This is a genomic window from Actinomyces bowdenii (genome assembly GCF_017592395.1).
Classification (GTDB): Bacteria; Actinomycetota; Actinomycetes; order Actinomycetales; family Actinomycetaceae; genus Actinomyces; species Actinomyces bowdenii.
Window position 1 is genome coordinate 56989 of record NZ_JAGFOU010000005.1, and the last position, 85556, is coordinate 142544.

The following is an 85556-nucleotide window of genomic DNA, read 5'->3' on the forward strand; positions in this document are numbered from 1 at the left end:
GACAGCAGGAAGCGGCTCATGCCCAGGGCGACCAGGACCAGGGGGTAGAGGGCCGGCCCGGCCCCGGCGGCGCGCAGGACCACCACGATGAGCAGCACGAGGCCGCCGCGCAGCAGGTTGGCGCGCAGGAGGGTCTGGCGCCGCCGCCACCGGTCGATGAGGGGACCGGTGAAGGGGCCCACCAGGCTGAAGGGGAGCAGCATGACCACCAGCGCCATGGCGACCCCGCCCACGCCGGTCATGTGCTGGGGCTGGAAGAAGAACAGCGAGGCCAGGCCCGCCTGCAGCATGCCGTCACCGCTCTGGGAGGCCAGCCGCACGGCCAGCAGGGTGCGGAAGGCCGGGACGGCTGCCAGGCCGCGCAGGTCCTCGATCAGGCGCATGCCCCCATGGTCGCCGGCCCCGCCCACGCCGGTCCAGCCCGCTGCGCCGGGAGGGGCGGCGGGCTCAGATCCCCCGGGCGGAGAGCACCCCGTCGATGGCCCGCAGCTCATCGAGCACCTCGGGCAGGATCTCGCCCTCGACGTCGACCAGGGTCACCGCCAGCTCGCCACGGGACTTGTTGAGCAGGTTGGCGATGTTCTGGCCGTGCTGGGCCACGATGGTGGAGACCTGGCCCACCATGTTGGGCACGTTGCGGTTGACGATGACCAATCGGCGGGTGCCCTCCTGCCGGGCCATGACCGCCTCGGGGAAGTTCACGGAGTTGTGCACCTGCCCGTCCTCCAGGAACCCGCGCAGGGAGTCCACCGCCATGATCGCGCAGTTGCGCTCGGCCTCCTTGGTGGAGGCGCCCAGGTGGGGCAGGGAGATGCACTTGGGGTGCTTGTGGACGGCGGTGGAGGGGAAGTCGCAGACGTATCCGCGCAGGGAGCCCTCGTCCAGGGCGGCCACGACGGCGTCGGTGTCCACGATCTCGGCCCGGGCGAAGTTGAGCAGCACGGCGGTGTCCTTCATCAGGGCGATCCGCTGGGTGCTCACCAGCCCGCGGGTGGCGGGGATGAGGGGCACGTGGACGGTGAGGATGTCGGCGCGGGAGAAGACCTCCTCGATGGAGGAGGCCCGCTCCACCTCGGCACTCATGTGCCAGGCGTGCTCCACGGAGATCCCCGGGTCGAAGCCGACGACGTTGAGCCCCAGGCCCAGGGCGGCGTTGGCCACCTGCACCCCGATGGCGCCCAGGCCGATGACGCCCAGGGTGCGCCCCGGCAGCTCGAAGCCGACGAACTGCTTCTTGCCGGCCTCGACCGCTTTGGCGATCTCGGCGTCGTCGCCCGGAAGCTCGTGGGCGAAGCGGGCGGCGGGGATGAGGTTGCGCGAGGCGATGAACAGGCCCGCCAGCACCAGCTCCTTGACGGCGTTGGCGTTGGCTCCCGGGGTGTTGAACACGGGGATGCCGCGGTGGGTGAGCTCCTCGACCGGGATGTTGTTGGTCCCGGCGCCGGCGCGGGCGACGGCCAGCACCGAGTCGCCGATCGGGGTGCCGTGGAGCTTGGCCGAGCGCACCAGGAGGGCATCGGGCCCCTCAACCGATCCCCCCACCTCGTAGAGCTCGTCGGGCAGGCGGGACAGGCCCTTGCCGGAGATGGCGTTGAGGGTGCGGATGCGGAACTTCTGCGGGGTCTCGCTCATGATCAGGCCCTGGTCCTCTCGAAGTCGGTCATGTAGTCGATGAGGGCTCGCACGCCCTCGATGGGCATGGCGTTGTAGATGGAGGCCCGCATGCCGCCCACGGAGCGGTGCCCCTTGAGATTGGTCAGGCCGGCGTCCTGGGCCCCGGCGAGGAACTCGGCGTCCAGGGCTGGGTCGGCCAGGGTGAAGGGGATGTTCATCCAGGACCGCGAGCGCTCCTCGACGGGGTTGGTGTAGAGGTCGGAGTCGTCGATGGCGCTGTACAGGAGGCCGGCCTTGGCGAGATTGCGCTCGCCCATGGCGGCCAGGCCGCCGCCGTCCTCGATCCAGTGGGCGATGAGGCCCAGCAGGTAGATGGCGAAGGTGGGCGGGGTGTTGAGCATGGAGTCCGCGGCGGCCATCCGGGTGTAGTCCAGCACACCGGGGGTGGTGGGGCGGGCGCGGCCCAGGAGGTCCTCGCGCACGATGACGACGGCCAGGCCGGAGGGCCCCATGTTCTTCTGGGCGCCGGCGTAGATGAGGCCGAAGCGGCTCACGTCCAGGGGCCGGGACAGGATCGTGGAGGAGAAGTCGGCGACGAGGGGGGCCTCGACGTCGGGGATCCCGGGGAACTCCACCCCGCCGATGGTCTCGTTGGGGGTGTAGTGCAGGTAGCGCGCGGAGGCGGGGACCTCGTAGGAGCCGGGGGCGGGGGTGGTGGTGTAGGAGGAGGCGGACTCGTCTGCGGCCACGACGACGTCGAGCCCCTGGTTGCGCGCCTCCTTGATGGCCTTGGCGGACCACTGGCCGGTGTTGAGGTAGGCGGCCGTGTCCCCCTCGGCGGTGAGGTTCATGGGGATGGCGGCGAACTGGGCGGAGGCCCCTCCCTGGAGGAAGAGCACCCGGTAGCCCTCGGGGATGCCCATGATGCGGCGCAGGGCCGCCTCGGCGTCGGCGGCGCAGGCCACGAAGTCCTTCCCGCGGTGGGAGACCTCCAGGACGGACATGCCCGAGCCCGCCCAGTCGGTGAGCTCGGCGGAGGCACGCTCCAGGACGGGCAGGGGCAGCTGGGCGGGACCGGCGGAGAAGTTGTAGACGCGCACCCCGCCATCTTCGCCGCCCCGGCGCGGTGCGGCAATTCGGTCCCACCTGGTGAGGCGCCCAGGGCTGCGGTGCCGCACCGCGACCGCACTGGGGCCGAGCCGTGGAGGCCGGGGCCGTGATGAGAATGTGACCCGGGCAGCCCCGAATCGCTAGGCTGCCATGTGTCAGTAGACCCGACCGAAGCGGGCCCCATGAAATCACGGAACGACGGCACCCCCGCCGCGGGATCCCAGGATTCCGGGGACTCCACCAGTTCCAGCGCCTCCAGCCCCCGTCAGGGCGACCCGCAGGCCCCGGGCGCCCGTGCGCATCAGGGCCGGCGCGGCCCGTGGACCGGGCCGCGTATCGTCGTGGCCATCATGACCATCACCGCCGTCATCTGCTTCGCCGCGGGCCTGCGCGCCTGCCTGCCCCGGGAGTCGTGGATCGAGGTGGGCGCGGGGCCCTCACCCGCCTCCAACCCGCTCAAGGGGATGATGCCCTTCGCCCCGGCCGATCCCGCTGAGGCGCCGCAGCTGGCGGAGTCCGCACCGCCCCACACGATGGAGTGGGTCTACATCCCGCTCAACGAGGTGGTCACCGGCCCCGGCGCCTATGACTGGCGGGCCGTGGAGGACCGGCTGGAGGCCATCTCCTCACGGGGCCACCAGACGGTGCTGCGCTTCTACGTCGACTACCCCGGGCGCCCCAGCGCCCTGCCCGACTACCTCGCCGACAACGGCACGGTGCGCACGCGCTCCTACACGGTCAACGGCAATGACGGCGCCTCGGTCTCACCGGACTACAACGACCCGGACATGATGGAGATGCTCACCTCCTTCATCAGCGCCTTCGGCCAGGAGTACGACGGCGACCCCCGCCTGGGCTTCATCACCCAGGGCCTGGTGGGCTTCTGGGGCGAGGGGCACACCTGGCCGATGAACGGGACGCGCTCGCCCGCCAACCCCTCGGGCGAGGACTGGATGGCCACCGAGGCGAATCAGGAGGCCCTCGTGGCGGCCTGGGACGAGGCCTTCGACACCACCCCCACCCTGACGCGCTACCCGACCCCGGCCTCGGCCGAGCACGCGGTGGGCTACCACGACGACTCCTTCGGCTACGCGACCCTGGACAATGCGGACTGGCACTTCATGTCGCTGATGAAGCGGGCCGGTGCCACCGCGGTGTGGCAGACCCAGCCCATCGGCGGGGAGGTCTACCCCGAGATCCAGGACTGCGTTCTGCTCACCCCCTCCGACTGCCCGCAGGCCGCGCGGGACATGAGCAGTGGGCGCAACTACGACGTCCCCGGATCGATCCGGGCCACGCACGCCAGCTGGCTGATCAACAACTGGGCCTTCACCGCCCCGCTGGACTCCGCCCAGCGCGACAGGGTGCTGGAGGCCAGCAGTGCCACAGGCTACGAGCTGGCCGTCACGCGCTGGCGGATGGATGGGGAGCGGGTCGAGGTCGAGCTGACCAATCACGGGGTGGCGCCCTTCTACTACGACTGGGACCTGGAGGTCATCGCCCTCGATGACGCCGGCCAGGAGGTGGGTCGCAGCACCCTGGACGGCGATCTGCGCGCGGTGCTGCCCGGCACGGAGGTGGCCTTCTCCGGGGAGGTGTCGGGCCCGGGCGCCACCACCGTGCTGCTGCGGGCGGTCAATCCCATGGAGGGCGGGGCCCCGCTGCGCTTCGCCAGCGCCGGGCAGGACACCACCTGGGAGGGCTATCTGACCCTGGGGACTGCCGGGCCCCAGGAGGATTAGGCCCCCTCCTCGGGGAGGCCGTCAGCGCCGTCGGTGCGGGCGGGGCCGGCGGAGGCGCGCCTCCCCGAGACGGCCGGCGCCCCACCCGCCCCTCGACACCGGAGCCTCAGGGCCCCACCGGCCGCACCCTCACAGCGGATAAGGGGAGGCGCCGCCCTCGATGGCCCGGGTCAGGTCGACGATGCGCCCGCCCAGCCGGAAGCGGTAGCGCCCCAGGATCTCCAGCTCCTCCGGCTCTCGGGCCAGCCACTGGCGGACCGCGTCCCGCTCCTGCTCATCGAGCCAGGCGCTGCGGTCGGACAGGCAGCGGTACCGGCTGGCCTCGGCCACGTCGCGCAGCCACTGCATCTGGGTGTCGTCCAGCAGGTTGCGGCGGTGCCGGAAGAAGACGACGTCGGGGTCCACGCCGATGACCTCGCCGAGCCACAGGCGGTTGATGCCCGCGTGCAGGGCGTTGCGGGCCTTGGCGTCGGACAGGTCGTCGGTGGCGTAGTTCTCCCACATGGGGGCCACGTCGGGTCCCACGCGCACGGCGTCGAGGATGCCCAGGGAGGGCATGAGCGGGGCGCCTGAGCCCAGGAGGAAGGCCTCGTCGCCGGCGGCCTCGCGCACGAGGCGCAGGCCCGCGCGGTAGGCCTCCTCCCGGTCGGCCTGCTCGTGGCGCACCCCGGGGATGGCAGCGGCGTTGATGAAGTCGAGCTTGAGGTAGGTGAAGCCCCAGTCCTCAACGATGCGCTCGATGGTCCGGCGCACATGGTCCTGAGCCGCGGGGTGGGTCAGATCCAGGGCGTGGTAGTCGCTGCCCCAGTTGGAGCCGGCCACGGCCGGGCGCCCATCGGCCTCGTGGACGAAGGCCTCGGGATGCTCGGCCAGCAGCCGCGAGCCGGGCAGGGCGATGAAGGGCGCCACCCACAGGCCCGGGCGCATGCCGGCCCGGCGGATGCGCTGGGCGGCATGCGCCATGCCGCGGCTGAAGCGGTCGTTGGCCCGCCAGTCCCCGACGGCGGCCTGCCAGCCGTCATCGATCTGCAGGGTCTCGAAGCCCAGGGCGGCGACCTGCGGGATCTCCTCATCGAGGGCCTCCTGGGAGATGCCCTCGTAGTAGGAGTACCAGGAGCACCACACGCTCTGCGCTTGGATCGGCCTGCGTCCCAGGCTCCGGGCGAGCTCGCGGGCGTAGGCGCGCAGGACGGTGGCGGCCGGGCCCGCCAGGATGACCCACTGGGCGGGCCGGCCGGTCTCGGTGAGGGCCTCCAGGGCCGCCCGGTCCACGCGCAGCCGCGGCGTGCCCCCCGTCAGGCAGCCCACGAGGAGGGCGCCGGCCTCGTCCTCCACCACCGCCAGCCAGGAGGAGTGGTGCCGCACCGGGTCGTCCCAGGCGTCGTCGTCGGCAGTGCGACGGCGCCGGTCGTTCTCGATCCGCATCGGCGCCTCGTCCAGGCACCGCCAGCCCGAGGGCGACCAGGAGTTCTGGCCGGTGCGGTAGACCTCGCCGTCACGCATGTCGTGAAGGACGCTGAGGTGCGCGGCCTCGACCCGCACCTGCGGCACCGCTGCGGAGCCGGCCTCAGGACAGGTCACGACGCCGTCGGTGGCCAGGGCGATGCTCCGGCCACCGAGCTCGATCCGGTGAATCACGGGTGCTCTCCATTCCCTCCGCCTCAGGCGGGCCTGCCCGCCCCTGCCCCCACCCTCCCACAAGGCTCCCACCCGGGCCGCGCCGGCGGGCCGGGTCGACTGGTCGGGCGTGGGGACGGGCCGCCGCACGGGCCGCTCAGGCCTCCACCTGCCCCCGGGCGAAGTAGGCGGCCAGGCCCGGATCGAGCTCGGGCACGTCCCGGGGCAGGGAGCCGGAGCGCAGCGAGGCGGTGGCCAGGGCCCCGGCCGCAACCGCCTCGCGGGCCGCCACGGGCGAGGTCTCAGTGGCCCCGCCCTCGCGCGCGAAGCGCAGGAACTCATCCATGGTCCGCCGGTCAGCGCCCTCATGCCCGGCCCCCTCCTCGATGATGGGGTACTCGGCGCTGCCGCGCTCGGCGTACCCGGTGCGCCGCGTCCACACGCGCACCACCCCGCCATCGCCGTCGCCGAGGTTCTCGGCCCGCCCGCGCGTGCCGATGACCGTGTAGCTGCGCCAGTAGTCCGGGGTGAAGTGGCACTGCTGGTAGGAGGCCATCACCCCGTTGCGCATCCGCATCATGACCATGGACAGGTCCTCGACGTCGATGACGGGGTTGAGGCCGGTGACCTCATCGGCGGGCCAGTGGTTGTGGCTGAGCCAGTCCCTCATCATCATGCCCGCACTCGTCCCGGGCTCGCGGCGGGGCCGGGAGGCGTAGACCATGAGATCGCCCATCCCCACCACGCGGGCGGTGGCCGAGCCGGCGATCCAGTGCATGACGTCGATGTCGTGGGCGGCCTTCTGGAGCAGCAGGCCCGTGACCCGGGAGCGCTCGGCGTGCCAGTCCCGGAAGTAGTAGTCCCCGCCGTTACCCACGAAGTGCCGGCACCAGATGGCCTTGACCTCGCCGATCTCGCCGCGGTCGACCACCTCCTTGAGCAGGCGCACCACCGCCATGTGGCGCATGTTGTGCCCCACGTACAGGCGGGTGCCCGTGCGCCGCGCGGCGGCCAGCACCCGGTCGGCGCCCTCCAGGGTGATGGCCAGGGGCTTCTCCAGGTAGACGGGGACCCCGGCCCGGAGGAAGTCGATGGCCAGCTCCTCGTGCGTGTCGTCCGGCGTGGTCAGCACCACGCCGTCCAGGCCACGGTCCAGCAGCCGGCGGTGATCGGGGACCACCTCCACGCCCGGGGGCAGGAGGCGCTCGGCCCGCGCGACGGCGTCGGGGGCCGTGTCGGCGGCCGCCACCAGCCGGGCGGGCACCGAGGAGGAGTCGGCCAGCGCCGCCAGGGGGCTGCGCGCCCCGATGCCGACAACGCCGATGCGCAACGGATCCATGCCCCTCAACCTACTAGCCCGCCGGCCCGTCCCCCACTCCCCGGGGCCCGGCCGGCGGACGCGGCGCGGATCGCCCCCTCCGGACGCGGATCTGCCCCTCTGGACGCAGGTTGGCCCGCTCTTGCCCTGCCATAGTGCGTCTGAAGGGGGAGAAGTGCGCCGGAGCCGGGTCAGTCCTGGTGGTCCTGGCGCGCCGCCCACCAGGAGTGGAGCGCCTCGCGGGCCGCCTCCTGCCCCAGGGGCCCGCGCTCCATGCGCAGGTCCAGCAGGAAGCGGTAGGCCTGGCCCACCGCCGGCCCGGGCTTCAGGCCCAGCTCGGCCATGATCTGGCCCCCGTCCAGGTCGGGGCGGATCGCGGCCAGCTCCTCGGCCTCGCGCAGGGCGGCGATGCGCTCCTCCAGGTCGTCATAGGCCGCATCGAGCATCCGGGCCTTGCGCCGGTTGCGGGTGGTGACATCGGCCCGGGTCAGGCGGTGGAGGCGCTCCAGCAGCGGTCCGGCATCGGTGACGTAGCGGCGCACCGCGGAGTCCGACCAGCCGGAGTCGGCGTAGCCGTGGAAGCGCAGGTGCAGCTCGACCAGGCGCGAGACGTCCTTGATGGTCTGCTTGTCGAAGCGCAGGGCGCGCAGGCGCTTGGCGCTCATGCGGGCCCCCACGTGGTCGTGGCCGTGGAAGGTCACGGTGCCATCGGGCAGGAAGCGCCGGGTGGCGGGCTTGCCGATGTCGTGGAGGATCGCGGCCAGGCGCAGCACCAGGTCGGGGCCGGGAACGGGGCCATCCGCACCGGTCTCCAGGTCCATGGCCTGATCCAGGACGGTCAGGGTGTGCTCGTAGACGTCCTTGTGGCGGCGGTGCTCATCCACGGTCTCGCGCAGGGCCGACAGCTCGGGCAGGACGACGTCGGCCACGCCCGTGTGCACCATGAGCTCCAGGCCCCGGCGCGGCCAGGGCGAGATGAGCAGCCGCTCCAGCTCGGCACGCACCCGCTCGGCCGAGACGATCTCCAGGCGGGAGGCCATCTCCTCCATCGCATCCATGACCTCCATCTCGACATCGAAGCCGAGCTGGGCGGCGAAGCGCGCGGCCCGCATGATCCGCAGGGGGTCGTCGTCGAAGGACTGGGTGGCGGCCACGGGGGTGCGCAGGACACCGGCGCGCAGGTCGGCCAGCCCCCCGTGGGGGTCGACGAGCTCCAGGTCGGGCAGGCGCAGCGCCATGGCATTGACGGTGAAGTCGCGCCGGGTGAGGTCGCCCTCCAGGGTCCTGCCGTACTCCACGGCCGGCTTGCGGGAGCCCGCCTGGTAGGACTCGGTGCGGTAGGTGGTCACCTCGACCACCACCTCGCCCTTGCGCGCCCCGATGGTTCCGAAGTCCCTGCCCACATCCCAGCAGGCCTCCCCCCACTGCCGCAGGATCGCCTCGCTGTCCTGGGGGTGGGCCGAGGTGGTCAGGTCCAGGTCGTGGGGGGCCAGGCCGAGGAAGGCGTCGCGGACCGGGCCGCCCACCAGGGCGATCTCGTGACCCGCGCGCGTGAAGGCGTGGGCCAGGGCCGCCAGGGACACGGGCAGGTCCGCGAGCGCGGCGCGGGCCGTGGGCGTCAGGCCCCCGGCGTCGACGGGCTCCTGGGGCAGGGATGTCGGGTTCGGGCGTGGAGTCATCGGGCCAAGCCTGCCATGACGGGTCGCCCCGCCGCTGGCGCTCCACTCCCCAGGCACTCCCCGGGGACTCCCCACCACCCGCTCATGCGGCCCCGAGCCCACGGGCCCTCCATGCCGAGACGCACACGGGGCACACCAGCATCCCGGGCCCCGGAGCACCTACAGTGTCCCCATGCCGACTCATCGCACTCGCACGACCCACACGGCCGACCCGGCCGGTCGCACGAGTGCACGCAGCCTGCCCGTGGTCGATGAGACCAGCGCGGGCGGCCTGGTCGTCGATGTTCAGAACGGGCAGGCCTTCGCCGCCGTCATCGCCCGCAGGAACCGGGGCGGCCGCCTGGAGTGGTGCCTGCCCAAGGGGCACCTGGAGGGACGCGAGACGCCGCAGGAGGCAGCGGTCCGCGAGATCGCCGAGGAGACGGGGATCACCAGTCGCGTGCTGCGCCACCTGGCCACCATCGACTACTGGTTCGCCGGTGATGAGCACCGCGTCCACAAGGTCGTCCACCACTTCCTGCTGGAGGCCATGGGAGGCGACCTGACCACCGACAACGACCCCGACCACGAGGCCGAGGATGTGGCCTGGGTGGCCCTGGACGATGTTGCGCGCCGCCTGGCCTACCCCAATGAGCGCCGCATCGTGGCAGCGGCCCGCAAGATCCTGGTGGGGGATGAATGAGGCTGCTCAGCCACCGCCCCCGCAGAGCGGTGCCCATGCGGGCCATGGCCAGGCTGGCCGCCCTTCTGGGGGTGCTCAGCCTCGTCCTGGCCTTCGCGGCGCTGCCCCGCGATGCCGCCCCGGGCGTCAGGGGCGCCGAGCCCACCGGCACGCAGATGCGCCCGGCCGGTGAGCCCGCCGCCACCAGTACCCGGGACCGCCCGGAGCCGGCAGGGGCCCAGGCCGAGCCCGTGGCCGGCCAGGTGACCCTGAGCCTGGAGGCGCTGTCCCCCGAGGTGCTGCGAAGCGGCAGCGAGCTGTCCGTGAGCGGCACCATCATCAACGGGACCGATGACCCGATCTCGGGCCTGTCCCTGGCCACCCAGGTCCAGGAGCGCACGGAGATCACCACCAGCGCCCTGTCCCTATGGCTCGCCGAGGAGCGGGACACCTCCCTGTCCCAGGCGGTTGAGACGCCTCTGGACCAGGAGATCGCCCCCGGCCAGAGGGCGGCCTTCTCGGTGACGCTGAGCACCGAGGAGCTGCCCCTGTCCGAGCCCGATCAGTGGGGGCCGCGGGGCATCCAGGTGGCGCTGAACGGCGGCGGCGCCACGATCGCGCAGGACCGCAGCATCCTCGTCTGGGACAGCGGCGCCTCGGTGGAGCCCGCCGCCATCACCACGGTGGTGCCGGTGACGGCCTCCCCCGAGGAGCTCGCGGTGCTGACCCTGCCCGAGGCCCAGGGATCCGAGACCGGTGTCAGCATCCACACCATCCGGCAGCGCGTCACCAGTCTGCTCGAACTGGCCGACAGCGGCGTCGTCCTGGCTGTCGATCCGGCACTGACACAGGCCCTGGGGATCGATGCGAGCTCTTTCCAGGGCACCCTCAGCGGCACTGCGCCGGTATCGCCCACGGCCAGCCCCCCGGCCCCCTCCCCGCCGCCCGAGGGCGGCGGCGCTGAGGCGGGCGCCGGGCCCACGGGAGGCGCGCCGGATCCGGCCTCCACCGCCTCCCCGGCGCCCGGGCCGTCACCCACCGCCTCGGGGCAGGAGGACCCGGGGCAGGGTGGGCAGTCGGCCGATGAGATCGCCGAGCTGACCGCGGCCCTGACCCGGGCCATCGCCAACGGCGAGGTCATCGCCCTGCCCTGGGACGATGTCGATGTGGCGGCGATGGCGCACACCGGTGGCACCGCCCTGGTGTCCTCGGCCCATGAGCGCGCCCAGTCCTCCACGCTGGCCGGGGCGGGCGCCCGGACCACGGTGTCCTGGGCGGCCTCCTCGCAGCTGGACGCCGCCACCCTGGAGGCGCTTCCGGAGTCGACCACCACGGTGATCGCCCCGCCGGGCTCCATGCCCGCCGCCGAGGATCTGACCTACACGCCCTCGGGCGTTGCCAGTATCGGGGACCGCACCATCATCCTGCCCGATGAGGGACTGTCCCTGGCGGCCTCAGGGCGCCTGCCCGAGGATCTGGCCTCGCCTGAGGCCCAGGAGCTCAGCGATCTGGATGCCCGCCAGCTGCTGCGCGGGCAGACCGCGATCATCACCCGCCAGGCCCCGGTGCTGGCCCGCAGCCTCGTCGTCACCCTGGACCGCCAGGCCGGCGCCGCCCTGGACGCCGAGACGGTCGAGGCACGGCTGAACGCGCTGCGCGACACCCCCTGGACCTCCACCCGCAGCCTGGGCGACGTCGCCGGCCTCATGGACCGCGCACGGCGGGATGGCGGCGAGGAGGCCGTGGTCGAGCGCCTGGCGCCCCCTGAGGAGGAGGTCATCGACCAGGGCGAGGCGTCGCGCAGCACCGTCATGCAGGCCCGCCAGGCGGGCAGGCGCCTGGACTCGATCGCCTCGGTGCTCTCCCATCCCGCCGCGGCCCTGGGCCGATCCGACGACGTGGAGTCCGTCATCTCCTCGGCCTCGTGGCGCGCGGCGCCCCAGGCGCGCAGCACCCACATCGACCGGGCGCTGGCCGCGGGCGAGACGGTCACCTCCTCGCTGAGCGCGGCGCCCTCCTCGACGATCAACATCATCAACTCCGAGGCCGTCCTGCCCGTGAGGATCACCTCCTCCCTGGACCAGGATGCGACTGTCCAGGTGCGCCTCATCTCCGACAGCCAGCGCCTCCAGATACCCAGCACCACCGTCGTCGAGGTTCCCGCCGGCAGCGAGGCCACGGCCAAGATGCCGGTGACCGCCGTGGGCTCGGGGGAGGTCAACCTGACTGTCCAAGTCCTGGCGGCCGACGGCACGCCCGTCGGCGCGCCCTCCACCGTGCACCTGCAGGTGCGCGCGGACTGGGAATCCGTGGGCACCGCGATCATCGGGATCGCCCTGGTGCTCATCCTCGTGGTCGGCGTCGTGCGCACTGTGCGCCGCGGCCGGCGCACTGCCCTGCCCCCTGCCGCACAGGAGCCCGCATGACCACACCCCGCCACGCCCGCCCCCGGCGCTCGCTGCTCTCACCGAGCGCCAACCGCAGCCAGGCCTCCCTGGCGCGGTCCTCGGCGATCATGGCCTCGGGGACACTGGTCTCGCGCATTCTGGGCCTGGTGCGCAACGCCCTCATGGTGGTGGCCCTGGGGGCCACGGGCTCGGGCGCCGCGGACGCCTTCAACACGGCCAACAACCTGCCCACCAATCTCTACAACATGATGATCGGCGGCGTCCTCAACGCCATCCTGGTGCCGCAGATCGTGCGCGCCCTGCGCAAGCGCAACGGCGAGGAGCTGGTCAACCGGCTGCTGACCGCGGCCGCCACGGTCATGCTGCTGCTGACCTGCATCATGACCGCGGCGGCCCCGCTCATCTTCTTCATCAACGCCTCCTCACTGGCCTCGGGGCGCTGGCAGGGCCTGGCCTTCGCCTTCGCCTTCTGGTTCATGCCGCAGATCTTCTTCTACGGCCTGTACGCCCTGTGGGGCCAGGTGCTCAACGCCCGCTCCAGCTTCGGCCCCTACATGTGGTCGCCGGTGCTCAACAACATCATCTCCATCGCCTCGATCCTGGCCTATCTCCGCATCTACGGCTCCTACACCGAGGGGCAGGGGCCCGAGGTCTGGGACGCGGGCCGCATCACCCTCATCGGGGCCATGACGACCCTGGGGATCGTCGCCCAGGCCCTCATCCTCTACATCCCCCTGGTCCGCTCCGGCTTCCGCCCCAGGATCGTGTTCGGCATCCGGGGCCTGGGACTGGGGCAGAGCTCGAAGGTGGCCATGTGGGCCCTCCTGGGCGTGGTCATCGTCTCGCTGAGCACATGGGCGACCTCCAACCTGGGCTCGGCCGCGGTGACCGCCTCCGAGCTCCCCGAGTACGCCGATGTCATCGTGCCCTCGACGACGATGTGGTCCAACGCCTACCTGGTCTACATCCTGCCCCAGTCACTGGTGGTCACCTCGATCATCACCGCCCTGTTCACCCGCATGAGCGAGAAGGCCTCGGCGGGCGACCGCCAGGGGGTGCGCGACGACCTGTCCCTGGGCCTGCGCTCGGCAGGGGTCTTCACCATCCTGGCCACGGCCGGGATCTGCGTCCTGGCGGTGCCCGCCCTGCAGGTCTTCACCCCCTCCATCTCCCTGGCCGAGGCCCAGGCCAGCGCCCCGGTGCTGGTCTTCCTGGCCCTGGGGATCGTGCCCCAGGGCTTCTGGTTCACCGCCCAGCGCGTCATGCTGGCCTATGAGGACACCAAGCGGCTGCTCATCGCCGATACCGTCGCCGGCGTCCTGCCCATGCTCATCTGCGGCCTGGCCTACCTGGCGGCGCCCGCCAACCACTGGATGGCCTGGGCGGCCCTGGCCAACACCCTGAGCCAGGTGGCCGCCTGCGTCGTCGTCGTGCCGCTGATCCGCCGCCACCTGCCGAGCCTGGATGGGCGCCGGGTGACGGCCACCCATGTGCGCCTGGTGATCGCGGTCGCCCCGGCGGTCATCGTCGGCCTCATCCTGCTGGCCCTCATGGGGCCGGTCGACGCCGAGGCCAGCCTCGCGCGGCTCCTGGGGGCCCTGGTGCAGGTGCTGGTCGTGGCCACGCTCATGTCCCTCATCTACCTGGTCATGGGGCGCGTGGTCCATGTTGAGGAGATCGTGGTGGCCTTCCGCCCGGTCTCGCGGATCGTGGGCAAGCTCGGCCGCCTCCTGCCGGGACCGCTGGGGCGCTCCCTGCTGTCCCTGGCGGCCTGGATGTCCCCACCGCCCCCGCCGGCGCGACTGCCCCCGCCACCGCCCCAGGCCGATGCCGCGCCCGCCAGCGCGCCCGGCCCGGCCGGCCCACACCCCTCCGGCCCGGTGAGCCCCCACCCCTCCGCCCAGGCACCCGCCCAGCCGTCACTGCCCCCCGCCCTGCCGCCCCGGATGCGGCCGGCGGCCCGGCACGCAGCAGTCCCACCGACCGCGGTGCACCCGGCCCCGCAGCCACCGCCGGCCCCCACGACCCCGCCGACCCCGGCCCATGGGGCGCAGCGGGCGGCCATGGTGCCGCCTCCCCCTGCGCCCCCCGCGAACACCCGCAGGGCGGCTCCACCGGCGCAGCCTCACGGTTCGGCCGCAATCCCACCGCCCCCACCACCGCCCGGCATGCCGGAGTCCGGGGAATCATTCATGGTTTCCTCCCAATCCGGTCACATCAAGCCTGTGCAAAGCCCACAGGCGGTTACGATGGGTCCACCGATCATTCATGGACAGACCCCCCAGGGAAGGAGACGCATGTCTGAGGCGACCCCTATCGGCAGTGGCCGTTACGGGCTCCTGGGAACACTGTCCACCACGCTGCCCCGGATCGTGCGCCACCGCGGCGTCGATACGATCCTTGACCGCGAGGTGACCATCCTCGTGCTCACCGATGCCTCCGTGCACCGGGACAATGTGCTGGACTCCGCCTCGCGCGCCGTCCTGGTCGAGGATGAGCGGCTCCAGCGGGTCTACGACGTCGAGCGCGATGAGCCCTCGATCATCGTCACCGAGCCGCTGACGGGGCGCACCTTCAGCGCCCTGGTCTCCCGGGGCATCTCACCGGCGCAGGTGCGCGCCATCATCGGCGAGACCGCTCAGGCACTCGATGCGGGAGCGCGCCGGGGCCTGCACCACCTCAACCTCTCGCCCGAGTCCATCCGCGTCCTGCCCGGCGGTGAGGTCAAGGTCAGCGGACTGGGCATCGAGTCGGCGGCCCTGGACCTGGAGAACAGGATCGCCGGGAACGACCCGCTGGCCGCTGACCGCGCCGATGCGCGCGCCCTGGTCGAGATCCTCTACTACGGCCTGACCGGGCGCTGGCCCGGCAAGCGCCCCGGCATCCCCTCGGCACCCCGCCTGGGCGGGGTGCCGGTGACCCCCTCGACCCTCGTGTCGGGCATCGACCCGATCCTGGACGATCTGTGCGTGCGCACCTGGAGCGGCCAGCCGCCGATCTCGGCCTCCGAGGTGGCCCGGGCCCTGGGCACCTGGGACCCGGTCAAGGGGTATGCCGCCGAGCCGAGGCCCGCCGCGGCGCCCGCCACCCCCCCGAGCCCCGCTGCGGCGCCCGCCACGACGACAGGGGCTGCGGCTGTGGCCAGCGCCGCCCGCGGGGTCCTGGGCCGCCTGCGCCGCTCGGGGGCCGGAGCCGGGGTCTCCACCGCGCCGCCGGCCAGGCAGGACCTCCCGGCGCGCAAGCCCATTCTGGGCGCCGCCTCCTCCTCCGAGGCGCCCACCACCGCCCCAGGGCCCTCCGCGGCCGCAGGGCCGCTGGAGGAGCACGGGGGCGGCGCTGCGCTGCAGTCCGCGGGGCTCCCGGGCACGGAGCACCAGGGTGCGGCCGCACCGGAGCCCATCGAGGGCTCCGCCGACCGCGAGCAGGAGTACGTCCAGGTCACCGGTCCGATCAACCCGATCCCCAGCGTCCTGACCAATGTCTCCGAGACCGCTCCGGCCACGGCGCCAGTGCCGGCCGAGCCCTTCACCGGCAGCTTCGAGGTCGACTTCGACGACTACGAGGAGGACGACCCCGAGGTCACCCGGTCGGTCAGCCGCACCACCACTGGGGTCATCATCGTCATGGTGGCGGCCCTGGTCATCGGTGTGGGGATGGCAGTGGCCAGTCTCCTGCGCCTGGCGGGTGTGAGCTTCACCGATCCCGACCAGGCCGCGGCCGAGACCGTGCCCTCGGCATCCCAGTCGGTCAACGGAACCGGTGACAGCGCTCAGCCCGGGCCCCAGGAGGAGCCCGCGGCCCCCATCACCGTGGCCAGCACCCAGGCGGTCGACCCCAGTGGCAACCGCGCCCACCCCGAGCTGGTCCACCTCCTGACCGATGGCGCCACCGACCGCCCGTGGTTCACCCAGTACCACAACGATCCCGACCTGGGGGGCAATGGTCTGGGCGTCGCGATCATCCTGGAGCAGCCCGCCACGGTCTCGCGCATCGAGATGCAGGGCACCGGCCAGGGCGGGCATGTGCAGATCCGGGCCACCACCCCGGAGGACCCCCAGGGCGGCACCGTGCTGGCCGAGGGCGAGTTCACCCAGGGCACGACCTCCTTCGATCTCACCCCCGCCGAGACCTCGTCCATCGTCATCTGGGTGACCTACATGCCCCGATCCTCAGATGGCGACAACAAGGCCACTATCTCGGAGATCACTCTCCAATAGGCCCTTCCGGTGGGAACAGTGCTGTTTAATCGGTGGTTGCACTGTGTGATACGTGCCGAGCCCCTCACCCCAGGAGAGTCATGATTCACGACGTCGTCATCGTCGGTTCCGGTCCCGCCGGCTACACGGCCGCCATCTACGCGGCCAGGGCCCAGCTCTCGCCTCTTGTCCTGGCAGGCTCGGTGACCGCCGGCGGGGCGCTGATGAACACCACGGAGGTGGAGAACTACCCCGGTTTCATCGAGGGCATCATGGGCCCCGCGCTGATGAACCAGATGCAGGAGCAGGCTGAGCGCTTCGGCGCTGAGATCCGCTACGAGGACGTCACCGCCATGGAGCTGCAGGGCGAGATCAAGCGCCTGACCACCGAGGAGGGCACCTACGAGGCCCGCACGGTCATCATCTCCACCGGCTCGGAGTACCGCCACCTGGGCCTGGAGGGCGAGGAGCGGCTGGCGGGGCACGGGGTGTCCTACTGCGCCACCTGCGACGGCTTCTTCTTCAAGGACCAGAACATCGTCGTCGTCGGGGGCGGGGACTCGGCCATGGAGGAGGCGACCTTCCTCACCCGCTTCGGCAAGTCGGTGACGGTGGTCCACCGCCGCGATGAGCTGCGGGCCTCGGCGGTCATGGCCCAGCGCGCGAAGGACGACCCCAAGATCTCCTTCGCGTGGAACTCCCGCGTCGTGGAGCTCCACGGCGAGGACTCCCTGACCGGCGTGACCCTGGAGGACACCGTCACCGGGGAGCGCCGCCTGCTGGAGGCCACCGGGCTGTTCGTGGCCATCGGCCAGATCCCCCGCAGCGAGCTCGTCGCCGATGCGCTGGACCTGGATGAGGCCGGATACATCCGTGTCGAGGCGCCCTCGCAGCGCACGAGGATCCCCGGGGTCTTCGCCTGCGGCGACGTCGCCGACCCCACCTACCAGCAGGCGATCACCGCTGCGGGCTCCGGCTGCCGCGCAGCCCTGGACGCCGAGCACTACCTGGCCGATCTGCAGGCCTGACATCCCGCACCTCAAGGAGAGAAGCACCATGTCTGATGTACTCGCTGTCACCGACGCCACTCTGGACACCGAGGTCATGAAGTCCGAGACGCCCGTCGTCATCGACTTCTGGGCCGAGTGGTGCGGGCCGTGCCGCCAGATGGCCCCCGTGGTCGATGAGCTGGCCGCCGAGATGGGCGACCGCGTCAAGTTCGTCAAGATCGACGTCGACTCCAACCCCTCGGCCGCCGCCTCCTTCGGCGTGCGATCGATCCCGACCTTCGCGGTGGTCCGCGAGGGGGAGGTCTTCCACCAGTTCGCCGGTGCGCGCTCCAAGGCCTCCTTCAAGTCCGAGGTGGAGAAGGTTCTCAACTAGGGCCGCAGGCTCGGCCAGGCGCCCGGTCCGCCCCGGTCGTCGCAGGCCGAGGCCGGGCGATGAGGGGCCCCGCTCATGCAGCGGGGCCCCTCATGCCTCCCGCCGCGGGCCCGCGCCATGCGGCTGGCACATGGCGCGCGGATGATCGCAACCAGGAGCCTGGGTCCTAGAATGGCTCCGATCGATCCGCTGAGAGGGCAGGGCATGCACTACATCTCCACCAGGGGCGCCATGGACCCCGCCGGCTTCACCGACGTCCTGCTGTCGGGACTGGCGCCCGACGGCGGGCTGGCCGTTCCGGCGCAGCTGCCCGCCCTCAGCGCCGACAGGCTCCAGGAGTGGCGGGCACTGGACTACCCGGCGCTGGCCACGGAGGTCATCGGGCTCTTCGCCACCGATATCCCGCGCGAGGATCTGGCAGCCATGACGGCGGCGGCCTACGGGCCGCAGCGATTCCCCGCGCCGGTGGTGCCGGTCACGGCGATCGATGTCGGGCCGGAGGCCGAGGGGCTGGCGCTCGTGGGGCTCTCCGAGGGGCCGACCATGGCCTTCAAGGATCTGGCCATGCAGTTCCTGGGCCAGGCCATCCCGTATGTGCTGTCCCGCCAGGGGCGGGTGCTCAACATCCTGGGGGCGACCTCCGGTGACACGGGCTCCGCGGCGGAGCACGCCTTCCGCGGCCAGGAGGGGGTGAGCGTCTTCATGCTCTCACCGGCCGGCCGGATGAGCGCCGTGCAGCGGGCGCAGATGTACTCCCTGCAGGACGCCAATATCCACAACATCGCCGTGCGCGGGGTCTTCGACGACTGCCAGGCCCTGGTCAAGGCCCTCAGCAATGACGCCGCCTTCAAGGCCGAGCACAGCCTGGGCGCCGTCAACTCCATCAACATCGGGCGCATCGCCGCCCAGGCCGTCTACTACGTGTGGGCCTGGCTGCGCCTCACCGACGGCCTGGAGGAGGGGCGCCGAGAGAGCCAGAAGGTCGATATCTGCGTCCCCTCGGGGAACTTCGGCAATATCTATGCCGGGCACCTGGCCCGCAGCATGGGGGTGCCGATCCGCCGGCTCATCCTGGCGACGAACGAGAACAATGTCCTGGAGGAGTTCTTCACCACCGGCATCTACGCCCCGCGCTCCGCCGAGGCGACACTGGCCACCTCCAGCCCCTCCATGGACATCTCCCGCGCCTCCAACCTGGAGCGGTTCCTGTGGGCCCTTCTGGGCCCCGAGGCCTTCGTCGAGCGCTGGGCGGAGCTGGAGTCCACCGGCCGCCTGGACCTATCCGATGAGGTGGAGCGCATGCGCGAGGACTTCGGCTTCGAGGCGGGCGCCTCCACCCACGCCGACCGGCTCGCCGCGATCCGCCTCGTCCATGAGCGCACTGGCGCCGTCATCGATCCGCATACGGCCGACGGCGTGACGGTGGCCCTGCGGCTCATGGAGCCCGGTTTCCCCACCCTCGTCATGGAGACGGCCAAGGCCGCGAAGTTCCCCGACACCGTTGATGAGGCACTGGGGCGCCAGGTCCTCGACAGCCGTATCGTCGAGCTCCTGGCCCTGCCGCAGCGCTTCGAGACCATCGACAACGAGCAGGAGCCCCTGCGCTCGCTCATCGCCCAGCGGGCCATCCGGGCCTGAGCCCTTCCATCCCAGTGATGGCGTGCCGGGCCCGGACATCGATGAGGCGCCGGCTGAGCCAGGATCCGGGCAGCTCGGGCCGGGCATGGCGTTCCACAGCACTATCATTGATTCTTAAATCACTCTCTCTGGCCTCCCGCTCCACTCCAGGGAGAGCCCCGGCAGTGCCTGCGCGGCGGCCCTTGATGGATGGCTCTTGAGCAGCACTGCTCGCCCCGTGGCGGGGCAGTGGTCCGCAGTCCGGGTGCGCCTGGTGCACCCCCCGCTGTCAGGGCCGACGTGGCAGACTTGGCCTGCGGGCCCGCAGTGGGCCTGAGGAAAGGACATGCGCATGAGCGAAGCACCGCAGGGGAAGGGCAACCGACTCGACCCGTGGCTCGACAACTACGCCGCCCGAGCTCATGGCCTGCGTGCCTCTGAAACCCGGTCGCTCTTCGCCGTCGCCTCGCGCCCGGAGGTGGTCTCCCTGGCGGGAGGCATGCCCAATCTCAAGGATCTTCCGCTCGACCGGCTGGCGGAGGCCACGGCCAGCATGATCCGCAAGGACGGCGGCAAGGCCCTCCAGTACGGCAATGGCCAGGGGCTGCCCCGGCTGCGCGAGCAGATCACCGAGGTCATGGCACTGGAGGGGATCGACGCCGACCCCGAGGACGTCATCATCACCACAGGCTCCCAGCAGGCGGTCGACATCATCACCGAGCTGTTCACCGACCCGGGGGATGTCATCCTGGCCGAGGCTCCCACCTATGTCGGCTCCCTGTCCATCTTCTCCACCTACCAGGCCGATGTGCAGCAGGTGCCCATCGATGCCGACGGAGTCATTCCCGAGGCGCTGGAGGAGAGGATCCTCAACCTGGAGAGGGAGGGGCGGCGGATCAAGTTCTTCTACTGCCTCCCCAACTTCCACAATCCGGCAGGAGTGACCCTCAGTGAGGCGCGCCGCCCGCAGATCATCGAGATCTGCCGGAAGCACCATGTGCTTATCGTTGAGGATAATCCGTATGGTTTGCTTGGCTTTGAGGGTCAGACGTACACCGCGTTGAAAACGCTGGCTCCGGAGGACGTGGTCTACCTCGGCTCCTTCTCCAAGATCTTCGCGCCGGGATACCGGGTGGGCTGGGCAGTGGCTCCACCAGCGGTGAGGGAGAAGATGAAGCTGGCCTCGGAGGCGGCGATCCTGTGCCCGTCCTCAGTGGGCCAGTACTCGATCTCGATGTACCTCGACCAGTTCGACTGGCGTCAGCAGATCGAGGAGTTCCGCGGCATGTACCGCACGCGCAGGGATGCGATGATCTCCGCACTGGAGGAGCACATGCCCATGTGCCGCTGGAATGTCCCGGCCGGCGGGTTCTACGTGTGGCTCAACCTGCCTGAGGGAGTGGATGCCAAGGAGATGCTTCCCCGCGCTGTCACCAACCTCGTCGCCTACGTCTCGGGCACCGCCTTCTATGCCGGTGGTAGGGCTGGCCGAGACCATGTGCGCCTCTCCTTCTGCTATCCGGAGCCGGCCGAGATCCGCGAGGGCGTCAGGCGCCTGTCCGAAGTTGTTTCACGTGATCTTGAGATCCTGGAGCTCTTCGGCCCCGTCCCCGAACGCTCCCAAGGCAGTAACGGCATCAGCGCACCGGCCCCCGATCAGATTTGAGGATCACCATGACTCAGCAAGCATCTCCCGAACCCTTGCGCATCGCTGTTCTTGCCGGCGGTCTCAGCCACGAACGGGATATCTCCCTGCGCTCGGGGCACCGCGTGGCCCAGGTCCTCAAGCATCTGGGGCACTCCGTGCTGGTGATGGATATTGATGCCCGCACGATCGGTGCGCTGCGCGCCTACAGTCCGGACGTGGTCTGGCCGCTCGCGCACGGTGGCCACGGCGAGGACGGCGGACTCCAGAATGTCCTCATCGCCTTGGAGCTCCCTTACGTCGGCACGCATTCCGACGGCTGCCAGCGATCCTCCTTCAAGCCCACGGCGAAGGCCACCGTTCGCACTGGCGGGGTCCTCTCGCCGGATTCCGTCACCCTTCCCCGCGCCTACTTCAGCCAGTTGGGAGCGCAGGAGGTGCTCGGTCTTGTGGCGGGGCACCTGGGCCTTCCCGTGGTGGTCAAGCCGAACCAGGGTGGATCAGGCCTCGGGGTCTCCTACGCCTCCGACGCCGATGAGCTGCGCTCAGCCATGGTCGCCTGCTTCTCCTACGACGATCGGGCCCTCATCGAGCGGTACGTCGCCGGCACGGAGATCGCTGTGTCCGTTGTGGACACGGGAGAGGGGCCACGTGCGCTTCCCCCCGTGGAGGTTGTCTCCGAGGGTCAGTACGATTTCGACGCCCGCTACAACCCGGGACGATCGGAGTACTTCGTTCCGGCACGCCTTCCTGCGGAGCACCTGGAGCTGGTCCAGGAGACAGCGCTCATCGTGCATCGCACCCTGGGCCTGGGCAACATCTCCCGCACGGACCTCATCCTGGACGGCGACGGCACCCCATGGTTCATCGACGTCAACGTCGTTCCCGGTATGACGGAGAATTCGCTTCTGCCCTTGGCAGCCGAGGCCGACGGCGATCTTCCCGGACTCTACGACGCCCTCGTGAGGAATCCCTTCGTCCACCCCTAGTGTTTCACGTGGAACAGGGGCTCACGCCTTGGATGCGTGAGCCCCTGTTCTCTTACCCCTCCTCCACACGGAGTGCTCACCGCCGATACCGACGAGCCGTCATGGCCCTTCCGCTGTTTCACGTGAAACAGCGGAAGGGACGCCGGAGGCTATGCTCGGGCTGATCCCGGAAGCGATCGCTCATCGCACTACGGGCACTCACTGCGCTTCTGAAGCACCGCTGCCAAGAGCTGAAGCCGCATGCTGAACGAGCTGTGGCACCTACGGACGGAGGGCTCAGACACCTATGAGGAGTGGTTTCACGTGAATCCACGATTAATCTGATGACACGCCTCGGATCGACGCCGGGTCTCACCTCGAATGATCCTGAGACTACGACCAGCACGGGAGGGGTGGGTGAGTTCATCAGAGCAGAGCCCGTGCACACAGCAGTAGGAAGGTCACGCGGGTGATGGCACGCGCTCCTTGTCAGAACGCCGACGAGGAGAAGGGGGGGAAGCCTGAGGCCGCTGCGCTCCCACTCACGATGATGGGGCAATAGCAATCACCCGTGGTTTCACGTGAAACAGGGATTCGAGTTCAGTCCATCTTTCCACGGCCGGACGGAGATCAGTTCCAGATGGAGCACCCTCGACGACGAGAGCAAGGATTCTGGGCCCTCTCACCCCCCTCGCTCACCGTCGCACCTTGGTTCATCGAGGGCAACAGTCACTGCCCAGGCACAGCCCGGCGCGCCTCATCGCGGCACGACGATGTTCCACGTGAAACGATCGTGCATCCTCCGTTGTCTCCACTGTCGCGACACACCATAGATCCCCCGGACCAGGACATGAGGGAACGGGGAGAGGAGTCGAGGATGGAGCGCTGTTATCATCGAAGGCCGCTGGCATCCTCGCACCACCCGCCGCAGTGCTTCCGCTGCACGAAAGCCCGGCAATGGCCGTCTACCTCCGGAAGCACAGGCTCTCCCGATCGCCAGCCAAACCTCGTCGCGGTGAAGGATCGAAACGAGTTTCACGTGAAACAATGCCGAAGTGCGCGTCCCTGTGAGGTTGTGGACGCGGTCGGTGGGGGTTTGGCTGGCCATGGCGGCCTGGGTTCGGTGGTGCTGGTGGAGCTGGGTCTGGTGGGCGTTCTCGCGCTGGGTCTGGCTGGCGCGGGTGCGGGCGTGGTCCCACTCGGGGGCCGGGGTGGGGGTTTAAGCGCTCGAGGCTGCTGTTGGTCTGGGGCAGGCAGGGGCTAGGAGCGCTTGATACGTGAGATGGAAAGGACCTGGTTGAGGGTCCCGGAGCGGTCGCAGGCCCCGTTATCGGCAGGCCGCCTCGAGGGTGATGCCCAGGAACGCGACGTGGGCCAGGGCCCGGGCCATGAGGGCAGCGGCGGCCTCCTGGCGCTCATCGTCCAGAATCTGGCTGTAGACCAGGAGGGAGTGCTCATCGGCGGAGTGGTGCAGACAGCATCACCCCTGCCCCGCTGGCCAGGACCGCCTTGGTCACCGGAATGCCGCATCCATGGGCCCGCCACCCGCCCCGGGCGGGATACGGCCCAGTATCTTGATGTCCACGTGCACCAGCCGGCCGGGACGGTCCTTCTCGTAGCGCACCGGCGATGGATGGCGCGAGCCGGCCTCAGGGGCCCTATCAAGGTGGGCCAGGGGCGGCATGCGGTAGCGCGTGAGGATCGACCCGGCCGTGGAGCGGGCCGGGCCCACGTGGCAGGCGATCCTAGGATGCCCCCAGCGCCTGCTGAAGCGCAGGACCATCATGCGCGCCTGACGCGCGGGAAAGCGGTAGGGGCCGTGCTCAGGACGACTGGAACCGTCATCCATGGGCACCCCTACCCGGTAGCGGTCGGCCCACTGCCCGAACGCCGCCGGGCAGACCTGGAAACACTCAGCCATCCGACGGAGCGCTTCCGCCGTGTAGGAGCACCAGACGATGGCCGTCTGTCTCCGGAAGCACAGGTACTCCCGATCGTCCAGCAAGCCTCGTCGTGGCAGAGAATCGCAAGGAGTTTCACGTGAAACAGTGCCCAACGGTCCCGTGCTTCATCGAACCGCAGGTCAGTTCCTCCTCCTTTCCTGATCGCCTCTCAACATTTGGTTCATCGACATACGAGCGTGATCCGATGTCACCGTCGTCGAGCATCATCGTTGTTTCACGTGAAACAGGGATGGAGGTAGGAGGCTTTCTGCGCCTGTCTGTGCCCGAGTCAGGGAGCGGTGATCCCACCAAGAGCGAGAGGGAGCACATCGCTCCGAGGACATCGACCGCTGTACTGTCCCGCCCCCGGGGCTTCCATACAGGCTTCCGACCGGAGTCGCCCTCCATGGCACGCCAGGCGTGCATACCGACCGCTGCCATCACGTCATCACCGACGCTCTCGCGCGAAGACCTCCCTCCTGGGAGGGGGGAGGGCGGGATGGGAGGAGCCCTACGCCCGGGCTCCCGACTATCCGGGACACTGATAAGACACGAACGGTCAGGCCCGCATCACCCCTACCCGCAGTCCCGCCTCCCCAGCCAGAGCCGGAACGTGATGCGCTCTGGCGTGCCCCGCTCGAGCCACATGGCTCAGGTCAGGAGCACTGTTCCCATGGGAGCAGTACCCCAGGAATCATCGTCCTTACATTCATCGCCTGTCATGGGATACGCCACCATTCACGCTCTCCGTCCCACTCCTCGTGCCAGCCGGCTTCTGCCCCGTCCGCGCCACCCACGGGATCAAGCAGCGTCACTCACCTATCATCGGAGGCATGAAGCGATATCGTGGTGTCACGTGACACACGGATGACGTCCTCCTCTATTTCCTGCCTCCTTGGTCTCGAAGTGGTGTTTCACGTGAAACACAGTGAGTGAGACCCGCGCCGGTATCGCATCACCCGTCCCCGCATCGATCCCGGTCTTTGCACCTGACAACGAAGGAGGCGGAGAGGCCACCGTGCTCGCAACTCGCTGACCACAGCGCTTCGTGGCAAGGAGAGCAGGCGGTCACTCCCGAGGTCGGGAAGCCACACCGATGAACAGCAGCAGCGCGACAGAGGCGCCATGGTTTCACGTGAAACACCGCTCCGCTTCTGGAGTCTGAAGACCCAGGACATCGAAAGGTGGCGCCCGCTCGGCCATGGGCATCCATAGAATCTCCAGCGCGGCCCGGTTCACCGGGGACCAGAGTCCACTTCGGCACGATGAGGCAGCATCGACGGCGCCTACCGGCATGAGTGCGATCCCCGTGGCCAGGGACCACGCCAGAGATGTCACGTCAACCGCAGACTCCTGCCGGAGCGTCAGATTCCGCTCTCGAGTTCCTGCGAGACAAGGGATGGAACGTCCTCTCATCATCGCACCCCCAATCGCGCAGCACGCCTCCGCTCTCACTCCGCATCGGCCCTGATGAGCACAGCAGAACAGGTTTCACGTGAAACCGTCATCGAGGCCCGCGGTCAGGGGCAGAGCTTGATCAACCATCGCTCCCATGCTCTGTATCGGCGGGCACATCACCATGGCAGGAGTGGAGAGCCTCACCCCAGCAGTGTCGGCCTGAGGGTCAACCTGGCCGGCACCTCGCGACCTGAGATGATCTGGGGAGCGTGCTATGCCGAGGAAGCCGCACGGTCAGGGGATGCCATCCGTACATCCCTGGAGTGTGCAGACCTCAGTCCTGAGCCGGGTTCCACGCGAAGAACCGGGGCCCAGCACCAACGGTGCCGGGCCCCGGTTTCACGTGAAACACGACGGGCTACTCCTCCTCAAGAGAGGTCCCTGGAGCCAGGGCATCGACAATGCGGGCAAGGTCCTCTTCGCCGGCGAACTCGATGGTGATCCTGCCCTTCTTCGCACCCCTGGTGACCTTGACGCGGGTGTCGAAGGCGTCGGAGAGCCTCGTCGAGAGTGCCGGGAGAGGGGTACTGCGAGCCCGCAGGGTCTTCGGCTGCACTCCGCCCTCCGGCTCCTCCTGAAGAGCGACCAGCTCTTCAGTAGCACGCACCGACAGTCCCTCAGCGACGATGCGCTGCGCCAGACGCTCCATGACTGCCGCGTTCGGCAGCCCGAGAAGCGCACGAGCGTGACCTGCGGAGATGACTCCCGCTGCCAATCGGCGCTGAACCAGAGGCGGGAGCTTCATGAGACGCAGTGTGTTGGAGATCTGAGACCGCGAACGAGCGATCCTCTCGGAGAGCTCCGCATGCGTGCAGTGGAAGTCCTCCAGCAACTGCTGGTAGGCAGCCGCCTCCTCCAGGGGGTTCAGCTGGACCCGGTGCAGATTCTCCAGAAGCGCGTCACGCAGCAGATCAACATCGTCGGTGTCCCGCACCACGGCGGGAATGGTGTCCATTCCCGCCTCCTTGGAGGCCCGCAGACGCCGTTCTCCCATGATGAGCTCATAGCGCGGCTCGTCCCCTGCACCGGTCGCACGACGAACCACAATGGGCTGGAGCAGACCGACTTCCCTGATGGAAGCGGCGAGCTCGGCGATATCGTCCTCGTCGAAGACCTGGCGCGGCTGACGCGGATTGGGGTGGATGAGCTCCACCGGAAGCTCAGCAAAACTTGCTCCGGGAACAGGAACCAGAGCTTCGGCATCCTCGACCTCGCCCTCAGAGGCCCCAAGCGCCGTTTCACGTGAAACACTCGCGTCAGGCTCATCCATGCCCTCGTCCACCGCAGAGGCCTCCCCGGCAGTGATCTCATCAGCAGGCTCCGTCACTGGCGGGGCATCGACGATCTCCGGCTCGGCAGGCACATCCTCCCTCGCGGCCACGTCGTCGGGCACCACGGTCTCCTGCGGCATTGCGACGCTGGGTGTGGGGGGCTCCGTCTCCACGGAAGCAGTCTCAGCAGGCTCCTCGACCTTCTCGACCGCCTCATCCTTCACCGCGGTTTCACGTGAAACCGCGGTCTTCTTCGTCGTGCGACGTGTCGTGCTGCGGCTCTTCGCTGCGCTCTCGCCCGTCGTCCGACGCGAGCGGGAGCCTCGCGCGCGCTTGGGCGGAGTCAACAGTGTGGAGAGATCACTGCCGCTACTGCGCTCCTCCTTGGCAGCAGGCGCGGCCGTGCCCCTCTCCCGGGGGGAGGACTGGGCTGAGTCGGGGTCCTGCGAGCGGGAGTCGGGGAAGAAGACATCCGAGGGGCGGCGGGCGCTTGCACTCTCCTTCTGGGAGTCAGGGATGAGCGCCTCCAAGCCGCGTCCCAGACCACGCCGTTTCTGTGCCATCAGGCCTCCTCGCCTTCCTTCGTGGAGGCCCCCCGAAGAGCGACCTCATGAGCCATCTTCTTGTAAGCCACGGCACCCGAGGATCGCGGGTCCCAGAACACCACCGGGGCCCCGAACGAGGGGGCTTCAGCAACTCTGATGGAGCGCGGCACCTTGGTCTCCAAGGTGGCGTGCGGGAAGTAACTGCGCACTTCGGACTCCACCTCCCGCGCCAACGTGGTGCGTCCGTCGAACATGGTCAGCACGATCATGGAGACGCCCAGCTCTGGGTTGTGGATCCGCGCGATCCGGTCGATAGAGCGAGTGAGCAGGGCAAGTCCCTCCAGGGCGTAGTACTCCGCCTGCATGGGGATGAGCACCTCGGCAGCCGCGACGAAGGCGTTGATCGTCATGATGCCCAGGCTCGGAGGGCAGTCGATGATGATGTAGTCCAGGCGTGGCAACTGCTGTGCTTCACGTGCCGCGAGATAGTCATTGAGTGCGTAGTGCAGTCGTGATTCTCGCTGAGGGGTCTCGATGAGCTCGATCTCCACGGCGGCGACATCGATTGTCGCCGGGACGCAGAGGAGTGTGTCATTGAAGCGCGTCTGGGTGACCACGTCCCCGATCGCGACGCCGTCGACGAGCACGTCATAGATGGAGGCCTGCTCCTCCCCATGGTGCACTCCGAGTGCTGTGGAAGCGTTCCCCTGGGAATCCGCATCGATGAGCAGGACGTGCAGACCGCCTTCGGCCAGCGCTGCCGCGAGGTTGACGGCGGTCGATGTCTTCCCCACACCCCCCTTCTGATTCGCCACCGCTATGATGCGCGTGCGCCCCGGGCGCGGGTAACCCTCCTCGGCCACCTCATCAAGGGCGATGTGATCGGCCTGGAGCTGATCGAAAATAGACGATCCAGACAAACCTGCTCCTCCTGGGACGACTGCCCGACGGCTGGAGCCAGCCAGGCATCAGCAGTCTACGCGAGGAGGCTGCCGGGCACGCGATGGTATTCCACCGTGCCTCAGGGCTTCTTCGGGCGGCGAACCTCCACGATCATCGTCATCTCATCGCCCGGTGTCACAACCTCATGAATGACCGCTTCTGATAGCTTATGCTTTTTTATGACGTAGACCGCATCCTTCACCTCGGCCTCCGCCCTGGCTCCCTTGAGGGCCAGCAGGGCGCCGCCAGGGCGCAGCAGCCCGGAGGTCAGGCGCACCAGCTTGGACAGGTTCGCCACTGCCCGCGCCGTCACCGCGTCATAGCGCTCCTTGACCTCCTCGGCACGGGCGCGCCGAAGCGTGACATTGTCCAGATCCAACTCATTGATCACCTCGCCCAGCCACTCGGCCCGCCGCTCCATGGTCTCGATGAGGGTGATCTCCAGATCCGGCCGCAGCAGGGCGATGACGATGCCCGGGAAGCCGGCCCCTGAACCGACGTCGGCCACTGCTCCCCGCGAGGGCAGGAAGGGCACGACCGCCGCGGAGTTGACGATATGCCGGGTCCATAGGCGGGGCAGCTCCCGCGGGCCCAGCAGGCCGCGCAGCTCCCCCTCCTCCTCAAGCATCCGGGCGTAGTGCTCCGCACCGGCGAAGGCCAGCCCGAAGAGCCGGCGCATCTCCTCCGTGGGCTGCTCGACCTGGGTGCGCGCCACTCAGTCCTGCTCCTGGTCCTCGTCCTGCGCGCTCGATGCCCGCACCGCATCCTGTCCCGACTCGGCACTCGGCGCCGCCTCGCCAGCGTCCTCCTCATCCTCGGGGGCCTCCTCAGCCGGCAGGACGACGACGTAGCGGTGCGGCTCGGCGCCCTCGGACTCGGAGTACAGGCCGGCCGAGGCCACGACATCGTGGCAGACCTTGCGCTCGAAGGGATTCATGGGATCCAGGGACACCGCGTCCCCGGTGGCCAGGACCTTGGTCACAGCCTCCTGGGCGACCTTGGTCAGCTCCACGCGCCTCGAGGCGCGGTAGCCGTTAATGTCGAGCATGAGCCGCGAGCGATTCCCGGTGCGGGCCTGGACCGCGAGCCGGGTCAGCTCCTGAACGGCTTCCAGCACCTCGCCGTCGGGACCCACGAGGTCCTCGAGCTCCCGCTCGTCCCCCTCCTCGGAGGCCAGTACGGCGATGGAGGCGCGGCCGTGATCGACGTCGATATCGATATCCCCGCCCAGGTCGGCGATATCGAGGAGCTCCTCGAGGTAGTCGGCGCCGATCTCGCCCTCCTCCTCAAGGCGCGAGACAGTGCTGGAGCCTGCTGACGTGGTGTTCTCACTCATGTGCTCATCCGTATCTGTGTGGAGAAATGTATGGAGACTCTGGAACCGGGTCATGCGCTCAGCGCGGGCGCCTCTTCTTGGCCTGGCGCTTGCGCTTGGCGGCGGCCTGCTGACGGGCCCGGGCGCGCCTCTCATAACGGCGTCGGGCGATCTCCTCCTCGGTCAGCCCGCCGACGGCCGAGGATGAGGCCTGCTCCTCACCGGCGTCGCCGCCATCCTCGTGCCCGTCATCCTCTGTGAGGCCATCGCGCTGCTGGGCGTCCCCGGCGACGGCGGAGCCGCGCTTCTGCCGCTTCTTGCTGATCGGCTGGACGCGCTGGCCGCCGGTACGGCCCTCGGCCTCGGCCTTCGCGGCCGCCTGGGCCCTCTCCTCCTCCTCCAGGGAGGGCAGGCCCTTGCGGGCCCGCTTGGCATTGACGCGGGCGCGGTAGACCTTCTCGGCCTCACTGCCCGGTGCGGGCATGTTGCGGATGGTGAAGAACTGCTGGCCCATGGTCCACAGGTTGGAGGTCACCCAGTAGACGAGCACGCCGATCTGGAAGTTGACGCCGGTGACGGCGAAGACGATCGGCATGACCGTGATCATGATCCGCTGGGAGCGGATCATGGGGTTGTCGGAGTTCTTCGTCGACTCCGGCATGTTCTTCATGCTCAGCTGCGCCATGGTGTACCACTGGGTCACCGACATGATGATGATCATGATGACCGTGACAATCTTGACCTGGAGACTGTCGCTGTTCATGAAGGAGGAGGACAGGTTCGCGCCGAAGACGGTGGAGGCCTGGACATCCCTGGCCAGGTCAGCCGTCAGCGGGCCGATGGAGTCGCTGCCGGCGTAGGTCCCGTCCGCCACATTCTGCAGGCTGGCCAGCACGCGGAACAATGCGAAGAAGATCGGCATCTGCACCAGGATCGGCAGGCAGGAGGACAGGGGGTTGGTCCCGTGCTTGCGGTACAGGGCCATCATCTCCTCCTGCTGCCGCTTCTGCGACTCAGGATCCTTCTTGCCCTTGTACTTGGCCTGGAGCGCCTGGAGCTCGGGCTGCATCAGCTGCATGCCGCGCGAGGCCCTGATCTGCCTGACGAACAGCGGCATGATGAGGATGCGCACCACCACCGTCAGGCCGATGATCGACAGCACCCAGGCCACTCCCGGCCCGTCGGGCAGGCCGAGGAGGGTGAGCCCCTTGTGGATATAGACCATGACCCAGGCGACGATCACCTTGAGAGGCCACAGCAAGCTGTCCATCTGTACTCCTTGAATCTGGTGCGGGTCCGCGACCCGCTGACCGGCAAGCGCCGGCCCTCCGCTCACCGGATGGTGAAGCGGGCGACGTCGTGGGGATAGTGGTAGCGCCACCGTCCCCGATCGGGAACATGGTCGACACCACCGGGGCTCAGAGGATTGCAGCGCAGGATCCGCCAGGCCGAGAGGATGGCCCCCTTGAGGGGCCCGTGCCGGCCCACGGCCTCGATCGCGTAGGTCGAGCAGCTCGGGTAGTAGCGGCAGCAGGGCGGCAGCGCCGGGGAGATCCAGCGCTGGTAGAGGCGCACAGGGACGAGGATCATCCGGCCCACGGCAGCACCGATCCCTCCGCTCATCGCCTGCGACCCCGTCGGGCGAGCTCGCGGCAGCGCTCCAGCAGGAGGTCGACGTCCCGCCCGAGCTCGGCGCTCGAGGCGCCGTCGGCTCCCGCCAGCCCCCGGATGACCACCCGCGATCCGGGCTCGAGCCGGGTCAGGCGCGCAGCCATGACGCCACGGATCCTGCGCTTGACCCGGTTGCGGTGCGTGGCCAGGGGGATCTGCTTCTTGGGCACAACGACGCCGACGAGAGCCGGGGAGGAGTCCCCGGACCCGCCGGCGCAGTAGTGGACGACGAGCCTGCGGCTGCCACGGCGGGCACCCGTGCGCACTGCGGTGGAGAAGTCCTCACCCCGCAGTAGCCGGTGCTCCGCGTCAAGCACCTCAGGCGGCGAGACGGGCGCGGCCCTTGCGGCGGCGCGAGGCGAGAACGGCCCGGCCGGCACGGGTGGACATGCGCTTGCGGAAGCCGTGCACCTTGGCACGACGACGGTTGTTCGGCTGATAGGTCCGCTTGCTCACGGGTGTACTCCTGCTTGGGTGATCGGAACAGCGCGTCACGGGGAACGCGGGCTGTCGCTCGCACGGCTGCCCCATGGACCGGAGCCTGACTCCGCGCGAACGTCCGCACCACAATACGTTTCGCCTTCCCGCAGGGTCAAACGAATGTGACCGATGCCCGATGAGGCCCCAGCCACGCCCCGCAGCGCGTCTCCCCACTTCTCCACGGGTTGTCCCCATCCGGTGGAGGAGCATGGGGGTTTCTCTCCACAGCCTGGCGACGCTGTGGCCAAGTCCCGCCCACAGGCTTGTGGACCTGTGGAGGCAGAAGCCCTCCCGACCTGCTGAATTCTTGTCATTCACAGCACGTGATCCGCTCGGCGCGCTCATCGCGTCCAGCGCATCCACAACCCTGTGGACAAGGGTTCACAGGTGTCCCCAGATGTGGACAAGTCTGTGGAGAGCCCTCATCATGGATGGTCCGGCCAGTGCCCGTCCGACGGTACTGTCCACATCTGCCCACATCCACCGCCCATGAGGAGCCGATCGTGCCCGACGCCGCCAACACCCAGTGGCTCTCCGCCCTGGAGGTCCTCTCAGCCTCCGGGGAGCTGGGGCAGGGCAAGATGTCCATGATCCGCATGACCCACCTCATCGATGTCGACGGCACTCTCGTCCTCGTGGTGGGATCCGCCTTCGCCAAGGACATCGTCGAGCAGGCCCGCGGGCCAATCAGCACCGCCGTCGCCCAGGTGTGGGGCCATCCCATGCCCATCGAGGTGACCATCGACACCTCCTCGGAGGCCTCCTCGCGGCCCACCGGCCTCCAGCCGGTCCCGCCCCCCGGAGCAGCGGCCCCCGAGCCCGGCCCGCCGGTCAACCTGCCCGCCCCTCCCGCCCTGGGCCATGCCCCCGACCGGATCGCCCCCTCACCCCCGGCAGTCGGCGGCTACAGCTCCTTCCCCTCCGCCGCATCGGCTCCGCCCGCTCAGCCCCTGGCCGGCGCCCTCGCCGGCGCTCACCCCGGCACCGGGCCCATGGGCGCGCACAGTCCCGGGACGGTGGGCGACTACCCCGCGGCGGCCGCATCCGCTGCCGTGCCCTCGGCGGCCTCCTCATCCTCGGCCGGAGCGCCCCCGATGCCCTCGTCGGGGCTGGCCTCGGGACTGCTGAGCCCCACCGCCGTCGACGGCGCCTCCCAGCTCAACCCGCGCTACACCTTCGACACCTACGTCACCGGCTCATCCAACCGCTTCGCCCATGCCACCGCCCTGGCGGTGGCCGAGGCCCCGGCCCGCGCCTACAACCCCTTGTTCATCTACGGCGGCTCGGGACTGGGCAAGACCCACCTGCTGCACGCCATCGGCCACTACGCCCGGACCCTCAACCCCGGGATCCGGGTCAAGTACGTCAACTCCGAGGTCTTCGTCTCCGACTTCATCGCCTGCGTGCGCGACGGCAACCAGGACGACGGGCGCATGGAGGGCTTCAAGCGCCGCTACCGCGAGGTCGACATCCTCCTGGTCGACGACATCCAGTTCCTCCAGGGCAAGGAGTCCACACTGGAGGAGTTCTTCCACACCTTCAACTCCCTGCACTCCTCGGGCAAGCAGGTGGTCCTGACCTCCGACCAGCCGCCCAAGGCCCTGGGAGGCCTGGACGAGCGCCTGCGCTCGCGCTTCGAGTGGGGGCTGCTGGCCGATGTCCAGCCCCCGGACCTGGAGACCCGCATCGCGATCCTCTCGCGCAAGGGCACCGCCGAGGGCCTGGACCTGCCCCTGGACGTCCTGGAGTACATCGCCTCGCGGGTGACCACGAACATCCGCGAGCTGGAGGGGGCCCTCATCCGGGTGACGGCCTTCGCCTCGCTCAACAAGCAGCCGGTGGACCAGACCCTGGCCGAGATGGTCCTCAAGGACATCATCTCCGACCCCGAGGGCCAGGAGATCACCACCTCCCTCATCATGGCCCAGACGGCGGACTACTTCGGCATCACCATCGACGACCTGTGCTCGGCCAACCGCTCGCGCACGATCGTCTCGGCCCGGCACGTGGCCATGTACCTGTGCCGGGAGCTGACCGACCTGTCCCTGCCCAAGATCGGCCGGGAGTTCGGGGGCCGCGATCACACCACGGTCATGAGCGCGGACAAGAAGATCCGCACCCTCATGGCCGAGCGCCGCTCCACCTTCAACCAGGTCACCGAGCTGACCAGCCGCATCAAGCAGGCCGCGCAGGCGCCTCAGCCCTGAGCAGCCGTCAGCGGCTGTGAGCAGCTGTGAGCACAGCCCCGCCTGGAGCCGATGGGCTCCCGGTCCGCGCCCCACCGGGATGACGGCCCGTGGCAGCACCTGCGGTGGGACTGCGGCGCCACTGCGGCAGCACTGTGGAGGGCGCTGGGGAGCGGCGGTGGACATCCCCGGGCCGGCCTGTGGGGCACCGGCGCGCCGCTGTGGAATGACATGGGTGCCATTCAGCGCCGTCCACCGACGGCGCCAGCGACCAACCGAAGCACTCATATGTCGTTCCACAGCCGCCTCGGCGCCATACCGCCGCGAACCGGGCTTCTCCCCAGGATCCACACGTGCTACTACTCCTACAGACCAAAGTGCCTAATGCGAACGAGCACCGCCGACGTGGCCGGGCGGGGTCCGGGCGGGGCCGACCGTCTCCCCCCGCGGCCCGCCTCCCCGTGCCGTGCGGTTTGCGACTACACTCCTGATGTCGTGTGCGCGCTCCCACGGGCAGCACGCATGCGAGATCCGTGAAGGCCATGCCCGACCATGGCCCACACCCACCACCAACGGAGGCACTCATCGTGAAGCTCAGGGTCGATCGCGACATCCTTGCCGAGGCCGTCACCTGGACCGCCCGCTCGGTGCCCGCCCGCCCACCGGTGCCCGTCCTGGCGGGTGTCCGCCTGGAGGCCGCCGGATCCACCCTCGTCCTGTCATCCTTCGACTACGAGGTCTCGGCCCACTGCGAGATCGCCGCCGAGGTCGAGGAGGAGGGTGTGGTCCTGGTCTCCGGACGCCTGCTGGCCGACATCGCCAAGGCCCTGCCCAGCAAGCCGGTGGACCTCCGGCTCGAGGGCACCAAGATGGCCGTGACCTGCGGTTCGTCCCACTTCTCCCTGGCGGCCATGGCCGCCGATGACTATCCCGCCCTGCCCACGATGCCGCCCATCGCCGGGACCATCGACGCCCACGATCTGGCCCAGGCCGTCGCGCAGGTCTCCATCGCCGCCTCCCGCGATGACACCCTGCCGCTGCTGACCAGTGTCCAGATGGAGGTCGAGGGCTCCTCCCTGGTGCTCATGGCCACTGACCGCTACCGCCTGGCCCTGCGGGAGATGACCTGGTCCCCCGCCCAGGAGCTGAGCACCAGCGCCCTGCTCAAGGCGCGCACCCTGTCCGACGTGGCCAAATCGCTGACCTCCTCGGGCGAGGTGACCCTGGCCCTGACCGACTCCTCGGCATCCTCCAGCCTCATCGGCTTCGAGGCGGGCGGGCGGCGCACCACCTCCCTGCTCACCGACGGCGACTACCCCCCGGTGCGCCGCCTCTTCCCCGAGACCACCACCATCCATGCCACTGTGGGCCGCGAGGAGCTCATCGCCGCGGTGCGGCGCGTGAGCCTGGTGGCGGACCGCTCGACCCCCATCCACATGAGCTTCACCGAGGGCAGCCTGGAGCTCGACGCCGGGCAGGGCGACGACGCCCAGGCCTCCGAGCAGCTCGTCGCCCACCTCGATGGGGAGGAGATCACCACTGCCTTCAACCCCACCTACCTGCTCGACGGCCTGGGAGCCCTCACCCAGCCCTACGTCAGGCTCGACTTCACCCATGCCTCCAAGCCGGCCGTGCTCACCGGGGTGGAGTCCATCGGCGGGCAGGAGGATGAGAGCTTCCGCTACCTCATCATGCCCATCCGCTTCGGGGCCTGACCACGGCCCTGGCCGACCCGGGTCCGCTGCGTGTTCGTCTCCGACCTGTCGCTGGACGACTTCCGGTCCTACCACAGGCTCGTGCTATCCCTGGACGCGGGGCCCACGGCCTTCATCGGGGCCAATGGCCAGGGCAAGACGAACCTGGTGGAGGCCATCGCCTACCTGGCCACCCTGTCCTCCCACCGGGTGGGCGCCGACACCGCCCTGGTGCGCCGCGCCCAGCCCGGCGAGTCCCAGCCCGCGGGGGCCGTGCTGCGTGCCAGGGCCGTCCACGGGCAGCGGCCCACCGTCGTCGAGATCGAGATCATCGCGGGCCGGGCCAATCGCGCCCGCCTCAACCGCGGGTCCTGCCGCCCCCGGGATCTCGTGGGAGTGCTGCGCACCGTCGTCTTCGCCCCCGAGGACCTGGCACTGGTGCGTGAGGAGCCCGGCCTGCGCCGCCGCTTCCTGGACGACCTGGCGGTGATGATGCGCCCCGGCCTGGCGGCGGTGCGCGCCGAGCACGACAAGATCCTGGCCCAGCGGGCCAGCCTGCTGAAGTCCGCGCGCGCCTCGCGCTCCTCGGGGGCGTCGATGTCCTCCATGCTCTCGACCCTGGAGGTCTGGGACGCCCAGCTGGCCTCCGCCGCCTCCCGCCTCATCGCCGCGCGCATCGAGGTGCTCTCGCGGCTGCGCCCCTGGGTCGAGGCCGCCTACCAGGAGGTCTCCCAGGCCTCGGGGGACGCGCTCGGCGCGCAGCTGGCCTACCGCTCCAGCCTGCTCATCCACGAGGGCGCCCCGGAGCCCGATCCGAGTGGCGCTCAGTCCTGGCACCGCGGCGAGGAGGAGCTCGCGGACGCCGCGGCCACCGCCACCCGCCTTGAGACGGCCATGGGCGCGCTCCACACCCGGGAGGTCGATCGCGGAGCCAACCTGGTGGGCGCGCACCGCGATGACCTCGCCCTGTTCCTGGGAGGGCTGCCGGCCCGGGGCTTCGCCTCCCACGGCGAGCAGTGGTCCCTGGCCCTGGCCCTGCGGCTGGCCTCCTACAACATGCTGCGCCACGACCTGGATGCCTACGGCGGTGATGGTGAGCCCGTGCTCATCCTCGACGATGTCTTCGCCTCCCTGGATCAGCGCCGCCGTCGTGCCCTGGCCACCATGGTCAGTGGCGCCCAGCAGGTGCTGCTGACCGCCGCCGTCGACCAGGACGTGCCCGAGGAGCTCGACGGGGCGAGATTCCGCGTCGAGGGCGGGGAGGTGACCCGTGTCTGAGGCACCGCAGGGATCCGGGGATCCCCAGCGCATCGGGGACGCGGCCCGTCGGGAGCAGTGGCAGGTGGATCAGCAGGTCGATGCCCTGGCCGGGCGGGCCCTGGTCCGCGCCCAGCGCATCGCCTGGGAGTCGGGCCAGGGGCGCGCCCCCTCCCGGCGCGGCGATGGCGAGGGGGCCGGGGCGCCGGCCCCCTGGGACCTCAGGCGCGAGCGCGCCAGGGCCCTGGGCGGGGATGAGGAGGATCCCCATGACCGCGGTCCGGGCCTGCCCCGTGGACGCGACCGGCCCGGGCCCACCCGCTTCGACCCGCGCACCGGCCGGCGCGAGCTGGGCCGGATGGTGGAGGACCGGGGCTGGGGCGGCAAGCTGGCCGCCGCCTCGGTGGTGGCCAGGTGGGAGGAGATCGTCGGGCCCCAGATCGCCGAGCACTGCACCATCGAGTCCTTCGAGGCGGGCCGCATCACCCTGCGCGCCTCCTCCTCCAGCTGGGCCCAGCAGCTGCGCCTCATCCAGCCCTCCCTGGAGGCCACGGTGGCCCAGGCCATGCGCGGCGCCCCCGGTGCTCCCCGGGTCGCCGGGGACCCGGGCAGCCGTCCGATCGAGATGCGCATCCTGGGTCCTGCCGAGCCCTCGTGGAAGCGCCGCGGGGTGGGTCTTCGAGGCGCACGCGGGCCGAGGGACACCTATGGGTGAGACTCCCCGATGGGCTCATCCCCGTGCTCGGGCGGGCCTGCCGGCGAGCATCGCCGGGCCTGCCGGCCACCTGTCCGGGACCGGGCTTGGGATTAACCCGGGATAATTGTGACAGGGGTGTGACCGAGGTGATGACGGGCACGTCCCCTCGGGGGCCTCATCGGGCGGCTGCGGGGCCCGACTAGGCTAGAATGCGTTGAAACCGCCCATGGCGCGCTCAGGACCGTCCGACTGTACCCACCTACACGAGAGCGAAATCCCTCCCAGGACCGGCGCGAGAGGAAGTCCTGCGGGGACATCGGACCACACGGGCCCGGCTGAGGGCCTTCGAGGGGCCATGACGCACACGAATGAGGAGCAACTGACACGTGTCTGACCAGGACGCCATCGCGGCCAACGACTATGGAGCCTCGGACATCACCGTCCTGGAAGGGCTTGAGGCGGTGCGCAAGCGCCCCGGCATGTACATCGGCTCCACCGGTGAGCGCGGGCTCCACCACCTCGTCTACGAGGTGGTGGACAACTCGGTGGACGAGGCCCTGGCCGGCTACTGCGACCACATCATGGTCACCCTCCTGGACGACGGAGGCGTGCGCGTGGTGGACAACGGCCGGGGCATCCCCGTCGATGAGCACCCCACCGAGAGGCGCCCCACCGTCGAGGTCGTCATGACGATCCTGCACGCCGGGGGCAAGTTCGGCGGCGGCGGATACGCCGTCTCCGGGGGCCTGCACGGCGTGGGCATCTCCGTGGTCAACGCCCTGTCCACCCGGGTGGACACCGAGGTGCGGCGCCAGGGCCACGTCTGGCGCATGTCCTTCGCCGATGGCGGTAAGCCGGTCACCGAGCTGGTCAAGGGCGAGCGGACCGAGCAGACCGGCACCACCCAGACCTTCTACCCCGACCCCTCGATCTTCGAGACGGTCGACTTCGACTACGAGACCCTGCGCCGTCGCTTCCAGCAGATGGCCTTTCTCAACAAGGGCCTGCGCATCACCCTGACCGATGAGCGCGCCGGGGTGCAGGATGCCGGCGATGAGATCACCGGGGACGAGGCCGGGCCGGCGGACGACCCGGTGATGGGCCACCGCCAGGTCAGCTACTGCTACGAGCACGGCCTGCGCGACTACGTGGAGTTCCTCAACAAGTCCAAGAAGAGCGAGCTCATCCACCCCGAGATCATCGACTTCGAGGCCGAGCAGGCCCTGGACGGGACCCATGGCATCAGCCTGGAGATCGCCATGCAGTGGACCAGCGCCTACTCCGAGTCGGTCCACACCTACGCCAACACCATCAACACCACCGAGGGCGGCACCCACGAGGAGGGCTTCCGCACGGCCCTGACCACCCTGGTCAACAAGTACGCCCGCGACAAGGGCCTGCTCAAGGACAGGGACGACAACCTCACCGGCGACGACATCCGCGAGGGCCTGACCGCCGTCATCTCCGTCAAGCTCTCCGAACCGCAGTTCGAGGGCCAGACCAAGACCAAGCTCGGCAACACCGAGGCGCGCACCTTCGTCCAGCAGACCGTCTACTCCCAGCTGGGCGACTGGCTGGACTCCCACCCCGCGGACGCCAAGGCGGTCATCAACAAGGCCACCCAGGCCGCCGCGGCCCGCCTGGCCGCCCGCAAGGCCCGCGAGGCCACCCGCCGCAAGGGCGTCCTGGAGTCGGCCTCCATGCCCGGCAAGCTGCGCGACTGCTCCTCGCGCGTGGCCGAGGACTGCGAGATCTTCATCGTCGAGGGCGACTCCGCCGGCGGCTCGGCCGTGGGCGGGCGCGACCCCGAGCACCAGGCGATCATGCCGATCCGCGGCAAGATCCTCAACGTGGAGAAGGCCCGCCTGGACCGGGCGCTGTCCTCGGAGACCATCCGCTCCCTCATCACCGCCTTCGGCACCGGCATCGGCGAGGATTTCGACCTGTCCAAGCTGCGCTACGGCAAGATCGTCATCATGGCCGACGCCGACGTCGACGGCCAGCACATCGCCACCCTCCTGCTGACCCTCCTGTTCCGCTACATGCGCCCCCTGGTGGAGAACGGGCACATCTACATCGCCATGCCCCCGCTGTACCGCCTCAAGTGGTCCAACAGCGAGCACGAGTTCGCCTACTCCGACGCCGAGCGGGACAAGCTGCTCAGGGCCGGGGCCGATGCCGGGCGCCGCCTGCCCAAGGACGGCGGGATCCAGCGCTACAAGGGCCTGGGCGAGATGAATGACCACGAGCTGTGGGAGACCACCATGGACCCCACCACCCGCATCCTCAAGCAGGTCACCCTCGACGAGGCCGCCGATGCCGATGAGACCTTCTCGATCCTCATGGGCGACGACGTCGAGCAGCGCCGCTCCTTCATCCAGCGCAACGCCTCCGACGTGCGCTTCCTGGATATCTGAGCGACTGAGCGACCCCGAGCAGCCCTGCGCAATCCTGAGCACGAAGGAAACCCGTGAGCGACGACGTTGAACAGATCATCGGCAACGAGGGACTCACCGATGCGGTGGCCCCCGAGCGCATCCAGCCGGTGGACCTCCAGATGGAGATGCAGCGCTCCTACCTCGACTACGCCATGAGCGTCATCGTCGGGCGCGCCCTGCCCGACGTGCGCGATGGCCTCAAGCCGGTCCACCGCCGCGTCCTGTACGCCATGTACGACGGCGGCTACCGGCCCACCGCCTCCTTCTCCAAGTCCTCGCGCATCGTCGGGGACGTCATGGGCAACTACCACCCCCACGGCGATGGCGCCATCTACGACGCCCTGGCCCGACTGGTCCAGTGGTGGTCCCTGCGCTACCCGCTGGTGGCCGGGCAGGGGAACTTCGGCACCCCCGGCAACCTGGGCCCCGCGGCCCCGCGGTACACCGAGTGCAAGATGGCCCCCCTGGCCATGGAGATGGTCCGCGATATCGACGAGGACAGCGTCGACTTCCAGGACAACTACGACGGGAAGAACCAGGAGCCGGTCATCCTGCCGGCCCGCTTCCCCAACCTCCTGGTCAACGGCTCGGAGGGCATCGCGGTGGGCATGGCCACCCGCATCCCGCCGCACAACCTGCGCGAGGTCGCCAGCGGCGTCCAGTGGTACCTGGAGCACCCCGGGGCCTCCCGCGAGGAGCTCCTCGAGGCCCTCATCGAGCGCATCCCCGGGCCGGACTTCCCCACGGGCGCCACCATCCTGGGCAGGCGCGGCATCGAGGACGCCTACCGCACCGGACGCGGATCGATCACCCAGCGGGCCGTGGTCAATGTCGAGGAGATCCAGGGGCGCCAGTGCCTGGTGGTCACCGAGCTGCCCTATCAGGTCAATCCCGACAACCTGGCCGACAAGATCGCCCAGCTCGTGCGCGACGGGCAGGTCACCGGCATCGCCGATATCCGCGATGAGACCTCCGGGCGCACCGGCCAGAGGCTGGTCATTGTCCTCAAGCGCGACGCCGTGGCCAAGGTGGTGCTCAACAACCTCTACAAGCGCACCCAGCTGCAGGACAACTTCCCCGCCAACATGCTGGCGCTGGTCGACGGCGTGCCGCGCACTCTGAGCCTGGACGGCTTCGTGCGCCACTGGGTGTCCCACCAGATCGACGTCATCGTGCGCCGCTCCCGCTTCCGCCTGCGCAAGGCCGAGGAGCGCCTCCACATCCTCGAGGGCCTGCTCAAGGCCATCGACGCCCTGGACGCCGTCATCGCCCTCATCCGCAGGTCCCCCACCACCGAGGAGGCCCGCAGCGGCCTCATGGGACTGCTGGATGTTGATGAGGCCCAGGCCGAGGCCATCCTCTCCCTCCAGCTGCGGCGCCTGGCCGCCCTGGAGAGGCTGAAGATCCAGCAGGAGTCCGAGGAGCTGCGCGAGCGCGTGGCCGACCTGCGCGACATCATCGCCAGCCCCGAGCGCCAGCGCGGCATCGTCTCGACCGAGCTGGCGGAGATCGTGGAGAAGTTCGGCGATGAGCGCCGCACCCGGATCGTTCCCTTCGACGGCGAGATGAGCATGGAGGACCTCATCCCCGAGGAGGACGTGGTGGTGACCATCACCCGCTCGGGCTACGCCAAGCGCACCCGCACCGACTCCTACCGCTCCCAGCACCGGGGCGGCAAGGGCATCCGTGGCGCGGCCCTGCGCGAGGACGACGTCGTCGACCACTTCTTCGTCACCACCACCCACCGCTGGCTTCTGTTCTTCACCAACCTGGGCCGCGTCTACCGGGCCAAGGCCTATGAGCTGCCCGAGGGCGGCCGGGACTCCAAGGGCCAGCACGTGGCCAACCTCCTGGCCTTCCAGCCCGGCGAGCAGATCGCCCAGGTGATGGAGCTCCAGGACTACGACCAGGCCGACTACCTGGTGCTGGCCACGCGGCGCGGACTGGTGAAGAAGACCCGCCTGAGCGACTACAACTCCAACCGCTCCGGCGGGGTCATCGCCATCAACCTGCGCCAGGACGCGCAGGGCAATCCCGATGAGCTCGTCTCGGCCGCGCTGCTGAGCGAGGGGCAGGACCTGCTCCTGGTCTCGCGTCACGGCCAGTCCCTGCGCTTCCATGCCGATGATGAGACCCTGCGCTCCACCGGGCGCGCCACCAGCGGTGTCACCGGCATGCGCTTCCGGGAGGGGGACTCGCTGCTGGCCATGGACGTCGTCGACCCCACCTGGCAGGAGGCCGACCTGTTCGTGGTCACCGAGGGCGGCTACGCCAAGCGCACGAATGTGGTCGACTACCCCGTCAAGGGCCGTGGCGGGCTGGGGGTCAAGGTGGCCAATCTGGTGGAGTCCCGCGGTGATCTCGTGGGCGCCCTCATGGTCACGGGCAAGGACGAGGTGCTGTGCATCATGGCCTCGGGCAAGGTGGTGCGCTCGGCCGTTGCCGAGGTCTCGCGCACCGGACGGGCCACGCAGGGAGTGACCTTCGCCAAGCCTGATGAGGGCGATCACATCATCGCGGTGGCCCGCAATGCCGAGCGGGAGCTGGAGGACGGCGCTCAGGAGGCGGGGCCGGTTGGGGGTGCGCCGCAGGGGCCGGCGCCGGAGCAGCAGGAGGCCGGCGCCTCTGACGCCTCGCAGGAGAGTGCGGTAGCGTTGGTCGCCGAGGAGAGTGAGGTCGAGGCATGAGCCAACCGTTGTCCATCCCGCCCAGCGGCGAGCAGTCCCAGCAGTCCGGGTCCTCCGAGTCCATCGCGGACGCGGTCGGCTCCGGGCCCGCCCCGGTCAAGAAGTCCAAGAAGACCATCGCCGGCCCCCGGCGGGTGCGCCTGGCGCTGACCCGGGTGGACCCCTGGTCGGTGATGAAGGCCGCCTTCCTGCTCAGCTTCGCCGCGGGGATCATGATGATCGTGGCCACCGCCTTCGTGTGGTTCATGCTCGACGCCATGCACGTGTTCTCCAACATCGAGGGCCTGGTGGGCAAGGTCGCCGGTGAGGAGTCCAACGCCTTCAAGGCGCTGGTGGCCTACCTCGCGCTGCCGCAGGCCATGGCGATGGCGACGATCATCGCGGTGGTCAACATCGTCCTCATGACGGCCCTGACGACGATCGGCGCCTTCCTCTACAACATCACCGCCACGCTCGTCGGTGGGATTCATCTCACGCTGGCGGACGAGTAGCGGATTTGGCCTCCGGGGAGGGCATGGGATACTCTCTCCTGGTCGCAAGGGCCTATAGCTCAGTTGGTTAGAGCGCATCCCTGATAAGGATGAGGTCGCTGGTTCGAGTCCAGCTAGGCCCACTGCCCGCGGTGACACGGTAGGAGGTTTCATGCGGAACCGGACGGTCGTGACAGCCGCGGTTTTCTCATTCCTGGCCGCGGCCGGTTACACCGCCTGGCTGAGGTTCGAGGCGGCCCGCATGGAGCGGGCGGCCTGGGCGGAGGTCACTGATCCGGTGGACTGAGGCCCGGCTCCCTCCGGGGAACCCCTCGGGGCCATGGCGCAATTGGTAGCGCACCTGCTTTGCAAGCAGGGGGTTACGGGTTCGAGTCCCGTTGGCTCCACCACGAAGGCGCCGTAATGACGGTGATTCCAGGCATCTCCGCACTCCCCGGAGTATTCTCCCGGTAATAGTGGCAGCCAGGATGATTCACAGAGGCAGAATCCCTTGGTTTTCGCTGGACCGCCCGCGTTTCGCTGGGTCACTCGTATCATGCTGGCCCGAATAGTGCCATCCGGGCCAGCGCAGTACGAGTGACCCAGCAGCAATCGGGTCACCCAGCGCACTGGGCCGGTGCGGAGCGGGCGTCCAGGCCGTGGCCTTGTTGCGCGAGGCGATCTGCGCTGGCCCTATCCCATTCAGCGCGCACACCGCATCGGGCAGCAGGGCCTGGCAGTATGACTGGCAGTATGAGGAGTGATCATCGTGCGATGTCCGCTCCAGTGGGTTGTAGGAGATTCCTCGAGGGGCCACACGGTGACCGCGTCCACGCTCAGCGCGGGTCGGCGACGACCGGCGGAGACACCCCCTATGGGGCCCTGCTCCCGGTCCTTGGATCCCTGCCAGTCCCTCGGCTTCCACATAGGCAGGACATGGCACTGCAAGGACTGAGCAGAGATAAGGGTTGGAGGTAGAGGTAGATGGCGTGCCCCGAACCCCCGGTGCTAGAATTTCCCCCGTAAAGGAAAACTCGGATGAATCGCATCGCCTTCTCGGTGACCGTTCTGGCCATCATCACCTTCATTGGCGGCATCCTGTGGCTCACCAGCACATCAGTGGCGGGCACAGCCGCCCACGCCATCACCTGGGGCCTGTGGGGCATCAGTTTCGCGGTCAGCCTCATCGCGGTGGGAATCGCCGTCCGACGACGCTGAGGCAACCGTCCGAAGGCGCGGTCATAGCCCGCTACCGCGCATTGCGTGCGGCTCCGCTCTTGCAGGACCTCCAGCGAGTGCAGTGCCAGGGTCCTGGCAGGGATGGTCGCCTGGCGACCGCGGGATGGGCGATCATGCCGCCCGGGCCTCAGGCCGGCTCGGGCGGGGCGTAGGAGAGCCGGTCGAAGATCAGCACGCTCTGCGTGATCAGGCCACTGCTGACGGTGAAGAGCTCGGCGGCTGGAGCCGTGGAGGTGGTGGCCGTCTGCGGGTAGTAGAACAGAGCGACGCGCTGCCCATCGGAGAACTCGGCGATCTCGCTGATACCGGTGAGGCTGGGGGCGAAACCGCCGATGAACGCCCGGTAGGCCTCCTTGCCCTCAAGGTCGATGCCCGGGGCGCGGCAGGTGATGGTGTCAGCCACGCAGCTCATCGCGCCCTCGATGTCCCCGCTCGTCCAGGCGCGGTGGTACCTGCGCACGACCCCGTAGGCGTTGCTGGTCTCAGGGCTGTGGGACATGTGCCCCTCCTCTGCTCGTTTCTGCTTGTTGCGGTAGGGGTGGGCGGTGGCGCGCTCATCCCGGTCCGGGAGCGGCTGCCAGCTCTCCGGCCCCGCATCGCCTCCCGCCCCGGCGATCGCCAGGCGCGGCAGGAAGTTCGCCCACCCGTCGGCGTGCCCGGGCACCTGCGTCTCGGGCAGGTCCCAGTGGCGAAGATCCACCCTTGTGCCGCCGTCGATCGCGGTGAGACGGAACTCGACCCGCGAGGCCCCCGGGGCCAGCACCTCACTGCCGGCGAACCCCCAGGAGACCACCACCAGGTGCGGGCGCTCGACGCGCAGGTACTCGCCCCGAACGGGGTGCCCCGCGATATTGACGCTGAACCTGCCTCCGGGCACCGGATCGAGATCGGCGTGCTGGCCCATCCAGGCCGTCATGCCCCCATCGGTGGTCAGGTACTCGAAGACCGCTTCGGGCGGGGCTCCGATCTCGATGGAGTCGCGGAACTCAGCCACGGCCGACCACCTCCCCCGATGCGACTCCCGGTCTGGCTCCGGGTCCGGCTTCCGCCGCTCCCGACTCCACCGCGGCCTTGAGATCGGCCAGCCGGCTCGGCCAGAAGTCATCGAGGTAGGAGCGCACCGCCGCCAGGCCATCGGTCCTGACGGCGAACAGGTGGCGCGTGCCCTGCCTGCTCTCCACCGCGAGCCCGGCCCTGCGCAGCACCCGGAGATGGTGGGAGGTCGTCTGCTGCGACAGGCCGAGCTCCTCGGCGATCGAGCCCACCGCCTGCGGACAGGAGCGGATGACCCGCAGGATCGCGCGCCGATTCCCATCGGCCAGCGCCCTCAGTGCGAGATCAAGGTCCTTCGCGGCCTCAGCGCTCACAAGCAGCCCTCCCCCCGGTTGAAGCGACTGCCACACCTTAACACAAGTAGATGCTTGTACATATAGGAATAAGTGGATTGTGGGCACGGCCGGCCCGGACAACCCCGGCCCTCGGGTGACTAGACTCGGATAGGCGGCCGGCGGGATCGCCTCACTGGATCGCAACCGGATCGCGGCATGCCCCTGCCCGACCTCCTCCTTCCTGTGACCCCGGGAGTACTGCATGAATCGACCACTATCGAGGAAGCACCGTGGGGACGAGCGCGTGGCGATAGCCGGGACGCTGGCCAGCCTCATCCTCATGGTTCTCAGTGCCTGGCTGCTCATCAGCCCCGCGCTCACCATCCTTGTGCTCTGGCAGGTCACCGCTGTCATCTTCATCGGCCTGTCACTCATCCCGCTGGCGCCGGCCACGGGGAGCGACCTGCGTTGGATCAGCGCCTACGGATGGGTGCCACCGCTGCTGGTGGGCCTGGTCGGCATCCAGCTCGCGGTCTCGGCCCTGGCCCTGCAGCAGGAGCCCAGCCGGGATCTGAGCACCTCGGCCATCCTGGGGCAGGTAGCCCTGGGCGTGCTGCTGTCCTGGCTGCTCATGCAAGTCAGCTTCGCCGACATCTACGCGCTGGTCGTGGCCGTCGCCTTCCAGGTCCTCCAGGGCCTGGCCCGATAGGCCCGGTCTGAGGGGCGCAGTCCAGGCGGTGCACTGAGGGGCGCCAGTGGATAAGGTTGACCTCAGTTGTATGAGCAGCAGGAGATGACGCCATGACCAACAGTTGGGAGATCTACGACGCCCTCATCGAGGCCCTGCCCGACGGCATCGCCGTCACCGCGGTGGGTCAGGGGCAGCGCTGGACCCGGGTGCTTAACTCCGCCGGCTCCGTGGGCTCGGCGTGGACCATGGATGTCCGCAGTCGTCCCGCCATCGCCGCCCCGCCCCTGGAGGGCCGCCCCCTGCGCGACGTCGCCGCCCTGGTGAAGTCCTGGAACCTCGCCGAGGCCAGCATCGGGCAGGCCGCCATCAACTCCTGGTACTCCGCACCGGCCACAGCCTCCGGCAATGGCTTCGTCCCCACCGGTGAGGGCCTGACCTGGGCCCAGGTCTTCGACCCCTACCGCGAGGAGATCATCGGCAAGCGGGTCGCCGTCGTCGGCCACTTCCCCTTCGCCGAGAAGGCCCTGGCGGGAGCCGGCGAGTACATCTGCCTGGAGCGCATCCTCCACCCCGGCGACTACCCGGACACCGCCTGCGAGTACCTGCTCCCCGAGTGCGACATCGTCTTCATCTCCTCCTCCAGCTTCGTCAACAAGACCGCGCCGCGACTCATCGCCCTGGCCGGGTCGGCGCACACGGTGCTCGTGGGCCCCTCCACGCCGCTGCACCCCCTGCTCCTGGACGCCGGGGTGGACACCATCACCGGATTCATCGCGGAGCCCGCCCCCGTGGAGCCGGAGGCCTTCAACCGGCTGGTGGCCGCCGGCGACATCGGCCCGGGCTACCGCGTCCACCAGCACCGGGGCTGAGAAGCGCTGTGGGCGGCAGGCGATCAGCCCGCGGCATCCGGGACCACCGCGAGGCTACTGCGCGCGCAGGGCCGCCAGGTCGATCCTGGTCATGCCCATGAGCGCCGCGTACTGCCGGGGGCTGAGCATGGACAGCTCGGCAGGCGAGGGCAGCACCTGCCAGCTCACCCCGAAGCGGTCCTGGCACCAGCCGCAGCGCTCCGCCTCGGGCACCGCCGAGAGCCTCTCCCAGTAGTAGTCGATCTCCCCCTGCGTCTCGGCGCGGATCATCAGGGAGCTGCCGGCAGTGAAGTCGAAGGGCATCGGGGCACTGGAGTCCATCGCCGTCATCCACTGCCCTCCCAACTGGGCGTCGGAGAACAGGACAAGGGCCTCGTCGTCGGGGTAGGACTCGCGCCTGCCCAGCTCAGAGCCCGGGAAGACGCCGAGGTAGTAGTCCACCGCCTCGCGCGCTCCCCGCGAGCCGGGGCCGAAGAGCAGGCTGGGCAGGATGAAGGGCCGCGGCTCGCCCCGCGGATCGGTGAGGATCAGTTGCCAGTTGATGCCGTAGCGGTCCTCCAGCCAGCCGTAGCACTCGGAGAAGGGGTAGGCCCCCAGGGGCATGCGCACCTCGCCGCCATCCGAGAGCGCGGCCCAGAGGCGCCGCGCGGCCCCGGGCGCGTCCTGGATGACCGCCGGATCGAGATTGACCATGAGGCTGATGCTCGGTGTGGGCCGAAGCTCGGGGCCGGCATTGATCAGGCCCACCTCGATGCCATCGAAGGACAGCACCGCGGTCAGTGTCTTGCCCGCCATGGCCGCCACCTGCGCCGGCGCCTGCGGCGGGACCTGGGCCGGGTGGCTCGAGCGGTGGAGGACACTCACCTGTGAGCCAATGGTGCCGAAGGCCTCGATGTAGAAGGTGAGGGCCTGGTCCGCCGTCCCCGGCATGCAGAAATATGGTGTGACGAGCTGCATATTTCGATGCTACAGCACTCGCCATCCTCCCCTGGGTGGCTGATGCTGTGGCTGGAAACGGGCGGGCAGGCGCCGGCCCGGGGCGTCGAGGACCCGGCTCAGAGCTGGACCTGATCAGGGTGGGAGCCGGTGCGCAGCCCCCGGTCCAGGGCATCGATCGCCACCATCTGGGAGGCATCGAGCTCGAAGCCGAAGACATCGGCGTTGGCCGCCAGGCGCTCGGCGTGCGTGGACTTGGGGATGACCACCAGGCCGTGCTGGAGATGCCAGCGGATGATCACCTGCGCCGGGCTGACCCCCAGCTCCTGGGCCAGGCCCACCAGCACCGGCTCGTCGAGCAGCCTGCCCCGCCCCAGCGGGGACCACGACTGGGTGACCACGCCCATCGCCTCATGCACCTGCCTGAGCCCGTGCTGGATGAGCCAGGGGTGGAGCTCGACCTGATTGACCGCCGGGATAACCCCGGTGGCCTCCACGATCCGGTCCAGGTGCGCGGGCTGGAAGTTCGACACCCCGATGGCCCGGGCCCCTCCGCCCTCCAGGATCTCGATCATGGCCTGCCAGGTCTCCACCAGGTCGATCCCCGGGGTCTGGGCCAGGGGCCAGTGCACGAGGAAGAGGTCGAGCGCCTCCAGGCCCAGGGCCTGCCGGCTCGCCTCGAAGGCGCGCAGCGCGTCCTGGCGGCGGTGGTAGGGGTTGTTGAGCTTGGAGGTCACGAAGACCTCCTCGCGCTCCAGGCCGCTGGCGGCCAGGGCCCGGCCCACCCCGGCCTCATTGCCGTACATCTGGGCGGTGTCGATATGCCGGTACCCCAGGTCCAGGCCCTGGGCGACGACGCGCTCGGCCTCGTCGTCGGTGATCTTGTAGGTGCCCAGCCCCAGCTGGGGAATGGTGACCCCGGACTGCGAGGTGCCGTGCGTCAGGGCGATAGCGGATGCCGGCAGTGCGCTCATGGCCCCAGGCTACCCAGGCGCCCTGCCCGCGGACAGGGCGACGGCGCCCCGCCGTGATGCGGGACGCCGTCGCGAATCGGTGATGAGGTCCGGGCCGGGCGGACGTCGGGCCGGCGGCCCCTCGCGGCCTTACTCCCCGGGCGCGGGGGCCGGGGCGGGGTCCTCGACCGGGCTCAGGCCGTACTCGGCCTCCTCGGTGGAGTCGGCCCAGTACTCCTCGGCCCAGGGGTCCTCGACCGGCTGGCTGCGGCGGTAGGCGACATAGGCCGCGCCGGCGGCCACGCCGGCCACGGCAAGCCAGCCCAGGGTCTTCAGGACGCGGTGCTTCTTCTTCACGGGAACCTCCAATGCGGCGGACTTTGCGGCGATGGCGGCGCGCTGGGCGCGCTCGGTCAGGGTACCGTCCGTCGTGGCCGCGGCCTGGGCGGCGATGGCGGCGCGCTGGGCGCGGGGGAGGTAGTCGTCGACCACGCGCGTGCGGGCCTCCCCGACCATCGGCTCCAGGCGCACCTGGGCGTCCCTGGCGGCGCGGGTGACCTCCTCGCGGGCCCGGGTCACGTGCGGGGTCAGCCACACCGCGGCGCGCTCGGCCCGGTCGGCGACGGTCTCAGCGAGGGAAGCGGCCCCATGGCGCAACTGATCGGTCTTGTCAAGGGTCTTGCAGCACGTCATGGGTCTCTCCCTGGTCTGGACGGACGAGGTTGTCTCGGCGCCTATCGTCGCACTCCCGGAGCGCGGCGCATAGTCGGAGGGGGCGCCGTTTTGCCTGGGGTGAACAGGGATGCACACGGTGCCCGGCTCCGCCCCGGAGCCCCGAGGCATGCGACCATGGCACCTATGGAAGCGACACTTCACACCAGCCTCGGCGACATCCGGTTAGAGCTCTACCCCGAGCAGGCCCCTGAGACGGTCTCCAACTTCGTGGGCCTGGCGACCGGCGAGAAGGCGTGGACTGATCCGCGTTCCGGCGAGGAGACCCGTGCCCCGCTCTACGACAACGTCATCTTCCACCGGGTCATCAAGGGCTTCATGATCCAGGGCGGCGACCCGCTGGGCACCGGCACCGGCGGCCCCGGCTACGTCTTCGACGACGAGATCGACCCCTCGCTGAACTTCGCCGCCCCCTATGTGCTGGCCATGGCCAACGCCGGTCGCCGCCTGGGCAAGGGCACCAACGGCTCCCAGTTCTTCATCACCACCGGCCCCACCGAGTGGCTCCAGGGCAAGCACACGATCTTCGGGGCCGTCACCGACGAGGCCTCCCGGCAGGTCGTGGACGCCATTGCCGCGGTCTCCACCGATCAGCGCGACCGCCCCCTGGAGGACGTCGTCATCACCTCAGTGACCGTCACGCAGTGACCCCACCGCCAGCAGCCCCATGCGGCGCCGCCGGGACCATCGGGCTCCCGGCGGCGCCGTCGCCTCTCCGCGCTTGAGGACCCATGCGGCACGCCCCGCGCGCCGCGCCTGCCCTCCGAGGGCGCCGGGCACCGGACCGCCCCACCACTCGCGAACAGGACCCCCCATGACAGACCTGAACCACCCCGCCGCCCCCTCACCGGAGGGGGCCGGAGTGCCGGTGTGCCCGCGCCATCCCGGCACCGTGGCCTATGTTCGCTGCCAGCGCTGCGAGCGGCCCACCTGCCCCGCATGCCAGGTGCCGGGCGCCGTGGGCATCCACTGCGTGGACTGCGCCCGCAGGGCCTCCAGCCAGCGGCGGGGCGCGCGCACCGCTCTGGGCGGCAGGCCAGTGGCCGATGCCCTGGCCACCAAGGCGCTCATCGGCGCCTGCCTGCTGGTCTACGCCCTGCAGTTCTTCCTGCCCTCCCTGACCCTGGCCCTGGGCTTCGCCCCGGTGGTGGCCGTGGCCGAGCCCTGGCGCTTCGTGACCACCGCCCTCCTCCACGCCAGCCTCATGCACCTGGCCTTCAACATGTGGGCCCTGTGGGTGCTGGGCACCGTCCTGGAGCCCCTGCTGGGACGCTGGCGCTTCGTGGCCCTGTGCCTGATCAGCGCCCTGGGCGGCTCGACGGCGATCTACTGGCTGGCATCCCCCGGGACGCCCTCCTGGTGGACCGTCACCGTGGGCGCCTCGGGCGCCGTCTTCGGGCTCTTCGCCACCATGTTCCTCGTCCAGCGGCGCTTCGGCCGGGACACCACCCAGATCGTCCTGCTGCTCGTCCTCAACGCGGTCATCTCGGTGGTGGGGGCGAACATCTCCTGGCAGGGACATCTGGGCGGACTCCTGGCCGGCGGCGCCCTCGCGGCGATCTACGCCTGGGCCCCCCGTGAGCGCCGCCAGGCCGTGGGCCTCATGGGCACGGCGGGTGTGGGACTCCTGCTCCTGGTGCTCATCGCGCTCAGGGCCCTCCTGGTCTGAGGCGCCCGGCCCGGGTCGCTGACTGCGGGCCAGCGGCATGGGACGCGCTCATCGGCCGCCTGCACCCCTGCGGGTGCAGGCGGCCGATCAGCAATCTGTCAGGAATCATCAGGATGGTGAGAGGGAATCACACGGCTGTGCTTCCTCCACATCTGTGGACACAGGTGTGGAAACACACCGCTGTAGTTTTCCACAGGCCTGTCCACACCTGGGGAAAGTCCTTGTTGGTCGTGGGGACGGGTCTGTCCACCAATCCACAGTGGGCTGTGGTCGAGGCGGGGGGCACGGGCTCGCAGGCCCCGACCTCCTCGATGGCGCTCCCCACCGCTCATGCTGATGACGCCTGACCAGGGCGGATGGCGCGTGGCGCGTTCCCGGGCGGGGCCCGGGGCGCGTCCGGGGCGCGCCCCGGGGCAGCGCCGACGAAGGAAGGACCCCCGGTGAGTCCGGGGGTCCTTCAGGAGGGTGGGGCCGGTGGCGGCGCCGTGGGAGGAGGGGCGCTCAGGGCCTACTTCCAGCGCAGCAGTCCGAGGAAGCCGATCATGAGGATGGCGAAGCCGAGGTAGAGGTTGCCGTTGATGAGCCAGTCCGTGCTGTGGTTCTCCACGAAGTAGGGGATGGGGTACCTGCCCTGGAACAGGTAGGTGGTCACCACCCACAGCAGGCCGAGGAGCAGCATGCCCACCACCGTCGGGGCGTACCAGCGCGGGGAGGAGGTGTCCTTGACCTTGGTCGGGACGCGCGAGACGCGGTTGGCCGCGGCTCGCGACTCCTCCTCGCGGGCCTTGGCGGCCTTCGCCGGGTTGCCCGAGTGCCTGGGCCGACTGGATGTCCGCCCCGAGGCCTCCTCGGCCCCCTTCCGGAGCTTCTTCTTCAGGTTCACCTGGATCTCCTTGCTGGCGATCACTGCTGAAGCAGTCTTGCTGCCCTTAACATATCGAAGACCAAGCCTAGAACAAATCTTGGCGTTCCCTGGGTGCGGCTTCTGTGATTCGTCCGCCACTGCGACGTCACGGGCCCAGGGGATCGACACCGTAGACTGGCGGGGCCAGTGGGTGGAGAAGCTCGAAAGAGGTCTGATGGTCGGGAACGCTCCTGTGAGACACCGTGCCGGCGCGAGAAGGCGGCGCGGTGGCAATCGCGCCGTCAACGCCCTGCTGACCGGCATCGGCGAGATCCTCATCACCGCTGGCCTGGTGGTGGCGCTCTTCCTCGTCTGGCAGCTGTGGTGGACGGGATTGGACGCCACGGCCAGCGCCGCGGCGGTCACCACCGACTTCCAGAGGACCCAGGTGGAGTCGCCCCAGAAGGAGGGCACGCGGCACTACGACAGCCCGCCGGTGCTCGGCGAGGTCGGCTACGGGGAGACCATCGGCATGCTGGTGGTCCCCAAGTGGTACGGGGTGACCAACAACAACATGCCCATCATCGAGGGCACGGGTCACGACGTCCTGGACCAGGCCGCGGCCGGCCACTACCCCGACACCCAGCAGCTGGGCGAGGCGGGGAACTTCGCCGTCGCCGCGCACCGGCGCACCTACGGCAACTCCTTCCGCCGCATCGACCTGCTCCAGGAGGGTGACGAGATCGTGGTCTCGACGGCGGACACCTGGTACGTCTTCACCGTCACCAGCCACGAGATCGTCCGGCCCGATCAGGTCGAGGTCATCGCCCCGGTGCCCGGGCACCCCGAGGAGGCGCCGACCACGCCGATGATCACGCTGACCACCTGCCACGGCCTGACCACCGGGGAGTTCGGCAATGACCACCGCTGGATCGTCCACGCCGAGTTCTCCTACTGGATGGACCGCTCCGAGGGGCGGCCGGCCTCGGTGCTCGATGATCCGGAGGTCAACTGATGTACGGGTGGATCTGGCGCCACCTGCCCGGCCCCGCCTGGCTGCGCGCCATTGAGGCGCTCCTCCTCCTGGCCGGCGCCGTCTACCTGCTCATGGAGGTCGTCTTCCCCTGGGCCAACGACACCTGGGACCTGTCCGGCAACGCCGACGTCGGGTAGTGCGGGCGCGGGGGCCCTGGAGGGCGACCCGGTGAACCGGCCCTAGCCCGGCTCAGTTGTTCCCGTTGCCGTTGTTGGGGCGGTTCTCCCCACCGCCGACGCCTCCGGCCTGAGGCGTGGCGGAGGGCGTGGCCGTGGCCCCGCCCTTGCCCGCCGAGACCTTGAGCCGGACCGTGCTGCCCTTGTCGACCTCGGTGCCCGCGGCCGGGTTGGAGGAGACGACCTTGCCCGCCTCGACGGAGTCGGAGGGAACCAGATCGCCCTCGGGGCTGACCTGGAGGCCCTTGTCCTGCAGCGCCTTGACGGCCTCCTCCTGGCTCATGCCCGCCACGTCGGGGACGGACACCTTGCTGGAGCCCGAGGAGATGACGATGTTGACCTCGCTGCCCTGCTTGACCTGGCCGCCCTTGTTGGGGCTGTGGGAGACCACCTTGCCCTCCTCGACGGTGGAGGACTCCTCCTGGGTCACATTGCCCACGGTCAGCCCCGCGTCGCTGAGGGCCGAGCGGGCCTCCTCCTGGGTCATGCCGGACAGGTCGGGAACCTCGGTCTGCCCGGTGGACAGCACCAGGGAGACCGTGGAGCCGCGCTGCACGGAGGTGCCCGAGACCGGCTCGGTGCGGATGACCGAGTCCTTGCCGACGGTGGCGTGATCCTCCGTGGTGGCATTGCCGACGCTCAAGCCCTGGCTCTGGAGGATGGTGCGTGCCTCATCCTGGCTCTTGCCGGAGACATCGGGCACCGAGACCATCGCCGAGCCGCCCGAGAAGGTGACGGTCACGGTGGATCCCTTGGCGACCTGGGTGCCCGCGGCCGGATCCGAGGAGACGGCCTTGCCCACCTCGACCTCGTCGTCGGACACGTCCTTCTCGGCGCGCTGGAAGACCAGGCCCGCGTCCTCGATGGCGGTCTTGGCCTCCTGCTCGCTCTGATTCGTGACGTCGGGCACGGCGATGGCAGCAGTGGTGGCGGAGGGCTTGGGGGCCGGCGAGCCCCCACCCAGGTATCCCGAGGCCCACATCCCGGCCAGGGCGGCCGTGCCGATGACCAGCAGGAACAGCAGGATCAGCAGCCAGGGGCGGGTCCGGTGGGGCTCCTCGGGCTCCTCCGGGGCCTCGGTGGGGGCCGAGGCGAAGGCCGCGGCGCCCTCGGATGCCGCGATGACCGAGGTCGGCTCGTTCCAGGACTCCGCCGCGGGGGCCTCCACCGACAGCCCGCGCGCGGCGGCCAGCAGGTCGGTGCGCATGTGGGAGGCGTCCTGGTAGCGGTCCTCCCGGTTCTTGGCCAGGGACTTGAGCACCACCCGGTCCAGGGACTCGGGCACATCCGCGGCCAGGGCCGAGGGGCGCTTGGGGATCTCCCGGACATGCTGGTAGGCGATGGCCACCGCCGAGTCGCCCTGGAAGGGGGGCTGGCCGGTGAGGAGCTCGTAGAGGAGGCAGCCGGTGGAGTACAGGTCGGAGCGGGCGTCGACGTTCTCCCCACGGGCCTGCTCGGGCGAGAGGTACTGGGCGGTGCCCACCACCGTGTGGGTCTGGGTGACGGTGGAGGCGGAGTCCTCAATGGCGCGGGCGATGCCGAAGTCCATGACCTTCACCGCGCCGGTGGAGGTCAGCATGATGTTCCCCGGCTTGATATCGCGGTGGACGATGCCCACGCGGTGGGAGTACTCCAGGGCATCCAGGACGCCGGTGACGATCTCCACCGCCTCGGTGATCGGGACCGCCTCCCCCTCGCTGAGCAGCTCGCGCACCGTATGGCCCTCGACGTACTCCATGACGATGTAGGGCACCAGGCGGGTCGCCCCCGAGGGCTGGGCCAGCTCCTCCTCGCCGGAGTCGTAGACGGCGACGACGGCCGGGTGGTTGAGGGCGGCGGCGGACTGCGCCTCCCTGCGGAAGCGCGCCTGGAAGGTCGGGTCACCGGCGATGTCGGAGCGCAGGAGCTTGATGGCCACCCACCGCGACAGGCGCGTGTCATAGCCGAGGTGCACCTCGGCCATGCCACCACGCCCGATCAGGTCGCGGATCTCGTAGCGGCCCGCGAGGACCTGGGGGAACTGACCGGTCACGGTACCTCCTTGACGGGGACATCGACCATCGACTCCGTCATGGTCTCTTGCGCTGGACTAAGCGTACCCAGGCCTGCCAGGACGGTGATCACAGCGAGGATGAGACCGAAGAACCTCAGGGAGGGCAGGTGCATGCCCATGAAGCTGCGTCCCGAGGCGTGCCGGGGGCTGCCGGTCGGGGTCTCGGACCCCGCCCGCTCCTCCTGGGCTCCCACGCCCTGTCGGGGCGTCCTGGCTGCGGGCGCCTCCCCAGCGGCGGCCTCCACCGGCCGGGCCCGCCGGGAGCGGCGCCGTGGCGCCTGCGGGGCTGTGGGCGCCGATGGCCCCGGTGACGACGGGGCTGCGGATCGTGAGGGGGTCGGGGCGCCCAGGCCTGCGGGCGCCGCTGCGGGGGCCGGGGAGCCCGCGGCGTCCATGCGGTGCCGTGCGGCGCGCTTGGTCCGCCTTGCGGGTCGCACCGGCGTGACGGGCTCCTGAGCGGGCCCGTCCTCCCCATGACCCCGGCCATCGGCGCGCTCCTGGCCGCCGGGACGCGACCCGGTGGGCTGCCAGCCGGGCGCCCGGCCGGCATCCCAGTCCTCGTGGGGCAGGTTGACCACGAGGCGGTCCAGGGCGCGGGCGACGTCGCGGGCCGAGGGGGGCCGGTCGGCCGGCTTCTTGGCGAGCAGCTGGAGCACCAGCTCGCGCACGGGGGCCGGGATCGTCTCGGGCAGGGGCGGGATCTCGTCGTTGACGTGGGCGAAGGCGATATCGACCTGGGTGGCCCCGGTGAAGGGGCGGGAGCCCACCATGGCCTCATAGGCGATGATGCCCAGGCCGTAGAGGTCTCCGGCAGGAGTGGCCATATTGCCCATGGCCTGCTCGGGGGCCAGGTACTGGGCGGTGCCCATGACCATGCCCGAGGCGGTCAGCGGGCGCTGGTTGAGGCCCGTGGAGATCCCGAAATCGGTGAGCTTGGCCAGGCCCTCCCGGTTGATGAGGATGTTGGAGGGCTTGACGTCGCGGTGGACGACCCCGGAGTCGTGGACGACCTGGAGGGCCCTGGCCACCTGGGCCAGGATCGGCAGGATCTCGGCGGGGGTGAGGGTCCCCTTCTCGCTGATGATGTCGGACAGGGCGCGGCCCTGGACCAGCTCCATGACGATCCAGCCGGTCCCCTCCTTCTCCCCGGAGTCCAGGACGACGGCGAGATTGGGGTGGCGCAGGCCGCGGGAGTTGGTGGCCTCGGCGCGCAGGCGGGACAGGAAGATCTCGTCGCCGGCGAGCTCGGGGCGCAGGATCTTGACCGCCACGGCCCGCCCCGAGCGCAGGTCGCTGGCGCGCCAGACCTCACCCATCCCGCCCAGGGCGATGCGCTCCACGAGCTGGTAGCGCCCCTGGACCTCCAGGCCGACAGCAGGTCTCACTGATCCACCGCCGCGTCGATGACACTCAGCGCGATGGGCCCGGCCAGGGAGCCGCCGGTCGCGTTGTCGGCCGTGTTGGCCCCGCCGTCGAGGACGACGGCCAGGGCGATGTCGGGATCGCTGATGTCGGTGCCGGCGAAGCCGATGAACCACGTCGTCGGCCCGCCCTCATCCGATCCGGTCTCGGAGGTGCCGGTCTTGCCGGCCACCGTGACTCCAGCCACATGCGCCGTCCGCCCGGTGCCGTCCTCCACGGTCTGGACCATGAGATCGGTCAGCGTGGCCGCGGTGGCCTCGTCAATGGGGGTGCGGGCCACTGTGGGGGAGGTCGTGTCGACGACGTTGAGGTCGGGGTCCATGGTGCGCGCCACCAGATGGGGGGTCATCTGGGTCCCGTCATTGGCCACGGTGGCGGCCACCATCGCCATCATCATCGGCGTGGCGCGCACCGAGGACTGGCCGATCCCCGCCATGGCGGTCTGGGCCTCGGATTCATTGGCCGGGTAGACCGAGGGGGTGACGGTCAGGGGGATGGACAGCTCGGAGCCGAAGCCCCAGGCCTTGGCCTCCTCGGCCAGGGCCTCCTCGCCCAGGTCGATGGCCAGCTGGGCGAAGGGGGTGTTGCAGGACTCCTTGAAGGCGTAGGAGAAGGCCACGGTGCCGTTGCCGCAGCTCTCCCCGGCGTAGTTGCTCAAGGAGTGCTCGGTGCCCGGCAGGGTCAGGGTCTCGGGGGCGGAGACCTCCGTGTCGGGGGTGATCGTCCCCGCGCGCAGGGCCGCGGCGGTGGTGATGATCTTGAAGGTGGAGCCCGGCGGGTAGAGATCGCCGCTGATGGCGCGGTTGGTCAAGGGCCTGGAGGAGTCCTGGCTCAGGGACTCCCAGGCCTGCTGCGCCGCGGCCTCGTCATGGGTGGCCAGGGTGTTGGGGTCGTAGGAGGGGGTGGAGACCATCGCCAGGATCGCCCCGGTGGAGGGATCCAGTGCCACCACCGAGCCCTCCCGCCCCTCCAGCGCGTCGTAGGCGGCCTGCTGGATCTCGGGGTCGATGGTCAGCTCCAGGGCCCCGCCGCGCTGGGAGCCGCCTGTGATGAGGGACTTGACCCGGGAGGAGAACAGGGAGGGGTCGTCACCGTTGAGCACCGAGTTGCTGGCGCGCTCCAGGCCCGTGATCGAGGCGAAGGCCGTGGAGAAGTAGCCGGTCACCGGCGCGTAGACCGGGCCGCCGGGGTAGGTGCGCTGGTAGGTGTAGGCGTCGTCGGACTCCTGGGTGTCGGCGATGGCCGTCTCGCCCACGATGATGGGACCGCGGTCGGTGCCGAATTCGGCGTAGACGGTGCGCGAGTTGCGCGAGTCCGAGGTCAGGGTGCCGTAGCTGGAGGAGGACTCCCACAGGGATGGCCGGGCCAGGCCCTGAACGCTGGTCAGCGACAGCGACAGGGACAGGAACATCACCAGGACCAGGATGGTGATCTGATGGATCTGCCGATTCACGTGTGCTCCTCCCCCTGGCTCCGGATGGTGGGCGGCGGGGCCTGGTACGGCGGCGCGGGCGGGGGCCCGCCCCGGGGGCGCAGGCTCTGGACCGCCTGAGTCTCCTGGGCGTCCTGAAGCCTGGCCGCCTCCCAGTCCTGGCCCGCATCGCCCCCGTGGGCCGGCGGGCCCTGGAGGCCCGGGCGGCTCTCCCAGAACGGGTCGGCCTCGGCCTGGTCCTGCGGCTCGGGGTCCTCCGGGCCCGCGGCCTCGGCGCTCTGGACCTGCTTGCGCAGGGAGACCGGCAGCTCGGCGGTGTCGATGATCCGGGGGGCCTGGGAGGCCGGGCGCCGGGCGGCGTCGGACAGCCGCAGCAGCAGGGCCAGGATGATCCAGTTGGAGATGAGGGAGGACCCCCCGTAGGCCAGGAACGGAGTGGTCAGGCCGGTCAGGGGGATGAGGCGGGTAACGCCGCCGACCACCACGAAGACCTGCAGGGCGATGGTGAAGGACAGGCCCGTGGCCAGCAGCTTGCCGAAGCCGTCGCGCAGGGTCATGGCCGTGCGCAGGCCCCGCTCGATGAGGATGAGGTAGAGCACCAGGATCGCCAGGGAGCCGGTCAGCCCCAGCTCCTCGCCCAGTGCGGCGATGATGAAGTCGGAGTTGGCGAAGGTCACCAGGTTCGGGTAGCCCTTGCCCCAGCCGGTGCCCATCAGCCCCCCGGAGGCCAGGCCGAACAGGCCCGTGACCAGCTGCCAGGACCCGCCCCCGGCGTTGTAGACCTCGGAGTCCATGGCGTTGAGCCAGCCGTTGATGCGCTGCTGGACGTGGGCCAGGTGCGTGGCGGCGAGCCAGGCCGCGGGCAGGAACAGGCCCGCGCCGATGAGCAGCCAGGAGGGGCGGTCGGTGGCCACGTACAGCACCACCACGAACAGCCCGAAGAGCAGCACCGAGGAGCCCAGGTCCTTCTGCAGCACCAGCACCAGGATGCTCACCCCCCAGACCACCAGCAGGGGGATGAGGTGGCGGGCGCGGGGCAGGTTCATCCACAGCACGCGGCGCCCGGCCAGGGCCAGGTTGTCCCGGTTGGAGACCAGGAAGGAGGCGAAGAAGACCGCCAGCAGCACTTTGGACAGCTCAGCGGGCTGGAAGCTCATCGGCCCCAGCGAGATCCAGATCCGGGCGCCGTTGATCTCCCTGCCCAGGAAGGGCATGAAGGGCAGGATGAGGAAGAGCAGGCCCACCCACATGGCCCAGTTGTCCCAGCGCCTGAGCCTGCGGTGATCGCGCAGCAGGAGCAGCACCACGCAGAAGAGGATGACCCCGATGACCGTCCACACCAGCTGCTTGTTGCCCACGTAGTACTGCCATTGGCCCGTGCGCTCGTAGGACAGGTCCAGGCGCTGGATCATGGCCAGGCCGATGCCGTTGAGGGCCACGGCCGTGGGCAGGATGACCGGGTCGGCCCAGGGCGCGGTGAAGCGCACCCACAGGTGGACGATCAGGGCGATGAGCACCAGGGCCCCGCCGAGCTGGAGGACCTGGGCGGGGGAGGAGCCCGTGCGGTTGAGGGCCGTGAGCACGAAGCCGCCCAGGCCGATGACCAGGGCGATGCCCAGCAGCCCGGCCTCGGCCCAGCGGCCCGAGTGGCGTGCCGTGCCGGCGGGCTGGATCACCGCGACCCCGCTGGGGGTGCTGGTGGTGGCCGGGGTGGCGCTCATTCCTCAGCCTCCCTGGGTCGAGCCGGTCGACGGGGTCGGGCTGGGAGGGGAGGAGGCGGGGCCCGGGGATGCCCCTGGCGTCACCGAGGGGCTCGGGCTCGCCGTGGGGGCCGAGGGCTGCGCCGAGGGCCCTGGCACGGGCTCCACGTGGTTGGCGACCGTGACCTCCACGTACTTGCGGGCCTCGCTCAGGGACTTGCTGTGGACATTGTCCTTGAGCAGGTCCCGCATGCGCTGGCTGAGGTCCTCCACCGCGGGCTCGTCATAGGTCTGCACCACATGGCTGAGCTTGATGGGTCCCAGGGACTGGGGGATGCCCTGGTAGATGACCACCTGGCCGTTGAGGGTGGTGACGTAGTACTGGGTCTGCGTCCAGCGGTAGAAGAGCCCGCCGGCGCCCACCATGGCCACCACCAGCAGCAGGGAGCCGATGATCGCCCGCCTGCGGTTGCGCCGTCGGGCCCGCTCCTGGGCCTCGGCGGCGGCGATGACGTCCTGCACCTCGTCGCGGGCGGGGGAGGCCTCGCCCTTGTCCTCCAGGGTGGCCATGAGCGCGGCCGCCTTGGCGGCCGGGGTGGAGGGCTCGGGGGCGTCGTCGTCCTCGGCCTCCTCCTCACTGGCCCGCTGGCGGGAGCGGGCGGCGGCAGCGGCGCGCTCGCGGGCCAGGCGCTCGGTGGCGGCACTGCCGACCACCTGCGGGTCCGTCAGCGGCTCGGGATCATCCTTGACGACGTCGAAGACCACCGCGGTGACATTGTCCGGCCCCCCGGCCCTCAGGGCCAGGTCGACCAGCTGGTCGGCCGCCTGCCCGGGGTCGGAGACCGAGGCCAGGACCTCCCCGATGGTCTCGGCGGTCACCGGCCCGCTCAGGCCGTCGGAGCACAGCAGCCAGCGGTCGCCGGGCACGGCCTCGCGGATCGACTCATCGAGCTGGACGTCGCCCTCGGCGTCGCCCAGGACGCGCAGGAGCACGGAGCGCTGGGGGTGCTGGCGGGCCTGGTCGCGGGTCAGGCGCCCGGTCTCGACGAGGTACTCCACGAAGGTGTGGTCGGTGGTCACCTGGGTCAGGGTGCCGTCGCGCAGCATGTAGGCGCGGGAGTCGCCCACATGGACCATGGCCAGCTTGTTGCCGCTGCGCATGACCGAGATGCAGGTGGTGCCCAGCCCCGCCAGCTCGGGGTCCTGGGAGGACAGGGACACCAGCTCGGCGTGGGCGGCCTGGACGGCCTCGCGCATGAGGCCGAGCAGCTCGCCGGCCTGGTGGGAGTCGGCATCCAGGGGCATGAGGTGCTCCACGGCGACGGCGGAGGCGATGTCGCCCCCGGCCGGCCCGCCCATGCCGTCGCACAGGATGCACAGGTGAGGGCCCGCGTAGCCGGAGTCCTGGTTGGACTGGCGCACGAGGCCGACGTCGGAGCGAGCGGCGAAGCGCAAGGAGATGGTCATGAGCGCAGTTCCAGCGTCGTCTGTCCGATGCGGACAGGGATGTTCATGGGCAGTTCGACAGCGCCGTGAACAGGGCGTCCGTCCATGGTGGTGCCGTTGGTGGACCCCAGGTCCTCAAGCCACCAGGCGCCGTCCTTGGGGAAGACGCGGGCGTGCCGTGAGGAGGCGTAGGAGTCGTCCAGCACCAGGGTGCAGGAGGGGGAGCGGCCGATGATGATCGAGGCCGGGCTCAGGGGGACGGTGGAGCCCGCCAGGGGGCCCTCGGTGATGACCAGCCGGGAGGCGCTGCGGCGCCTTCCCCGGGGCGGGGCGGGGGACTCGGCGCCGCGCGATCGGCGCCGGGGGGCGGAGGTCGAGGGCTCAGCGGCATCTCGGCGCAGGGTGCGCACGACGAGGAACAGGAAGACCCACAACAGGGCGAGGTAGCCCAGTCGCAGGAGCGTGAATGCGAGCTCGCTCACCCGTTGGCCCCGACGGACTGGGTGCCGTCCCAGAACATGATCTGGGTGCGGCCGATGGTCAGGGTGTTGCCGTCCACGAGGGTGACGGCGTCGACCCGCTGGCCCTCCACGAAGGTGCCGTTGGTCGATCCCATATCCGTGGCGATGGTGTTGCCCTGAGTCAGGCGGATCTCCAGGTGCCGGCGCGAGACCCCCGAGTCATCCACGATGATGTCGGCCTCCGAGCCCCGGCCGATGACGGTGACCGGGCCGGTGAGCAGGTAGCGCTGGCCGTTGATGTCCACGATCGGCTGCGCCGGAGAGGCCGTGGCCGCCGCCGCGGGGGCCGCTGACCCCCGCCTGGTGGAGGACTCGATCTCCACGGCCGGCGCGTTGGGGGTCTCATTGGGGATGAAGGAGACCTCCACGGGGCCGACGAAGGAGTAGCCCTGCTCGGCGGCATGCGTGGTGGCGACCTCCTCCATCTGGCGGACCATCTCGTCCTGCCCCCAGGCCATGATGCGCTCGATGTTGGCGGGGGCCAGGTGGATGCGGAAGATGTTGGGGACCACGGAGCGGTCGCGTGCGAAGGATGCGGCGCGCTTGTCCATGGTCTCTCGGAGCTTCGAGGCGATCTCGATGGGTTCGACGTCGTCGGAGAACCGTGACATGGCGCGGTTCGTGACGTTCTCGACGCCCTTCTCGAACTTGTCCAGGAAACCCATGGACAGTACCTCCCCCAGTACGACAGCGGCGGCCCAGTGGGCCGGGAGGCGGGACTGCCCCGCCTCCCCGGACCTGCGGACAGGTCTCGACCATGACCATCGTAACCGTTGTGGGGCCCTTGCTGGGAAGTCGGCCGGCCAGTGGCGTGGGGAAAACCTTCGTGAGCGGTCTCACGGCCCGTCGACCGCGAGCGGATTGGACGTGGAGCGGGTGGGCGGACTAATGTCATCCTCGCTTCGCGCGAGTGGCGGAATTGGTAGACGCGCACGGTTCAGGTCCGTGTGATCTAACGATCATGGGGGTTCGAGTCCCCCCTCGCGCACGTCGCGCCACACGGTGCTGATCAGGGGCCCGAGCCGTACGGCTCGGGCCCCTGATCATGTCCGGCCATCGGGTGTCTGGGCCATCGGGCATGCCCGCGGCCCGCCCGGCTCACCGCGCCGCCCACGGGCGGCGCGGTGAGCCGCGCGGCGCCACTGCGCTCAGCAGCAGCCCGTCGACACGCTGGTCTCGGCGAGCCGGTCGCGGGCGCGCCAGAACTCCCGGGCGCTCATGGGCTCGTGGTCCGGATGCTCGCGGGCGTGACGGGCCAGGTAGCGCTCATAGGCGGATTCCCCCGTCATGTCACGCCACAGGGCCCGGGCCCGGTGCAGGGAGCGGGTCAGCGCCGGGGGCGGGAAGGGGGCCGGTGCCCGGCGGGCCCCGCCCCCGCTCCTGCCGGCGCCCATCAGTGACCCCCGTGGGAGCCGCCGGCGATGAGAGCGGGATCCCCGACCTGCTCGTACTCCTTGGCGACCTTCTTCATCAGCGGGGAGGCGATCATCGTCTCGGGGGCGTAGAAGTTGGACTCCTGGTAGGGGTCCTCCGAGGTCGTCGTGTCCCCGGCGGTGATCGTCCTGATGACGCGCAGGAGCGCGCAGGCCATGACGAGGGCCACCATGACCAGGAAGACCACCGACAGTGTGCCCTGGATCATCGTGTTGCGGATGATCGCCCGGGTCTCCTCGATCCTGGCCGGATCGGTGAGCGTGGGCAGCAGCCTCTTGGCGTCCCTCCACTGCTGGAAGTAGCCCACGCGCGGATCGGTGGAGAAGATCTTCTGCCAGGACGCGGTGAAGGTCACCACCGTGTCGAAGACCAGCGGTACCAGGGGGATCCACGCCCAGCGCAGGTAGCCCTTGCGCACCACCATGACAGTGACCACGAGCAGCGCCACCGCCGCGATGAGCTGGTTGGCGATGCCGAACAGCGGGTAGAGGGTCTGGATGCCGCCGCGCGGGTCGGTCACGCCCATGAGCAGCAGGGAGCCCCAGGCGGCCACCACCACCCCGGTGGTGCTCCAGGCCCCCGCCTTCCAGGAGGGGTCCTTGAACCTGGGGAAGACGTTGCCCAGGGCATCGGAGAGCTGGAAGCGCGCCACACGGGTGACGGCGTCGACCGCCGAGAGGATGAACAGGGCCTCGAACATGATGGCGAAGTGGTACCAGAAGCCCATCATGGCCCGGCCCCCGCCGATCTGGTGGAGGATGTGGGCCATGCCCACGCTCAGGGTGGGCGCGCCGCCGGTGCGCGAGACCACGGAGGGCTCGCCGACGTCCTTGGCGACCTGCTCCAGGGCCTGGGCGCCGGTGTAGGTCTTCTCATTGCCGTCGTCGTCCCAGGAGTCCCAGGTGGGCACGAGGCGCTGGCCGTGGGCGTCGGTGACCTCCAGGTTGCCGATCGCGGCAGCGGCCACCTCCTCCCGGTTGGGGGCCGAGGCGACGACCTCGGGCCCGGCCAGGGTGTTCATGGTGGCCGCGGAGGTGTTCATGGAGAAGTAGATGCCCGGGCTCAGGGAGACCGCCGCGGCCAGGGCCATGATCGCCACGAAGGACTCCATGAGCATTCCGGCGTAGCCGATCATGCGCACCTGGCTCTCCTTCTCCACCATCTTGGGGCTGGTGCCCGAGGAGACCATGGCGTGCATGCCCGACAGGGCGCCGCAGGCGATGGTGATGAACAGGAAGGGGAAGAGAGTGCCGGCGAAGACCGGGCCGGCGGTGTTGGAGGCGAACTCGGAGACCGCCGCCATCTCCACCACGGGGCGCACGATGATGATGCCGGCCGCCAGGATGAGGATCGTGCCCACCTTCATGAAGGTCGACAGGTAGTCGCGCGGGGTCAGCAGCACCCACACCGGCAGGACCGCGGCCAGGAAGCCGTAGACGATCATCGCCCACACCAGGGTGGTGGGGGACAGGTGCAGGTACTCGCCCAGGGAGGACTCCGCCACCCAGCGGCCCCCGATGATGACGGCGATGAGCAGGGCGCAGCCGGCCACCGAGACCTGGGTGATGCTCCCGGGCTGGACGTAGCGCAGCCACAGGCCCATGCCGACGGCGATCGGGATGGTCATGCCCACGGAGAACACGCCCCAGGGGGACTCCGCCAGGGCATTGACGCACACCATGGCCAGGACCGCCAGGACGATCATGAGCATGACGAAGACAACCACCGTGGCGATCGTCCCGCCGATGGCCCCGATCTCATCGGTGGCCATCTGGCCCAGGGACCGTCCTCCGCGGCGCATGGAGAAGAACAGGACGAGCATGTCCTGGACCGCGCCGGCCACCAGCACGCCCAGGATGATCCACAGGGTGCCGGGCAGGTAGCCCATCTGGGCGGCCAGGACCGGGCCCACCAGCGGGCCGGCCCCGGCGATGGCCGCGAAGTGGTGGCCGTAGAGGACCACGCGGTGGGTCGGGTCGAAGTCCCGGCCGTTGTTGATGCGCTCGGCGGGGGTGGCGTTGGTGTCGTCCGGGCGCATGATCCGGCGCTGGACGTAGAGGGCGTAGAACCGGTAGCCGATCGCGTAGGTGCACACCGAGGTGACGATGAACCAGATGGTGTTGACCTGCTCCCCGCGGGCGACCGCGAGCATCCACCACCCCAGGACCCCGAGCGCGGTGATGACCGCCCAGGCGGCGATCCTCCGGGGGGTCCACCGGTTGTCGGGCCGCACCCCCACGGGAACGCCGTCCTTGTTCCGGATGATCCGCGCCTCCTCCTCGGAGGTGTAGGTGGGCAGGGTGGAAGGTGAGTGGGGCATCATTGCTCCGATCCCATGTCGAGAAGCGGCGGGCCCGGGTGCGGCCCGATGACCTTTCCAGGTTAAATCCTGGTCAGACCCGGGGGAAGCACTGCGGGCCGGTGATGCGCGCGTGTTGCCGCTGCCGTTTCAGCCGCGTCCCGGAGCCCTGCCGGGCCAGGAGGACGGCGGCCAGGATCGCGCCCGTGCAGGCCCCGGCCGAGTTCTCCAGGACATTGGCCACAAGGGGGCGGCGGTCGAGGCCGGGCAGGAGCCACTGGGCCAGTTCCGCCGAGGCGCCCAGGGCGCAGCCCGCCAGCGCCCACGCCCACCAGGGGATGCGGGGCCATCCCAGGCAGGCGCAGAGGGTCAATGGCAGGAGCATCACCAGGTTGAGGACGAGGTCCTTGTCCTCCGGCCCCAGGAACCAGGGCCCGATCGCATCCTTGGCGCTGCTCACATGCTGGCCCGAGGGCCACAGGACGGCCAGGGCCACGGCGCCCAGGGCGACCAGCGCGGCGAGGCGCGCGACCCACTGGTGCCGGGGTGCCGCCGCAGCGGGATCGCAGCCCCGGCGGTGGCGGGGGGCGCGGGCGGTGCGGGGGTCATGCCCCGGGCCCATCACCACGGGTGCTGCGGGCCCGCGGGCATGGTCACCGATCGGCCCCGGCGGGCGGCTCCAGCCCGAAGTCCCCCAGGGACTGCGGGGTGATGACCGGCAGGACCGACCAGGGGAAGTTGATCCACTGGTCGGTGACCTTCCAGCAGTAGTCGGGCATGAAGACCGACCTGGGCTTGCGGTAGATGACGGCGCTGCGGGCCTCGACCTGGACCGGCGGGCCGCCCAGGCTCAGGCCCTCGTGGGCGAGCAGCTCCATGACCAGCTTGAGGGTCTTGCCCGAGTCGGCGACGTCGTCGACCACCAGGACCCGGCGGCCGCCGAGCGACGAGCCGTCCATGAAGGGGGGCAGCAGTTGGGGCTCGGGCAGCGTCTGGCCCACCCCGGTGTAGAACTCCACGTTCATGGTGCCCATGGCCTTGATGCCCAGGGCGTAGCCGATGGCGCCGGCGGGGATGAGGCCCCCGCGGGCGATGGCGATGATGAGATCGGGCATCCAGCCCGAGGCGACGATCTGGGCGGCGAGCTCGCGCTCGGCCGTGCCGAAGAGCTCCCAGGTGAGGTTCTCGCGGTCCGGTTCCGCGGCGCCGGACGCGCCGTCGAAGGCCGGGGTGGGGGCGGTGGGGTCCTCAGCTGCGGTCACGCCGCCATCGTAACGGGGCGCGGCGCCCCCGCTGCACATCTTCGATCGGAGCGTTGACCGGATCATGCGGGAAAGTCGGCCTCGGCAGGGGCCATGGGCGTTGAAGATGTGCAGCGGAGGGTCTGTTGCACATCTTCAGGCCGGGCAACGACGGGATCATGCGGGAAAGTCGGCCTCGGCAGGGGGCATGGGCGCTGAAGATGTGCAGCGGCTAGCATCGCGGCATGCTGGTCGCCTTCTCCGTGTCCCCCACGACCTCCGATGCGCCTGATGGCTCGGTGAGCCGGGCCGTGGCCCGCGCCGTGCGCGTGGTGCGCGACTCGGGCCTGCCTCACGAGACGACGTCGATGTTCACCACCATCGAGGGCGGGTGGGACGAGTGCATGGCGGTGGTCAAGGCCGCCTGCGAGGCGGTGGCCGAGGTCAGCCCGCGCGTGGCCCTGGTGCTCAAGGCCGACATCCGCCCCGGGTGGGAGGGCCAGCTCGGCGCCAAGGTCGAGCGCCTCGAGCGGCACCTGCGCGAGGAGTGAGCCGCCCCGAGGGCCTGCACTTGCCGACCGCAGGCCCGGCCCCCACCATGGTCGGCGTGAGGAACCGTGCCACCGCCCTGCTGCCGGGCCTGGTCCTGTGCGCCGCCGTCGCCCTGGTCTCGACCTTGATCAGCAGGCAGGTGCCGCTGCTGTCCGCCATGCTCCTGGCCATCGTGGCGGGCATGGCCCTGCGCAACACGGGCCTCATCCCCGCCTCCGCCGAGGCGGGGATCGCCCTGAGCGGCAGGACGCTCCTGCGCCTGGGCGTGGTGCTGCTGGGCCTGCGGCTGTCGATCGGCGCCGTCCTGGCCCTGGGCTGGGGGGCCGTGGCGGTCATCGCCCTGACCGTCGCCACGGTCTTCCTGGGGACCCTGGGCCTGGGGCGCCTCATGGGGGTTGCCCGGGCCACCTGCCTGCTGACCGCCACCGGCACCGCCATCTGCGGGGCCGCCGCAGTGGCCGGGATGAGCGCCGTCGTGCACCCCGGCCCGGGTGCCCGGTGGGACGAGGTCGAGCAGGCCGCGACGACGGCGGTGGCCACCGTGACCCTCTTCGGCACGCTGGCAGTCCTCCTGACGCCCCTGGCGGTCGGCGCCCTGGGGCTGCCGGCGGTGCCCGCCGGGGTGTGGGTGGGCGCCTCGGTCCACGAGGTGGGGCAGGTCACGGCCGCCGCCGGGGCCATCAGCGGGGAGGTGCTCGACGCCGCAGTGGTGGCCAAGCTCGGCCGGGTGGTCCTCCTGGCGCCCCTGGTGGCGCTGGTGGGCCTGGTCGAGGGGCGTCGGGCACGGCGCGAGGAGCAGCGGCGGGTGGAGCGCAGCGAGGTGGGTGCCGTCCTGGCTGGTGCCCCCGTCCAGCACCCCTCCCGTGCCACCCCGGTAGTGCCCCTGTTCATGCTGGGATTCCTGGCGGCGGTGATGCTGCGATCCGCGGCTGGTGGGGTGATCCCGCCCTGGCTGCTCGCCGGTGCCGATGCGGTCAGCGGCCTGCTGCTGACCATGGCGATGTGCGCCATGGGGGCGGGGGTCGACCTGCGCCGGCTGGCGCGCACCGGCCTGCCCGCCCTGGGCCTGGGGGCCGGCGCCGCCGCCATCGCCGCAGTGGTCTCACTGGTGGGCGTGCTGGTGATGGTCGGGTGAGCGGGCCGGGGCGCGCGCTGGGAGGCAGGACGGCTGCGGGCAGCCGATCTACTATCCGCATCACAAGGCGGATCGACAAGGAAAGGTGCGCGGTGACAGCGGTGACAGTACTGACACAGGCCCACGTGGGCGTGGCGGCATCCCCTTGCTAACGGCCCCTGCTAACGGCGCCCGGCACAGGCCCACGTGGGCGTGGCGGCATCGGTGGCCGGCAGCTGCCCGCGCCTGCGGTACGTGGAGAGCAGCTGAGCAGGCCCACCCCTGCCCGCCTGCCCCGGCCTTCGGCAAGGCTGGGGCGGCGCTCCGGCCTCAGGCCAGGAGGGCCAGGACGGCGGCGGCGCTGCGGGCGGCGGCCTCCTCGGCGGCGATGTGGAAGTCCTGTCCGGCCTGGGGGCCGCACAGGTCCGAGATTCCGCGCACTGCCAGGAAGGGGATCTCTGCGCCAGCGGCCACCTGCGCCAGGGCGGTGGACTCCATATCGGTGCTCAGCGCCCTGGGGAAGACCTCACGGGTGTCCGCCACATTCGCCGCCGTGACGAAGGAGTTCCCCGCCAGCATCAGCCCAGTGCGCAGGCGCGAGCCCGCCGAGGACGGCGTCGCCGACCTGACCGCCTGCGCTCCCACCGCGGACAGGCGCTCCAGCAGCGAGGCATCGCCCGGGAACGTCTCAGGCTGCCCCGGCGTCTGGCCCCGCGCGTAGCCGAAGGCGGTGGCATCGGCGTCGGTGAATGCCAGTGCCTGTGAGGCGCACACGTCGCCGACCTCCACGTCGTAGCCGAGCCCCCCGGCGGTGCCCGCCGAGATGATCACGCCCGGGTGCACCCGGGTCAGCACCGTGGCCAGGGCGGAGGCGGCCGCCACCAGGCCGATCCCAGTGTGCAGCAGAACCAGCTCGCCCGGCTCCGGGGAGTCCGGCGACGGCGCCGGCGACGCTGGCAGGGCCAGGCGCCAGGCGCGCGCCCCCGTGCAGGTCGGCAGTGCCGGGCCCTCCTCGATGAGGGGCAGGGCCTCCAGGAAGGGCTGGGCCTCGACCTCCATGGCCACGGCGACGACGGCGGACACAGGGTGGCGGGCTCCTGCAGTCGAGGGGATCGAAGGGCTGTCCTCAATGCTCATGGCCCCAGCCTAGATGTGCTTCCCCGTGAGGTTGTGCGCGGGGCCGATGGGGCCCGGCCCGCGACAGCCGCGGACTCCGGAGCCGATCACCCGGGCGGTGATCGCAGAGACCCGGAAGCTGAGAGGACGGAGCACCGCCTCCTGCCGGAGCCGAGGACTGCTGTGCAGGAGGGCGAGGACGGTGCGCGCTCCATCGTGGTGGGGCTGACTCGGCAGCGGTGTGCCCAGAGAGAAGTAAGGGAGAATCGCCGACGCCTTCAAGGAGGCACCATGGGATCGACATCTGCTCACCGTCGTCAGCGCTCTTGCTGTGGTCCGAAGAGCCTTCCCGGGCTCCGGGCCGCCCTCGCAGGGCCCAGGGGCCGCCGCATGTGGAGGGCCATGCGTGGCCTGTGGCGCGTTCTCATGACCTGCGGCCTGTTCCTCCTCGCCGGGCTCACGGTGGTCTTGATGTGGTGCTACGGCTTGGCCTTCACCTACCTCGCGGAGTCCTCGGCCACGACGGGGAATGAGATTGAGAGCCGTATCTTCCGCTGGCTCGGGGGTCTCTGCTTCGGGTGGGGCATGACACATGCGCTGAAGCACCTCAAAGCGCGGTGGCGTGACGTGACAACCCTGTGCCCAGTGCTGCGTCGGTCATGGTCCTAGCCCATGTCTTCAGCCGGCCTCGGCCGGGAAGACCTGCGACCAGTGCTCGCGCCGGGCCAGGAAGGCGCCCACCGCCTCCTGGGCGGCCGCCAGGGAGTGGTTGGCGCCCCACCCGCACTGGACCTCGTTGGCCGCCGGGACCTCGGTGGCCGACATGATGTCCCCGAGGGTCGCCTCCAGCAGGGGCAGGAAGTCCTCGGGCTCCAGGCCCAGGGTCAGGGCGTAGAAGCCCGTCTGGCAGCCCATGGGGGAGAAGTCGATGAGCCGGTCGGTGTGATGGCGCATGAGCTCGGCGCTCAGGTGCTCGATGGAGTGCACCGCGGGCATCTCCAAGTGCTCCTGGTTGGGCTGGCAGAAGCGGATGTCGTACTTGACCAGCACGTCCCCGCCCGGCAGCTCCTTGCGGTCCGCGACCCGCACGTAGGGCGCCACCACCGCGGTGTGGTCCAGGTTGAAGGACTCGACATTCATCCGCGGTGCGCAGTGCCCGCTCTGCTCGCTCATGGCCCCACCCTATGGCCTCATCCCGCCATCGATGTGCCCGCTGCACATCTTCAGGCGCCGGATCGGCCCGCAACCCCCGCTTTCCCGCATGATCACGTCAGTGGGTTGTTCCCAGAGGTCCTGAAGATGTGCAACGGGGCGGGGGCGGGGGAGGATGGGCGCCATGAGCTCACTGGCGCGCATCACCATCGGCCCACCGACCGCCCCCACCCTGGTCCTCCTGCACGGCATCACCGGCTCGGCCGTCTCCCAGGCCGAGGCCATCGAGCACTGGGCCGCCCGCGGCTACCGGGTCATCGCGCTCGACGCCCGCGGCCACGGCCTGTCCCCGCGCTGGAGCGCCGAGCAGCTCCAGCAGGCCGGCCAGGTGCTCGTCGACGACGTCATCGAGATCCTGGAGGAGCTCGTCCAGGCCCGCCCCGCGTCGCCCGGCGGCGCGCCGCCCCGCCCGATCCTCATCGGCCACTCCATGGGCGCCGCCACCGCCATGGTGCTCGCCGTCCAGCGCCCCGATCTGGTGGCCGGCATCGTCCTGGAGGACCCGGCCCTCCACGGCATGCGCAGCCCCGAGGAGCTGCTGGCGCGCGGTGCCGCCCGGGAGCGGGCGCGCGCCGCCGAGGCGGCCGACCCCGCCGCCTCGGTCTCCCAGGCCCTGGAGGGCCGGGCCATGCCGGATGCCGAGGTGCTGCCCGGGGTGTGGGCCGCCCAGCGCAGCGACCCGGCCCTCCTGCTCAGCGGGGTCGTCGCCCCCGAGGTCCCCTGGACCGAGGCCGTAGCCTCCCTGGAGGTGCCCGCCCTCCTGCTCACCGGCGACCGGCCCGGCTCCGCCAGGGTCGGGCCCGCGGGACTGGAGCGCGTCGCCGCCCTCAACCCGCGCATCGCCACGGTGCTCGTCCCGGGCGCCGGGCACCAGGTGCGCCGCAGCGACCCGCAGGCCTACTACAGCGCTGTCGACGGCTGGCTGGAGCGCCAGGGCATGGGCCCGCAGCCGTCGCGGCCGTAGCCGCCCGCCCCGCACTGCCCGGCTGGCGGCCCGTCTTCGGCCCGCCTCCGACGGCGCTCGGGAGCAGGCGGCCGCGGCTGGCGGGTCTTCAGGGATGTCCAGGCAGCTGTGGGAGGATGCCCGCATGACAGCCGCGTCGACGACCAAGCGCCTGGACAGTGACTCAGGTGCCAGTACCGCCTCGCTGACCGCCTCGCGCAGCCAGGGAGAGACCATCGCCATGGTCCTGGCCGCGCTGGGCATCGGGGCCGTGGGCCTCTACCTCATGCGGGATCTGGTGGCCCCGGCCTTCTTCGCCCTCACCCTCGTCATCACCGTGCGCCCGCTGGTGTCCTGGGCCACCGGGCGCGGTGTGCCGCGGCCGGTCGCGGCCGTCCTGGCCGTCATCCTGGTCTTCGGCTTCATCCTGTCCTTCTTCGTGGCCCTCGGGGTCGCGGTCGCGCAGCTGGTGGACACCCTGCCGGGGTACTCCGATGAGTTCCGGGCCATCTGGCAGCGGGTCCAGGCCCAGCTCGCGAGCATGGGCATCGACCAGGCCTCCCTGCTCGACCAGGCCACCAATGCGGTGGACACCTCCCGGATCGTGACCATGGCCCAGGCGCTGCTCGGGCAGCTGTCCTCGGCGGGCGCCATGCTGGGCGTCATGGCGCTGACGGTGGTCTTCCTCATGTTCGACACCGCCAAGATCGAGACCAGGACCGCCGCCCTCAACCTCCTCAAGCCCGAGCTGGCCACCGCCCTGGCCGGCTTCGCCTCCTCGGTGCGCTCCTACTGGCTGGTCTCCACGATCTTCGGCCTCATCGTGGCGGTGCTCGACGTCGTGGCCCTGTGGATCCTGGGCGTCCCCCTGGCCATCACCTGGGGCGTGCTGTCCTTCATCACCAACTACATCCCCAATGTCGGCTTCTTCATCGGCGTCATCCCCCCGGCGCTCCTGGCGCTGGTCGACTCCGGGCCCTGGACCGCCCTGTGGGTGCTCCTGGCCTACATGGTCCTCAACTTCGTCATCCAGTCCCTCATCCAGCCCAAGTTCACCGGCGACGCGGTGGGGCTCAACACGACGGCGACCTTCCTGTCCCTGCTGCTGTGGTCCAGCATCGTCGGCGGCCTGGGCACCATCCTGGCCGTTCCGCTGACCCTGTTCGCCAAGGCCCTGCTCATCGACTCCGACCCGCGCTCGCGCTGGGTGGGGATCTTCCTGTCGGCGGGCGACACGCCTGTGCGCGATCCCGATGAGCTCGACCCCGAGGTGCTCGATGAGCTCGACCTCGATGGGGACGGGACCGGGGCGGCCGACCCCGAGCACGGCATCCCGGCCGTCGAGGAGGAGCGCCCGGCCACCCCGGCGCCCTGAGGCGCTCTGCGCTGAGCGGCGCCCGCGAGCCCCACGACCCGCCTCGCGCGCCACCCCGCCGGCCCGGGCCGCGTCGACCGTCCTCACGGCCCCCGGGGAGCGCAGTCAGCCCTCCGGCCGGCCCAGGCGCCAGTAGCCCATGAAGGCCACTGAGCGCCGGTCGATGCCGCGCTCGGCGACCAGGTGACGGCGCATGGCCCTCACCGCTCCAGCCTCACCGGCCAGCCAGGCGTACAGGGTGGTCCGCTTGAGCGCCGCCCCGCCCTTGGCGGTGCGGGGCACCTCCCACAGCAGGTCCCTGTCGACGTCGATCTCCTCGACCTCCTGGGGCGCGCCGGGCGGGCACAGCTCGGCTGCCGCTGCGCGCACGCCGTTGACGAGCAGTTCGCCGTGCGACCGGCCCTCCCGGCTGAGAATGCGCATCTCGAAGCCCGGGTGGGTGGGCAGGTAGTCCACATCGGCCCGGGTCGGCAGCTCCACCACCGCCACTCCCCGGGCACTGGGGGGCAGGTCCTCCAGGATCCTGGAGATCGCCGGGGCCGCCGTCTCATCGCCGCCCAGCAGGAAGCGCTCCGTGACCCTCGGGGGAACGAAGTCCACGCCTCCCGGGTCGCCCTCGTGGCCGGCGTCCGGCCCCAGCAGGACTGCCCGGCTGCCCGGCCGGGCAGCCTGCACCCAGCGTCCCGCTGGACCGCTGGGGCCGTGGAGCACCACATCGATGTCGACCTCGCGGGCCCGGCGGCGGACAGCGCGCGTGGTGTATGTGCGGATCGGTGGGCGCAGCTCCTCGGGCAGTGCCAGCCACTGGCGGTACCAGCCCTCCCCGGTGGGAAGGCGGTCGTAGCCCGCCGTGGGGGAGGGCAGCACCAGCTTGATGCGCTGATCCCAGCCCGGGTCCCCGAAGCGCTCCAGGTCCGGCCCGGTGAGGGTCAGGCGCCGTATCGAGGGCGTGAGGTCCTCCAGGCGGGAGACTGTGACGCTGAAGAAGCGGAAGGGCGCCGTCGTCGAGCCGCTCATGCGTCCCGCGCGCCCCGCACATGGTGGCGCCCCTTGGGCAGGATGAGCGGCGTGCCGGAGACCGGATCGGTGATGACCTTGGCCTCCAGCCCGAAGACCTCGTGGACCATCCCGGCGTCCACCACCGACCCCGGCTCGCCCGAGGCCACCACCCGGCCGGCCCTCATGGCGATGATGTGGTCGGCGTAGCGGGCGGCCAGGTTGATGTCGTGCAGAACCATGGCGATGGTGGTGCCCCGCTCCCGGTTGAGATCGGTGAGCAGGTCCAGGACCTCCACCTGGTGGGCCAGGTCCAGGAAGGTCGTGGGCTCATCGAGCAGCAGCACCTCGGTGCGCTGGGCCAGGGCCATGGCGATCCACACCCGTTGGCGCTGGCCGCCGGAGAGCTCATCGATGCTGCGGTCGGCCAGCTCGGCGGTGCGCGTGGCCAGGAGCGACTCCTCCACGATGCACCGGTCCTTTCCGGTGGTGGTGTGGAACAGGGACTGGTGGGGGTGGCGGCCGCGCCCCACCAGGTCGGCCACAGTGATCCCCTCGGGGGCGATGGGCTGCTGGGGCAGCAGGCCCAGGCGCCTGGCCAGTGCCCTGGTGGGGATGGAGCCCACCGGCGTCCCATCGAGCAGGACCTGGCCGGAGATGGGCGCCAGGATGCGCGCCATGGTCTTGAGCAGGGTCGACTTGCCGCAGGCGTTGGCGCCCACGATGACGGTGATCCGCCCGTGGGGGATGGCCACGTCCACCCCGTCGACGACGACGCGCCCGCCGTACCCCGAGTGAAGGCCGGCGGTGCTCAGCTGTGGGGGCGCGGTGGTCATGCGCTGGCTCCCTGTCGGTTGATCCGGAGCAGTTGGAGGATGAGGTAGGGGGCGCCCACGATGCCCGTGACCACGCCCACCGGCAGCCTGGTGGGCAGCAGGTGCTGGGCCACCAGGTCGCCGCCCAGGACGATGATCGCGCCCGTCAGGGCGGCGGGGATGAGGAGGGTGCGGCTGGTGCGCCCCACCAGGCGGGCGGCGATGGGCCCGGCCAGGAAGGAGACGAAGGCGATGGGGCCGGTGGTGGCCGTGGCGAAGGAGGCCAGGGCCACCATGGTGACGATGAGCAGGAGGCGGGTGCGGACCACCGCCACCCCCAGTCCCGTGGCGGCCTCCTCGCCCAGGGTCAGGGGCCCCAGGTCGCGTCCCAGGGCCAGCAGGATCGCGCCGCACGCCGCCACGGCGCCGGTCAGGAGCGGGACCTGGTCCCAGCTGGTGGAGGCCAGGGAGCCCGATAGCCAGCGCATGGCGTCGGCGACGTCGTAGATGCTGGCGCGCTGCTGGAGGTAGCCGATGACGGAGGTGAGCATCGCCGAGACGCCGATGCCGATGAGGATAAGCCGGCCCCCCTGGGAGCCCCCCGACCCCGAGAGCACGTAGATGAGCGCCGCGGTGCCCAGGCCGCAGGCGATGGCGAGGGCCGTCACGCGTGGCCCCGACCAGTTCAGGACCAGGATCGCGAAGACCGCCGAGGCAGAGGCCCCCGAGGTGATGCCGATGATGTCGGGGCTGGCCAGTGGGTTGCGCAGCATGGTCTGCGAGGTGGTGCCGGACATGCCGAAGGCGATGCCCACCAGTGCCGCGATGATGGCATGCGGCAGGCGCCGGCGCCCCACCGCGTAGGAGGCCCCGGGCACGCTCTCGCCCCGCATGACGGCCAGGATCTCGCCGGGGGAGTACCAGGTCTCGCCGATGATGAGGCTCGTCCACCACAGGACGACGACGGCCAGGGCCAGGAGGGCCACGACCAGCAGGTAGCGCTGGGCGCGGCGCCGCTGCCCGGCGCGGGTGAAGCCGGGGGCCAATGCGGTGGCGCTCATAGCTCGCGCACCTTCGCGCCCCTGGCGATGGCGATGAGGACGGGTGCGCCCACGAAAGCGGTCACCAGGCCCACCGCCACCTCGCTGGGGCGGGCGATGACCCGGCCCAGCACGTCGGCCAGGGTCAGCAGGGCCGCGCCGGCCAGCGCGGACAGGGGCAGCAGCCAGCGGTGGTCGGAGCCTGAGAGCATGCGCACGGCGTGGGGCACCATGAGGCCCACGAAGCCGATGGGGCCGGTGACTGCCGTCACCGCAGCGCATAGGACGACGCCGGCGGCGGTGGCGCCCAGGCGCGTGCGGGTGACCCTGACCCCCAGGCCCACGGCCATCTCCTCGCCCAGCGCCAGGGAGTTGAGGGCGCCGGCCAGGGCCATGGCCACCACGGCGGCCAGGATGAGGGCGGGTGCGATGGCGCCCAGGGACTGCCATGTGCCCCGCCCCAGGCCGCCGACCTGCCAGAAGCGGAAGTCCTCCAGGCCCTGGACCCTGGGGAGCATGATCGCGCTGACCAGGCTGGACAGGGCCGCGGTGGTGGCCACACCGGCCAGGGCCAGCTTGACCGGTGTCGTCCCTCCCGGCCCCAGGGAGCCCACGGCGTAGACGAAGACCGCGGTCAGGCAGGCCCCCACCATGGCCACCGCCATGTACTGGGGGGTGGAGCTGATGCCCGCGAAGGCGATACCGATGACGATGGCCAGGGAGGCGCCGGTGTTGATGCCCAGGATGCCTGGGTCGGCGATGGGGTTGCGGGTCACGGCCTGCATGAGGGCGCCGGACAGGCCCAGGGCCGCCCCGGCGCACAGGGCGGTGGCGGTGCGGGGGATGCGCTCGCCGACAACCACCGCCCCGAACTCCTGGCTGGTGGCGCCCAGGCCGCCGACGATCTCGCCCAGGCTGACGATCCTGGCGCCGAAGGAGATCGAGGCTAGGGCTGAGGCCGCCACCAGCACCAGGAGGAGGAGCAGCGTGAGCGGGTACCGGCTGCCCCCGTGCGAGGCGGGGGCGGTCACTTGGCCTTGTCGGCGGCGTCGGCGATGAGCTCGACGTACTTGTCGATGCCCCAGGGCAGGGACAGGGGGCCGGGGTTGGTCGAGGCTGCCATCGCGTTGCTGTCCCCCACGAAGGCCACTGCGCCGTTGGCGATGGCGGGGATCCTGCCCTTGAGGGAGTCCTTCTGGAGCTCGGCGAGGCGGTCGGGGGTGCCGTACATGACGATGACGTCGATGTCGGAGAGCTGGTCGACCAGCTCCTCGGAGATGTCGGTGTTGAAGGCGGTCGGGTTGGCCTCGGAGGCCTTCTTCACCGAGGCGGGAAGCTCCATCCCCAGGTCGGCCAGGAAGGCGGTGCGCGGATCGACGGTGTTGTAGAAGCCGAGCTTGGAGCTGGTCTCGTCGACGTAGAAGAAGGCGGCGCTCTTGCTCTTGATCTGCGGGTGCTTGCCCACCTCGGTGCTGATGAGGCCCTCGAGCTCGGTGATGAGGGCCTCGCCCTCGGCCTTCTTGCCGATGGCGGTGGCGTCCATAGTGATCATCTCGCGCCACGGGGTGCCCCAGGCCACGGTCGGGTAGGCGACGGTGGGCGCGATCTCGCTGAGCGCCTTGTAGTCCTCCTCGGTCAGGCCGGAGTAGGCGGCCAGGATGACCTCGGGCTTGGTGTCGTTGATGGCCTCCAGCGGGATGCCGTCGGTCTCGTCGAACAGGACGGGCTTGTCGGCACCGGCGGCCACGAGCTCGTCGACCTTCTCCTTGGTCCAGGCGAGCATGCCCGAGTCGTCCTCCACGCCCCAGACCTGCTTGGCGAAGCCCACCGGCATGATGCCCAGGGCCAGGGGCAGGTCCTGGTTGGCCCAGTTGACCGAGGCGATGCGGGTGACGCCGGCGGGGACCTCGGTGGTGCCGAAGGCGTGCTTGATGCTGATGGTCTCGCCGGAGCCTGACGAGGCGGAGCCGCCGGAGCCGCAGGCGGCCAGGATCGCGCCGAGGGGCAGGGCGCTGGCAGTCAGGAGGAAGGACTTGCGGGAGACGGACACGGGGCCTCTTCTCATTCGGGGGAGGGGACGCAGGTGACGCCGATGACTCTCGAGACCCTAAACGAGGCTAGGTTTACCTAACAAGTGCGGTGGTCATGGAATTGACCACGGTGACGCCGTGTCATTTTGCGCCTCCGGCCCTCCTGCCCGGGATCGCCGGTGGTGCTATCGTCGCCTGGCGATGGTGATGACCGCCAGGGCCAGGCCGGCGGCGGCCAGCGCGGCCATCAGCCACCAGGGGACCTGCCCGGCGGCCGCCAGGATCCTCTGCTCCGCTCCGGCCAGGGCCTGGGAGGAGGCCAGGCCGCGGGTCGGGCCGCGGGGGCCGGAGATGATCATGAGCGCCCCCAGGGCCACGCACAGCGCGCCGCCGATGAGCTCGGTCCACGTGGTGGTGCGCCCCGCCAGGGCCAGCGTGCGCGGGCGCAGCCAGGACCGGGAGGACAGGTGGAGTCCGTCCCACATCAGCGCCAGCAGGCCCAGCGGCAGCGCCATCCCCAGGGCGTAGAGGCTCATGAGGATCCCGGCCTGCACCGGGGAGCCGCCCAGACCGGCCGTGACGAGCACCGCCCCCAGGACGGGTCCGGCGCAGCCCAGGCCCGCCAGTCCCGCCAGCGCGCCCAGCAGGTAGACCGCCAGGGGGGAGGAGGCCTCCCTGGGCCCGCCCGGCAGGGGCAGGTGCACGGGGATGGACAGCGCCTGCAGGATCCCCAGGATGACCACGGCGATGCCTCCCAGGAGTGTCAGCGCCGTCATGTGCTCGCGCAGGAGGGCGCCCAGGCTCCCGGCCAGGACGCCCAGGGGCAGCAGGGTGCTCACCAGGCCCAGCCAGTACAGGGCCGTGCGGGAGGCCAGTGCCCGGGGCGAGGTGAAGGCGTAGGCGAAGAAGGCCGGCAGCACCATGACCGAGCAGGGGGCGAGCAGGGTCAGGACGCCGCCCAGGAAGGCGGCCAGGGCGAGGGCCACGGCCTACTGCTCCGCCAGGGCGGCCTGCTCCAGGACCGTGGCGCGCACGTACTCGGCCGGGCGGTAGCCGGAGATGTAGGTGTCACCCACCAGCATGAAGGGGGTGCCTTGAACGCCGATGGAGTAGGCCTGGTGCGTGGAGGCGGTCACGGCCTCGACCGTCTCCTGGGCCGTCATGTCGGTGCGGAAGGCCTCCAGGTCTGGCACGCCGGCCTTCTGGGCGAAGTCCACCAGGGAGTCCTCGGTGTACTCGGGGTGGCCCTGGGGGTCGGCGGCGGTGTAGACCGCGTCGTGGAACTCCCAGAACCTGCCCTGCTTGGCGGCGGCGATGCCGGCCTGGGCCGCCAGGGGCGAGGTCTCGGTGATCTGCGCCAGGTCGCGCCACTCGATGCGCAGCGTGCCGTCGGCCACGAGGTCCTCCAGCTCGGGGGCGACCTCCTGGGCGAAGAGGGTGCAGTAGGGGCAGGCGAAGTCGGAGTAGAGGACCATGACCACCGGGGCGTCCACCTCGCCCCGGGCCTGCCCGTCGGAGGGGTCGCGGCGGACCTGGGAGCGGATGAGGGACAGGGCCTGCTCATCGGTCTGCGTGGGAGCCGAGGTCTCGGCCGCGCTGGGGCCGCTGCTGGGGACGGCAGTGGGCCGGCTGGCGGTGGCGCCGGCCTGCGCGCTGGAGTCCTGCGAGCTCAGGCCGCGCACCAGGAAGGCGGCGATGGCCGCCAGGAGGACGGCGATGATGACCAGGAGGATGACGATCACCTGGTTGGACTTGATGCCTGTGGGAGCAGTGGGGCCGGCTGTCATGGTGCCAGTGTGGCAGATGGGCCGGCTGATCCCCCGCTGCCCCTGCTCCGGGCCGCGGGGCGTCGCGGGAGCCGGCGGAGCTCAACGTGGTCGTCGCTCGCGCTGCCGGGGCCCTCGATCTGTTGACGGTCCCGGGCGGGATGCGGCCCTGCTTCTTGATATCGACGTGGACCGCCGGCCGGGGCGGTCCTTCTCACAGCGCTCGGCCGCCCGGCGCAGCGAGCCCTGCTCGGCAAGGCATACCGCTGGGCGTGAGCGCCCCGTGGGAGTCGAAGGTGCGTGAGCGCGGGTCATGAAGGCCTCCCGGCAAGACTGTGAGCGTGGTGGCCCACCTCCTGCCGGAGGCCTTCACTCCCCGCCCGCCCTGTTGACAACCTCTCAGTAAGGTGCGGCTAGTGCGGCGCCAGGGCGGATCCGAGCATGAGACCCGCCACGGCCGCCACGAGCGTCGCCAGGGTCATCAGTCCGGCATGGAGCACTGCGCTCCCCCAGCGGCCCGAGGCCAGGAGCCGGGCCCCCTCCACCGCGGCGGTGGAGAAGGTGGAGTAGCCGCCCAGGAGGCCGACCCCCAGGACCGTGATCACCGGACCGGCCAGTGGGGCGCCTGCCGGGGCGGCCGATGCGCCCCCGAAGGTGCCCACGAGCAGGCCCATGAGCAGGCAGGCACTCGTATTGACCACGACTGTGCCCCGGGGCATCGGGTCGGCTGCATGAGGGTCCGCAGCGGTCGCGGCCCGCGCCACCCGCCCGTCGACGACGAAGCGGCACACGGCCCCCACACCTCCGGCTGCCGCCAGGGCGAGCCAGATCATGCGGCGGCCTGCCCGCGCCCACCGCGGTCGTGGTGCTGGAGCAGGCCTCCCAGCCACAGGCCCAGGCCTGCGGCGGCAAGGCCGGCGGTGAAGGCGCCCAGGAGGTGGGCCGCGCCCAGCAGGAGGCGCCCCTGGGCCAGGAGCTGCTGGGACTGGATGATGTAGGTCGAGTGCGTGGTCAGCCCGCCCAGCAGCCCTGTGCCCAGGGCCAGGCGCAGCAGGCGGTGGTGCTGCCCCAGCGCGCCCAGGAGCACACCCAGGGCGAGGGCGCCCAGGAGGTTGATCGCCAGTGTCGTCGGCACCTGGCCTCCCAGGCCCGCCCGCAGGAGGCAGCCGCAGGCCCCGCCCAGGCCCACGGCGGCCAACTCGCGGGGCTCAGCGGTCACGGCGGGCCACCTGGTAGTCGTCGCTGTCGAGGATGAGCGTGTAGGTGGAGCCCTCCACGGACTGGTCCTGCGCCCACTGGGCGGCGTCGGTGGGCGCGTTGCCGCCCCAGGAGGTGGACTTCTTGTCGATGACGACGTAGTCCTTGTCGGAGGTGCTCGTCCCCACCCAGGAGACCTCCGCCGTGGGCACCAGGTAGGCCAGCAGGCCCAGGTCGGTCACGACGGTCGAGCCCTGCGGGATGGTGCTGATGATCTCCTGCGCGGTGGCGGCGCGCTCATTGGTCGTCTCGAAGCCCTTCTGCGTCATGTCCCAGAAGGGCAGGTGGGAGGCCAGGGCCAGGGAGGCGGTGATCGTCGTGCCCAGGCCGATGACGGTGGCGTAGCGCGCCGGCAGGGGGACGGTCAGCCAGCCCGAACTCGGCAGGGCGGTGGGCGCGGCGCTTCCCGGCGCGGGCTCCCGCCAGCGCCCCTTGGCCCGCAGGCGGGCGACGGCATCGAGCAGGGCGCCGATGGCGATGGGCATGAGAACCGCGTTGTAGTGCCAGTTGCTCCACTCCCAGTAGAACCCGATCGAGCCCAGGAACCTCCAGGCCAGGGTGGGGCCCACCGCCAGGATCCAGGGGGAGCGCAGGCCGATGAGCCCGCAGGTGGCCGCCAGGACCCCCAGGGTCTCCAGCTTGACCGATGGGGTGAACAGGCGGGTCAGGAGCGGTGCGGGCGCTGCGCCCTCCTCGGCCCCGGTCCCCAGTCCGTAGGCCCACACGCCCTTGGGGTTGAGGGCCGGCAGGAGGACCAGGACGGTGAGCAGGAAGAAGGCCAGGCCGAAGACCGCCAGGCCCACGCCCAGGCGCACCGCCCGGCGCTCGCGGCGCCCGGTCCAGGCCACGGCCGCCCCGATGACCAGGACCGTCAGCCCCAGGTCCTCCTTGACCAGGACCAGAGGAGCCGACCAAGCGGCCACCGCCGCCCAGCGCCGCTCCACATAGGCGGTGGTGGCGAAGGCGAGCATGGGCACGGCGAAGGCGATCTCATGGAACTGCGCGGCCACCGCCCCCTGGAGCCCCCAGGACAGGGCGTAGACCAGGCCCAGGACTCCCCCCAGCCAGGGGTTGGTCAGGCGGGCGGCCAGGCGGGTCAGCGGCCAGGCCGAGGCCGCCAGGAGGAGGTCCTGGACGATGAGGAGGCTGAGCGGGGTGGGGAAGAGGCGCCACACCGGGCCCAGGAGCACCAGGATCGGGTGGAAGTGGTCGCCCAGGAGGTTGTAGCCGTCGCCCTTGACCGGGACGATCGGGGCCTCGAAGCGCGAATAGGCCTTGGCCAGCTCGGAGAAGATCGCCAGGTCCCAGCTGGGCACCTGCATGGCGTGCCACTGGGCGGTCGAGTAGGTGATCATCACCCAGGCGGCGATGACGACGACGGTCGCTGAAGGGATGTGCTCCTGGAGCCGTGTGAGCCTCACGGCGGTGAGCCTACCGGGGGCGGGAGGGGGGAGGGCGGTACTGCTGCGGGCCCGTCCCGGGCGCGTGGCGCAGACGATCCGGCCTCAGCGCGGGCCGCCCAGGACCTCGTCGCGGGCGCGCACGAAGGCCTCCACGCAGGCGCGCACATCGTCCTGGCTGTGCGCGGCGGAGAGCTGGACGCGGATGCGGGCCCTGCCCCGCGGCACCACCGGGAAGGAGAAGGCGGTGACGTAGACGCCCAGCTCCAGCATGCGCGCCGCCACCGCCACCGCCTGGCGGGCGCCCTCGTCCCCGGGGAACATGACGGCCACGATGGGGTGGGAGCCGGGCAGGAGCTCGAAGCCCGCCTCCTCCATGCGCTCGCGGAACAGCCGGGCGAGGCCGGCCAGGCGGTCCCGGGCCTCGTGGGCCCCGCGGGCCAGCTCGATGGCGCGCAGGGAGCCGCCCACGACGGCGGGGGCGACGCTGTTGGAGAACAGGTAGGGCCGGGCCCGCTGGCGCAGCAGGTCGACGACCTCCTGGGGGCCGGCGATGTAGCCGCCGCTGGCGCCCCCCAGGGCCTTGCCCAGGGTGCCGGAGAGCACGTCCACGCGCCCCTCGACCCCCAGCAGCTCGGGGGTGCCGCGCCCGTGGTCCCCCACGAAGCCGGTGGCGTGGGAGTCGTCGACCATGACCAGGGCGCCGTGCTCCTCGGCCAGGTCGCAGATCCCGGGCAGGGGGGCGTAGGAGCCGTCCATGGAGAACACGCCGTCGGTGACGATCATGAGGCGCCGGGCCCCGGCGGCACGGGCGGCCTCGAGCTGGGCGCGCAGGTCGGCCAGGTCGGCGTTGCGGTAGCGGTAGCGGGCGGCCTTGCACAGGCGCACCCCGTCGATGATGGAGGCGTGGTTGAGCTCATCGGAGATGATCGCGTCCTGGGCGCCCAGCAGGACGTCGAAGATCGCCCCGTTGGCGTCGAAGCAGGAGGAGAAGAGGATGGCGTCCTGGGTGCCCAGCCAGTCGGCGATCCCCTGCTCCAGGCGGCGGTGGGGGGTCTGGGTGCCGCAGATGAAGCGCACCGAGCTCAGGCCGAAGCCCCAGTCCCTCAGCGCCTGGGCGGCGGCCTCGATGATGGAGGGGTCGTTGGCCAGGCCCAGGTAGTTGTTGGCGCAGAAGTTGAGGGCCGGGCCCGTGGTGGTGGCGATGGAGGCGGACTGGGGGGTGGTGATCTCCCGCTCGGTCTTGTAGAGGCCGTCGGCCCTGATGCCGTCGAGGGCCTGGGCGAGCTCGTCCTTGATGGTGTACATGTGTGTGCCTTTCACTCCCAGGTGATGATGACCTTGCCGCACTGCCCGGAGCGGGCGGCCTCGAAGGCGTCCGCCCACTGCTCGGGGGTGAAGCGGTGGGTGATGACGCCGCGCACGGCCTCGCGCAGCTCCTGGCTGGAGCCCAGCATGAAGGAGGCCTTGTACCAGGTGTCGAACATCTCGCGGCCGTAGACGCCCTTGATGGTGAGCATCCGGGTGATGACCTGGTTCCAGTCGATCTCGTAGCCGGCCTTGGGCAGGCCCAGCATGGCGATCTGGGCGCCGTGGTTGCACACCTCGATCATCTGGCGCATGGCGGGCGCGGCCCCGCTGACCTCCATGCCCACGTCGAAGCCCTCGGTCATCCCCAGGCCGGCCATGACCCCGCGCAGGTCCTGGTCGGCGGTGTTGACGGTGACGGCGCCGGTGGTGGCCGCCAGGGCCAGGCGGTAGTCGGAGGGGTCGGTGATGACGACGTTGCGGGCCCCGCAGTGGCGGGCGATGGCGGCGCACATGATGCCGATGGGGCCCGCCCCGGTGACCAGGACGTCCTCCCCGCTGAGGGGGGATTGCAGGGCGGTGTGGACGGCGTTGCCCAGGGGGTCGAACAGGGCGCCCAGGTCGGGGTCGATGAGGGGGTCCTGGGGCCAGACGTTGCGGGCGGGCACGACGACGTAGTCGGCGAAGGCGCCGTCGCGGTTGACGCCGATGGAGCTGGTGCGGATGCACAGGTGGCGGCGCCCGGCCCGGCAGTTGCGGCAGCGCCCGCAGGTGATGTGCCCCTCGACGCTGACGCGCTGGCCCAGGTGGAGGACGTCGCCGTCGCCCTCGTCCGTGGTCTCCTCGGTGGCCACGCCCGCACCGAGCTCGACGATCTCGCCGTAGAACTCGTGCCCCAAGGTCATGGGCGGGCGCAGCTGGGCGGCGGCGAAGTCGTCCCACCCGGCCAGGTGCAGGTCGGTGCCGCACAGGCCGGTGCGCATGACGCGGATGAGGACCTCGCGGAAGCCGGGGCCGGGGCGGGGGATGTCCTGGAGCTCCAGGCCGGGGCCGGGGGTGGGCTTTCTCAGGGCGCGCATGGCTCTCCTGCGGATAGGCGCGGCGTCGTTGCCGTCGTCGGGCCCGTGGGCCCGACGGCTCGCGGGGCAGTCTATCCCGTCCCCTCCCGCTGCCGCCGGGGCGTGCCGGCGAAACCGGTGGGGTGGTCGCGCCTGCCGGGGCGCCTCAGAATCGCCGCCCCTGCAGGAAGCCGCTCCAAGGCCGGCTCGCCAGGGCTCAGGAGCATGCCAGCAGGACCCTGGGGTGAATCCGATACGTCAGGATGCCCGCAAGCAATCCCCTGAGGCTTATTCATAGGGGTGTTTAGGGTGTTTTGCCTGTGATTGCGTGTCGCTAGGCAAGGCGGCGGCTTGCTCTTGAGAGAGTCTTTGGTGCTTAAGCCAATTCAATCAAGAAGCAAACCGCCATGACGAATAGTAGCACGAGAATCTCCTGCAGTGAGGTCCTGGACCTGTGCGAGATGATCCACGACATGGGCCCTTTGCCGGTGTTCGGGGTCAGGGTGCTGGGACTGTTGCTGTGCGTGCGCCTGACCCTGAC

74 protein-coding genes and 3 tRNA genes (1 of these 77 running past the window's edge) are annotated in these 85556 nt (G+C 70.6%); 31 read left to right on the plus strand and 46 right to left on the minus strand.

Features of this window, described 5'->3' with window-relative positions; translation table 11 throughout:
- The 3 genes from J5X07_RS03380 to serC all read right to left on the minus strand — a co-directional run.
- A protein-coding gene (locus tag J5X07_RS03380) for an MFS transporter (RefSeq protein ID WP_124933167.1) crosses the window boundary here: on the minus strand, positions 1–383 show its beginning. 985 nt of this gene lie to the left of the window's left edge; the window shows 383 of its 1368 coding nt (coding positions 1–383); the start codon lies at positions 381–383; its stop codon lies beyond the left edge, outside the window.
- Between the two features lie 64 nt (positions 384–447).
- A complete protein-coding gene (locus J5X07_RS03385; protein ID WP_124933166.1) occupies positions 448–1632 on the minus strand; it encodes a phosphoglycerate dehydrogenase in 1185 nt (394 codons plus the stop codon).
- Between the two features lie 2 nt (positions 1633–1634).
- Positions 1635–2714: a 3-phosphoserine/phosphohydroxythreonine transaminase gene (gene serC, locus J5X07_RS03390; RefSeq protein ID WP_124933165.1), complete on the minus strand. Its 1080-nt coding sequence runs from the start codon at positions 2712–2714 to the stop codon at positions 1635–1637.
- A 192-nt stretch (positions 2715–2906) separates the two neighbouring features.
- On the opposite strand from serC, the gene J5X07_RS03395 reads away from it, so the two are divergent.
- The gene (locus tag J5X07_RS03395) at positions 2907–4466 is read left to right on the plus strand and encodes a DUF4832 domain-containing protein (protein ID WP_243896401.1); all 1560 of its coding nucleotides are present in this window, start codon (positions 2907–2909) and stop codon (positions 4464–4466) included.
- 129 nt (positions 4467–4595) lie between these two features.
- Here the strand turns inward: J5X07_RS03395 and J5X07_RS03400 are convergent, their stop codons facing one another.
- The 3 genes from J5X07_RS03400 to J5X07_RS03410 form a co-directional block, all read right to left on the minus strand.
- Positions 4596–6104, minus strand: coding sequence for a glycoside hydrolase family 36 protein (locus J5X07_RS03400; RefSeq protein ID WP_208478684.1), 1509 nt, complete (start codon positions 6102–6104; stop codon positions 4596–4598).
- Between the two features lie 136 nt (positions 6105–6240).
- Positions 6241–7422 carry a Gfo/Idh/MocA family protein gene (locus J5X07_RS03405; RefSeq protein WP_208478685.1) on the minus strand — a complete coding sequence of 394 codons (1182 nt, stop codon included), beginning with the start codon at positions 7420–7422 and terminating at the stop codon, positions 6241–6243.
- Between the two features lie 170 nt (positions 7423–7592).
- Positions 7593–9080 carry a CCA tRNA nucleotidyltransferase gene (locus J5X07_RS03410; RefSeq protein WP_124933162.1) on the minus strand — a complete coding sequence of 496 codons (1488 nt, stop codon included), beginning with the start codon at positions 9078–9080 and terminating at the stop codon, positions 7593–7595.
- A gap of 172 nt (positions 9081–9252) precedes the next feature.
- Here J5X07_RS03410 and J5X07_RS03415 point away from each other — a divergent pair, with 172 nt between their 5' ends.
- The 8 genes from J5X07_RS03415 (at position 9253) to J5X07_RS03450 (ending at position 21979) form a co-directional block, all read left to right on the plus strand.
- Entirely contained in the window at positions 9253–9762 is a 510-nt protein-coding gene (locus J5X07_RS03415; protein WP_124933161.1) for an NUDIX hydrolase, read from the plus strand.
- Positions 9759–12167 carry a DUF6049 family protein gene (locus J5X07_RS03420; RefSeq protein ID WP_208478686.1) on the plus strand — a complete coding sequence of 803 codons (2409 nt, stop codon included), beginning with the start codon at positions 9759–9761 and terminating at the stop codon, positions 12165–12167. The genes J5X07_RS03415 and J5X07_RS03420 overlap by 4 nt, the downstream gene beginning before the upstream one ends.
- Positions 12164–16366: a lipid II flippase MurJ gene (locus J5X07_RS03425; protein ID WP_208478687.1), complete on the plus strand. Its 4203-nt coding sequence runs from the start codon at positions 12164–12166 to the stop codon at positions 16364–16366. The genes J5X07_RS03420 and J5X07_RS03425 overlap by 4 nt, the downstream gene beginning before the upstream one ends.
- Positions 16367–16446: 80 nt before the next feature.
- Positions 16447–17373 (plus strand): thioredoxin-disulfide reductase, encoded by a 927-nt coding sequence (trxB, locus tag J5X07_RS03430; protein WP_208478688.1) that lies wholly within the window; start codon positions 16447–16449, stop codon positions 17371–17373.
- Positions 17374–17401: 28 nt separating this feature from the next.
- A complete protein-coding gene (gene trxA / locus J5X07_RS03435; protein WP_124933158.1) occupies positions 17402–17728 on the plus strand; it encodes a thioredoxin in 327 nt (108 codons plus the stop codon).
- Between the two features lie 204 nt (positions 17729–17932).
- Positions 17933–19366, plus strand: a complete 1434-nt coding sequence (thrC, locus tag J5X07_RS03440) for a threonine synthase (protein ID WP_208478723.1) — start codon at positions 17933–17935, stop codon at positions 19364–19366.
- Positions 19367–19697: 331 nt separating this feature from the next.
- The gene (locus J5X07_RS03445; protein WP_124933157.1) at positions 19698–21011 is read left to right on the plus strand and encodes an aminotransferase-like domain-containing protein; all 1314 of its coding nucleotides are present in this window, start codon (positions 19698–19700) and stop codon (positions 21009–21011) included.
- Positions 21012–21019: 8 nt separating this feature from the next.
- The gene (locus tag J5X07_RS03450) at positions 21020–21979 is read left to right on the plus strand and encodes a D-alanine--D-alanine ligase family protein (protein WP_208478689.1); all 960 of its coding nucleotides are present in this window, start codon (positions 21020–21022) and stop codon (positions 21977–21979) included.
- Between the two features lie 1492 nt (positions 21980–23471).
- On the opposite strand, the gene J5X07_RS03455 is transcribed toward J5X07_RS03450, so the two are convergent.
- The 9 genes from J5X07_RS03455 to rpmH form a co-directional block, all read right to left on the minus strand.
- Complete coding sequence (locus J5X07_RS03455; RefSeq protein ID WP_208478690.1) at positions 23472–23807, minus strand: hypothetical protein; 336 nt, start codon at positions 23805–23807, stop codon at positions 23472–23474.
- A 1910-nt stretch (positions 23808–25717) separates the two neighbouring features.
- Entirely contained in the window at positions 25718–27193 is a 1476-nt protein-coding gene (locus J5X07_RS03460) for a ParB/RepB/Spo0J family partition protein (protein WP_208478691.1), read from the minus strand.
- Entirely contained in the window at positions 27193–28095 is a 903-nt protein-coding gene (locus tag J5X07_RS03465) for a ParA family protein (RefSeq protein WP_124933153.1), read from the minus strand. Before J5X07_RS03465 ends, J5X07_RS03460 begins: the two co-directional genes overlap by 1 nt.
- A gap of 101 nt (positions 28096–28196) precedes the next feature.
- Positions 28197–28796 carry a 16S rRNA (guanine(527)-N(7))-methyltransferase RsmG gene (rsmG, locus tag J5X07_RS03470; RefSeq protein WP_124933223.1) on the minus strand — a complete coding sequence of 200 codons (600 nt, stop codon included), beginning with the start codon at positions 28794–28796 and terminating at the stop codon, positions 28197–28199.
- A 36-nt stretch (positions 28797–28832) separates the two neighbouring features.
- Positions 28833–29453, minus strand: a complete 621-nt coding sequence (locus tag J5X07_RS03475; protein ID WP_124933152.1) for a Jag family protein — start codon at positions 29451–29453, stop codon at positions 28833–28835.
- Between the two features lie 58 nt (positions 29454–29511).
- Positions 29512–30702 (minus strand): membrane protein insertase YidC, encoded by a 1191-nt coding sequence (gene yidC / locus J5X07_RS03480; protein ID WP_208478692.1) that lies wholly within the window; start codon positions 30700–30702, stop codon positions 29512–29514.
- A 62-nt stretch (positions 30703–30764) separates the two neighbouring features.
- A complete protein-coding gene (yidD, locus tag J5X07_RS03485; RefSeq protein ID WP_244924973.1) occupies positions 30765–31022 on the minus strand; it encodes a membrane protein insertion efficiency factor YidD in 258 nt (85 codons plus the stop codon).
- A gap of 29 nt (positions 31023–31051) precedes the next feature.
- Positions 31052–31420, minus strand: coding sequence for a ribonuclease P protein component (gene rnpA / locus J5X07_RS03490; protein ID WP_124933149.1), 369 nt, complete (start codon positions 31418–31420; stop codon positions 31052–31054).
- Position 31421: 1 nt separating this feature from the next.
- Complete coding sequence (gene rpmH, locus J5X07_RS03495) at positions 31422–31559, minus strand: 50S ribosomal protein L34 (protein ID WP_026426261.1); 138 nt, start codon at positions 31557–31559, stop codon at positions 31422–31424.
- 527 nt (positions 31560–32086) lie between these two features.
- On the opposite strand from rpmH, the gene dnaA reads away from it, so the two are divergent.
- The 11 genes from dnaA (at position 32087) to J5X07_RS03545 (ending at position 44230) form a co-directional block, all read left to right on the plus strand.
- A complete protein-coding gene (gene dnaA, locus J5X07_RS03500; RefSeq protein WP_208478693.1) occupies positions 32087–33790 on the plus strand; it encodes a chromosomal replication initiator protein DnaA in 1704 nt (567 codons plus the stop codon).
- A gap of 566 nt (positions 33791–34356) precedes the next feature.
- Positions 34357–35484: a DNA polymerase III subunit beta gene (gene dnaN / locus J5X07_RS03505; protein WP_124933147.1), complete on the plus strand. Its 1128-nt coding sequence runs from the start codon at positions 34357–34359 to the stop codon at positions 35482–35484.
- A 30-nt stretch (positions 35485–35514) separates the two neighbouring features.
- On the plus strand, positions 35515–36741 hold the full coding sequence (gene recF, locus J5X07_RS03510; RefSeq protein WP_208478694.1) for a DNA replication/repair protein RecF: 1227 nt from the start codon (positions 35515–35517) through the stop codon (positions 36739–36741).
- The gene (locus tag J5X07_RS03515) at positions 36734–37435 is read left to right on the plus strand and encodes a DciA family protein (RefSeq protein ID WP_341769392.1); all 702 of its coding nucleotides are present in this window, start codon (positions 36734–36736) and stop codon (positions 37433–37435) included. The genes recF and J5X07_RS03515 overlap by 8 nt, the downstream gene beginning before the upstream one ends.
- Positions 37436–37803: 368 nt before the next feature.
- Positions 37804–39834 carry a DNA topoisomerase (ATP-hydrolyzing) subunit B gene (gene gyrB / locus J5X07_RS03520; protein WP_208478695.1) on the plus strand — a complete coding sequence of 677 codons (2031 nt, stop codon included), beginning with the start codon at positions 37804–37806 and terminating at the stop codon, positions 39832–39834.
- Between the two features lie 53 nt (positions 39835–39887).
- Positions 39888–42542: a DNA gyrase subunit A gene (gene gyrA / locus J5X07_RS03525; protein ID WP_208478696.1), complete on the plus strand. Its 2655-nt coding sequence runs from the start codon at positions 39888–39890 to the stop codon at positions 42540–42542.
- Positions 42539–43033: a DUF3566 domain-containing protein gene (locus tag J5X07_RS03530; protein WP_124933143.1), complete on the plus strand. Its 495-nt coding sequence runs from the start codon at positions 42539–42541 to the stop codon at positions 43031–43033. The genes gyrA and J5X07_RS03530 overlap by 4 nt, the downstream gene beginning before the upstream one ends.
- A gap of 48 nt (positions 43034–43081) precedes the next feature.
- Positions 43082–43155: transfer RNA gene (locus J5X07_RS03535), tRNA-Ile, on the plus strand.
- A gap of 29 nt (positions 43156–43184) precedes the next feature.
- Positions 43185–43319 (plus strand): DLW-39 family protein, encoded by a 135-nt coding sequence (locus J5X07_RS12830; protein ID WP_243896402.1) that lies wholly within the window; start codon positions 43185–43187, stop codon positions 43317–43319.
- Positions 43320–43346: 27 nt separating this feature from the next.
- A tRNA-Ala gene (locus tag J5X07_RS03540) sits at positions 43347–43422 on the plus strand.
- Positions 43423–44050: 628 nt separating this feature from the next.
- Complete coding sequence (locus J5X07_RS03545) at positions 44051–44230, plus strand: hypothetical protein (protein WP_208478697.1); 180 nt, start codon at positions 44051–44053, stop codon at positions 44228–44230.
- A gap of 148 nt (positions 44231–44378) precedes the next feature.
- Here the strand turns inward: J5X07_RS03545 and J5X07_RS03550 are convergent, their stop codons facing one another.
- Complete coding sequence (locus tag J5X07_RS03550) at positions 44379–45245, minus strand: SRPBCC domain-containing protein (RefSeq protein ID WP_208478698.1); 867 nt, start codon at positions 45243–45245, stop codon at positions 44379–44381.
- Positions 45238–45618, minus strand: a complete 381-nt coding sequence (locus J5X07_RS12835) for an ArsR/SmtB family transcription factor (protein ID WP_341769393.1) — start codon at positions 45616–45618, stop codon at positions 45238–45240. Before J5X07_RS12835 ends, J5X07_RS03550 begins: the two co-directional genes overlap by 8 nt.
- Positions 45619–45841: 223 nt before the next feature.
- On the opposite strand from J5X07_RS12835, the gene J5X07_RS03560 reads away from it, so the two are divergent.
- Complete coding sequence (locus J5X07_RS03560) at positions 45842–46288, plus strand: hypothetical protein (RefSeq protein WP_208478700.1); 447 nt, start codon at positions 45842–45844, stop codon at positions 46286–46288.
- Positions 46289–46380: 92 nt separating this feature from the next.
- Positions 46381–47139, plus strand: coding sequence for a Rossmann-like domain-containing protein (locus J5X07_RS03565; protein WP_208478701.1), 759 nt, complete (start codon positions 46381–46383; stop codon positions 47137–47139).
- Between the two features lie 54 nt (positions 47140–47193).
- Here the strand turns inward: J5X07_RS03565 and J5X07_RS03570 are convergent, their stop codons facing one another.
- The 3 genes from J5X07_RS03570 to J5X07_RS03580 form a co-directional block, all read right to left on the minus strand.
- Complete coding sequence (locus J5X07_RS03570; protein WP_279596038.1) at positions 47194–48096, minus strand: VOC family protein; 903 nt, start codon at positions 48094–48096, stop codon at positions 47194–47196.
- Positions 48097–48194: 98 nt separating this feature from the next.
- Complete coding sequence (locus J5X07_RS03575; protein WP_208478703.1) at positions 48195–49049, minus strand: aldo/keto reductase; 855 nt, start codon at positions 49047–49049, stop codon at positions 48195–48197.
- A gap of 129 nt (positions 49050–49178) precedes the next feature.
- A complete protein-coding gene (locus tag J5X07_RS03580) occupies positions 49179–49721 on the minus strand; it encodes a hypothetical protein (RefSeq protein WP_124933135.1) in 543 nt (180 codons plus the stop codon).
- Positions 49722–49886: 165 nt separating this feature from the next.
- Between J5X07_RS03580 and J5X07_RS03585 the strand changes: the two genes are divergently transcribed.
- Both J5X07_RS03585 and J5X07_RS03590 read left to right on the plus strand, forming a co-directional pair.
- Positions 49887–50408: a peptidylprolyl isomerase gene (locus tag J5X07_RS03585; protein ID WP_124933134.1), complete on the plus strand. Its 522-nt coding sequence runs from the start codon at positions 49887–49889 to the stop codon at positions 50406–50408.
- Between the two features lie 166 nt (positions 50409–50574).
- Complete coding sequence (locus J5X07_RS03590) at positions 50575–51429, plus strand: rhomboid family intramembrane serine protease (RefSeq protein ID WP_124933133.1); 855 nt, start codon at positions 50575–50577, stop codon at positions 51427–51429.
- Positions 51430–51937: 508 nt separating this feature from the next.
- Here J5X07_RS03590 and J5X07_RS12840 read toward each other — a convergent pair.
- Complete coding sequence (locus J5X07_RS12840; protein WP_341769394.1) at positions 51938–52312, minus strand: cell division protein CrgA; 375 nt, start codon at positions 52310–52312, stop codon at positions 51938–51940.
- A gap of 196 nt (positions 52313–52508) precedes the next feature.
- Between J5X07_RS12840 and J5X07_RS03600 the strand changes: the two genes are divergently transcribed.
- Both J5X07_RS03600 and J5X07_RS03605 read left to right on the plus strand, forming a co-directional pair.
- Positions 52509–53288, plus strand: coding sequence for a class E sortase (locus J5X07_RS03600; protein WP_124933131.1), 780 nt, complete (start codon positions 52509–52511; stop codon positions 53286–53288).
- Entirely contained in the window at positions 53288–53446 is a 159-nt protein-coding gene (locus J5X07_RS03605) for a hypothetical protein (RefSeq protein WP_185731985.1), read from the plus strand. The genes J5X07_RS03600 and J5X07_RS03605 overlap by 1 nt, the downstream gene beginning before the upstream one ends.
- Before the next feature lie 52 nt (positions 53447–53498).
- Here the strand turns inward: J5X07_RS03605 and pknB are convergent, their stop codons facing one another.
- From pknB to J5X07_RS03640, 7 genes are read right to left on the minus strand one after another with little or no spacing between them, the layout of a single operon-like run.
- Positions 53499–55517 (minus strand): Stk1 family PASTA domain-containing Ser/Thr kinase, encoded by a 2019-nt coding sequence (gene pknB, locus J5X07_RS03610; protein WP_124933130.1) that lies wholly within the window; start codon positions 55515–55517, stop codon positions 53499–53501.
- Complete coding sequence (locus J5X07_RS03615; RefSeq protein ID WP_208478705.1) at positions 55514–56923, minus strand: serine/threonine-protein kinase; 1410 nt, start codon at positions 56921–56923, stop codon at positions 55514–55516. The genes pknB and J5X07_RS03615 overlap by 4 nt, the downstream gene beginning before the upstream one ends.
- Positions 56920–58413, minus strand: a complete 1494-nt coding sequence (locus J5X07_RS03620) for a peptidoglycan D,D-transpeptidase FtsI family protein (RefSeq protein WP_124933128.1) — start codon at positions 58411–58413, stop codon at positions 56920–56922. The genes J5X07_RS03615 and J5X07_RS03620 overlap by 4 nt, the downstream gene beginning before the upstream one ends.
- Positions 58410–60113 (minus strand): FtsW/RodA/SpoVE family cell cycle protein, encoded by a 1704-nt coding sequence (locus J5X07_RS03625; RefSeq protein ID WP_124933127.1) that lies wholly within the window; start codon positions 60111–60113, stop codon positions 58410–58412. The genes J5X07_RS03620 and J5X07_RS03625 overlap by 4 nt, the downstream gene beginning before the upstream one ends.
- A gap of 3 nt (positions 60114–60116) precedes the next feature.
- A complete protein-coding gene (locus J5X07_RS03630) occupies positions 60117–61559 on the minus strand; it encodes a PP2C family protein-serine/threonine phosphatase (protein WP_124933126.1) in 1443 nt (480 codons plus the stop codon).
- On the minus strand, positions 61556–62020 hold the full coding sequence (locus J5X07_RS03635) for an FHA domain-containing protein FhaB/FipA (protein ID WP_124933125.1): 465 nt from the start codon (positions 62018–62020) through the stop codon (positions 61556–61558). The genes J5X07_RS03630 and J5X07_RS03635 overlap by 4 nt, the downstream gene beginning before the upstream one ends.
- Positions 62017–62724, minus strand: a complete 708-nt coding sequence (locus J5X07_RS03640; RefSeq protein ID WP_124933124.1) for an FhaA domain-containing protein — start codon at positions 62722–62724, stop codon at positions 62017–62019. Before J5X07_RS03640 ends, J5X07_RS03635 begins: the two co-directional genes overlap by 4 nt.
- A 239-nt stretch (positions 62725–62963) precedes the next feature.
- On the opposite strand from J5X07_RS03640, the gene J5X07_RS03645 reads away from it, so the two are divergent.
- Positions 62964–63047 (plus strand) — tRNA-Leu (locus J5X07_RS03645).
- Between the two features lie 160 nt (positions 63048–63207).
- Here the strand turns inward: J5X07_RS03645 and J5X07_RS03650 are convergent.
- The 4 genes from J5X07_RS03650 to J5X07_RS03665 form a co-directional block, all read right to left on the minus strand.
- Positions 63208–63453: a YbdD/YjiX family protein gene (locus J5X07_RS03650; RefSeq protein WP_124933123.1), complete on the minus strand. Its 246-nt coding sequence runs from the start codon at positions 63451–63453 to the stop codon at positions 63208–63210.
- Positions 63453–65813, minus strand: coding sequence for a carbon starvation CstA family protein (locus J5X07_RS03655; protein WP_208478706.1), 2361 nt, complete (start codon positions 65811–65813; stop codon positions 63453–63455). The genes J5X07_RS03650 and J5X07_RS03655 overlap by 1 nt, the downstream gene beginning before the upstream one ends.
- Before the next feature lie 73 nt (positions 65814–65886).
- Positions 65887–66414 carry a VanZ family protein gene (locus tag J5X07_RS12845; RefSeq protein WP_243896403.1) on the minus strand — a complete coding sequence of 176 codons (528 nt, stop codon included), beginning with the start codon at positions 66412–66414 and terminating at the stop codon, positions 65887–65889.
- A 31-nt stretch (positions 66415–66445) separates the two neighbouring features.
- Positions 66446–67093 carry a phosphoribosyltransferase gene (locus J5X07_RS03665; protein WP_124933221.1) on the minus strand — a complete coding sequence of 216 codons (648 nt, stop codon included), beginning with the start codon at positions 67091–67093 and terminating at the stop codon, positions 66446–66448.
- Positions 67094–67278: 185 nt separating this feature from the next.
- Here J5X07_RS03665 and J5X07_RS03670 point away from each other — a divergent pair, with 185 nt between their 5' ends.
- Both J5X07_RS03670 and J5X07_RS03675 read left to right on the plus strand, forming a co-directional pair.
- Positions 67279–67584, plus strand: coding sequence for a thiamine-binding protein (locus J5X07_RS03670; protein WP_124933120.1), 306 nt, complete (start codon positions 67279–67281; stop codon positions 67582–67584).
- A 56-nt stretch (positions 67585–67640) separates the two neighbouring features.
- On the plus strand, positions 67641–68720 hold the full coding sequence (locus J5X07_RS03675) for a YeiH family protein (RefSeq protein ID WP_341769395.1): 1080 nt from the start codon (positions 67641–67643) through the stop codon (positions 68718–68720).
- Between the two features lie 309 nt (positions 68721–69029).
- On the opposite strand, the gene mtnN is transcribed toward J5X07_RS03675, so the two are convergent.
- Together mtnN and J5X07_RS03685 are read right to left on the minus strand one after the other, a co-directional pair.
- Positions 69030–69758 (minus strand): 5'-methylthioadenosine/S-adenosylhomocysteine nucleosidase, encoded by a 729-nt coding sequence (gene mtnN / locus J5X07_RS03680; protein ID WP_208478726.1) that lies wholly within the window; start codon positions 69756–69758, stop codon positions 69030–69032.
- A 735-nt stretch (positions 69759–70493) separates the two neighbouring features.
- Positions 70494–70988, minus strand: coding sequence for an S-ribosylhomocysteine lyase (locus tag J5X07_RS03685; RefSeq protein WP_243896405.1), 495 nt, complete (start codon positions 70986–70988; stop codon positions 70494–70496).
- A gap of 163 nt (positions 70989–71151) precedes the next feature.
- Here J5X07_RS03685 and J5X07_RS03690 point away from each other — a divergent pair, with 163 nt between their 5' ends.
- Both J5X07_RS03690 and J5X07_RS03695 read left to right on the plus strand, forming a co-directional pair.
- Positions 71152–71991, plus strand: a complete 840-nt coding sequence (locus J5X07_RS03690; protein ID WP_208478707.1) for an alpha/beta fold hydrolase — start codon at positions 71152–71154, stop codon at positions 71989–71991.
- Positions 71992–72115: 124 nt separating this feature from the next.
- Positions 72116–73345 carry an AI-2E family transporter gene (locus J5X07_RS03695; protein WP_208478708.1) on the plus strand — a complete coding sequence of 410 codons (1230 nt, stop codon included), beginning with the start codon at positions 72116–72118 and terminating at the stop codon, positions 73343–73345.
- A gap of 105 nt (positions 73346–73450) precedes the next feature.
- Here J5X07_RS03695 and J5X07_RS03700 read toward each other — a convergent pair whose 3' ends face one another.
- The 12 genes from J5X07_RS03700 to tdh all read right to left on the minus strand — a co-directional run bounded on the left by J5X07_RS03700 (position 73451) and on the right by tdh (position 85036).
- On the minus strand, positions 73451–74362 hold the full coding sequence (locus tag J5X07_RS03700) for a siderophore-interacting protein (RefSeq protein WP_208478709.1): 912 nt from the start codon (positions 74360–74362) through the stop codon (positions 73451–73453).
- On the minus strand, positions 74359–75177 hold the full coding sequence (locus J5X07_RS03705) for an ABC transporter ATP-binding protein (RefSeq protein ID WP_208478710.1): 819 nt from the start codon (positions 75175–75177) through the stop codon (positions 74359–74361). The genes J5X07_RS03700 and J5X07_RS03705 overlap by 4 nt, the downstream gene beginning before the upstream one ends.
- Complete coding sequence (locus J5X07_RS03710) at positions 75174–76217, minus strand: FecCD family ABC transporter permease (protein ID WP_124933114.1); 1044 nt, start codon at positions 76215–76217, stop codon at positions 75174–75176. Before J5X07_RS03710 ends, J5X07_RS03705 begins: the two co-directional genes overlap by 4 nt.
- Positions 76214–77227: a FecCD family ABC transporter permease gene (locus J5X07_RS03715; RefSeq protein ID WP_208478711.1), complete on the minus strand. Its 1014-nt coding sequence runs from the start codon at positions 77225–77227 to the stop codon at positions 76214–76216. The genes J5X07_RS03710 and J5X07_RS03715 overlap by 4 nt, the downstream gene beginning before the upstream one ends.
- Complete coding sequence (locus J5X07_RS03720; protein ID WP_208478712.1) at positions 77224–78246, minus strand: ABC transporter substrate-binding protein; 1023 nt, start codon at positions 78244–78246, stop codon at positions 77224–77226. Before J5X07_RS03720 ends, J5X07_RS03715 begins: the two co-directional genes overlap by 4 nt.
- Before the next feature lie 165 nt (positions 78247–78411).
- Positions 78412–79212, minus strand: a complete 801-nt coding sequence (locus J5X07_RS03725; RefSeq protein WP_208478713.1) for a cytochrome c biogenesis CcdA family protein — start codon at positions 79210–79212, stop codon at positions 78412–78414.
- A gap of 3 nt (positions 79213–79215) precedes the next feature.
- Positions 79216–80013: a DsbA family protein gene (locus J5X07_RS03730; protein WP_208478714.1), complete on the minus strand. Its 798-nt coding sequence runs from the start codon at positions 80011–80013 to the stop codon at positions 79216–79218.
- A gap of 392 nt (positions 80014–80405) precedes the next feature.
- Positions 80406–80825 (minus strand): fluoride efflux transporter FluC, encoded by a 420-nt coding sequence (locus J5X07_RS03735; RefSeq protein WP_208478715.1) that lies wholly within the window; start codon positions 80823–80825, stop codon positions 80406–80408.
- Positions 80822–81211 (minus strand): CrcB family protein, encoded by a 390-nt coding sequence (locus tag J5X07_RS03740; protein ID WP_208478716.1) that lies wholly within the window; start codon positions 81209–81211, stop codon positions 80822–80824. Before J5X07_RS03740 ends, J5X07_RS03735 begins: the two co-directional genes overlap by 4 nt.
- Positions 81201–82670, minus strand: a complete 1470-nt coding sequence (locus tag J5X07_RS03745) for a DUF2079 domain-containing protein (protein ID WP_341769396.1) — start codon at positions 82668–82670, stop codon at positions 81201–81203. The genes J5X07_RS03740 and J5X07_RS03745 overlap by 11 nt, the downstream gene beginning before the upstream one ends.
- An 84-nt stretch (positions 82671–82754) precedes the next feature.
- Positions 82755–83972 carry a glycine C-acetyltransferase gene (locus J5X07_RS03750; RefSeq protein ID WP_481736485.1) on the minus strand — a complete coding sequence of 406 codons (1218 nt, stop codon included), beginning with the start codon at positions 83970–83972 and terminating at the stop codon, positions 82755–82757.
- The gene (tdh, locus tag J5X07_RS03755; RefSeq protein ID WP_208478717.1) at positions 83969–85036 is read right to left on the minus strand and encodes an L-threonine 3-dehydrogenase; all 1068 of its coding nucleotides are present in this window, start codon (positions 85034–85036) and stop codon (positions 83969–83971) included. The genes J5X07_RS03750 and tdh overlap by 4 nt, the downstream gene beginning before the upstream one ends.
- Between the last annotated feature and the right edge of the window lie 520 nt (positions 85037–85556).

Excerpts from the sequence above, each read along its gene's own strand:
- J5X07_RS03385 (WP_124933166.1), bottom strand. The coding sequence starts at position 1,632 with ATGAGCGAGACCCCGCAGAAGTTCCGCATCCGCACCCTCAACGCCATC.
- J5X07_RS03395 (WP_243896401.1), top strand. The coding sequence starts at position 2,907 with ATGAAATCACGGAACGACGGCACCCCCGCCGCGGGATCCCAGGATTCC.
- J5X07_RS03405 (WP_208478685.1), bottom strand. The coding sequence starts at position 7,422 with ATGGATCCGTTGCGCATCGGCGTTGTCGGCATCGGGGCGCGCAGCCCC.
- J5X07_RS03410 (WP_124933162.1), bottom strand. The coding sequence starts at position 9,080 with ATGACTCCACGCCCGAACCCGACATCCCTGCCCCAGGAGCCCGTCGAC.
- J5X07_RS03415 (WP_124933161.1), top strand. The coding sequence starts at position 9,253 with ATGCCGACTCATCGCACTCGCACGACCCACACGGCCGACCCGGCCGGT.
- J5X07_RS03420 (WP_208478686.1), top strand. The coding sequence starts at position 9,759 with ATGAGGCTGCTCAGCCACCGCCCCCGCAGAGCGGTGCCCATGCGGGCC.
- J5X07_RS03425 (WP_208478687.1), top strand. The coding sequence starts at position 12,164 with ATGACCACACCCCGCCACGCCCGCCCCCGGCGCTCGCTGCTCTCACCG.
- trxB (WP_208478688.1), top strand. The coding sequence starts at position 16,447 with ATGATTCACGACGTCGTCATCGTCGGTTCCGGTCCCGCCGGCTACACG.
- trxA (WP_124933158.1), top strand. The coding sequence starts at position 17,402 with ATGTCTGATGTACTCGCTGTCACCGACGCCACTCTGGACACCGAGGTC.
- thrC (WP_208478723.1), top strand. The coding sequence starts at position 17,933 with ATGCACTACATCTCCACCAGGGGCGCCATGGACCCCGCCGGCTTCACC.
- J5X07_RS03445 (WP_124933157.1), top strand. The coding sequence starts at position 19,698 with ATGAGCGAAGCACCGCAGGGGAAGGGCAACCGACTCGACCCGTGGCTC.
- J5X07_RS03450 (WP_208478689.1), top strand. The coding sequence starts at position 21,020 with ATGACTCAGCAAGCATCTCCCGAACCCTTGCGCATCGCTGTTCTTGCC.
- J5X07_RS03455 (WP_208478690.1), bottom strand. The coding sequence starts at position 23,807 with ATGGATGACGGTTCCAGTCGTCCTGAGCACGGCCCCTACCGCTTTCCC.
- J5X07_RS03460 (WP_208478691.1), bottom strand. The coding sequence starts at position 27,193 with ATGGCACAGAAACGGCGTGGTCTGGGACGCGGCTTGGAGGCGCTCATC.
- rsmG (WP_124933223.1), bottom strand. The coding sequence starts at position 28,796 with ATGCGCCGGCTCTTCGGGCTGGCCTTCGCCGGTGCGGAGCACTACGCC.
- J5X07_RS03475 (WP_124933152.1), bottom strand. The coding sequence starts at position 29,453 with ATGAGTGAGAACACCACGTCAGCAGGCTCCAGCACTGTCTCGCGCCTT.
- yidC (WP_208478692.1), bottom strand. The coding sequence starts at position 30,702 with ATGGACAGCTTGCTGTGGCCTCTCAAGGTGATCGTCGCCTGGGTCATG.
- yidD (WP_244924973.1), bottom strand. The coding sequence starts at position 31,022 with ATGATCCTCGTCCCTGTGCGCCTCTACCAGCGCTGGATCTCCCCGGCG.
- J5X07_RS03530 (WP_124933143.1), top strand. The coding sequence starts at position 42,539 with ATGAGCCAACCGTTGTCCATCCCGCCCAGCGGCGAGCAGTCCCAGCAG.
- J5X07_RS12830 (WP_243896402.1), top strand. The coding sequence starts at position 43,185 with ATGCGGAACCGGACGGTCGTGACAGCCGCGGTTTTCTCATTCCTGGCC.
- J5X07_RS03545 (WP_208478697.1), top strand. The coding sequence starts at position 44,051 with ATGAATCGCATCGCCTTCTCGGTGACCGTTCTGGCCATCATCACCTTC.
- J5X07_RS03560 (WP_208478700.1), top strand. The coding sequence starts at position 45,842 with ATGAATCGACCACTATCGAGGAAGCACCGTGGGGACGAGCGCGTGGCG.
- J5X07_RS03565 (WP_208478701.1), top strand. The coding sequence starts at position 46,381 with ATGACCAACAGTTGGGAGATCTACGACGCCCTCATCGAGGCCCTGCCC.
- J5X07_RS03570 (WP_279596038.1), bottom strand. The coding sequence starts at position 48,096 with ATGCAGCTCGTCACACCATATTTCTGCATGCCGGGGACGGCGGACCAG.
- J5X07_RS03575 (WP_208478703.1), bottom strand. The coding sequence starts at position 49,049 with ATGAGCGCACTGCCGGCATCCGCTATCGCCCTGACGCACGGCACCTCG.
- J5X07_RS03580 (WP_124933135.1), bottom strand. The coding sequence starts at position 49,721 with ATGACGTGCTGCAAGACCCTTGACAAGACCGATCAGTTGCGCCATGGG.
- J5X07_RS03585 (WP_124933134.1), top strand. The coding sequence starts at position 49,887 with ATGGAAGCGACACTTCACACCAGCCTCGGCGACATCCGGTTAGAGCTC.
- J5X07_RS03590 (WP_124933133.1), top strand. The coding sequence starts at position 50,575 with ATGACAGACCTGAACCACCCCGCCGCCCCCTCACCGGAGGGGGCCGGA.
- J5X07_RS03600 (WP_124933131.1), top strand. The coding sequence starts at position 52,509 with ATGGTCGGGAACGCTCCTGTGAGACACCGTGCCGGCGCGAGAAGGCGG.
- J5X07_RS03605 (WP_185731985.1), top strand. The coding sequence starts at position 53,288 with ATGTACGGGTGGATCTGGCGCCACCTGCCCGGCCCCGCCTGGCTGCGC.
- J5X07_RS03625 (WP_124933127.1), bottom strand. The coding sequence starts at position 60,113 with ATGAGCGCCACCCCGGCCACCACCAGCACCCCCAGCGGGGTCGCGGTG.
- J5X07_RS03630 (WP_124933126.1), bottom strand. The coding sequence starts at position 61,559 with ATGACCATCTCCTTGCGCTTCGCCGCTCGCTCCGACGTCGGCCTCGTG.
- J5X07_RS03640 (WP_124933124.1), bottom strand. The coding sequence starts at position 62,724 with ATGGGTTTCCTGGACAAGTTCGAGAAGGGCGTCGAGAACGTCACGAAC.
- J5X07_RS03650 (WP_124933123.1), bottom strand. The coding sequence starts at position 63,453 with ATGGGCGCCGGCAGGAGCGGGGGCGGGGCCCGCCGGGCACCGGCCCCC.
- J5X07_RS03655 (WP_208478706.1), bottom strand. The coding sequence starts at position 65,813 with ATGCCCCACTCACCTTCCACCCTGCCCACCTACACCTCCGAGGAGGAG.
- J5X07_RS12845 (WP_243896403.1), bottom strand. The coding sequence starts at position 66,414 with ATGGGCCCGGGGCATGACCCCCGCACCGCCCGCGCCCCCCGCCACCGC.
- J5X07_RS03665 (WP_124933221.1), bottom strand. The coding sequence starts at position 67,093 with ATGTGCAGCGGGGGCGCCGCGCCCCGTTACGATGGCGGCGTGACCGCA.
- J5X07_RS03670 (WP_124933120.1), top strand. The coding sequence starts at position 67,279 with ATGCTGGTCGCCTTCTCCGTGTCCCCCACGACCTCCGATGCGCCTGAT.
- mtnN (WP_208478726.1), bottom strand. The coding sequence starts at position 69,758 with ATGGAGGTCGAGGCCCAGCCCTTCCTGGAGGCCCTGCCCCTCATCGAG.
- J5X07_RS03685 (WP_243896405.1), bottom strand. The coding sequence starts at position 70,988 with ATGAGCGAGCAGAGCGGGCACTGCGCACCGCGGATGAATGTCGAGTCC.
- J5X07_RS03690 (WP_208478707.1), top strand. The coding sequence starts at position 71,152 with ATGAGCTCACTGGCGCGCATCACCATCGGCCCACCGACCGCCCCCACC.
- J5X07_RS03695 (WP_208478708.1), top strand. The coding sequence starts at position 72,116 with ATGACAGCCGCGTCGACGACCAAGCGCCTGGACAGTGACTCAGGTGCC.
- J5X07_RS03700 (WP_208478709.1), bottom strand. The coding sequence starts at position 74,362 with ATGAGCGGCTCGACGACGGCGCCCTTCCGCTTCTTCAGCGTCACAGTC.
- J5X07_RS03705 (WP_208478710.1), bottom strand. The coding sequence starts at position 75,177 with ATGACCACCGCGCCCCCACAGCTGAGCACCGCCGGCCTTCACTCGGGG.
- J5X07_RS03710 (WP_124933114.1), bottom strand. The coding sequence starts at position 76,217 with ATGAGCGCCACCGCATTGGCCCCCGGCTTCACCCGCGCCGGGCAGCGG.
- J5X07_RS03730 (WP_208478714.1), bottom strand. The coding sequence starts at position 80,013 with ATGACAGCCGGCCCCACTGCTCCCACAGGCATCAAGTCCAACCAGGTG.
- J5X07_RS03735 (WP_208478715.1), bottom strand. The coding sequence starts at position 80,825 with ATGATCTGGCTCGCCCTGGCGGCAGCCGGAGGTGTGGGGGCCGTGTGC.
- tdh (WP_208478717.1), bottom strand. The coding sequence starts at position 85,036 with ATGCGCGCCCTGAGAAAGCCCACCCCCGGCCCCGGCCTGGAGCTCCAG.